Below are 87,798 nucleotides of genomic sequence, written 5' to 3' on the forward strand. Positions count from 1 at the left end.
CCCCCCCGGAGCGGGTACCACATCGCTGCGCGATGTGCAAGGGGAGCGGGTCGCTGTGCTCCCCGCGCCCACGCGAAGCGTGGGCGGCTCCCTGCGCTGCGCTCCGGGAGCCAGTGGGGCCGGCCGCTGCGCGCCCGGCAGGCCGCGCGGTGCGCGGCCGGGGGTGATGGGGGTCTGGCGGTGCGGCTGATGGGGCCTTCTGTAGGGGAGTTGATGGGAAGTGGGGGAGGGCTGCGCCCTCCCGGGCGGGTCCGCTGCGCTCCCCCGCCTGACGGTCCTTCCGGCTGCGCCTCCAGAACCTTGGGGCCCACTGCGTGGGCCTGGCTGGCTAGGGAGGGGTGGGGGTCGCTCGTTCGTGTCGGGTTCTAGTGTAGCGGGTGCATCGGGTTGATGCAGCATGTACCGTTGGCGGAAACACGAGACATCCCCCAACCACCGGAAACCCTCCCCGATTTTCGAGAGGAACGGCCGCAGATGACCGGACAGCAGAAATCTACCGGACTTGATCCCGCTCTGAGCAGCGATTCTTTACACCGGGTCACCCAGTACCAGACGGCGGGCACCAACGCCCGGCTGCGCGTGTTCGCGCTCCTCCAGGCGCAGGGCGTGCCCGCGAGCGAGGCGGACGACCTGGTGGCCGCCCTGGAGGCCGGTGCGGTCGCGGGGGCGCAGAGCGAGGTCGTCGAGCTGGACGGCATGGCGCCGCGCCCTCGTGGCCCGGAGTTCGAGGACGGCTGGGACGCCGGGGTGAGGACCGTCAGCGAGGCCCTGGTGGGCATCGCTGACCGGGACTGGTCCCGGCACGGAGGCCGGTCGGCCGGGGCCGCTGAACTGGCCGTACACATCGCGGCCGTGAGGCAGCGCGAGCGGGCGGACCTGGTGCGGCTGGAGCAGTTCGTCCGGACGAGCATCCTGCCGGGCCCCCACCCGCACACCACGGCCAGGCGCCGGGTGCTGGAGGCCCTGGGCGAGGCCGGCGGTCTGTGCACGGCTCGGACGGTGAACGGCGACGGGGACTCCATCGTCTGCACGCTCGATGCCGGGCACTACGACCCGGACGACAAGCCGCCCTTCAAGGGCGGAGAGCCGGGCGGCTGGCACAAGGCGGACAGCTCGATCTGGAACGACCTGGGCGCGGCCTGCATTCCGCACGCGGCCCTCTGAAACACCACCAGAATTCAGCGCTCGGGGAGGCACGGAAATGTCAGCGATTCAGCTCAAGGAACACCAGGTAGACCAGCGGTCCGCGTTTCGTAAGTGGGTCGGATTCCCTGCAAGGTCATCTGTGCCCCCGCAGGGGGCCCGGGGCACCATCGTGTCAGCGACCGGCTCGGGCAAGACGATCACGGCCGCCGCGAGCGCGCTGGAGTCCTTCGCGGACGGCCGGATCCTCGTCACCGTCCCCACCCTGGACCTCCTCGCCCAGACCGCCCAGGCGTGGCGTCTGGTCGGTCACCGGGCACCGATGATCGCGGTCTGCTCGCTGGAGAACGACCCGGTCCTGAACGAGCTGGGGGTGCGCACCACCACGAACCCGATCCAGCTCGCCCTGTGGGCGGCGTCCGGGCCGGTGGTCGTGTTCGCCACGTACGCCTCCCTGGTGGACCGCGAGGACATCGACGCACCCGAAGGCCAGCGGAAGGTCCGCGGCCCGCTGGAGGCCGCTCTGGCGGGCGGGGAGCGGCTCTACGGCCAGCAGATGGCACCGTTCGACCTCGCCATCGTCGACGAAGCGCACGGCACCGCCGGCGACCTCGGACGGCCGTGGGCCGCGATCCACGACAACGCCCGGATCCCGGCGGACTTCCGGCTCTACCTGACAGCGACCCCACGCATCCTCGCCGCGGCCAGTCCGCAGAAGGCCGGCGGCCAAGAGGCGGAGATCGCGAGCATGGCCGACGACCCCGACGGCACGTACGGGGCCTGGCTCGCGGAGCTCGGGCTGAGCGAGGCGATCGAGCGGGAGATCCTCGCCGGGTTCGAGATCGACGTCCTGGAGATCCGCGACCCCTCCCCCGTTCTCGGCGAGACCGAGGCAGCCCGGCGCGGCCGACGCCTCGCGCTCCTGCAGACCGCGCTCATGGAGCACGCCGCCGCGTACAACCTCCGCACGGTCATGACGTTCCACCAGAAGGTGGAGGAAGCCGCGGCCTTCGCGGACAAGCTGCCGGAGACCGCTGCCGAGCTGTACGTCAACGATGCCTCCGACGAGGACCTGGCCGCCGCGGACCGGCTGCCGAAGTCGTCGATCGACGCGGAGTTCTACGAGCTGGAGGCCGGCCGCCACGTACCCCCCGACCGGGTGTGGTCGGCGTGGCTGTGCGGGGACCACCTCGTCACCGAGCGGCGCGAGGTCCTGCGACAGTTCGCCAACGGCATCGACGCGGCCAACCGGCGCGTGCACCGGGCGTTCCTCGCATCCGTGCGCGTACTCGGGGAGGGCGTCGACATCACCGGCGAGCGCGGGGTGGAGGCGATCTGCTTCGCCGACACCCGCGGCTCGCAGGTCGAAATCGTCCAGAACATCGGCCGGGCCCTCCGCCTCAACCGCGACGGCTCCACGAAGATCGCCCGGATCATCGTGCCCATCTTCCTGGAGCCGAACGAGGACCCGACCGACATGGTGGCCTCCGCGAGCTTCCGCCCTCTTGTAGCCGTATTGCAGGGCCTGCGCTCTCATGACGACCGCCTCGTCGAGCAGCTCGCTTCCCGCGCCCTCACCAGCGGCAAGCGCAAGACCCACCTCCGGCGCGACGAGGACGGGCGAATCGTCGGGGGCGGCGTGGACGGCGAGGACCAGGAGGAGGACGACACCGACGCGGCGGCCGAGTCTGCCCTGCTGCACTTCTCCAGCCCTCGGGACGCCGCCACCATCGCCGCGTTCTTGCGCACCCGGGTCTACCGGCCGGAGTCGCTGGTGTGGCTGGAGGGCTACCAGGCCCTGCTGCGCTGGCGGGCCGAGAACGAGATCGCCGGCCTGCATGCCGTCCCATACGACGTGGAGGTCGAGGTCGGCGTCACCAAGGCGTTCCCGCTCGGGCGGTGGGTGCACCAGCAGCGCAAGGCCCTGCGCACCGGGGAGCTCGAGGACCGGCGCAAGGAGCTGCTGGACGCCCCGGAGGCCGGGATGGTCTGGGAGCCCGGCGAGGAGGCGTGGGAGAAAAAGCTCGCCGTGCTCCGGTCCTACCGGAAGGCCACCGGCCACCTCGCGCCCCGACAGGACGCCGTTTGGGGCGAGGACGACGAGATGGTGCCCGTCGGGCAGTACATGGCCAACCTCCGCAGGAAGGGCGCGAAGAACGGGCTCGGGAAGGACGAGGACAGCGCCACGACCCGGGCCGCGCAGCTCGCCGCGATCGACAAGGACTGGAACTGCCCCTGGCCCTTGGACTGGCAGCGGCACTGCCGCGTCCTGGCGGACCTGGTCGACGCGGACGGACAGCTGCCCGACATCGCGCCCGGCGTGCTGTGGGACGGCGACGACATCGGCCGGTGGCTCCAGCAGCAGAAGCAGCCGGCTACCTGGGCGCGGCTGCTGCCCGAGCAGCAGTCACGGCTGACCGAGCTGGGCGTGGAACCCGCCCAGGCGCCGCCTCCTGCCCCGGCGGCCGCTCGTGGAACGAAGGGGCCGAGCAAGGCGCAGCAGGCGTTCCAGCGGGGCCTGACGGCCCTGGCACAGTGGGTCGAGCGGGAAGGCGCCCACCGGCCGGTCCCCAGGGCCCACGGCGAGGAGATCGCGGTCGAGGGCGAGGCCGAGCCGGTGGTGGTGAAGCTGGGCGTGTGGGTCTCGAACACCAAGAGCCGACGCGACAAGCTCACCGCCGACCAGCTCGCCGCCATCGAGGAGCTGGGGGTGGACTGGGCTTGACCAAGGCACGTCCGGCTGTCCGTGGTGGGCGGCTGGTGCTCACTGCCTGTCTCGGGGTGGGAAGAATCCTTGGCGTTCCGAGCCGTCCACGCTGAATGCGTGGACGGTGGCACGCCCTCTGATGCTCGCTGGCGGTGTCGGGTTCTCGATCACGATGACCTGGCCCGGGGGGTTCTCCAGGAGGTCGCGGTAGAAGTTCTCGGCGACGTCGGCGGTCATCAGCTCGGGGCGGTCTTCGTGCGGGTCTTCGGGCCGGCGGTAGGTGAGGACCGGAGTGTCGAGCACGACGAAGCCCGGGTGGATCAGGTCGCGGGCTGTGTTCCGGCGCGCGAGTGATACGGCGAAGGCGGCGTGGAGGATGGACCGCATGCCCCTGCCGCGGCTCTTTCGCGGTTGTCCGTCAACGGAGAGCTCGGCAGTCGTCGGGTCGTAGCGGACTTGGTTGCTCCCCGGCACATGCCAGGCTTCCAAGGTCTCATGAATCATGCGCTCGAAGTCGGCGACGTCGGCGGCGGGGATGCCGTCGGGACGAGCTGCTGGCGGAGCAGGAGCCACGGTGGACAGCGATGCCTTGAGGTCTTCGAGCTGCTCGATCTGAGCATGCAGGGCCAGCTGGTTTTCGACCCGGGAGCGGGCGTTCAGAAGTTCGGTGGCGTCCGTGTCGACCGGTTGCATCCGTTGATCGAGTGCGCGGAGCTCCGCAGCGTTGTGCGTGAGCTCTTCGTCTCGGGCAGCGCGGGCCGACTCTATGTCCGCTGCCTGCTCTTCCAAGTCCTCGATCATGAGGAGCAGGTCGCTGAGCAGGTCCGTTGTCTTACGCGTCTCCGCAGATACAGACGCTGCCAGCTGGGTGCTCTCGGCGACGTGGTGCTCCGGGTGCTGGTGCTGGGGCTCGGCGCCGCAGAAGACGCAAGTCCCGGTCTGGAAGTAGCCCAAGAGGGTTCCGGCTTCACCAACCATCTGGAGCCGGGCCAAGTCGGACTCGTACTGCTCTTTCAGCAGAGCGAATCGTGCCAGCAGCTGCTGAACCTCGTCGCCGCGCTGCTGGGCCGCGAGGTTGATCTCTTCCAGGCTCCGGCGGTCACGGAGAAGGCTGGTGCGGACTTCAGCAAGTTCGACGGCGGCGGAGGTCACCTCGCCGAGGGCCGCCTGCAGTCGGTCGAGTTGCCCCCGCAGCTGCGACTGGTTCACCTCCATCGTGAGCTTCCCGCGGTTCTCGTCGATCAGGTGGTCGATGACCGCGATCTTCCCCTTGCCGAACTGCTTCTCCAGATTGCTGGGCGCCGCAGGACGTTCCGGCTCTTCCTCTCCGCTGAGGAGGAGCTTGAAGACCGACTTCTCCCTGGTCTCGTTCAGGGGATTCCGGGTGCCGAGTACCGGAGAGTGCTGGTCTGCCATGCGTGTGTCGTTGACGACGGCCAGGCGCGCAAGGTCCCGAAAGTTCAGCGGCAGCACGTTGCCGCGGCCGCTCTGGAGGATCCGCTGGCCGTCGATCCCCAGGACGGTCAGCAGGTAGCGGGAGATGTTCTTCTTCGACTTGGCATTGTGCTTGAACTTGAGAGTCTCGGCCGCCGGCTCCGACGGCATCTCTCGGAGATCGTGGTCGAACACTTCGATGGTGTCGCCGCCGATGGCGCGGGACAGGGTGAGGCTGCGTCCGTCGCTCACCCGCAGGCCCAGAAGGATGCGGGTGTAGCCGTCGTCCTCCGGGATCGACTTGAGCTCTTTGGCGCCCAGCATGTAGTCCACGGCCTCTTCGACGTAGGACTTGCCGGTGTCAGAGGCTCCGTAGATGACCGTCAGGCCGGGACTGAATTCGACCGCCGCCGGGGACTTTCCCATGCCGAGGAAGGTCAGGTGTACGAGCGTCAGTCTGATCACAGGACGTCCTCTCCCAGGTCGCCGGGGCTCACGTGAATACGGTCAGACCAGCGCTGGGTGATCTGCTTCATGCCCTCGCGGACGTCCGTTCCCTCATGCATGTAGGTGCTGGTGAGCCAGTCGGCCCGTTCGATGAGCTGGCCAACGTAGGGGGCTTCCAGAGCACTGAGGAAGCTCGCTGCCTCGTCCGTGGCCCCGTACATGAAGCCGTGGTCGGTGGTCGTCATGTCGGCGAGGCCGGCGCGCAGCAGGACCATGAGGCCCTGCTCGATGAGGCGCCGGCGCAGGCCGAGCTCGCCGGGGCTGGCGGGCAGGTCGGGGTGGAGGCTGGCGGGGCCGTGGTCGAGGTCGCCGCTGTGGAGCATGGCATGGTCCAGGTAGACGAGCTGGGCGACGTCCAGGCGGCGGGGGAAGGTCTCTGACAGGAGGACCAGAGCACGCATCCCGGCCTCCACGGGGCTGTTGAGAGCGGTCACGGGGTCTCCTCTTTGCACCAGGTCAGCCGGTCGGCGTTGGCCAGGCGATGACACATGCCCTTGAGGTCGATGACCTTCACCACGGGAGCGAGGATGTTCGCCGGGTTCGGCTGGTGGGCGACGGCCGCGTCGAGCACGGCTTCGAGCCGTGCGTAGCCGCTGGCGTGGTCTCGGTCTTCGATCTCGATCACGGCGTCGTACAGGTCGGTCTCGATCGCGGTGTAGGTCGCTTCCGGGACGCTCTCCTGCGCGAAACGCCACAGCGACTCGGCGTGGAAGAAGGCGGCACGCTGGCGGAAGAGGTGGCCGCTGACCTTCGCATGGTCGCGGGCCTCTTGCAGCGTTTCCAGGGCGATGCCGTGTTTCGCGTTGTAGGCGTCCAGCAGCTTGCGGACGTAGACGGCCTCGTGGGGTGCCTGGTCGGTTGGGGCCGGGTCGGCGGCGGGGCGCTCCTTGAGCTGTTTCGGGAAGCGTCTTACGTGGTGGGGGGTCGCGGCATGCAGTTCGAGAATCTCGTCTAGGTCCCCGGCTTCGAACATCGAGAAGTCCGTCTTGCGCGCCAACGCACCCACAGCTGTACGCATCTCGGGGCTGAGCTTGGGCTTGATCCCGAGCTTGGACTCCTTGTCGTCCCATGCCGCGAAGAACTCGTCTTTCAGCTGGGGTGGGTTGAGCAGGAGCCGTTCGAGTCCTGTGCCGATCTTGGGGGCGACAAAGATGTAGCGCGTGGGCAGCTCGTACGTGCCGAGGATCTTCGCGACGAAGATTTTGACCATCTCCGGGAAGGCGTCCGCCTGCCCGAGCGGCTTGAGGTAGTGCTTGCACTGATAGCAGTGCCACTCGCCCGCGGTGCCCTGCACGGAGAGGCAGGCTGCGACGTCCGCTCCACGATCGCCGGCCCCACCCATCCGCTGCACCCGGGCGTAGGGGCGCCCAGACCACGTACCGAACTGGCGGACCCACTCGACGGTGAAGTCCTCCCAGTCGTCCTCGTCGTAGATGTACTTCAGGTACACCTGAGGCGTGGGCAAGGGAGCGCTCTGGGTCGGCGGGGCCACCACGACGACCTCCGGTGACTTGGGCTCCGGAAACCCCTCGAACACCGGCCGGGCGCCATCTCTCCCCGGCTCAAGCCTCCCTGCCACAGCCCACCCCCGGCCCCACCGCCACGCAAGATCACTCACGGTAGTGATATCACCCCGCATGGTCCGTCAGGAAGGCGCCCGGGCAGCCTCATCCCTTGGAGTTGATGGTCGATCACTCCCAGCCCAGGCGGCCAGCCGTACGCAACGGGGTCGAGCACGGCGCAGCAGGCGCTCCAGCGGGGACTGACGACCCTTGCGCAGTGGGTGGAGCGGGAAGGCGCGGACCAGCCGGTGCCGCGCCCACGGGCAGGATGTCGCAGTCGAGGCGAGGCGGAGCCGGTGGTGGTGCAGCTGGGGGTGTGGGTCTCGAACCAAGTCCCGGCGCGACAAGCTCGGCGCCCTCGCGAAGTCGGGAGTGGAGTGGGCGTGACAGGTTCCCTGGCTCGTCGTTGAGCGGGGAGGTCAGCGAAGTGGAGGCCCCGGGGCGTCGTGACCCCCGGGGCCTTCGCCTTGCCCCCGGCACCGGACGGTGGTGCAACACAGAGCTGCAACGCGGCCCCCAGACCGGCCTTCGACCGGTGTTCTTCCAGGTCAGAGGTGCAACGTGCTCACGTGTTGCAGAGCCGGTGTTGCGCGTTCGAGCAGGTGCGTTGCAGTCGCCGGTGCCGCGTCACCGCTTCGAGTGGCTTGTTCGTCGCCAGCCCCGGGGAGCCTTGCCGGGAAGCACGCACCCCTGTGGTCCCCGTCGGCTATACCGGAGCGGGGCCGACTGCCCTGCCCGCTGTAGGAGAAGGAGCCCACTGCCTTATGACCGACGCCGCGAACACTCCTCCCATTACCCGCGCCGCCCGCGTGCTCACCACCGTCTTCGTCGTCATCTCCGTCGCCTACATCGGCTTAATGACCTTCATCTCGGTGCCTGAGCTCACGGACTACATGAGCGGCCGGGACATCGACTTCCCGGTGTTCCTGGCCATCGCGGCCGTCGCCGGCCCCGCCCTGTTCTGGGCCTACATCGGCCTCGGCTTCGGGCTGAGCAAGACGGGCTGGGCAGCCGGACTGGCCCTCACCGGCATCCTCACCGCCCTCACCTACGGGTGGCTCCTCGCCTCCTCCAACGGCCACGGCTTCTCCTACTGGCTGTTCCTCACCCTGATCGTCGCCACCAACCTCGGCGCCTTCTGCGTGATCCCCTACGTCCTCGTCCTCGGCACCGTCCGGCGTCGCTAACCCTCCGAGCCGTAGCCGCACAGGCCCGGCCTACGGCTCCTCATTCCGCGTACCCCACCGACCGGCGAACCCCTCTAGGGCGCGGCGCTGCTGTTCCTCGCGGGCGATCTGCTGCGCGAGGACGTCGCGGTCGATGTACGGGTCGACGGCGGCGAGGACCAGGCGCTGGAGTTCGTCCGGCTCCAGCGCTTCCACTTCCCACTGGACCGGGCGCTCGATGTCGAAGCTGTAGCGGCGGGCGAAGGCCGGCCATCTCGGGTCGCCGCGTTTGCCCTCGGTCGCCGGGAGCCCGTACGCGCGCACCTGCTCGTAGGTGAGCAGCACCCGGGTCACCGAGTCCCAGCAGCCCGTCCTCTGCACCCAGTCGCGCTCGATGTCCTCGCCGGAGCAGTCGAAGTCGCCGACCACGAGTAGCCGGGCTCCGCGTTGTTCGTGGGCGACGCGGTCGCGGACGACGTCGGCGTAGGACTGGGAGCTGAAGCCGCGCACCACGAGCACGGGGATGCCCGCGAACTCGAGCCAGCCGGTCAGCTGCTGCCGCAGAGTGTCCTTCTCCGCCGCGACGTACAGGGCGTGCTCCTGGCCCGCCGTGCGGTCCAGGCGGAACCAGTCGGGCATCTCGGCGACGAAGGCGTCCGCGTCCGGCCAGGCCGGCGGGACGTGGACTTCGCGGACGGTGTCGATCAGGTCGGGGAAGCGGCTCTCGCGGCGGGCCTGGGCCAGCTGCGAGGACAGCCGGCGGTACATCGGCGGCGTGTGCGGCAGTACGCCCTCGGCCGCGAGCCGGTACATGACCTGCCGCAACGTGACCTTCAGCGGCGCGTACCCGTCCACGATCTCCCGCGCCCGTTCCACGACGAGGGGCCACCGGATCCGTTCACGAGCCATACCGGTACTTGTACCCCTGCGGCGCCGCTGGCCCCCGGGATACGGATAGACCTCCCCCCCTCGGCTATCGCGAGGTAAGAGGTGTCGTTTTCCGAAGGGGGCTTGCCCACGGGCTCTGACCTGCCCGAATGCATGATCACCAGATTCGGGGGGTCCCACTTACGGTCACACCTGCGGTCCCCCGTCTAGTGCACCCGTGCAGACAACCCTCCAGCCCCCTTCCGGTGCAACCCTGCTGCCGGTCGGGATGCGCCCGCCAACCCTCCCGGCCGGGGAGGCTTGCCCGGGTGCGCTGAATGGGTGGAGGCCAGGGCCTGTGGCGTGCCTGGGCCGCCGGGCAGCGGTTGTGGGTTCGGCGGACCGATCGGCCCGTGCACGGATCACGTCTGCGAGGCAGGGCATGGGACGACACAAGTTGCACAAGCCGCGCGCGCCGCGCGGTGAGGGCGAGCAGCCGACGGAGTGGTTCGGCACCGCGTTCCACTCCGTCCGCGGGATGCAGCACCTGGATGTCCGCCGGTCCGGCAACGGCGTCCTGATCACCTCCTCCCCCGCCGAGATCGACGGGGCCCGGGCCTCGTGGCAGCTGCGCCTGCGCAACGATGACGGCGGCCAGGGCCTGAACGAGATGGGCACGGCCATGAAGGCCGGGCGCGGGCACATCTACAGCGTGAGCGAGGAGCCCGGCGCCAAGACCGTCCTGGCGTTCCTCCCGAACTACCCCGCCGAGGGCGTCGGCACTCTGGCCCGGGTCCGCACCAGCGAAGGCCCCGACGGCGACGACGTGGTCTTCGAGCGGTCTGCGGAGCGGCCGATGGGGTTGTGGGCCGAGGCCGGGGAGAACCTCCTGCGGATCGTGCCGCAGCTCGGCCCGGACGCGCCGGCCGGAGACGGCGTCGACGACTGCCTGCCGTGCCCCGGCTGCTACCGGCCCGTCTACGAGAGCTCCTCCTCGCACACCCTCATCGGGGCCGGGCCGTTCCCCTGGCCGGGCTGTGCAGGCTGTGCGCCGACGGCAGCACTCTCCGCTCGTTGCGCCAGGCCGACGGCGTCCCCGTCGACCCGGAGCAGCTCGTCGTCCTGGAGGCCGTGGCCGCCGCGATGGCGTAGTTAGGCCGCTGGCCTGGGCAAGCCGCCCTCGCGGGTGGCTTGCCCAGGCATTCGGGCTCGCCCGGACGCCAGTTTCAGCATCGGGAGCATCCGCCGCCGCACCGGGGGCGGCGCGCTGGCGGGCGTTCCTCCTGGCTAGCTCTCGGAGAGTTTCGCGGAGGGCGGCAGGGCCATGTCGAGGAGTGCGTCGATGGTCTTCTCGCCGAGCTTGCTGTCGAGGTGGAGGGATCGGCGGATGATCTTCCCGACCGTTGCTGGGTCCATGTTCAGCCGTGTGCGGGCGTCCAGGCAGATCTCGCTCAGGAGGTTGGCGGTGTGGTCTGGCTTTCGCTGGACGTACCAGTCAAAGACCTGGACCACGTCGGGGCGGAGGGTGCCGAGCCAGAATCCTTTCCTCCCTTTCCGGACTTCTTGGGCCAGGTGGGAGAGCACGGCTTCGATCAGCGTCGTGCGCAGCGCCGACATGGGGATAAGGCTTTCGGTTCCGCTCGTGAGGGAGACGGCGGACCACCAGGCGAGAGTCTTGGCTGCCTCCTCGGTCTGCTTCCCGTCTCCTTGGATGACCTTGGTGAGGCGGTTGTGGTCGGCGACGAGCCCTTGGGGCTGCGGGGTGCCGAAAGAGGTGATGGAGGAGAGGAGGGCGCCGGGACCGTGGGCACGGTGGTGTTGTTCCGCCCAGTCCCGGGCCACGGGCCGCGACCACAGAGGTCCGTCTGCGTCGTGGGCCTGCGGTTTGGGCATCTTGTGGTCTTCGTACTGCGCGTGCGGGAGGTCGTCCTCGGCGATGTTCGCGATCCTCGCCAGCCCGGCGCGGTCCACCAGGCGGCCCGGTTCCAGCTCGGGAGCCTTCAGGGCCGACGACGCACTCGTCCAGCGGCCTGGCGTCCGGCAGGTGCCGTCGGTGCTCTGCCCACAGCGCCAGGTGGTCGCGCCAGTTGGGCAGGGCCGTCTTGTGCGCGGTGAAGGCGGCGATGGTGGCGATGGTCGCCTTGCCGGGGTCGGCGGAGTGGACCAGAAGGTCCGCGGCCGTGACGGTGAGCGCGTCCTTCACGGGGCGCGCCTCGTAGCGTTCGTAGGCCCCGTCGAAGACCACGCCGGGACGGTGCCAGGTGGTGCCGTCCCACCAGTAGCCGCCGTGCCGGTAGAGGAAGCCGGTGTGGCCGTAGACCCAGTCGTGGTGGAGTCCGCTCCAGCTGCGGTCGGTGACCAGCACGACGGTGCGGCCGTGCTCGGGGCGGTAGTGGACGGCCCACGCGTACGCGCGGTTCTTCGGCTCGGTGGTGAAGGCCACCCAGCCGCCTCCCGGTAACGGGTCGGTGCGGCCCCACAGCCCCTCGCCCTGGTCCCGGCCGATGCGCTCAATCGCGTCCGGGTTGTCGAGCGGCAGCCGTTCGTCGTTGATGAACGGCAGGCCCGGAACGGGATGATCGGTACGAAGCCCGTTGGCCACCGGCCGGAAGTCACCCAAGGTGGATTCTCCTTTGCGACACGAGAGCCCCACGCGGACGCGGGGGAGGTAAGTCCCCTCATCCCTGCGGCAGCACCGGCTCCGTTAAACCGCTCGGGCGGGACATCGAGCGAAGCCGTCGTACAAGCGGTCCGCCCAGCCGGGCGATGTTCCTCTGGTTCGTACACGCACGGGTGAACCCATCGCGGCTGGCGAACCGACCCCCACCACGCTGTCGTCGACAAGGGGATGAAGCCGATCGACGAAGAGCACATCGCGGAGCCTGGCCTGGTCGTACTCGACATCACCGGCGGGGACGAGGACACCGTCCGGGCCGTCATGACCGCGCTAGAAGAGCGCTGGGCGACCTCCGGCATCAGCCCGATGCGCCGGGACCCTGGCGAGCCCGGGGTCCGGGCCCGGATCTACGCCAACATTCTGCGCCCGGGATGGGAAGCCCCATAGCCACAAGCCCCTGGGCAAGCCGTCCTCGCGGAAGGCTTGCCCAGGGTCGCCTTGGGCTTGCCCAGGCGCTCAGGCTTGCCCGGCCGCCGGCGCGCCCACAAGGGATGAGCACGCCCAGTGCCGTGACAGTGGAAGCACATCCCTCCGTCGGGCGTGCTGTGCGCGTCGATGGTGTTGACGGCGTCGCGCAGGAGTTGGGTGAGGCCATCGACGTGGCCCGTGTGGAGGGCGAGCTGGTGGCGCTTGCCGAGCAGGATCTCCAGCGCGGCGCCCAGCGCGGCGGCGCCCAGTTCGTAGACCCGCCGGACAGCTCTACTCGCGCGGTGAAGGCGATGTCATCGGGCTGGGTGAGGCAAGCCCTCCGTGCCGAGGGCTTGCCCAGCAGTTCCCGTGACCGGTTGGCAGACCAGTCGTCACCGATCCGCCTCCCGCGATCGGTCAACCAGCACCTCAGCCGTGACTGGTCCAGGCACCTCCCAGCCTGGGAGGTGCCCGGTCATCGATCAGCCACCTTGGGTGCGAAGGGCCTCGTCAGGGCCGCCGGCGGAGCCAGCTGCGGCCCCGGCCCGGCACGGGCTCGTCCTCCTGCTCCGGCGGAGTGGCGACCTGGCGGCGGGCGGCTTCGGCGGCGGCCTCCTGGCGGGCGACGTCGTCGTCGCGGCACGGACCGCACACGGACTTGTTCCCAGCCCGGACGGCGGTCCGGTGCACAGTGATCTCGTCCCAGCGCTCGTCGGTGAACTTCCGCCCGCACCGCTTGCACACCGGACGCTGCGCCTCCCGCAGCGCGGCCCGGCGCCGCTTGTCCTCCGCGTCGGCGCGGGCCTCCTGGGCGCGGTAGAGGGTGTGGCCGTCGGGGTTGTCCAGCGCGTCCGTCAGCGTCTGCTCCCCGGTCCGTCCCAGGCGCCGCCACGCCTTCGCGTCAGCGCCGTGTTCCTGGAGCTGTTCCAGGGTGGTGACGACGACGGGTACCGCCTGGCGGTAGTCGAGCGCCGTGATGGCCTTCTCGTAGAGGGAGTCGTACCGGCGCGGCGCCCAGTAGCGGCGGCCGGCCTCCTCCAGCACGGCGACCGTGTTGGCGACCTTAGCCTCGGTGGTGTCCGCGAACACGAACGCCACCGGGACCAGACCCTCGCGGCCGGTCGGCGGGTAGACGCGGCGCCACAGCCGCTGCTCGTGGTCGACGTGCTCGATCGCGTCCGGCCGGGAGCGGACGAGGTCCGCGGTGCGCTTGTCCGCGTCCCTCGGCAGCAGCCGTCCCCACTCCCAGTACCGGCGCAGCTTGGTCACCAGCTCGTGTGCGTCCTCGGAGCGGCGGTCGACCTCCACCAGGAGCACGGGCACCCCGGCGTCCGGCGCCCGCACCACCAGATCCACCCGCTGCACGTACCCGTCGGCGAGCCGGTGGCCGATCTCGGTGGCGAAGCCGAGCCGGTGGCCGATGCCTGCGCGGTGGAGTTCGGCGGCCGTCGAGGTGACCGCCGCGGCGTGCTCGTCGTAGCCGGCACCGAGCAGCTTCCCCGTGACCGGGTCGTACTTCTTCTCCCGCAGTGCCGAGACCCGTATGCCCTTCGGCTCCAGCAGCTGCTTCGCCTCGTCGTGTCCGCGCTTGGTCAGCACCCACACCTGCCGCTGGTCCTTCCGCACCGTCTCGATCCTCACCAGGTGGTGGTCCTCCAGGTCCAGGAGGTTGTCGCGTACGAGCCTGTCGTGCTGGTTACCGGGACGGGTCAGCTTCCACAGCTGGTCGGGCGTAGCCCTCTGGAAGATCCCCAGCGCCTGCAGGAGCTCCCGGCGTCGGGGCGCGGTCGAGTTCTTCCGGTGAGTGGGACGCCTTGCTACATCTACATGAGGGATGTCGGCGCTGCGACGCCCCACTTTTCGCCGGGTCTGACCTGCGGAAACTCCCGACTTCCGGCGGCGCGGCATGGAGGGGGTGATGGAGGGGTCCACGGAGGGGGCTACGCCGGGCTGGTCAAGGTGCTGCTGGGGGTCGTCTGCGGGCACAGGATGCTCCTGAAGGTGGGGCGAGACCTACCTCGCCATTCACCTAGTACTGGTAGGAAATTCGGGCTCCGTGTGACGCCGACCTCGGAAATCCTGCCGTCGTGACCGCATCGTGATCAACCCCGAGGGGGGGAGAGTTCTCCCCCATCAGCGCCCGGACTCTGTCCACAGGGTCGCGGCCCCAGGCTCCTGTTGAGGCCGCCGCGATCAGCGTGGCGGCCCGTCGATGAGGAGTTGTCATGCCGCAGAACCCCGCTGATGCATTGTCCGAACCGCTGACCAGGGAAGCAGTGACGAGTGCCTTCGACTACCTCCGGGCGGTCCAGGCCGGTGACACCCGGGCCGCCGGCGACCTCCTCGCCGCCGAACCGCGGATGCCGGCCTTCCTCACCGGCATCGCCGAAGGGATCGTCGAGGCGGGCACCTCGCTGCCCGGCCCGGACGACGACGCGCCGACATGGGACTCCTTCGCCCTGGAGGCGCTCGGCAAGGTCTTCCTGCGTGCCCTGCGCCGCTGGCAGCAGGCCGGACCGGACGCCGCCCCGGGCATCGCCCAGACGGTCATCGACTTCGCCACGGCGATCCGCTGCGAAGAGTGCGAAGAGCACTACGACATCGCCCACGAGCTGGACGTCTACGAGTTGTGCGCGAAGGGCCGGCTGCTCCTGGACGCGCAGGCCGCATCGGCCGCGGCCTACCCGGTGGACACCACCACCCCGTAGCGCGCACCAGGTGAGCCCGCGCTCATCTCCCCGCCAGCAATCACGTCCTGGGGCCCTCCCATCAACGAGACGGCCCGTACACGAGGAGCAACCTATGCCCGAGACCATCACCACGCCGCTCGTCCCGATGAAGCCGGAGGACGTCTCCGCCGCCTTCGCCTACCTCCGGGCCCGTGTCGCTGGGGACTTCGACACCGCCTGCGACGTCGCCGACGACACGGGCCCGGAGCAGCTGCACCGGCTGCTCGTGGACGTCGCCGCGCGCGTCTTCATCCCGGTCACCGCCGTGGACGACTACCACGGGGAGCCGTGCGCGCACTCCTTCCTGGCCGCCGCGCTCGGACGGCTGCTGCTGGAACTCGTGGTCCACGGCGTGTGCCTGAGCAGCCTGCCGGGCGCCGCCGACGCCATCAGCCGCTTCACCGCGAACATCCTCACCGAGGACCGCCGCGGCGTCGCCGGCGTCCTGCGCCAGCTGGAGGCCGCGGGGATGCAGCAGGCGATGGAGGCGCACCCGGCGCACCGCACCACCGAGTAGAGCGCACCTTCGGAACGGCGGTGGTGCGGTCCGGCGCGCGTCCCCGGCGCACCACCGCACCACCGTGGCGCGCACCATCGCGCACCGCACCGTCGTCCGGCGGTGCGGTGCGCCGCGTCGCCGCACCGCACCGGGCGCGCGCCGCGACCGGGCGGGCTCCTATATCACACACCCCCTTGGCCGCGACCTGATCGCGGGCCGAAACCGGCTCTGTCCAGGGGAAACGTCGCGGTAGCAGAACTCGACAAGGGGGAGCGGCAGAGGTCGACAAGGGGGCACGTGCGCCCGGCCGCACCCGGACCACGGGGCGCCGGCGGCGGGCGCACCGGTGCGGTGCGGGGCATCGGGTACGGCGCACCGGCGCGCGCGGGAGTGCCGGGCATCGTCGTGGTGGTGCGGTGCCGGGTACGGCGGCGCACCACCACGGTGCGCACGACGGTGGAGTCCACCGTCGTCCGGGGCACCAGAGTGGAGCCCATCGGGTGGAGCCCACTCAGTGGCAATGCCCGGCATCGGGTGGGGTCCACTCGGTGGGCGATGCCGGGCATCGTCACCGTAGCCAGACGTTGGAGTGCCGCGACCGGGACAGGGCGCGGGCATCGCGGCGCGGCCGCGTTGCCAATCCGGCTCTGCCGGGAGCGAGGGCGGCGCGACTCCCCGGCTGCCAGGCGGCGCTTCCCTGCGTCCTGGATCCGCTCCCACTGGTCCTCCAGTTCCTTCTTCTTGGCCGCCTTAGGCTTCGGTGTCCGGGGCCGCTTCCAGATCGGCTGCCACCCCGAGGCTTCTTCGAGCGCGGCGGCTATCTCCTCACTGGCTGCGAGGGCTCGGGCGAGGACCTCCTCCAGTCCCGGGAGCTGAGGGTTCTCCGGGGTGGTCATGCGAGTCCCCCAGAGGGTGTCCGCCCCGGCGCCGGCTGCACGCCGGGCGGAGGAGTGTGTGACGGTACGGGCGTCGCCGGGGCGGGCTGCGGCCGGAGGCGGTGGGCGACGTCGCGCTCCCGGACACCGTCCGGGAGGCTGACGGCGATCAGGGCGACGGCCTCGATCGTGGAGCGGGTCTGCTCCAGCGCGGCAACATCGGTCTCCTGCTGCTGCTCCCGGTCGCGGCCGGACTTCCGGTCCGTACGCGACAGCCGCGGGCCGGACCTCGAGGCGCCGAGCACGGCGACGGCGTGCGGACGGGCACGGGAGCCCAGCGCTCCGAGCGGCGCACCGCCTGAACCCGGGCGGAGAGCGCGCCGGCGGCCCGGCGGGCCCGCGCGTAGAGGGGCAGCATCCGGCGGCGGGTCGCGGGCGCAGCACAGCCTGGTCGTCGGTGTCGCGCGGGTACAGGGCGCGCAGGTCGGCGGTCACCGCCAGGCCCCGGCCGACGGGTCGGGTGAAGTCGTCGAGAACCGTCTGCACGATCTGTTCGTCCAGGCCGGGCTGAACGCGTCGACAGCCGACTTCCGCCATCGCTCGCCCCGCCCACACCAGCATCCGACCCGAGACCACTCCAACGACAGCCAGCGCACACCACCGCACCACCCTGACCGTCCACCACCGCTGAGCACACCGCGTCACCGACGGCCATCACACGACCAACCACCACCGCCCCCGGCCGACCCGGCCGGGGGCTTCGTGCGTCCTGGAGGAGTTCGCCGTGCCCACGTACGAGACCCTGCCGCGCTTCACCGCCGACCTTCACCGCCTCGCCCCGGAACAACGCCGCAAGTTCCGTCAGACCGTGGCCGCCTTCGTCGAGGACCTGCGCGCCGGAGGACGCTTCCGCGCCGGCCTCCGCATCAAGCGTGTTCAACGGGCGACCGGGATCTACGAACTCACCTGGTCCATGGGCGCCGGCCCCGCAGGACGCGCCACGTGGCAATACGGACCAGCACGTCGTCCTGACACCCCGCACGTGATCTGGCGTCGCATCGGCACCCACGACATCCTCACCGGCCCGTAGCGCCTCACCGGGGCGCGTCCGCGTCGGAAGGCGGAGTGCCCGCGGCCTTGTGCCGATGGGGTGGATCGAGGGCGTCATCATGTGATCAGCGCGCACGACCTTGCGCGGCTGCATCTCGTTGGGTGGGACATGAAGCTGACTGGTAAGCCCGGCGGGGTCGAGGCGCTGGCGGAGGAGGCCGTCGTCGCGGCGTGCACGCTGGCCGACGCGGCCGACCCGGCGCGGTGGAGCGCGGACGCGGTGGAGGATGCGGCCGCTGCCCTGGAGATCCTGGCCGGTGCGCTCGCCCAGCTCGATCCCGAGTGCGCGGAGATCCTCTCCGTCGTGCCGATCGCCGCGGCCGCCGTCATCGAGCGCGCTGAACAGGCGGCGGCCGGGACGAGTGAATCCGTCGGCGGCAGGGCGACGGCCGGGACGAGCGCGGCGCTGCGCCAGGCACTCGCCGCCTGCGGCCTGACCCGGCACCGTGTCCACCAGCTCGGTGCCGCGCTGGTCACCGTGACGCTGGACGCACCCGAAGCGCAGGTCCTGGCGGTGCTTCTCGGGCGAAGTGCCGCGCTCCCCCGGCAGGCGCGGCACGGGGACGATGATGGCTGGGGGGCCGGGCCAGCGGAGACCGCTGCCGCCTCGCTCGGTGACGCCCTCTGCTCCCACGGCGCAGGTGCGTACGCGCGGGTCCTGGCCTCGGGACAGGTGAGCGCCGGCCTCACCCCGCAGGCGGCCCGGTCGGTGGTCGCGGCCCTGACCGCCCGGCCCGGCGGCGCGTCACCCGGCAAACGGCGCGGGCTCGGTCCAGGGTTCAAGGGTGTCGCCTCACGCTGACTGCCCGAGCCGCTGCAGCCGACCATCGGGGGCCAGCCCCGTCGGACCGGTGGTCTGGGGTTGCCCGTGCTGGCCTGCCCGCCATCTGAGGGTAGGGCTGGCCCTCACAAGGAGGACCAGCCCCAATCGGCTAGTTGGAGTGCCTCAGTCGCTGCGCGGCCTGCTCCAGGATGGCTGCGAGCTGCAGCCGTGCCACATCGTTGATTCCACGGACGAAGTCCGCCGCCACCGCCGCAGGGGTGCCAGCGCGCTCGACGTATCGGCGCAGGAATTGGCTGCGTTCAATCTCGCTCAGCGTGGCCAGCGCGTGGTCCATGGCGGAGCCGCCATCGGCCCAGAGAGGCGAGTCGTCGGTCTGCTCGAGGGCAGGGTCGGTCCCTTGGTACGAGGATCGTGGTTCCGGGACGTCGACGGTGTTTGCCTGTTCCGCGTGCGCCGAGCCTGTGGTGTTCCGTTGCGTCTGGGGGTTATCACGGCGTGATAGGTCGGTCCCTGCGGCCGTTGTCGCTGCGGCCTCCGCCGGGGCCAGGGTGCTCTGGGCGGGACCCGGGGTATCACGGCGTGATACCCCGCGCTTTGCAGCTGCTCGCTGTTCGCTTGCCCTGGCGCGCTCGTCAGCTTTCTCCTTCTGTTGCGCGTGGGTCAGCTTCGACAGGTTGCGCACCTGCTCGGCTGTGCGGCGGCCCTCGACTAGGTCTGCCTGCAGGGCGGGGGCCAGGTCGAGGATGGACAGCTTGGAGGAGATGGTGGACTGGCCGATGCCCAGCCGCTTGGCCGCTTTGTTCTGGGAGCCGTAGAACTTGACGAGGCTCTTGAGGGCGTTGGCCTGTTCAATGGGGTTCATGTCGTCGCGGTGGACGTTGGCCACGAACGCGGCTTCGAGCAGGGTTTCGTCGGTGGCGACGAGCTTGTTGTTGACGCTGACCCGGATGGTCTCCCTACCGGCGATCCTCGCGGCTTCGTGGCGGCGGTGCCCGTCGACGACGACGTACTGGGTTCCCTCATCCAGGTCGCCGGCCCGCTCGGGCCTCTCGGCCAGGTAGGCGTCAACGGTGGCGATGGTGATGGAGTTGACGAGGCCGATCTCGCGGATGCTGTCGGCCAGGCCCTCGAGGTCGCGGAGCTCGGCTCGGGGGTTGTCGGGGTTCCGGCTGATGAGGTTGAGCGGGAGTTCGGTCGGGTCCGGGACTCCTTCGGTGGGTGCGCCGGTGGCGGCGCCGATTGCGGCGCGGCGGGCGCTGATGGGGCGGGCCTGCGCGAAGGATGCTCCTGCGCCGAGGTTTTTGGCCTTGCTCACTTGCTGATCTCCCGGGCGAGGGCTCGGAGGGCGACGGACTGCTCGCACCGGGGTGCGTAGGCGAGGAGGGGGCGCTTGGCGCGGACCGCTTCCTTCTGCTCCTTGAGGTCCCCGATGACTCCGACGACGCGGGGATCCTTTATGTCCATCCAGGACTGGAGGGAGGAGGTGGCGATGTAGCCGCGGCGGGCGTCGTAGTGGTTGACGACGAGGCCGAGGTAGTCGATGTCGAGGGCGAGGTCGCCGCGCATGTCCTCGATCTGGGAGGTGAGCAGGCCGTAGGCGTCGGCGCTGCTGTCTTCGGCCTGGACGATGATCAGGACGCCGCTGTTGCCGGTTTCCTCGTTGTCGCGGCGGCGTCCGTAGTAGGAGGCGGCGTCCATGCTGAGGCCGAGGCTCGGGGGGCAGTCGATGAGGATGACGTCGTAGTCGGCTTCGACTGTGCGGAGGGCGCGCTCGAGGGCGGCTTCGCGGGCTCGGACGGAGGCGAGGCGGACGTCGAGGAGGAAGGCGTCGGTGCAGGCGGGCAGGAGGTGCAGCCGGTCACCGAAGCGGTCTTCGGCGACGGTGACGATCAGGTCGACGAGTTCGCCCTTGCCTTCGCCGGCCATGTGGTTGGTGAGGGAGTCCTCGCCCATGGGCAGCGGCTCCTGGCCGAGCTGTTTGGTGAGGTGACCCTGGGGGTCGAAGTCGACCAGGAGGACGCGGTGCCCTAGGCCGGGGAGGTCTTCCAGGGCGAGTGGATCGTCCGCGCGGTCGTCGTCCTCGAGGAGAGCGGCGAAGTGCTTGGAGACACGGACCGGGACGAGGGCGGCGGGGTCTTCTGCGAGGGCTTCGCCAAGGCCTGCGGTCATGGCGGTCTTGCCGACGCCGCCCTTCTGGTTGCAGACGACCATGCGTCGGACGGTCGTGGGGCGCTTGACCTCGGGGACGGGGTTGTTGGCGAGCCAGAGGGTGACGGCTTGCGCGATGCCCTGGGTGAGGGAGACTCCGCGCGCCTTGCAGTCGGTTCGGAATCCGTCCCACAGGCCGGCGGGGAGGAAGGTGGCGTAGGACTCGGCGCCTGATGTGTCGACGGGAGCCGGGTTCGAACCCAGCCCGCACCAGGCGGTGATGCCCGATTCGACTGCGTTCTGCATGTCCAGGCCGTGCAGGGCGGCTCTGACCTTGAGGTCTTGCCGGAGGGCGGCAGGGAGCTTGGTGACGACCTTCTCCCGGTCGCCACTGGTGTCAGGTGACGTCATGGGCGTCACTCTACTAACGAGATAGATCAACTTCAGCCAACGACGCGTTAGGAAGCTAACGGCCAGGTTGGGTTATCACGGCGTGATAACCCAGGACACGTGAACTGCAGCGCGCCACCGGACAATGCGAGCTGATACCGACACGACTCAGCCCCGCGAGCTATCACGCCGTGATAACCCCCATGGCCGCCACAACGAGTGGAAGCCCTGACGCGCTAAGGCGCAGCACCCCGCAAACGCGAAAAGGCCCGGCGCCTCCGCAGTTGGTCGCGGAGACTCCGGGCTTTGGGCTATCAGGCCGCCCAGACCGCAGGCACGCCTTCCTCAGGGTTGGGAGCTGACGGCGGCCACCGGGGCCGCCGGGTGCCGCATAGCGGTGATTGGGACGGCTCCGGGTTCGGTGCTGGGTGACCAGGTCATGGGCCAGGGGTCGTCCTGCTCGGATCCGCCGCCGTGGTCCGGGTGCGGGCTGCGTGAGAAGACGCGTGACAGTGGAGGGCTCGCGGGATGCGGGGGATGACATCGTCGGGGTCGTCGCTGGGGTAGAAGCACCAGCGGGTCCAGGTGTGGACACGCTGCATGTAGAGGGCGGCAGCGTGGATAGCGGTGGCCCAGCGGTGGTGTCCGAGGAGGACGAAGAGCGCGGGGTGGTCTCCGGGTTCGGCGTCCAGGGCGCGCCGGCCGGTGATGTGCAGGCCACCGAGGACCGGGGTGAAGCCGAGGGCAGCCGGGTCCCGGCCAGGGATCCAGATCCGTTCCGCGGCGCGCATGGTGCCGTCGTCGCCCGCGCTGGTCACGAGGTCGTACAGGCCGGTGGTGGTCATGCGCTCGCCCCGGTGTCGGTGGCCTTGAGGACGCGGGGGAGATGGACGTGGAGGTGTTGGACGTCGACCTGGCGGCCGCGCGCACGGAGTTCCCGAGCAAGGAGTTCGGTGAGGCCGGCGGCCCTGTGCTTCCCGCCCGCACAGCCCAGAGCGATGCGCCGGGGGCCGGCGGGGAGGTCGGCGTAGTCGGCGAGGTTGGCGAGCAGTTCGCGGGCGCCGGGGGTGTTGAGGACGATGTCCTGGACACGGGTGTCGAGGCCGTCGAGGTCGAGGATGCCACGAGCGGCGGCTGGGTCGCGGAGGCGATCGCGGACATCCTCGATCCGGTCGGCGGCGGGCGGAACGGGGGAGCCGTCCGGGTCGGTGGGCAGGTGCAGGTAACCAAACGAAATCAGACGGATGGGGCGCAAGGGAGTCTCCTGCTCAAGACGAAGGCGGGAACGGGGGGCGCGCCCGGTGAGGCCGCCTTGGGCGGCCTCACCGGGCGCGGGGTGTGGTGCGGTGGGGTCAGCAGGTAGTGCGCAGGGCGGCGTTGAAGATGCCGGCGTGGTCAAAGGCGAGCGGCCGGGGGAGTTCGGTCAGGGGCCGCCGGCGGGCGTCGCGCGCGTCGTCTCCGGCGGCGGCCTGGATGTCGGCGGGGCCGCACGGGTCGCGGTCGGGCTGGATCCAGACGCCGACCAGGCGCAGCTCGTCCTCGGTCACGCGGATGCCGGTCTCTTCCTCCAGCTCGCGGACGGCGGCCCGGAAGCCGGTCTCCCCGCGGACGACGTGCCCGCCGGGGAGCGCCCAGTGGCCCTCGTAGGGCTCCCAGGCGCGTTTGATGAGCAGGACGCGGCCGTCTGTCGGCGGTGTAGCGGATGTTCTCGGGGGGCGGCCGTTGTCAGTCTTTCTGGTCGGGGTCGTGGGTGGACCGGGTGCGGGTCTCGTGGGTGTGGATCAGGTCGGTGATGGCGTCGGCGTGTTCGGCGATGCCGACCCAGGTGCCGGCCTCGGTGAAGACGGGCACGCTGTCGCTCTCGGGGTCGAGGACGACGAGGTAGGGGCCGTAGCGGTCGAGGGTCATCTCGGCGAGGTCCCGGGCGGGCGCGGGGGCCAGGAGCTCCAGGGCGTCGACGTCGAGGCGCGGGCCGGTCTCGGTGTGCGGGCCGGGCAGGACGAGGTGTCCGCCGACACGCAGCAGGTCGCCGGGCCGCATCACGTTGAGCAGCGCGTGCGCGAGGTGCGGGTCGGCGGTGCGGCAGGCGAAGACGGTCTCGTCGGCGGCGTCGTCGGTGGGCGAGGAGATCACCCGGAACCGCGCGGTGAGGCCGTCGTCGCCGGGGACGGGGAGCTCGTCGAGGTAGCCGTCGAGGACCAGGGGTATCGCGGTCACGGGTCAGCCCGCCTTCCGGGCCGGCGCGGCCGGGTGGGCGGCGGCGTACTCGTCCAGGACCGTCTTGGACGGCAGACCCCGGTCGGCGACCTGGTGCCCGTGGGCGCGCGCCCAGGTCCGGATCCGGGCGAGCTCGTCCCGGCTGTAGGTGCCGCTGGTGCCGGTGCGGATTGGGGTGGGCGCGGTGGCGGCCGTCGTGGTGGTGCGGGTGCCGGACTTCACGGCGCGCAGCTCCTGCTCGGCCTTCTCCAGCGCCTGGCGGGCCTTGGCGACGCGGGCCTCCGCCTCGCGTTGCGCGGCCTCGCCCTCGCGGCGGGCGGACAGCTCGGTGAGGACGGTGGTGATGCGGGCGGCGCTCTTGCGGACCGAGGCGGCCGGGTGCGCGGCCGCCCACTCGATCAGCTTCTGGAGGGAGTCGGAGCCCGGAAGCGGGACGACGGGCACGTCGATCACGGGGGTCATGGACGTGCGGGGGAGGTCGAGGACCTTGTCGGCGATGAGGTCGCTCAGCTCGGCCTCGGTCAGGCCGGTGGCCTCGCGGATGTCCTGCTCGCTGGCGCCGTTGGCGTGCATCGACAGGGCGACGGCCTCGTGCGCGGAGCGGGTCGAACCGGTGGCGGGGCTGGGGTTGGTGGTCATGGGTGCGTCTCCGGTCTCCGGGAGGAGGGGGAAGAGGTCGGTGAGGGAGTCGGGGTCGTCGGGGAGGCCGAGGACGTCCAGGAGCTGGGCCAGGTCGTCCTTGTCGTGGGCGCGGCGGGCGACGGTGCGGGCGGCTGCGCCCTGTTCGTCGGCGGTGTTGGCGTTCAGGGCCAGGGACTGGGCCTTGGCGCTCTCGGTGAAGTCGTCGAACACGGCGGCCTCCTACGCGGCGGCGGTGTCGGTGGTGGTCGGGCGCGGGCGGCGCTGGGCGAGGAGGAGGACCTCGCGGTTGCGGCGCTGCTGCTCGGGGGTGAGCCGGCTGGGCCGGGGGCCGTCGCGGTGCCACAGCGGCGAGGCCGGCGGCTCGGGGTAGGCCAGGGTGTGGTCGACGGAGTGGTCGGTGTCGCTCACAGGTGCCTCCAGTGGGAGGAGTTCAGGCGTGGTCCTTGCCCTTGCCGCTCTTGGGCGGATCGGAGACGAACCGGGCTGCGCCCGGGTTGGCGGCGTTCCAGCTCTCCGCGCACGTCTTGTGCACGGGCTCGCCGTCGTGGGAGCGCAGCGGGGTGAACTGGCGGCACAGCACGCACCGCTCGGACCGGGCGAAGTGCGAGGCGTCGCGCCAGTCAAGAAGTCGGACCGGCGCGGCGGTCGGCTCGGGCGGTGGGGGTGTCGTGCCGCGGGTGGTCATGGCCGGAAGTCGGGGAGCTGGTCGAGGACGCGCTCCAGGAGGTCCGGTGTCGGGCGCCAGGGGCCGAGCTGTCCGGGCGCGGGGACCGGCAGGGCGAGCTCCTGGACGTCCGCGAGCTCGAGGTGCCAGGCCCCGGGGATCGACCACGGCGTGCAGGGATCCAGCAGTGCCGGCCGGGTCCTGGTGGCAGTCGGTCAGTCGGGCGATGCCGATGACGGCGCCGGTGTGCAGGTCGCGGCCGCGGATCGCGGTGGCGACCAGCGGGTCACGCAGCAGCGCGGGCTCCGGCTTCGCCTTCCCGGCGTGGATAAGCACCCAGCCGCGCCACGGCCAGGGCACGGGCCTGTTCTCGATGTTCTTGCCGGCCAGGACGCAGGTGGCCCAGGGCTGGCGGATCGTGATGCCCCGCACCCAGGTGCCCGGGTCGGCGGGGAGAGTCGAGTCGCTCATGCCGCCCGTCCCCACGTGGCCGTGCCCGGGCGGCCGAGGCGCCGGCCGTTGAGGGAGGGGACCGTGGCGTGCTCGGCGGTAGCGAGGACCGGGCGGCCGGTGTGCTTGCCGTCGTACAGGGCGGCGTCGGCGGTCCGCTGCAACGCGGTCAGGTCGCGGGTGCCGAGGGCACCGGTGGCTGCGGCGCCGACCGAGGCGGCGACGCCGACGGTGCGGCCGTCGTCCAGAACGACGGGCGTGTGCAGCATCCGGACCATCTGCGCGAGGCGCTGCTCCAGAAGCGCGGGGGGCACCTGGACGACGGCGGCGAACTCATCGCCTCCCAGACGGCCGACGGACGCGCGCGGGCCCGCCCACGCGGTGAGCCGGGCGGCGGTCGCGGCCAGGACGGCGTCCCCGGCCGGGTGCCCGAAGTCGTCGTTCACGGCCTTGAAGTGGTCCTGGTCGACCATGACCACGGCCAGGTCGTCGCGGCGGGTCAGCAGCCGGCGGGCGCGGGCGGTGTAGGAGTCGCGGCGCAGCAGCCCGGTCAGCGGGTCCTTCTGCGTGGCGGCGAGCCGCTTGTGCAGGGCGACCGCGTGTACCGCCCAGCCGGTCAGCGGCAGGGCCGCGGTCGTCAGGAGGAGTGCGCGCTGCCCGATTCGGGCCTGTGTGCGCAGGACGGAGTCCATACTGGGATCTCTCCCTCTCGTCTCGTACGGGGTGGGAAGGCCCGGGGCAGGCGGACTGGTTTGGACGCCGAGGTGTGCCTGTCCCGGGGCGGATCTACAGCTCGAAGTCGCCGTCGTCGGCGCGGGTGAAGCTGTACGGGTCGTTCCAGCGGCCGGCGGTCGCCGCCTTCCAGTCGAGCTCCCAGCCGGGCCGGTAGCCGCGCGCCGTCCAGCCGTCCGGCCGGCTGCCGGAGACCTCGAGGCCGGCCTGCCGTGCGGCGGCGGCCTGGTCGTAGACCTCGTGGGCGATCCGTACGGCGGCGCTGCGGCTGTCGGCGTGGCCGGTGAAGACGTGCACACCGCGCAGGCCGGCGGTGTTCCTTATCGGGACGTCGACCTCGTAGAGGGGGAGCAGGGTCATGACGTCCATCTCCTTTCGTTCTTCTCGGCGGTGAGGGACCACCGCGACCGCCCCGGCCTGCGTCGAACGGGGCCGGGGCGGCACGGAAGGCCATCACCCGCTACGGCGCGGACGGCTCCTCGGCGTGGACCTCGTAGACGTCGATGACGTCCTCGCCGCCGGACCAGGTGCCGGGGGCGTGGCGGATGTAGACGATGTGCAGCGGGGCGCCGTCGCGGGCGGCGACGTCGTACTCGTGGACCAGGTGCTTCTTGTGGGCCAAGCGGACCGCCGGGGCCACGGACCGGGCGGGAATCCGCGACGGGAACGGCAGCAGGCGGGCTCCGTTGACGGTGGTGTACTGCAGGGCCTGGCGCGGCCAGAGGCGGGCGGCGTTCATCGCGCCGTGCTCGCGCAGGGCCTGGAAGTGGGAGTCGTAGTACGCCTTCGCGGTGGCGGACATGGCCATGAGCGGATCTCCTTCGGCGTTCCGGTCGAGTCAGAAGTCGAGCTGGATCGTGATGGGGGTGCGGCGGTCGCCGTAGTCGCGGCGGGGGTTGTGGACGGTGCGGCGGTGCGCGGCGTACCCGGCGCTTCCGCCCTGTACCGGCAGGTGACAGTCCGGGCACCCGTGCGCCCACTCATCCCCGGCGGGAAGGTCGGCCGGGGTGAGCGGGTGGGGGTGCGGGCCGTCGGCGGCGCGGCTCATTCGCGGACCGCCGCGGTGTACTGCTCTTCCAGGTCGGCGCGGCCGTAGGGGTCGGCGTCCATGCCAGCCGCGTGGTCGTCGGCCTCCTGGTCGACGTCGTCGTAGGCGCCATGGACGTCGCAGACGATGTCGTCGCGGTGGTCCAGGCCGCCGGTGAGCGCTCGGTGCAGGCAGGTGGCGCTGTAGGCCGGCGTCCAGGCGGTGCCGTTGCACTCGGGGTCGAATGGGCACGGCACGCGCACGTCGAACCCGATGTCGCCTTCGCCGTCGACGTCCAGGCGCAGGGCGAGGGTGAGGTGCTGCTGGCCGAGGCGGATCTCGCCGACGCGGTCGCCGCCGGCGATGTCGGAGTCGTCGTGCCACCGCCACATCGGCAGGATCTCCTCGCCGAAGAACCGGCGTACGAGGAGCAGGTGGCCCAGGCCGTCGCCGCCGTCCAGGCCGAGGTCGGCCTGGCGGGCCTCGTTCAGGCGCCGCAGGTACGGCTCCAGCCGGTTCAGGTCGTGGGCGAAGAGGACCTGGGTGAAGCCCTCCCGGGCGAGGTTCTGGTGGGAGAAGGCCATCGCCTCGTGCTGGCGCCGGACGACGTCGTCGGGCACGCGCCGGCTGGCCGGGCGCGGGTGCTGGCGCTGGAGACACAGCGACAGCGGCGTGGAGACGACGACCGCGGCCGTCGGCACGCCGTACTTCTTCGCCGTCATCACCAGCTCGGCCCTGACGGTCTCCTCCACGTTCGTCGCGTCGATGACCGTGTTCAGGCGGCGGGCCATCCGGCGCTCCAGGATGAGCTTGAGGACCTCGGCGGCGTCGGCGGTGGCGGCCTGGTCGCCCGGGTCGTCGCCGACCGTTCCCCTCAGAGCGTCGAGGGAGAGGACCTGGGAGGCCGGCCAGGTGCGGGCCAGGGTGCTCTTCCCGGCGCCGCTGGCACCGATCAGCACCACGAGCGCATTCTCCGGAAGGTGCGGCTGGGTCTGGCTCACGTGTCGTCTCCTTGCGGTTCAAGGGCGCGGGCGGCCCAGGTCATGCGCGGCCCGGCGTTGTCGGTGATCAGGGCGGCGGCCTCGTGCAGGGAGCGGGAGGCGACGCCGTCGCGGTAGGGCTCGAAGTGCTCCGACCGGCGGGCGGCGGTGCTGACGAGCTGGGCGAGCGTGGGGAAGAGGCCGCCGGGAACGGCGATGTCCTCCTGGAGCTCGCGCAGGATCGCGGTGAGCTCGGGGGCGTCGAGGTCGTCGGCGGTCAGGTCGTCCTCGATCTGCTGGAGGGCGAGCTGGGCGATGCCGAGCGAGGCGCGCACCCGGTCCAGGCGGGTGCGGGGGCGTCCGGTCACCGGGTCTTCGCCCCGATGGTGGCGACCAGCGCGGCGGCCGTCTCCCAGCCGTGGTGCCAGGCGCTGTCCAGGCAGTACGCGCCGTTGATTCCGTGCGAGGCGAGGCGCCAGAAGTTGCCCTTGCCGGTCTTCTCCGCGAGCGTCTCCATCAGCCCTCCCTCCACCCGGCGGTCCGCGGCGTAGTGCGTGACGACCGACAGGGCGAGCGCGGCCGCGGCGGCGCCGGGGTGCAGCCGGATGCCCAGGACGCGGGCGCCGGCCCCGACCGCGAGGGCCTGGGTGGCGGAGTAGGTCAGGCAGTGCCAGGCGCACGCCTTGATGCCGTCCGACGTTCCGTGGACGGTCGGCTCGTCGTCCGGGTCGTCGGTGGTGAGGTACACGGGCTTGTCGTCGGTGGCGCCCTTGACCCGGGCGCAGTAGTCGCTCTGGACCCAGTGGTCGCCGACGTTGGACCCGGCGCGGCCCAGGGCGAGGACGGCGGCGAAGAACGCGGGGCGGTGCGTCATGGTGGAGGTGGTCATGTCAGTCCCCTTCTGGCCGGGCTGTCCGGCTCCCCGTCACCACCCGGTCCGCGCGCGGCGGTACGGGTGGATCAGGCAACCGTCAGATCTGCTCGGTGGCGGGCCCGTCGACCGGAGCTGTCAGCTGTTCGTCTGCTGAGGTGCGGCGGCTTCGAAGTCGTCCTGCCACTTCTGGGCGTCGAATCCGGCAGCGGTCGCGGCGTCGTAGGCGAAGGCGCCGATCTCGCCGCTGTCCAGCTGCTCGGCGACGTCGGCGACGATCTCGGCGGCGAGCCGGGGGTCGGCGCGGTGCAGCGCTTCGAGGTAGCGGTAGGCGCTCCAGGCCATGACGCCCGCGGTCACGTGGGCGGCGAAGGCCTTGTGTGAGGTGCCGTCGTCCTCGAAGAGGTCGTGGGTGGAGCGCATCGTCTGCCGCAGGAGCTCCTTGGCGGTCGCGGATGTGGTGTGGGGGGCGGCGGCGGTACGCCGGGTCATGGGCACTGCGGCGAGTTCCTGGCCGGTGGGGGGCGTGGTCAGGGAGTCGTTCCAGAGCGTGCGGGCCTCGTCGAGGGTGTCGGCGAGGCTGGGGCCGAAGCCGTCGGGTCGGGCGCGCAGGGGCATTTGCGCGCCGATGAAGTCGAGGCCGATCAGGAGCGCGGCCCCCGGGTTGGTCCAGACGCGGAGGCGGACGTCGGCGGCGGCGAAGCGGGCCAGGAGGCGGGTGTCGAGTGCGGGGAAGGCCCGCTCGGTGGTCTGGGCGGTCTCGCGGATCACGTCGAGGAATTTGTCGCGCCAGGCGATGTAGCTCTGGTTGGTGTCGACGGCGGCGGTCATCTCGCCGTGGGGGGCGGTGAAGTGGATGCGGCCGTCGGAGAGGGCCACGGTGACCGGGTCGCTGCCGGGCTGGTCCTGCAGCCATCGGCGGAGCGCGGGCAGCGCGCGGGCCGGCAGGGTGCGGGCGAGCGGCGTTCCGTCCAGGCCGTTGTGGGCGTAGCGGGCGGCGGCCAGGGTGTACCGGTCGCTGGCGACGGCGTAGAGGTAGGTGCTGTCGGCTTCCAGGCGGATCCCGTGGAGGACCGGGAGGGTCGCGTCGCCGATGTGGTCGGCGACGCGCGTGATGAGGCGGTCGAGCTGGTGGGCGTTGAGGGTCACGGGCATGTGGAGCTCCTTGGGGCGGAGTTGGGGTTTGCGGGTGCCGTCGTTGTCGATGGCCGGCGGTGTCACGGGGCGCTCCGGCCGGCCTGCAGGGTGCGGGTTGGGCAGCCTCTCGGGTCACGCGGCGAGCCGGTGGGCCGGCGCCGGGGGAGCGGTGTAGGAGGTGGGGTCGGCGGGCTCCTGGTCGCCGGGGCGCAGGCCCATCTCGCGCAGCTGGCGGCGGGTCGCGAGCCCGGGGTCGGCCTGGTGCCACCGGAAGACCGGCAGCGAGCCGTCGCCGGGGTCGTTCGGTCGACGTGGACCAGGTCCTCGTCCTGGTCGTCCATCACCTGCTCCAGGCACCGGGCAGCCGGGAGGGGCGCCGCGGACGCGGGCGTCCGGTCCGGCGGCGGGGGCGGAGTGCGGGCGTGGATGTCCTCCAGCGGGGGGGGGAGAGGGCGGGTGGCGCTGTGCCTCGGCAGGCCTTCGTCGCCGGGGTGTGAGGCCGGGTCAGAGGGCGGCGGAGACGACGAGGAGGATCAGGGCGGCGGATCCGCCGATCAGGAGGGTGGCTCCGGCGGAGGCCCACCAGTAGTGGCCCATCGTCTTCTCGTCGCGGAGGTCGCTGAGGGCGTCGGCGATGCGGGCGTGGAGGACGGCCAGCGGGGGCAGGGCGGCGTACCAACGGCCCAGGCGGTCTATCTGGCCGGCGAGTTCGCCGTCGGGGAAGTGGCCGCCGTGGACTGCCTGGCGGTGGGCGGTGCCCTCGACCGCCAGGTCGTCGAGGTGGCGGACGACGGGGCTGGTGGTGCGGCAGATGGTGCAGCGGTAGCGGTATCGGCGCACGGTGGTCGGTCTCCCGGGTGTGGATGGTTTGGGAACGGGTGTGCAGGCCGGACGGCCTGGCTCGCCCCCGAGCGCGCGCGTTCGGGGGCGAGCCAGGTGGTCCGGAGCGGGTTACAGGCCGCGGGCGTCGGCGAGGTGCGCGGCTTGGTCGAGCATGCGGAGCGGGACACGTGCGGTGCTGTGCGCGTCGTTGAAGGACGGCACGGAATCGACGTGCTCGCCGAAGGTGCGGCGGATCGCGTCCAGGAGGACGGTGACGGCGTCGGATTCCAGGCCGCTGTCGCCGCAGGCTTCGGTCCGGATGGCGCCCAGCAGGCAGAGGGCGCCGTCCTTGCCGGTCAGGGCTCCGGAGCACCAGCCGCCGGTGAGCAGCCGGTGGTGGGCGCGCTGCAGGAGGGCCGCGACCGGGGTCGTGTGCGGGTGCGGCGGTGGGGCGGGGCCGGTGTCGACGAGGCCGGTGATGACGTCGGCGAGGTCGAGGGGTTCGGTGGAGATGTGTGCGGTGTTGACCTCGAAGGCGATCTTGGCCTCGTCGAGGCGGAGGGTCATCACCGTGCTGGTGAAGGCGAGGCGTTCTTCGAAGGTCAGCTCCGGCGGCGGGGCGGGTGGGGTGGTCTGGTCGGTTGCGGGGCGGGTGGGGTGCATCGGGGCCTCCTGGCGGTGTCGAAGGCGTGGCGGGGTGGCGTGGCATGGCCTTCGGCGCTGGTGGCCGGGGGCGGGGGCGGGTCAGAGGCTGGCGATCCAGCCGCTGACGGTGCTGATCGCGGTGGTGATGAGCGGGGCGGCGCCGGTGGAGGCGAGGAAGAAGCCGAATCCGGCGCAGGCGACGGCGTGCCAGAGGTGTACGGAGCCGTTGCGGACGAGGGTGACGGTGATGAGGGCGAGCAGGACGACGGCGGAGATCGAGACGGCCATGGCGGTGTGCCTCTTTCGCGGGAGCGCGGGCAGGGCCCGGCCGGTGGCCGGGCCCTGCGGGGGTGTGGGGAGGTGGGGGCGGGGGTGCGGGGGGGTCAGACGCCGGAGAGGTTCTTGATGGCTTCCAGTGCCTGGCGGGGCGAGGTGACCGTGTCGCGGCGCGCGGCGGACCCGCCGCCACGGCGCGGTCCGCCTCCGCTCTTCTTGTGGGCACCGTCGTCGTCGTACGTGTCGTCGTCCGGTTCGGGGCCGAACTCGCCGGGCCGGGGCGGTACGGTCCAGTCGAACCACAGGTCCCGCGCCTCGAGTTCGCGGATCTCGTAGTCGGTCAGGGTGGCGACCGTGTCGGGGAAGTAGCCGTCGATACCGGCCTTGAAGTCCATGAACAGGGTGCGCAGGACGTCGGGCTGGGTGCCTTCCACGATCCAGCCCGCGCCGCCGGTGTTGGAGTCGGCGGGGGGCTCGGGTTCGCCGCGCATCACCCGCTCGATCCGGCCGGCTTCGGCGGGGGAGAAGGAGCGGGGGAGCGGTTCCGGCGCGTTCGCGGCGGGGATGCCCAGGGCCTTGAACATCTCGCCGACCTTCTTCGGTGCGACCTTGAGGACGACCGGGATGCAGTTCTCGCGGAGGTTCTCGCACAGCAGCTGCGTGAACCCGTCCTGGACGTAGATGGACTGGCCGGCCACCTTCAGGCCGACGGCATACTTGCGGCCCTTGACCGAGACGAGCTCGGCGAGGTCCATGATCTCCGCGCCGTAGTCGCCGTTGCGGGCGGCGGAGAGGAACTCGTCGAGGTAAGCGGACAGCATCCGGTAGGGGCAGCCCGGGCGGGTGGGGTCCCATTCGTGGACCTCGCCGTCCTCCCACGGCATCGTGCCGCGGATCTCCATGAGGGCGACGAGGACCCTCAGGAGGCGGATCATGTAGAGCGCGCCGACGCCGTAGCGGGCGCTGTGCCGGCCGAGGGCGGCGGTCTTCTCGTCGGGGGCTTCGGTGGCGAGCATGACCACGGCGCCGAAGAGGGCGTCGGCGGCGACGTGCAGGCCCATGAGCTGGGTCTTGCCGCCGCCGGAGGGGGCGACGAACAGGCCGTGGGCTGCGCCGCGGTCGGTGTAGACGCGGTTGCGGGCGGGCTGGCCGTTGCCGAGGAAGCCGGTCACCCAGCGGCCGTCCTTGTCCGGGGTGAGCAGTTCGCGGGTGGCGGGGAAGATCTGCGCCAGCGGCGAGCTGTCCCAGAGGGAGACGAGGATCTGGTTGCCGTCGACGGTGACGAACAGCCGGCCTTCGTCGTACTTGGTCTTCAGGGCGGCGGCGAGGGCGTGCTGGTTGACGCGCGGTTCGCCCGCGTCGTCGGGGACCTGGGCGATGTAGTGGGTGACCTGGCGGGTGTGGTCGCGGACTTCCTTGACGAACTGGGAGCCGGGCACCGGGCCGCCGGCGGCGCCGATCCGGTCGGCCCACCACTCGTGGGCGGTGGGGGTCTTGCGGCGGCGCTCGTTCGCGTCGGGGGTGAGGTCGACTTCCTTCCAGGCGGGGCCGCCCTCGCGCCCGTACTGCCGGACGACCTCCCTGATGGTGACGTCGGTGACGTCGACGCTGAACGCGGCGGCGACCGCTTCGGGGGTGAGGCCGGAGATCGGCCGTCCGGCCTCGGAGGCGCGCAGCAGCAGCGACAGGTCGTTGGGCATGCCGTGGTGCGGGGTGGCCTTGACGACGATGGTGCGGCCGGGCATGCCGCGGGTCTCCCACAGCCAGCGGACCTGCCGGGTGAAGGAGTCGGCGCCGTCGGCCGGCTGCGCGGGGGAGGGCCCGGGCTGCGCGGGCTGGAGCTGCGGGGCGGGGGCCGGGGCGGCGAGTGCGGGACGGTGGTGGCGGCGGGTGTGGCGGGTGAACGGCATCACGAGCAGGCCGGCCGCCGCCCACCCGGCCGCCAGCAGGACGTCCAGGCAGTAGGGGCCGAGGCCGATCGTGTTGCGGGCGGCGACGTCGATGGCCGCGGCGGCCACGAGCGGGGACCAGCGCAGAATCCTGCGGCCCGCGCCGGGCTTGTCGCTCTTGCGGGCGAGGATCCAGCCGCCGATGCCGGCGGCGCCCGCCAGTTGCACGACGGTGTGGACGGGGCTGTCGGGGGCGAGGTTCGGGGCCGCGGCGAGGACGGGGGCGGCGAGGGTGTAGAGGGCGCGCTCCAGGGCGACGCTGCGCGGCACGGGCACAGAGGTGTTCCCTTCGGGGATGGTGATGGGCGGCCCGCCGTCGGTGGCGGGCCGCCCATCGAGGCGATGTGCGGAGGGGCGGGAGTCAGTGGGCGAGGAACCCGGGCTTGGGGGTGCGCTCGGGGCGCCCGGAGCGGATGGTGTCCAGGGCCTCGTACAGCCGCGCGTGCGTACGCCGCGCGTCCGCGGCCAGGGCGGACACCTCCTGGGCCGTCTCGTGGAGCTTCTGGACTTCGGCGGCCGCGCCGCCGAGGGCGACGGCCACCTGGTTGGTCATCTCGACGAACTTGCGGTCGAGTTCGGCGTTGGCGATGTCGACGGCCAGCCCCTCCGTGCGCTGGGCGTTGGTCCGCATGCCGAGCAGCAGCTGCTCCAGTTCGCCGCCGGCCACGTCCATCGCGGTGACGAAGATCTTGAGTTTGTGCTGGACGGCCTTGTAGCGGTTGTCGCCGTCGGTGCTGGGCCTGAGGTCGCTCACGGGGTGTCTCCTGTCTTCTAGTCGTGGTGGGCGGCGGCGGAGGCCTGGGCCAGGCCCGCGTCGTCCATGGCCTGGATGTCCTGGCCGTAGACACGGCCGACGGAGGTGGCGGCGATCCGGGCGGCCTCGGAGGCCACCTCGCACTCGGTCGCGCACCGCTCGGCGAACCGCCGCATCTGGTCGGAGGCATCGGCCAGGTCCGTGACCCGGTCGACGAACTCGGTGGCGATGTTGTGGTCGCCGACCAGGTCCGCGGCCATGTCCCGCAGGGCGTCGGCGACCTTGCCGAGCGCGCCGGCCAGCTCCTGGGCGCGGTCCTTGTCGAGCGCGGCGGCGATCGCGATGTTCACGATCTCCATCAGGTACTCGCCGAAGGTGATGTCGGTGCGGTGCTGCGCGGCCATGCCGGTCTGGCCCGCGGAGGGCTTGCTGACCTCCGATGCCATCGGGTCCTCCTGTGTGGTGGGTCGGGTGGTTCCGGGACGCTGGGTATGGGGCTCGGGGGCCGGGGGCAGGCTCGCCGGGCTTGAGGCGGCGGACCGGAACGGGTCGGCGGAGTCGTCGACGATGACCGCGTCCGGGATGTCGTCCTCTTCCCCCTGGGAGGACGGTCCGGCCGGCCGGTCGGGGCGGTCCATCGTGAAGCCGAAGTCCTCCGGCCTCGCCGTGCCGGACGCCTCCTGGTCTTCCTCGGGCGGGTCCTCGGTGAGCTTCAGGAGGAAGTCCTTGAGCCACTCCTTGAAGGACCAGGCCTTGCCCTCGGCGCCCTCGGCGTCGGCGTCGTCGCCGCCGTCGTTGGCATCGTCGGCGGCGTCGTTGTCGTCCGTGCCCGGCGGGTCCTCGGCGGCTTCGGACGCGGGGCCGTCTGCCGCCGCGTCGCCGTCCTTCGGATCCGTGTCATCGGAACCGCCGGAGGGCTTCTGGCCCGCCTCCTGGGCGCCGTCCGGCTTGCCCCCCGGGCCGCTGACGGCAGGTTCGGGGGCTTCCTTGGATCCCTTGTCGACCGCGGTCCCGGGGGCATCACCACCGGCCGGCTCCTTGGCTTCCCCGTCGGCCGGGGCACCCTTCGCGGCCTTGTCCTCACGCGCCGCGCGGCGCTTGTCCCAGCGCCGCTGCGCTTCATCCGCGACGGCCGCGCCGAGGGTGGTGCGGCCCTCGGCGGCCTCGGCGGCTTTGGCGGCCTCCCGTTTCGCCCGCCGCTCGGCTTTCGCCTTGCGGCGTTCCTCGCGCGCCGCCTGCCGATTGGCGCGGTCCTGGTCGCGGTCCTTGCTGCGGTCCGCGAGCCCGGCGGCCTGGTCGGCGCCGCGCCGCTGGTCGCGGGCGGCCTGGCGGGCGGCGGCCCGTTCCTGGCGGCCGCGGGCCCGTTCGGCCCGAGGGCTGGTGGCCGGCGAGTTGTGCGTCCTGCCGCCGTCGCCCTTCGAGCCGCCCTTGCCGCCTCCGGAGCCGCCCGAGCCATTCTTGCCGCCGGAGCCGCTCGAACTGCCCTTGCCAGAACCGGACTTGCCGGAGCCGCCAGAGCCGTTCTGGCGGCCCCTGGAGCCCCCGGACGGCTCATTGCCCTTGGAAGGGCCCCCACGGCCGCCAGAGGAGCGATCAGAGCCCTTCCCGGTACCCTTGGGGGAGTTGCCGCCCCCGGAGCCGCGCCCGGTGCCGCCGAACCCGTTCGTTCCCGAGCCCCGGCCGCCGCCGGTGCCGCCGCCTCCGCGCGAGCCGCCCCCGCCGCCGGCCTTCGAGCGACCGCCCTTGTCGGCGCCCATGCCGGAGCTGGAGGACCGCGCCGCGTCGGCCTTGCCGCGCGCCGCCGCCTTGTCGGCTTTCGCCTTCATCTGGGCGGTGTGGAGTTTGGCGTTCTGCTCCATCATCGCGGTTTCCTGCGCGGTGCGGGCCTCGATAAGCGCGGCCTTACGCGCTATCTCCGCTTCCCGGAACGGCGCTTCCCCGGCGTGCCGCTCGCGCGCCACCTCCAGCCGGTATTCCAGCCAGTCACCGAGCCTGTCGGCGAGAGAACGAGGCTGGACGTATTCACCTTCCTCATATTCTCCGCCGCCGGGGTCCGGCGCGTCGGGCATTCCCGTTTCCCGCAAAGCGGTCTCCGGAGAAATAGGCCCGCGAATTGCCGGAAGTTCCATTGTCGTCTCCGCCGGGGACTCCGGCGGGACAACGCCGCCGGAGCCGCTGTCGGGCGGTTCGGAATAAAAGAGATCCCCGCCGTCGGGAGCGTCCGGCATTCCGCCGGAATCGCCGCCGCGGGTGGGGAGGCTGATCACGTTGCTGTCGGTGTCGTCGGACACGCGACCCCTCCTCCTGGGCTTGACAGTCGGCCCCGGCCTCGCGTACACGCGTGCGCGGCACGCGCGGCACGCGTCACGCGCGGCACGCGTTAGGACCGCCGAAGGGCCGCCCCGAGAGTCGGAGACAGCCCTTCGTGCGGGGCGCGGGGAGCTAGCCGTGGTGACGGCCGTAGACGTTGTGCAGGGCGAGCGCGACCTCACGGATGAAGTCCGTGTTCCCTTCGCGGTAAGCCTGCGTGCCTCGGATATTCACAAGCCGAAGCCAGTAGTAGAAGGTGCCGAGGTCGTTTCCGTGCTGAGCAATCAGATCCTTCTTGATTTTCCGCTCGTGTTCCGCACGGTTGAATGACTTCCGCTCTGCTTTCGTGAGCGGTCGACCTGCACTCACGCCGACTCCCTGCGGTCCAGGTTGTAAATCGACGTGGGACCACCATAGCCCATATTTGAGCCCTGCGCACCCGACTGCCCCGGAGATTCCGGGGCGGCCTGAAGCGACGGATTGTTTTTACTCGCCTTGAGCTGCTCCTTTTCCTTTCGGCTCTTTTTGACATCCTTCACTTTTTCGTCGTGGGCGTGGCGCTTGTGGGCGCTTTTCTCCAGCCCCGAGCTGAGGCTCTTCAGGTCCTTGAGGAGGTTGTTCAGGGACTTCTCCACCGGGAAGGACCGCAGGAAAGCCTGGCCCATCTTGTCGCCCTCCACGCGGGTCCCGCGGCAGTGCACACGGGTCTCGCGCTGGAGGATCTCCAGCTTGGCCTGCATGTCCAGCACGACCCTGTTGAAGTCCGCGAGGTAGTGCGCGTAGGCGGCGGGGTTCTGCGCGATCTCGCGCAGCGCCGCGTTCGGGTCATCGAAGAAGGGCCTGCCTTCGGTAGTCACGGGGGTCCTCCAAGAGGGGTCGGATCTGGTGTACTCGAGGTGCTGTTGGCTGCTTCCGGCAGTCGCGGCGAGGGCCAGCCCGCTTGCTTCGGGCTGGCCCTCACTGGTGTGTGCCGGGGGTGGTTCAGGAGAGGTACTTGTCGGCGTCCTCGGGCCGCAGCAGGCCGGCCTCCTTCAGCAGGCGGACAGCGCGGGGCTGGTTGACGGAGAGGTCTGTACGGATGCGGTAGAGGGTGACGTAGCCGTCCTCGTCGCGCGGGAGGGCCTGTACGAGCGGGATGAGTTCGGCGTCCGTCCGGGCGGGTGTACCGGGTCGGTCCGTACCGGCTGTACGGCCCGACCCGATGGTTCCGGTTGCGCGGGAGGCGGCGGTGGCCGTACCGGTACGGCCACCCTGTACGGCGTCGCGGCCGGCCTGTGTACGGACGCTGACCGTGCCGGTGCGGTCCTGTACGGCCGCGTGCGCCGTACCGGTACGCCTCGGGGCCGTCGTACCTGTACGCGCCGCGCCGTCCGGGGTGGTGTGTACGCCGTATGTACGGTCGCTGTACGAGCTGGTCAGCGCCCCTGCGCTCCCGTCGTGGGGGGAGGGGAGGGGGAGGGCGCCCGCCGGGTCCGTACCGTCGTGTCCGGCGGCCGTACCGTCCGCTCGTCCGCCGAACTCGGCGGTGTACAGGTCGCCGTGAGCGGGCTGCGTACGGCCGGGCGCGATGCTGTCCGTACCGTCGGTCCGGCGGTGCGTACCGGTGGCCGTACCGGACGGCGCGTCCGTACCGTCGCGGCCGTCCGTACCGTCGTCGTGCATGAGGGTGTGGACACGCCAGATGACGGCCACGAAGATCAGGACGACGAAGGTAGTGAGCGGCCACGGGGCCGACCCGCCCTCGGGGACGAGGTGCGCCTGCTCGGAGAGGTGGAAGACGACGTTGGCCGACGCCATCAGCAGCAGCGCGGGCGCGATGTCCCGCTTGGTGCGGAACGCGGTGACGCAGTAGACGTCGATCGACACCGGCAGGAGCGGGGCGACGTACTCGTTGATGCCGACCATGCGGGCGAGCTCGTACTCACCGGAGGCGGCGAGCCCGACGCCGGCGGCCAGCGCGATCCACGGCGCCATCTTCCACAGCTTGCCGCCGAGGTTGCGACGCAGGCCGCGCCACTTCGAGGCCGCCTTCTTGGCCTCGCGGGCCTCGGCCAGCAGCCGGCGGGCGCGGGCCTCGTCGGCCTGCGCCCGTTCGGTGACGGCCTTGGCCTTGCGCTCGGCCTCGGCGGTGATGCGCTCGGACTCCTTGTGCGCGGCCGCGCGCAGCTCCTGGGCGACGGTCGTGGCCTCGGTGCGGAGCTTCTCGCGCTGCTGGTCGCACGCCGCCTTCAGCCCCGCGAGCTCCTCGGCCAGGGCCTGGCTCTTGGCGGCGGACTCGGTGTCGAACTTCTCACCGAGCTCGCGCAGCTCGGAACGCAGCTCCGCGCGGGCCGTCTCCGCCTCGGCGGTTACGGCGGCGACGTGGGCGTCGGCCTCGCGACGCCGCTCGGCGGCCGCCTCGACCGCGCCCGCGTACAGTGCCTCCGCCTCCGCCCGCCGGGCGTCGTACAGCTCGGCGGCGGCCTTGGCGAGCTGGGCGTGCCGCTCACGGGCCTGGCCGACCTCCTTATTCGCGGCGGCGAGCAGGATGTCGGCGTCCTCACCGGCGCGGGCGAGGATCTGCCCGGCGTCGGTGCGGCGGGAGGCGACCAGGGCGGCGATCTCGGTGAGGTCGGCCTCGGCCAGACGCCGCAGCTCGGCGACCGCCGTCGCGGTGGCCTGCTGATCGGCGGCGGCCAGCTCGGTCAGCTCCAGGACCTGCGACCGCGCCTGGGCGAGAAGCTGGTCGGCGCGGGCCTGAGCGTCGGCCAGGAGCCGGTCGGCCTCGCCGCGCAGCTGCCGCGCAGCCTCGCGCGCCGTCTCGGCCTCGGTGGTGGCCGCCGCCCGCTGGGCGGTGGCCTCCTCCCGGGCGCCGGCGGTGACGGCCTCGGCGCGGGTGCACGCGTCGGCCAGCAGAGCGGCGGTCTGCTCGTGGGTGTCGGCGACGGTGCGCGCCGCCTGCTCCTCGGCCTGCGTCTGGAAGGCGAGGGCCTGGTCGCGGGCGGTGTCGATGAGGTCGGCGGCCCGGTCGCGGGCGTCCGCGACCCGGGCCAGCGCCGCCCAGTCCGTCTCCGGCACCGCCGCCGCGTCCCCGGCGGTCTCCGGCTCCGGCTCCGGGGCCGGGGCCGGGGCCGGGGCGGCGGGGGCGGACAGGGTGGAGGCGGTCGGCTGCGCGGCCGCCGCGGCGGTCGGCTTCTTGGTGCGGGCGGTGGCCCTCTTGCGGGTTCGAGTGGCGGCCACGCCGCCTCCTTCCAGGTCGGGTGCCGCCCCGGGAGGCCCGAGGCGGCGGTACAGGGTGGGTGGGTCAGCCGCGCGGGCCGGGCAGCTCCGGGCGGCCGTTGGCGGTGGTGTGCTGCTGGGTGAGCCAGGCCATCGCGGCCGCGGTCATGCCGTCGGCCGCGATGTCGCTGTTCAGGGGGGCGGTGTCGATGTCGCGCATCGCGTCGACGGCCGGCAGCAGCCGCATGTAGTCCGGGTTCGCGAGGGGGATCGGGGGACCCGACACCAGCGGGGTCAGGTAGTAGGTGCTGTGGAGGCCGACCCGGTCGACGCGGCAGACGAAGGTGTGGCCGGCCTGGCCGGTCCAGAACTTCTCCGGGTCGCGGTACAGGACGTACTGGCCCTGGCGGAACCCGCCGGCGGGAACGGTGATGGTGTGCTGGGCGCTGTTGCGCACGAGGGGCTCCTCGGTGTGCTGGTGGGTGGGGCCGTGCTGTCCGGCTCCCCTCGGCTCCGCCCGTACCGGCACACGGGCCGGGACGGGCGGAGGAGGCAACCGACAGGCAGGAAGGGGTCACTTGACGCCGACGAAGCGGAACGCTGCGAACGCGGTGCCGCGGGGGTCGGCGGTGGCCTGGACGATGCGGTCGGCCTCGGCACCGTCACCGCGGTTGACGGCGTCGGCCGCCGCCCGGGCCGCGTCCCAGTCGATGCCCGCCGCCGACGTCGAGACGGTGGCGGTGGGGCGGTGGAGCCGGGCGCGGAGCGTGCGCCAGGCCCGGCGGAGCGGGCGGGCGCGGCGGGCACGGGTGACCCGGGCGGCGGCGTCGGCGTGCCCGAGCTGGTGGAGGATCTGCTCGGAGTCGTAGTCGGCGGCGGTCCAGCCGTCGCGGCGGATGGTACGCATGGCGCCTCCAAGGGCGAGGGGGTCGAGCCGGGGCGATGCCCGGATCCGGGGAGGGCGAAAGGCCGGCGGCCCGTCAGACGGGCCGCCGGGTCCCGCGCGTGCGGCGGGGGTGAGCAAAAAGTTCGGCGGTGCTCCCTGCAGGCGGGAGCACCGCCAGCACGCCGGCGGCCCGGGCGGGCTCAGCGGCGCTGCTGGGCGAGGTGGGCATGCCAGGCGTCCTGGAGACGGGAGAACCGCTCCATCAGCGGCGCTCCCGTCCTGCACGGCGCCTGCGGGGTACAGCCGCAGCGGGCGGAGTGGGAGGTCCACTCGCCGACCGCGGCCATGTACCGGACGTACAGCGGGTGCTGCGCCCGGGTCACGCCGCCCGTCCCCTGTTCTGCCGGTCGCGGGCGGCGGCGCGGCGCTTCATCCGGCGGCGGTCGTCCTCGCTGAGCCCGCCCCAGACGCCGTAGTCCTGACCGGACTCCAGCGCCCACTGCAGGCACGCTCCGCGGACGGGGCAGCGGGCGCAGACAGTCTTGGCCTCCTCGATCTGCAGCAGGGCCGGGCCGATGCTGCCGGCCGGGAAGAACAGGTCGGGGTCCTCGTCCAGGCAGGCCGAGCGGTGGCGCCAGTCCGTGGCGGCCTCCGTGGGGGTGGCGGGGGAGTGGGCGGTGCGGACGAGGTGAGGGTTCATCGGGCCACCGCCTGGGAGGCGCCGCCGCAGCGGCACTTCCAGTAGGTGCAGAGCGGGCAGGCGTCGTCCGCGGCCTGGGCGGGCAGGCCGGTGCCGGCCATCTCGGCGAGCGTGCGGCGGGCCCGCCGTCCCGCGAGGCGGGCGCGCTGGTCACCGTCGTCGACGAGGTGCCGGACGAGCTGGTGGAACACCGTGAGGTCGTCGGGCTCGTACCCGCGCTGGTTGTCCGCGTCCTCGATGTCGTCGATGACCCCGGCGCGGATGCGGGGGGTGATGCCGCCGGTGCAGCGGCAGGACTCGAACGTCCCGCCACAGGCACCGCACTTGCCGGTGAACTGGGGGCGGAGCTGTGTCATGCTGACCTGCATCAGGTCCTCCACTCAAGGTCCTGGACAGCCCTCGGGGGCCTCATCCCCGGGGGCTGTCGTCGTGGTGGCGGGTCGTACGACCGGCCACGACCAGCGGCCACCCCCTCGGCGCAGTAGGGGGTGGCCGGTGATCGTGAGCGTCCGTCCGGGGCCGGTGGGTCAGGCGGCGGCGTACTCGGGGCGGGCCCCGGAGCGGACCGTCCGGCGCAGACGGTCGGCGTAGGGGAGCAGGACGTCGACCAGGCGCTCGCGGACGAGCGCGGTGATCGACGGGTCGGCCGCGAGGATGTCGCGGCCGGCGTCCACGCGGGCGGCGATCGCGGCGCCATGCTCGACGGCGAGCTCCTGGCGGCGGTCGGGCGGGACGATCAGGACGGCGGCCGCGTACCGGCGCAGCTCCCGGACGGTGCCCGCCGGCTCGTACATCGCCAGCGGCGTGCCCCAGACGGCGTCGGCGTCGACCTCCGCGTCGTCGAGGTCGACGAGGAGCGGGGTGTCGAGCTCGTCCAGGAGCGCGAGCGTCTCGGCGTCGAACGCCTCGCCGGTGCTGGGCTGGTGGGGCATCGGGGTCAGGGTGGCGGGCATCGGGACCTCCAGGGTGCGGTGAGCGGGCAGGGACGGGAGCAGACGGCCCCAGCCCCGACCCCCGCGCAGTGCGGGAGCCGAGGCCGGGGCCGGGGCGGTTGTGCGGGTCAGGCCGCGAGAGCGGGCTTGCGGCGGCGGGCGCCGAAGAGGGGCTTGCGGCAGCGGGCGGTGTACGCGGCGGCGGTCTCGCCCGGGGCCGGGGCGGGCAGCTCGGCCCGGATCTTGGCCACCAGCTTCGTGTGCTTGGACTGGTCGGCCGGTGTCAGCGGGCGGTGCAAGAGCGTGGCCAGGTGCGTGTAGGCGGCGCGGGCGAGGTGCTCGTCGAGGACGTCGCTCGCGGAACGGTCCGGGGCGGCGCCGGCCAGGACATGCAGGGTGCCAGCAGCCAGGGCACGTACGGAGCGCCGGTCTCCGGCGGTCTGCGGGGTCATAGCCGGCAGGGCGCCGGCGGGGCCGTCGACGGCCCGACCGCGCGTGGTGGGGATCGCGTCGGCCGGAACCGTACGGGCGGCGTCGGCCTGGCGGGCGGCGGGCATCGCGCGCTCCCACTGGGTGCGCCGGTCGGCGGGACGGTCCTGGGGCCGGGCGACCTTGAGGGTCTGGACGGTGGCGCGGCGGTGCCGGGTCACGTCGACCGCGAGGCGCTCCTCGCGCGCCCACTCCTCGTATTGGCGGCTCCAGGTGTCCGCGCTGACGTCGACGTCGACGAGACGGTTGCTGGAGCCGCAGCGGATCGCGGCGTCGACGCCGGCCCGGCCGGTGTGGTGCGGGACCGTCTTGAGCAGGTAGGTGCCGCGGTTCGGGGTCAGGGGCACCCAGGTGTCGCAGGCCGGGCAGACCAGCGAGATACGGCGCTTCTGGGTGGACTCGCCCCGCCGCATGTCGATGTGACCGGGCGACAGGGTCGACAGGACGATCGGGGCGAGGGGGCTGACGCGGGAGGTACGGGTGCGGCCCCGGCGCTTGGCGGCCGTGGGCATGGCGAGCTCGGGCATGGCGACTCCTCGGCAGGAGAAGGGGAGGGTGTACGCGGGGGCGGATGCTCTCTCCACCCGCCAGGTCCACGAGCCAGAGGCCCGCGTCCTGGCGGATAGACAGCACATCAGCGCTGAGGTTGTACAAGCAGTCCTGCCAGCCGGGGGGTTTGGTCTTGGCTACCGCCTCCGGCCACCTGCCCGACTCCGAAGAGACAGGCTGCAGAAACTGCGGTGGCTCGACTACGCGGTGTTCCCGGGGGATCACCGTCTTACATACCTCAGGTTGCCTCAGGTACCCTCAGGTGTCAAGCGGTATAGTGAGGCATCTAGATATAAGAGAAGGAGGCGAGGCGACATGCCAGGGCAACCGCGGGCCGACAATCGGCCGCCATACGCGCGCATCGCGGGTCACTACCGCGACCTCATCAGCTCCGGGGAGCTGGCGCCGGGCGACCTGCTGCCCAGCATCCGCGCCCTGGCAGATCAGTGGGAGGTCAGCACCGCAACAGCCGACCGCGCTATGAAGCTGCTGCGAGGCGAGAAGCTGGTCAACGGCATCCCGGGCGTTGGCACCGAGGTCATGGCGCGCCCCGTGCCGCTCGCATCCGGGTCGGAGCGCCACGATCGGAGCGCCACGACGAAGTCGTCGTGGGGCGTGGGGGAAAAGTCCTCCGGTCACACTGCGGGTATGGCGCCGGCCCCCGAGGACATCGCGGATGCACTCGGCATCGAGCCTGGCGAGGACGCGATTCGCCGAAGCCGTGTCTACCGAGATACTCACGGGATCGTCTCCCACTCGACGTCCTGGATCCCGGCGGAGTTCGCCGAGGTGCTACCCGCGCTCGCACGCAGCGAGCGCCTCAAGGGCGGACTGTCGCTGGATCTCATCGCCGAAGCCACTGGGCGCCACGTCGTACAGCGTGTTGATGAGGAGACGGCGCGCATCGCCACCGCCCAGGACCTCGAGCTCCTAGAGCTGGAGCCCGACACGGTCGCAGCGATCCTTGTGCTCACGGCGCGCTTCCTGGATGCCGACGGCGAGCTGCTGGAGTACGGCGTGGACCTGGGCGCCCCCGGCCGTACCCGGCGGACGACATCTGAGGTGCTGCGATGACCCGCCGCAATGCCGGGCGCCCGGTTCTCACACCTCGCGCGATCCTCATGTCGGGCCTCCAAGGCGCGGGCAAGACAACCCTTGCCCGCGCCCTGGAGACGGACGGCTTCCGGCGTCTCTGCCCCGACGAGGAGATGTTCCGCCGCTATGGCCACTACGGCCGGGACTTCCCCCGCGGGGAGTTCAGGATCAGGGAGGCACCCGTGCTCAAGGACATCGCCCTTGAGCTCGAAGAGCTCCTGGCGGCCGGACACGACGCCGTGGTCGACCACGGCTTCTGGACTCCGGAGGAGCGGGCCCAGTGGGCAGCGACTGTGGTGAAGGCGGGCGGTGAACCCATCCTGATCTACCTGCCGCTCCCGCACGAGGTGCGCTGGGGCCGGATCCGGAAGCGCAACGAGCAATCGCTGATCGACGCGAACTCCATCGAGTTCAGCGAGGAGGACCTCCTTCGGCATGCGGGACGCTTCTCCCCGCCGACTGATGACGAGCCGCACATGGTGTACGACGGTCACCCGGAGAACCTGCTGGCGGAGCTCCGTCGCACCCGTCCCTCCAGTGAAAGCGGTCGACACTGATCCCTCCCCTCGCCGTACCTGGCGTTCGCTAACGTCCTGTGGGAGCCATCACACCGGCGGACGCAGACAGGGGACATCACAGCGGCTTGTCGAAGCCCATGCGCACTTTCATTCACGGGCTTTCAACATCCGCGTACACATGGTTTTTGGGGGCGCGAGCCTAGGCTCGCGGCCATGACGATGACGGAGGGCCAGAGGGTGGGGAAGGACCGATCGGGGTGGAGGCCAGACCGACTGCGCGAGCAGCGGGAAGCCCACGGCCTGACCCTGGAGAGAGCTGGCGAGCGTCTGCGTGCCGTCGCCGAGCAGGCCAAGCTCAAAGGCATCCCGGCGGCGAATCCGCAGACCCTCTGGCAGCACGAACAGGGCGAGGTCTACCCCGGCCCGCACTATCGGCGCGCCTACTGTCTCCTCTACCGTGCGACCGAGCCCGATCTCGGCTTCAGGTTCGCGCTGCCGGGCGAGGAGACGTCCTTCAAGCTCACGCCGACGGACGAGCGGGTCAACGGCGCGCACGTCCTGGCTGTTGAGCGGGCGATTCACCGGATCGCCCCGGGCAGCGACGAGGCTGATCACCTCGGTCTTCAGCAGCGCATCATCGATGCCTGGAAACGCAGGCACACCGGCGGCGATCCGCACCGCCCCGTCCTGCTGCTGGTCGGGGGATACGCCGGGAGCGGCAAGACCGAGCTCGCCCGCTTCTTCGTCCAGCTCACCGGCTGGCCGCTGCTCGATAAGGACCCGTTGACCCGACCGCTCGTGGAACGTCTTCTGGTCGCGCTGGGTGGGGACCCGAACGACCGGCACACGGAGCTCTACCGGGAGCAGGTCCGCTCGGTGGAGTACGACTGCCTCATGCAATCCGCCATGGCCAACATCCGCTGCGGAATCAGCACGGTACTCAGCGCCCCGTTCATCGCGGAGATGACGGACTCGACCTGGATGCAGCGGCTCTCCAACAGAGCGGCGTCCATGGGCGTCGACGTCTTCCCGGTCTGGGTTCGGTGCGATGAGGAGTCGATGCGCGAGTACATCGGGTTCCGCTCTGCGGCCCGGGACGCGTGGAAGCTCCAGCGGTGGGATGAGTACATGGCCACGATCGACCTCGAACTGCGCCCGGCAGTGCCGCACCTGGTCGTCGACAACCGGCTGGGCACTGCGGTGACGCTCGCGGACCAGGCCCGGCAGGCGATGGGGGCGATGTACTCGTGACCGGACGTCAGGGCGTGATCCTGTACGGCCCGCCGGCGGCGGGCAAGGACACCGTCACCGCCGCGCTCACCGGCCTGAACTCGCGGTACGCGCAGTTTGCCCGGCTCAAGGTCGGGTCCGGCAAGTCGGCTGGCTACCGGATGGGTACGGCGGAGCAGTTGCACGAGCTGGAGGCCGCGGGCGACGTCGTCTATGCGAACACCAGGTACGGCAACACCTACGTGATCGACCGGCCCGGCGTCGACGCGGCGCTCACGGCCGGGGTGCCCGTGGTGCACCTCGGTCAGATCGACGGCATCCGTGCGCTGGTCGACGGCTACCCGGCCGACTGGTCGGTGGTGCTGCTGTGGTGCCCGCGTGAGGTGACCGAGCAGCGGTCGGCGGGGCGCGGCGACAGCGACACCGCGGCGCGCCTGGCGGCGTGGGATGCGACCCGCGAAGACCTGCACGCACACCCGGATACGCCCTGGGACCTGACCGTGGACACCACGGCGGCGGCCCCGCAGGACGCGGCTCGACTCATCGACCAGCTGCTGGCGCAGCGAGCGGGGGCGGCGTCGGCATGACTGCGGGCTACGGGTGGGCGAGTCGGTCCAGGGCGTCGGTGAGCGTGAGCTCGCTGTCGTCTTTGACCTCATGCCACCGTGCCAGCGTGGACGCGGCCGCGCGCAGCATCTCCGGCGGAAGGCCGGCGGCCGCGAGCGTGTCGGCGGCCTCCTCCAGTTCCGGGCCCCAGCGCCAGGCGCGCGCCGCCGTTTTGGCCACGTACTCCGGTTCCGCGAGGTACGAGTCGGTGCGCCGGGAGGCGACCTCGATGAGCTCCTGGTCGACGCCGTGCTCGCGCGCCATGCCGACCGCGAGCGCCACCAGCACTCGGCTCGTCTTCTGGAACGCGGCGTACGACAGCTTCAGCGCGGACGCCTGCCCCACCTTCGTACCCAGTACCGCCGTCCGGACGGCGGTGCCGGCGAACAGCGCTTCGATGCGCTCGGTCTCGCCGATCGGGCCGGACAAGTACAAGGTCGGTGTCTTGCCGCCGACCGGCGGGGAGCCGACCACGCCGCCGTCCACGACGGTCGCGTCCGGTTCGAGCAGCGCGGCGATCCGCTGTGCCCGCTCGGGATTGATGGCGTTCGCCTCCACGTACACCCCGGCGAAGCGGTGCGCGGCGATGTCGCGGGCCAGGTCCTCGGCAGCCGCGGGCGGGCAGAGGCTGATGACGATGTCGCTGCGGTCCAGCAGCTCGGCCAGCTCGGCCACCGGCGTCAGGCCGAACCGGGCGGCGCGCGCCGCCGACGCGGTGCTGCGCCCCGTGTCGCACCAGAGGACCGCGGCTGCGTTGATCGTGGCGCAGGCGGCGACGGCGGCGCCCATGCTGCCGGGGTGGAGGATGCCGACGGTCGGCTGGTCCACGGTGCTACTCCGAGGTCTCGTTGAGCAGGATGGTGATGGCGTCGGTGACGTCGTCGACGACGTGGTGCGCGTCGAGGAGGCCGTCGGGCCAAGGGCGGCCTCGCAGCCAGATGGTGCGCAGCCCGGCCTGGTGGCCTCCGCCGATGTCCCCGGCCGCGTTGTCGCCGACCATCCAGCCGCCGTCCGCGAGGCTCACTCCACAGCGGGAAGCCGCGAGTTCGAAGAGGCGCAAGTCTGGCTTGCGGATCTCCAGGTCGCCCGAGACGGCGACGCCATCGACCAGGTCGGCGAGGCCGGTCGCAGCCAGTTTGGCTCGCTGGATGTCGCCGGCCCCGTTGGTGACGATGCCGATCGTCCATCCGGTCGCGCGCAGGCGGGCCAGGCCCTCGAGGACGTCGGCGCGGCAGGTGACGGTGGCCGCCATGAGGTCGACGTACTCCTGCCACAGATCCGCAGCCGGCGCGTCCAGACCGAAGGTGTCGCGCAGCCGGGCGAAGTCCTCGGCGGTCGCGCGATCGGCCAGCTCGGCGCGCAGCCACTGGTCGGCTTCCGGGGAGAGCCCTCGGGATCGGCACAGGGCGGTCAGGGCGTCGCTGAGCGCCGCCCGCCGGTCGACCAGTGTGTTGTCCAGGTCGAAGAACGCAAGGCGGGTCACGGACACGGACCCTACCCGGCTGGCGGCGGAGCTGAGTTCGCGCTGCGGCTGCTTCCCGAAACGAGATCACTTGGTGTATGTTTTCGGAGAACGTCAAGTGAGATGGAGGGTGCTATGTCGGATCCGCTGCGTCGAGACGATGCCCTGGTGGATGCTGACACGCTGCCCCCGCCGCACATTCGCCGGCAGCTGCGCATCGCCGCGAACCTGACCCAGGAGGAAGTCGCCGAGGCCCTCGGCGTCAGGCGCCTCGCCGTCGTCGGATGGGAAGCCGGCCGTACGCAGCCCCACCGCAGCAACCGCCTAAGGTACGCGGAGTTCCTCCGCGGTCTGGCTAAGGAACACCCGTCCGTTGCTCAGGGGGGTCCGCGTGAGGACTGACCTCAGCCTCGGTTTCGGGTACGCCGACTCCGCCTTCGATTTCGAGGGGGTCGGGGTGACGTAGCCGCCACCGGCCGCGCGCGCCAGATGAGTGGACGGCAATCCACTTCGGCCTCGCGCGGCCCTCCATGCCGACCATTAGGTCGGCCGCCCAGCCCCCGGTTCGCACCCGGCTCTGGGCTCCAGCTCATCGAGCTGGGTCTTGCAATTCACCCGCAGTACCCGGTCCGCAAGGACCACGCACCACCGCAGCGGCCCCCCGGCAAGGGGGCTTCTGCACAGCACCGCCGAAGCGGCTTCACCACCGAAGTGGCTTCTCCGTTCCGCCGGCCCCTGCAAGGACCTTCGGAACGCCCGTCCGAATCACCTCAAGGAGAAAGGCTCGCCTCTGGTTCTTCGTCCGGTGCCCGCTCCTCACGGAGGGGGCGCCCCGCCCATCTGCTGAGACATACACCCGGTGATACGCCGGGCGATACAAAAGGCGGTCGTTCTCATAGTGCACGACATTGGTGTCCCTTGTCAGCTCCGCGGTGACCGTTTCAACCCGGTTCGGGTTGCCGGTGTGTCCGGTCCCATCGGGTTCGCGCGGCGTTTTGTAGCGTTCTGTCTTGATCGTTCTGAAGTTCGATGCCGCACCGTTACTGCTGGTCAGGGCGGTATCGACGTCGGCGTCCACCCGCTCCGGGTGGACGCGACGGCGTCGCTGTCCGCCCGGGTGTTCAAGGGCTGCGCCTCCGCCAGTGCTCGGCCTCTGTCCACAGGCTGGCTGGGTCATCGTGCCCTGGTGATCACCGCTCGCGCTGCTGCGCCCTCCGTCCGGCCCGCTCCCAGCGGGAGTGTCCGCTTTGGCCGGTACACCACGGCCATGACCTGCACCGCCCTGTCCGCTCCGGCAGCTCTCCGCGCCCGTGCTTCCTCCGTCGTACTCGCCGGAGGTGCTCGATGAGCGCTTCGACGGCGGCGACGGTGCCCGACCTCGACGACGATGCGATCGCCGCGCCCCGGCTTCCCCGGCCGCGTCGCGCGTTGCGGTCGGTGCCGGCTTCCGGGCGACCGGGGGAGAGTGGCTCGGATGACCCGCTGCGTCTGGGCCGAAAGATGCGGCTGCGGCTGCTCGCCGCGGTCCAGGCGCTGCTGGCAGATCCGTCGATCGCCGGGTTGAAAGACGCGGCGAAGCTGGGGGTCCTGGTGCTGTACGCGAAGTCGCGGGCGCCGGAGGGCCGGGGGGACGATCTGCAGTCCTACATCTGGGGTCCGGAGCTGGGCCGGTGGCTGGGCGTGAAGGAGTCCACGGTCCACCACAAGGTGCTGCCTCCTTTGCGGGGCACGGATGCGCTGCACACGCAGGTGGTGACCGACCACCGAGGACGCCCGGTCGGGCTGGACTGCCTGGTCATGCCGCTGTGGCGTGCTCACCGCAGCAAGGAGGCGCGCTGCCCTCTGGTGCTGTCGAAGGCCGAGCTGGCGACGCTGCTGCGCCTGATCGAGGCCCTGTTCGGGCCGGGCTGGTCGCCGGAGGACAAGGAGCCGACGCCGCCGGGGATCCTGGCCGGCCGTACGGGCAAGGGGGCGGCGACCGACCGGCTCGGGCTGCTGCTGATGGTGCTCAACGCCCCGGCCTCGGGCTGGCTCCGTCTGTGCGGCGGGTCGGTGCGGGCGAAGGAGGGGCGCGGGGCGGCGACGCTGGCGCGCCTGCTGGGCTGTTCGCCGGCCGGGGCCCGGAAGGTCCTCGCGCGGCTGACGGAGGCCGGGGTCGTGGCTCGGAAGCACCGGGATACGGCGACGCGGATGCGCGGCAAGGGCAGGGTGATGCTCCTGCCGGTTGCTTACGCCTACGGCCGCCGCTTGTCCTCCATGGGGGCTGTTCAGGAACCGAAGTCCTCGCTTTCGGTGCGTCCTGATGGTGCGTTCGGAGATCTTGGTCCGGCCGAGGACACCGATGCCCTTGGTACGTCTGGAATCGGGGGTGCTCAGGAGGCCGAAGAGGCGGCTGATCCGGTGCGTCCCGATGGTGCAGAGCTCCACACAGACCACACACCGGTAGTTACTCCCGTCGTTGATCTCTCGCTCGTTGATGGCTTTTCCGGCGAAGGCCGTGGGGGGTCCGGCGATCTGCCGGACCGCGCGTACGTGCGCGAGGACCAGGCCGTCAACGGCGAGACCGATGTTGCCGAGTCCGAGAGCCCGGTGGCCGAGGTCAGCCCGCTTCGCGGTGAAAAGCCCACCAAGTCACTCGTCGACGAGCAGGAGCGGGAGGGCGGCGTTGCCGCTGGTGCCGGTGCCCGGCTGACGGTCGTGGGTGGTCGAAAGACGCAGCAGCAGGGGCGGTCGGAGCTTCCCGCCGATGGTGACCTGCGGGTGGCTCTGACGCCGGTGGCCTGGCTGTGGACGAAGCTGAACCGCTGGCAGCAGGACCACGTTGCGGAGGCCGCGAAGGCGGAACTTGCCCAGCTGCGCCAGGTGCTGGAGTGGTCGGGGCAGGCCCCGTCCGTGCTGGCTTCCCGGCTGACGTCCCGGCTCGAGGAGACCGGCGGCGAGGCCCTGGTCGCCCGCCCGTACGGCTGGATCACCCACCGCGGGCTGGTGCGCCGGCCGTCGTGCTCGGACGTACGGTGCGACGACGGCGCCCGGATCGACACCGGGGCCGACTGCGACAACTGCGCCAACGTCGGGCACTCGCGCCGGGCGTGGCGGGTGCGGATCGCGGCCGAGGTCGACCAAGAGCTGGCCGGCCTGGGTCAGGATGCGCGGTACCGGGAGATCGAGGCTCGAATGCGGCATCGCGCCGAGGCCGAGGCCGCCGACCTGGTGGCCCGTCAGGCCGAGGCCCGGGACCGGGCTGAGCGGCGCGCGGCGTTCCGTGCCGAGGCAGGGGAGCGGGCCGCTGCCGAGCGGGAGCGGGCGGCTGTCGAGGCAGCGGTCCGGCAGGCCGTGGCGTGCGCGGACTGCGGCCGGGAGGGGTCGGCCGGGCTGTGCGAGGCGTGCGACCACCGGCGCCAGACCGAGGCCCTGATCGGCGAGGCCGGTCTCCTCGCCGCGACCTGGTCGGCCGACCCGACCGACCCGGTCGCCATCGCGGCCGTCACCGCCGAGGTCCGTACGGCCATCGAGGACGCCATCGCTGCCGCGTGGACCCAGTTCCAGGAGATCACCGACCCGGCGGCCCTGGAGGCAGCCGACCCGGACGCCGTCGACGACGCCGTCGCGCACAACGCGTTCGTGACCGCCGAGAGCGCGGCCGCAGAGTACCGGCACGAGGCCCTGGTGATGCTCGGCCGCAGCACGGAGGCGCAGGCCGAGGCCCGCAAGGCGTTCGCAACCGAGCTCGCCAAGCCCTGGTTCCGGGCCGTGCCCGACAGCGACGACGCCCAGCGCGCCGCGACCGAGGCCGCCGCGCAGGCGCAGAACCGCACGGCCGACCACCTGCTCGCCGTACGGCTGGAGCAGCTGCATGCCCAGGCCCGCCGCGGGCCGGTCCGGCCGGTGCCATGGACGCAGCGCCTGCCCGAGCTCGCCGCCGTCCCGGTCGACGGCCACGTCACCGAGGCGGTGATCGCATGACCGCCGAGCTGTCCGGTGTCGACCTCGCCCGCCAGGCGCTCGCCGCGGCCCGGGAGGCGGCGAAGAAGAACGGCGCCCGCGTCACGAAGGCGAAGCGCCGCACCGGCACGGCTCTGCGGCGGGACGGCCGCGAGCCGCTCGGACTCGGTGCGGCGATCAGCATGATGATCACGGAGCGCGGCCTGGCCGCCCCGGCCGCCGGCGGCAGCGTCCTGGCCCAGTGGCCCGACATCGCCACCGCCGTCTCCCCGACCCTGCCCGCCCACGTCCAGGCCACCGGCTACGACTCCGAGACCGGCCGTCTCGACCTGCGCCCCGACTCGCCCGCCTACGCGACCCAGCTCCGCCTCCTGACCGCCCGGATCATCGCCGCCGCCAACGACCACGTCGGCACCCAGGCGGTACGGGCGCTGCGGGTCCTGCCGCCCGGCGCCGTCGACACCACCCCGCCCCCGGCCACCGACCGGCCCTCCCCGGGCGCGGCCGCGGCCCCGGCCGGGCCGGTGAAGACCAGGGAGACCGCGTCGGCCGGCTACCGCCTCGCCCTCGAAGCCCACCGCACCGCCGTCGCCCCCACCCACCAGCCTCCCGCCGCACCCGCTGACAGCGACTCCTCCCGCACCCCCGCCTCCGCCGTCCACGACGCCGCCATCCGCCGCACCCGCGCCGAAAGCGCCGCCGCATGACCCCGGCACGTCCAGCGGCCTTGCCGCCCTCCGGGGCGTCCAGGGTGACACCGGCTCCCGGTCGGCTGCGCCCGCCCGCCTGATGGGCGTCGAGCCGGTGGCCTTGAAGCTGCTGGCTTGACGTCGTGCGCAGTTCAGCGGCGTCGACCTCGCTCGCCAGGCAGAGCAGCGCCGAGACGAAGAAGCCGAGGCGGCGCACCGGCGCCGCCGTGCGGAGGGTCGTCCGCGAACCGCCGCGGCCGCGGCCGAGCTCGCCGAGCGAGTGACGGCGGTGAGGTTCGGCGCGGACACGGGCCACTTGGGCGTCGCCCCCGGTGCCCCGGTGTACGGCATGAAGGTCTGCTGGCTCATCGGTGATGACCCGGAGGGTTCCTGTCCGGAACTGTCCCGGACAGGAATTTCTCTTGCCCGGCCCTTTTCGCCGGTGCCAGGTTCTCGGTGCCACTTCGGATCAACACGAGGAGTTCGAGATGCGCTTTGCCAAGACCGCCGCGGTAGTGGCCGCTGCTGTGGCCGCCCTGGGTGCCGGAGCTACCACGACGCCCGCCTACGCCGCGGGCGGTACGGCGCCGGCGTGCGTCAAGCGGGTGGTGGGCTACACGATGGACGGCTTCTACGTGGGGCTGACCAACACCTGCACGACGACCATGCGGGTACAGGTCGTCGTGCAGTACGCCCCGGACAGCCAGTGCTACACCCTGGCTGCTCGGGGCGGGTACGCGCACTACACCTACGAGGGTCTGACCGGCGCCTACGACCGGACCGCGGTCTGCTAGCGGCCAGGACCGCTGCCCCACGCGGCACGCGCCCCTCCTCAGGCGGCGGGTACAGGTGTGGGGCAGCGGCGCGTCCACCTCGCACGAAGCGCCAAGATCAATCACGCCCCACTGCGCAAGCGGCCGGTTCACCTCCGCCTGGACCAGCCCGTCGACGTCGGGCGAGGGGCGGCGCGACTCGCGGGGCGGCCCGTCAGGAGGTCTAGGCGTCGTACCGCCCCCTACGAAGGGGCCCCGCGCCGTGCGAAGTACGCGGGGCTGCCCTCGTGCCCACCCGTCCTGGGGGTGTCCCGTGACCGTACGACGCGGTCGGCCTTCCGGCGCCTGGGGGCGGGCCGTACGGGGTACGGCGACGTGCGCTCGTAACCGTCAGAATGCCGGGCCTGGCGGGCCATACCCCTTGGTCGGCCTCGTACGGCGGGCACAGCGACAGGCAGGCACCTCTAGTGCCCGAACCATCGTCGCCTCAACCCAGCGCTACGGCGTACGTCTGCCGCCTGGGTCCTCACCGCCGCAGGCCGTGGAGTGCGGTGGCGAGGTTGTTGCGGCTGGCGAGGGTTTCGGGGTGCTGGGGACCCAGGACCCGGATGCGAGCGTCGAGGACTTGCTGGTGGAGGTCCGCCGCCTCCTGCACCCGCCCAAGGCCAAGGAGTGCGGTGGCGAGGTTGTTGCGGCTGGTGAGGGTGTCGGGGTGCTGGGGACCCAGGACCCGGACGTGGGCGTCGAGGACCTGCTGGTGGAGGTCCGCCGCCTCCTGCACCCGCCCAAGGCCAAGGAGTGCGGTGGCGAGGTTGCCACTGCTGATGAGGGTGTCGGGGTGGTCGGGGCCCAGGACCCGGACGTGGGCGTCGAGGACCTGCTGGTGGAGGTCCGCCGCCTCCTGCACCCGCCCAAGGTGATGGAGTGCGGTGGCGAGGTTGTTGCGGCTGGCGAGGGTTTCGGGGTGCTGGGGACCCAGGACCCGGATGCGAGCGTCGAGGACTTGCTGGTGGAGGTCCGCCGCCTCCTGCACCCGCCCAAGATCATGGAGTGCGGTGGCGAGGTTGTTGCGGCTGGTGAGGGTTTCGGGATGGTCGGGGTGGTCGGGGCCCAGGACCCGGACGTGGGCGTCGAGGACCTGCTGGTAGAGGTTCGCCGCCTCCTGCACCCGCCCAAGGCCGTGGAGTGCGGCGGCGAGGTTGTTGCGGCTGACGAGGGTTTCGGGGTGGTCGGGGCCCAAGACCCGGACGCGAGCGTCGAGGACCTGCTGGTGGAGGTCCGCCGCCTCCTGCACCCGCCCAAGGCCGTGGAATGCGGTGGCGAGGTTGCCACTGCTGGTGAAGGTGTCGGGGTGGTCGGGGCCCAGGACCCGGACGTGGGCGTCGAGGACTTGCTGGTGGAGGTCCGCCGCCTCCTGCACCCGCCCAAGGCGACGGAGTGCGGCGGCCAGGTTGTCGCGGCTGACGAGGGTTTCGGGGTGGTCGGGGCCCAAGACCCGGACGCGAGCGTCGAGGACCTGCTGGTGGAGGTCCGCCGCCTCCTGCACCCGCCCAAGATCATGTAGTGCGGTGCCGAGGTTGTTGCGGCTGGTGAGGGTGTCGGGGTGGTCGGGGCCCAGGACCCGGACGTGGGCGTCGAGGACTTGCTGGTGGAGGTCCGCCGCCTCCTGCACCCGCCCAAGGCGACGGAGTGCGGCGGCCAGGTTGCCACTGCTGGTGAGGGTGCCGGGGTGGTCGGGGCCCAGGACCCGGACGTGGGCGTCGAGGACTTGCTGGTGGAGGTCCGCCGCCTCCTGCACCCGCCCAAGGCCGTGGAGTGCGGCGGCGAGGTTGTTGCGGCTGACGAGGGTGTCGGGGTGGTCGGGGCCCAGGGTTCGTGTGGCGGTCTCCGTCGTGAGCTGGCCCAGGGCGAGGCTCTGGGCATCGGCTCGGTGCTGCTGCAACGGCTCCATCAGCTGGTTCATGCGCTGGAGAAGGGTGGTGTCGTCGTGGTTGGCGGGCAGGCCGGCGACGGCGATGGCGTGGAGTGCGAGCCGACGTACGTCGGCCGGGTCGGTAGCCGGGGTGTCGACGAGGCTGGCGAGGGTTCCGTCGATGACCTGGACGATCCGCTGGGCGAGGGCTGTGTGCCATGTTCCCGCATCGGCAGCTTCGTTGACGGTGTGGGCGGTGATTTCGCGGATGAGGGGGTGGAGGGCGACGGCTCCCGGGATGGGGCGGCCGTCGGGGGTGGTGGGGACATCGAGGAGGCCGTAGGTGTGCAGGCCGTTGACTGCCGCCTCGACCGCGGGCACGGTGGCCGGCTCTCCCGAGGCCGTGGAGACGAGTTCGGGGGTGAGGTAGGAGAGGGGAACGGGGGCGGGGGCGAGCAGGGCGAGGAGCCTCAGCACGGGGCGGGCCAGGGTGACGCCGTCGGTGGCGAGCTGGTCGAGGGAGAGGTCCCAGGTGTGTGCGACGACGGTGCGTGCCACGTCGGGGTTGTGGCCTTGGGGGTGGGGGGCGCCCAGGAGGAGTCCGAGCTCCTCGCGCAGGGCTTGGTGGTAGGCGGTGAAGGTGCGGTGGCGGCTGCCGGGGGCGGCGAGGTAGAGGGCGGCGGTGTTCAGGGCGAGTGGAAGTCCGCCGAGGCGGTCGGCGAGGTACCGGGCCTCGTCCAGGGTCCCGGCGGCGGGTGCACCGTCGAGGAGGACCTGGGCGCCGTCGGCTTCTTCGAGCGGGGCCAGTTTGATGAGCTCGGCGCCGCTGCCCCAGACGGCGGGGTCGGTGACCCTGCTCGTGACCAGCAGCAGACCGGTGCTCCATGGACGGATCCACCCGCGGTACTCGTGCACCGGCCCGCTCTGCCGGCTGAAGCTGCCAGGGTCATCGAGGTTGTCGACGACGATCAGGCACTGTCCTGCCTGGGCGAGGTGGTTCCAGACGGTGTCGGCGAGGCTGACCCGCCCGGCTCGCGCGGCCTCCAGGATGTCCTCGGGCAGACCACAGGCGACGGCGATCTGCACCATCCGCTCGGCCAAGTCCGTCTCGCCGAGCCAGGGCACCCAGAACACCGGCAGACCGGACGCGCGGGCACGGTCGGCGAGCGTGGCGGAGACCGTCGTCTTGCCCAGGCCCCCCGCTCCGGCGAGCACGGCGAACCCGGCCCGCGAGCGGGACGGCCCTGTCCGCCGCCACCAGCGTCCGCGCCTGATGCCGAGCATCGCCTCCAGCCCGGCGAGCACCTCCTCGCGGCCCCGGACCGGGTGGTGCACGACGGGCGGGCCGAGCGGCGCGGCACCGCCAGCGACGATCCTGCCCACCGCCACCGGCCGGCCCGCAGGCACGCCCTCGGCCGCGTCCAGACGCCGCCCCCACAACTGCAGCACCACCGCCGTCAGGGCGAGGCCACCGAACACCCCCCACACCCACCACGGGTTGCTCGCCCAGCCCGGCACCGTCGCGGTGACGTAATTCGTGACCACCGCCAAGGCCACCGCCGCCACCGCACCACCACCCGCGACGTACGACCCCCGACGCACACCCCGACCACCCACCAGCTCCCCCTCCACACCGACCCGCCCCCATGAAGAACCTCATCATCGCCGGACCCCGCACCCGCCTGCAGGACCTTCGGCACACCTGCTGCCAAGGCAGAGCAAGACCGGAACTACTCCCTGCGGATGGCCCTCGGCCTCTGACATCGCCTCTCCCGCAACAAGCATCGCCGGGGCAGAGGAACCGCGGCGGGACGTCGGTGTCGAGCGCCAAGGCTGCGCGCGCGGCGCAGGACAGCAAGGCTCGGTCCTCCTCCAGCAAGGGAACGGGATGAGCCGCGGTCGGCCGGGCTGTGCGAAGCATGTGACCACCGGCGTCAGACCGAGGTCCTGATCAGCGAGGCCGGTCTCCTCGCCGCGACCTGGTCGGCCAACCTGAGCGACCAGGTCGCGGTCGCGGCCGTCGCCGCCGAGGTCCGTACGGCAATCGAGGACACCATCGCCGCCGTGTGGACCCAGTTCCAGCAGATCACTGACCTGACCGCCTTGGAAGCAGTCGGCCCGGGCGTCCTCGATGACGTCGCCGCGCACAACGTGTTCGTGACCGCCGAGAGCGCGGCCGCGGAGTACCGGCACGAGGCCCTGGTGATGCTCGGCCGCAGCGAAGAGGCTCAGGCTGAGGCCCGCAAGGCGTTCGCGACCGAGCTCGCGAAGCCATGGTTCAGGGCCGTGCCCGACAGCGACGACGCCCAGCGCGCCGCGACCGAGGCCGCCGCGCAGGCGCAGACCCGGACGGGCGCTGCCCGGAATGTGGGTGCTCAGCGGCGCCGGGCGGCCGGTCCTTCGTCCTCGTCGTCTTCCGCGTCGTCTTCGTCGTAGCCGTCGTCGAGGACGATGCGGATCGTGGTGCCCTGCCTGGTGAGGCCGGTCAGGGCGGTGGCGGCCCGCTGGTAGGCGGTGGAGGCCAGGGCCCAGTCGCCGCCGAGGCCGGCTTCGTTCTGGGTGTCCCACAGCACGATGAGCAGGGCGATCAGGGAGCGGCCGGAGATGGTGGTCCTGATGCGGCCGTCGGGCAGGTCGTCGATGGCGGGCGGGGTGCGGAAGTGGTCGTGGCCGGCGGCGAGTACGGCGAGCCATTCCCAGGTGTGGCGGTGGGCGATGACCTCGGCCAGGGCGACACCGGCGGCCCGCAGCAGCAGCACGCCGTGGGCGACCAGCGGGTCCTCCGGCTCGGCCGCCGGGGGCTGCGGAGCCGGGGCGGGCCGGCCGGCCGGGGCGCCGCGGTACGCGGCCTCGACGGCCCGCTTGAGGGCCTGGTCGTTGTCCTCCCGCGAGGGCTGCTCGCCGGGAGTGGGTTCGGTGGTCACGGCGGCTCCCTGCGGTGTGGCGGTGCATGCGGTCGGCTCTGGGGCGGTACCGGTGTCGGTGGCGTCGGGCTGGACGCCGGCCGGGGACGGGGGCTGGAGCGCTCCGGGCGGGACGGCGGCCTGTTCCGGGGAGGCCAGCTGTTCGCCGTCGCCCTGCGCCGGCGCCGGGGTGCGGAGGCGGTCGGCGATGTTCTCCAGTTCGGTGTGCAGACCCCGTACCAGGCCCGTCAGGGTGGCGACGTCCTGGTGCAGGCCGGGCATGGAGCGGTCGGCGCGGGCCAGGTGGTCCGACATGCTCCGGACGTGGTCCCGGGTTTCACGCTGGCCCTCGTGCAGGCCCCGGACGCGTTCCTCCAGCGCGCCGACGACCTCGCGCCGCGTCGCGTCGACACGGACGTCCAGGGCCGCGAGCCCCTCCTCCAGCGCTCTCCTGGTCTCTCTCACATCGGCGCGCGCCACAACTCCCCCACTTCGCAAAGTAATTGATCCATACCAGTGCGTAGTGTGGGGTGGAGTGGGGCATCAGGATGCCGGTACCGGGAGGCCTGTCTCAAAGATCTCCAGCAGGGACTGGAAACGATCAGCCCGGTTCGCGGATGGGTCCGCTCGTCGTCCGCGAGGGTGATTCCGGTCCGGGCCTGTACCGTCGCCGGCCCGGGCGTCGTCCGGTGGGCGGCCAGGAGGAGTGGTCGCCGGCCTTGTGTCGTGACGGGCAAGCGTACGGAGCGCCCAGTGGTGGACTGAATGCGAACGTGTTGTCCGGTTTCGTATGGCTGATCTTATATCTGATGGATTGTCAGTGGTCGCCTCTACCGTCGAGGGAGATGTTCCGCAATGACGGTTGAAGGCGGTGCGGGTTGGCCAACAGTGTCTGGCACAACGGGCTCGAGCGCATCCTGGCGCTCGACATGGACGATCTCGGTCTTCCCGAGCGCAGCAGACGCCTCGTTCCTGACCTGATCGAGTCGCTGCTACGCCCGCTCGCGGAGCGGGACCGGACCCTTCTGCAGTGCGTGCAGAGCCAGCGTGGCCTGCCGTGCAAGGCGGAGGCCCAGGGTGTGCAGAGCCGTTTCATGAACGTGCGGAAGCATCGAGGTCCCGACGGCGCGTTGCGGCTGCGCGCGGCCCACCTGCCCACCGTGCACACGATGAGCTCGCAGGAGAGCGACCTGCACAAGGCGATGAAGGAGTTCGTCGCCCGGACATGCGACTCTGCCGGCCTCCGGTACATGGTGGAGAAGGCGACGAGGAATCGCACGTCCAGGCCGGATGTGACCGTCATGGGCGACGGCGGAATCGACCTCGGCTGCGAGGCGCAGTACTACAACGCCAGCTCCAGCACGGTGCTGCGCCGGTCGCGGGCCCATTCCGGTGCCGGCCTGACCGCCAACTGGATCACGGACAACGACACCTTCCACCTCGTGGACCGTTCCAACTGGATGCTGACAAGGCCGGCGAGCTGGAAGCAGGTCAGCAGCGCGAACGATCTTCCCCTCATGGGGGGCTACCGCGTCCTCGCCAACTGGAAATGCACAGCGGCAGCCGAGCGCCCGTGCCCTGACGGGTTGGCCAGGACGGGCTGCGGCCGTACACACCTCGAGTGGGACACCCCGCGAAGGCTCGACGACGAAGGAACGGGCTGGACCGGATGGGCCGGCAGCCGCCGCGGCGTCACAGTGGGACAGACCTTGATCGGCGCGGCGACCGGAACGGTCGTGCCCCTCTTCCTGGCATCGGAGTCGAAAGCCAGGAGCGGGGTCCACATGTGGGTACCGGCCAAGGACCGGAGCACCTGGTTGGAGTACCGGCCCCAGGACGAGGATCCGGCCGAGGAGGACACAGGGCCCGATGCGCGGATTGAGTTCTCAGGCCGAGAAGCGGAGCTCGACTGCAGGTTCGGCGACGAGACCTGGAAGCCGAGCGCACCCCTGCAGCGCCGCGGCCTGGCCCAGATGTCCATCACCGTCGACGAGCCCCTTCGACATCTGCCCATGCCCGAGCAGGAAACCAGCCTCCTGGATGAGGAAAGGTCAGTGCCTGTCCCCGTCGCAGTGGTGACAGAGCCCGCCCGTCTCCTCCCATCGATCCCTGTACAACCAACCGTCCTCGCACCCCAGCAGCCCTTGGTCGCCTTGCCCGCGCCGCCACCGTCTCCTGCTTCCTCACCCGCCCCGCTTGCCGTTCCACGGCAGCCGAACCCGGAAGACCGGAACGCGGAGCGGCTGCCCGCCGGCCGATCAGGCGAGCCCTGGGCATCACACCAGCCGGCCAGCCAGTCCCTCTCAGACACGGCGCGCCCCCGGGAGAAGAACGGCGCACCGTCCCACAAGACCGGTTCTCCCGGCACCGCGTGCCAGCCTCGCGAAGCAGCCCCGCCAGCAAGTACTCCGTCGACCAAACCCATTCCGCCGGCGCCGACCTGCTCAACCGATCAGATCGGCCTCTGCGCCTCCTGCCACCACCCGACCCACCGCTACGGCCAAGGGGGGAACCCGCTGTGTGCACTCTGCCGCGAAGAGATCCAGAACACACGTCAGCGACGGGAACATAGCGCCTTGCCCGTGTGACCGACGGGGCGGTCCAGGCCCACTGCCGGTGGGGCTGGTGTACCAGGCGGGGCCGGGCTCCGAGGAGCGGGCCGACCGGATCGCGAAGACTGCGTACGACCTCGCGGCCGCGACGGCCGGCTCCGGCCGGAGCGCGGCGGCCGCCGACGTCTTGGTCGCCGTCGACACCCTGACCGACGCACTCACCCGCATCGACCCCGAAGTCCGCGAGGTCCCGGTCGCGGTGACGGCCGCGACGGCCACGGCCCGCCAGCGCCTGCCCGCCGGCACTGAGAGGGGGGCATCCGCGTCGGGCTCCGGCATGCCCTGGGCCCCGTGTTGGATGTCGGCCCCGACGGCGCGGCCTGGGCCCGGGTTTCCAGGGCATCCGCTGATAGCTCTGCTCGCTGAAGCGGGGCCGCCTGGTCGTTCTGTTCAACGACGGTCCCGGGTCGCGACGGTCGACCGCGCGGGCCGTACGGCGCCCTCCTCGCCGGTCTGGCCGGACGGCACGGCCGAGTGGGCCAACCATGTGATCGTTTCTGCGGTGAATGCCGACGCCTTCTCGGGTGAGGGATCGTGAAACAGCCTGCGGCGGGGGAGAGCGGTCCGCTAGACACCTCGTCGTGATCAAGAAATTCATGGGCGTGCTGCCCGCCGCTGCCCTTGTCGTCCTGCCGCTCGCCGGCCCCGCCACCGCCGCTCCGGCCGCTCTCGCACCTGCTGCCGCCCCGCCCGCGGCGACGGATGTGCCGTTGTTCCAGGCGCTGGCCTGGCTGCAGGAAGCGGAGGAGGGTCCCCGGGCCGGGTACGACCGCGGGGCGTTCCCGCACTGGAACAAGGGGCTGAACGCGGGGGACGGGTGTGATACCCGCAGGGAGGTGATCCTGGCCGAAGCGAAGGAAACCCCGGAGATCGGCCCGAAGTGCAAGCTGACCGGCGGTCGCTGGTGGTCGGAGTACGACCAGGTCTGGATCACTTCGGCGGGATCGCTCGATGTGGACCACATGGTGCCGCTCGCCGAGGCATGGGATTCCGGCGCCGCCGCCTGGACGAAGGCCCGGCGCGAGGCGTACGCCAACGACCAAGGCGCGCCGGACAGCCTGATCGCGGTCTCGGGCAGCTCGAACCGGAGCAAGGCCGACAAGGACCCGGCGGACTGGCTGCCGGTCCCGGCGGACCAGTGCAAGTACGCGGGCGACTGGATCAAGGACAAGCTGCGCTGGGATCTCACAGCGGACCCCGCCGAGATCAACGCCCTGGCCAATCTCGCCGAGGCCTGCCCCGACGCCCGGATCAGCTACGAGAAGGCTGCCTGACCGCGCCTCCTCTCTTCCAGGGCGCTGGCCGTCCGTCCGCGCTCGGAGACACGGGCGGACGGGCCTTCGGGCGCCGTCCCGTCGGATGCCGTACGCCGACGGCGTGGCGCTGCGGTCGCGACGGCTCGCGGCCGGGCGCTGTTCGAGCCGGCCCGTGCGGCTTCTCAGGGACGCGATCGTCGACGAGGTCCTGCGCTGCCGCCTGGCCGCCGAGGACACCCGACGACAGGACCGCCGCCTGCGCGCCCGTCGGGAGAGCCCCTGGTCCGACCGCCAGGACGTCGCCCTGCGAACCGAGGCCGAATACCACGCGCTGCTCCTGGCGCTCGCTCACCTCCCGCCGTGCGGAAACGGGAGAGCTGCCTGGATGACTCGATCGCGGACCCGTAGGGTCGCGGATCATGGACACCGTCTGGCCTGCCCCGATACCTGCCCGCACGCTCTACAGCCTGTGGCAGCGCCTCGCCCTCATCGCGCTCGGGGGTGTCTTCGCCCTCATCGGCGGTCTGGCGTTCGTCATGGATCTGGACGTCGCCGGGATGGTGATCTACGCGGCCGTCGGCGGCATGGGTCTCTGGTTCGCGATCCGCGGCGGAACGGCCGGCGTCCGCGTCGACGCGACGGGCATCACCGAGCGGGGGCTTGGCCGCTCCGGCACCGCCGGATGGTGCTCGATCCGCAGCTGCACCATCACCGAGCAGGGGGGAGCGTTGTTGAGGACGGAGCTCTTCCTCGCCGACGGCACCACGCTCCCGCTGCGGGCGATCGCCTCCTACTCCACCCGCGCCGCCCACGCCGACCTGCACGTGATCGCCACCGCGCACATCGCCCACCGCGCCACCTGCGGGAACTGCGCCGACTGACCCGCGTGCGGCGGGCGTGGGTGGGGGCCGGGTTCGGGGGCAGGCGATGGTGGAGCGGAGGGCTGCCCGGGCGGAGCCTGACCGGGACGCGACGCCGCCGGAGCAGCCCGTCAGGAGGTCTGCGTGTCGGCGGGTGCTCGTCGCCGACCGCTGGACCACCGTCGTCAGCGAGTCATCCCCTCGGCCTGGGCCTGGCGCAGACATGTGCTCGCCGTCGCCCAGCGCGCCGGCCGCAGCACCACCCCGGCCGAGGACGCAGCCCTTCTCCACCGCACCCTGAAGATGAGCGTCGACAAGATCGCCACCATCACCGGCGCCGAACCCGCCGCCGTCACGGTCCTGCTGGGCACCCGAACGTAGCGGCCCTCGTGCCGGGCCCGAGCCCGGCGCGAGGATCCGCAAGGCGACCCTGCGAGCCCGCTCGCAGCGCGCGGGTCAGTCCCAGCCGGGATCGCCGACGGCATCCCACTCGGGATCCCACAGGCTGGGAACGATGCCCCAGCCGGTGTCGTGGAAGCCCCATCCGGGGTCCCTCCGTACCCAGCCGGTCTCGCCGTGCACTCCCCAGCCGATGTCGCGTCGCATGGTCCCCTCCTCGGATCGGCGCCTGTGTGCGCTGACGTGAAGGTATCCGCCAGCCCCTTGGGTGACCAGGTAAGTTCCGCTGCTTCGTCACAAGCGAGACCCTCACCCACGAGTTCGCCACCAGGCTGCACGTCCTGATCCACGAGGCCCAAGGCGGGGGCACCACGGACCTCCTCTCGGCGGTCGCCTGTGACTGCCCGGAGCTTCTGCGTCCGGGCGCCGGGGCCTGCGGGGAGGTGGCCGCCGTCGATAAGGGATGGCGTAGGTGTCGCTCCGGCCCGCCGGGGCACGACATAATCAGGCTATGGCTCCATCGACTGCTGCTTCCGTGCCGTCGGCGTTCGACGTGCTGTGTGCGCGTTACAGCAGGCGGCTCCCCGCCCGGCTGGAGGATCTGGCCGGGCCTGCCCAAGGAACCGTCGATCTTCCGTTGCACGTGGCCTGGTCGGGACGGCGCAGTTACGCGCTGGACGGTGACCGCTCGAGGATGAGCCTCTACCGGACGGTCCTGGCCGAGGGACAGCGCGAGGACCTGGAGGCGGTCCTGAACCAGAACCTTCTGGTCAGCCAGTGGCCTGTCCTCCGCACGCTGGTCAGCCGTCCCCTGCGTGACGCATGGGAGTCCGCGTTCCCCCAGCTCACCGCCGGTCGGGCTGTTTCCGCCGCGTGAACCTGGACGACCTGCACCGTCGGCTCCTGGCCGACGTCCTCTCCATCGGCACCCCCTACCCGCTGGTGATCACCGGCGGGTATGCCGTCCAGGCCCATGGCCTGGTGAGCCGACTCAGCCAGGATCTCGACGTGGCCACGCAGAATCCGGCATCGATGGCGGAGATCATCGCCACGGTCAGCGGCGGCCTGTCCGGGCGCGGCTGGGCGGTGCGGCAGGTCGAGACCGACCCGCTGATGGGCAGGCTCGTCGTCACCGACCCCGTGACCGGTGAGGAGTGCGAGGTCGACATCCTGAAGGAGGCCTTCTGGGCTCCTCCCGAGGACACCGAGTACGGGCCCGTCCTCGCTCTGGACGACGTGATCGGCACGAAAGTCCGCGCGCTGGCGGACCGGGGCGCGGTCCGGGACCTGATCGACGTCCACGCGGCTTCCCGCCTGCGCAGCAACGCCGACCTCGAAGGCCTCGGCCGCCGTCACGCCCGCTACGAGTTCAGCCTCCAGGATCTGCGGGACCGGCTCGTCGGCGCCGAATGGTGGGACGACCAGGACTACGCCGACTACGGCCTGGCCCCCGAGGCGATCGATGAGCTCCGCAGGTGGGCCCTGGCGTGGGCTGCGGACCTCGACACGCGGCTGATGGCCGAGGAGAGCCCCGACGACGCGTGAGCGGGAAGGCCCGGCCGAGGAACCTGGCCGGCGCATAGCCGTGCTGCGGCAGGTCGCCCGGCCCGGCGCGTAGCCGCTCCTGGCTCTGGGGCTACCTGGCAGTGTGCGTGCGCCGGGCCAGTGCCAGAGCGCGCCAGCGTCCGGCGACGACGGCTTCGTCGTCGATCCACCGCACCGCGGAGCGGGTGCCGGGCTGAGTGCCGGCCATGTGGTGGACGAGGTCTCCGTAGTACGCGTAGTCGCCGTCTGGGGGCGCGCTCAGACGGGTGAGGACCTCGGCGGTCGCTGGGGTGTCGCCCCGGACGGCGTGGTGGAAGGCGAGGGTGAGGTCGAGCATTTTCTCGGGGGCGAGGAGGCCGGCGGTGCGGATCTCGGCCCGCAGGGTCTCGGCGCGGTCGGGTACGGCGGGGTCGGTTCCGGCGTCGCGGGCGAGCGCGGCGATCTTCACGGTGAGGGTGGTGGCGCGCAGGTCGAGGCCGGTCAGGAGCTGTTCGGCGAGGTGGATCTCGTCGTCGGCGAGCGCGGGGTCGGTGAAGGCGAGGACGAAGGCGCGCTGGGCCTGGGAGGTGGCGCGTTCGCCGGCGACGCCGTGCTGTTCGGCTTCGTCGCGGGCCGCTTCGTACGCGGCGGCCGCGCGGTGCAGGTCGCCGTGGGGCCACCAGATGTCGCCGTCGACGCGGTGGTGGCGGCCGGGCCAGCCGAGGGTCGGGACGACGGCGTGGGCGGTGGGGAAGTCGCCGGCGAGGCGGGCGAGGTGGGCGAGTCCGCGGCGGGCGGCGGGGGCGAGGCGGCCTCCGTGGTCGGCGACGTACCGCATGCCGGCGCGGGATTCGGCGGAGCGCCCGAGGTCGCGCTGGGCCTTGGCGAGGTAGTAGACGGCCATCTGCTGCAGGTCGCCGGGGAGGTGTCCGGCGGCGGTGAGGGCGGCCAGGCGCTCGGCGGTGCGGGAGCGGTGTTCGTGCTGGCGGCGGGCGAGCGTGCTGAGCAGTTCGGCGAGCGCGTCGGCCGCCGTCGCCGTACCGCCCCCGGTCTCCTGGTGGCCGGGGGCGGGTGGGGTGACGGGTTCCCATACGGAGTCGGAGACGTAGGCCCAGGCGGCGTCGGTGAGCCAGCCGAGCTCGAGGCGGAAGTCGCGGGCGAGGGCGAGGCCCTGTCGCAGGCAGCCGGTCAGCAGCAGCCGGTCACGGCCGGCCCCGGCGGTCCACTGTTCGCCGAGCGCCGTGTGCGCGCGGGCGGCGGCGGCCTGCCAGTCGGCGGGGGCCCAGCGGTCGTCGGTGAGGTCGTCGGCGCCGCGGATGGTGGAGCGGATCAGGCCGTGCAGGTAGTACGGCCACAGGCCGAAGGGGTTCTCGTTGATGAACGGGCGCTGGATCAGCCGGTCCGCGGCGGCCTGGCGGGTGAGGCCGGCGGTGCGGGTGGCGAGGTGGGTGTCGAAGGCGTCGAGGAGGGCGACCGAGCGCAGCAGGTGGCGTTCGTCGGGTGTGAGGTCCGCGAGGGTGCGGGCGATCAGGGCGGGGAAGTCGTGCTCGAAGTCGGCCGGGGCCGGGGTGCGGCCGGTGCGGCGGATGTCGAGGAACCGCATGACGGCGAGGTCGAGGTAGAGCGGCAGGCCGTGGGAGCGGCCGGTGATCACGTCCCGCACCGGGCCGGGGATGAGGGGGGTGCCGTCCTTCTCCAGACGGCGGGCCAGGTAGTCGTCGCAGTCCTCGGGCGCGAAGTCGCCGACCAGGACCTGCCGCCCGCGCACCGGGATGGCCGGGCCGGGCAGGAGGCCGCGGGCGTGGGGGATACCGCCGGGCCGGGAGGAGACGGCGAGGCCGGGCCAGGCGGCCGGGCCCGTGTAGTCGAGCTGGCCTTCGAGGGCGGGCTCGGCCCACTGCAGGCGGGCCCGGCCGGTGACGACGAAGAAGGCGTTCGGCATCAGCCACACGACCCGCTGGATGAGGCGCTCCAGGTCGCGGTGGGTCCGGTCGCCGACGTCCTCGAAGGTGTCCAGCAGGATCACCGGGCACACCTTCTTGCCGACCGGGAGCCGGTCGAGTTCCCAGGCGAGCAGGTGCGGATAGAAGGAGAGCGCCTCCATATCGGGCTCGGCTTCCAGCAGGTCCGCGAGCCGGGAACAGGCGGCGAGCGCCCGCACGGTCTGGCGCCGCTCGCGCAGCGCGGTCGTCAGCGCCCCGACCAGGGCGCCCGCGGCCGACCCGACGGTCCCGGGCAGCAGCAGGGCCTGGGCGACGTCGGCGAGCGCGGACTGCATCTGCTGCGGCATGGCCTTGCCGAACCGGGCCGCGAGCCCGCCGCGCCGCAGGTACTCCTCCAGGGGCTCACCGGGGTGCTGCCGCTCCCAGTAGCGGCGCAGCGCGAGGTCGAACGCGGGCAGCGGCCGGCCCAGGCCGGCGAGCGCGGCGCGCAGGGTGAGGAGCAGGTCCTCGAAGCCGCCGCCGGCCGAGCGCGACAGGTCGATCCGCACCGGCAGGATCCGGGCCGACGCCGGCCAGGACGGCGCGCCCCACTGCGCGGGCCGCGCGGCGGGCAGGTCGAGCGCGGCTTCGAGTTTGCGGGACAGGGTGGTCTTGCCGATTCCGCCGATGCCGTGGAAGACCAGCACGTTGTCCCTGGGCGCTTCGAGGTCCTCGACGTCGAAGGCCGGCGCGGCGACGCGGGCCAGGTGCTCGGCGAGGGCGGCCGCGACCGTGTCCCACTGGGCCTCGCGGTTGGTGAAGGCCTCCGCCGCCGACACGCTCTGGTCGTTGCCGCTGAACAGCGCCCGCAGATCCCGTCCCACCACGTTGGTCCCCCGATTCGATGGCCGACAGGCCCAACCTACTTTCCCGTGGCGCGTCTTCGGGCCAAGGATCCCCCTACCGGGCGCCTGGCCGCAGCCCCGCCTTTCCGTCGTTGCCCGCTCAGGCATGGTGGTGCCCGCGCTCCAGCGGGGCGTGCCGGGGAGAATGACGACGGCATTTCAAGATCGGCTCAAGGAGGGTGGTCACCATGACCGACCCCGGTCCCCCCGACTTCTGCGGCCTGGAGGGCGGCGAGGAACAGTCCGCCGAGGAGGTCATCCGGGAAGTGGTGAACTGGTACACCGCCGAGCTCGTGCGCGAGCACCGCGCGCCCCTGCCCAACGAGGAGCGGGTGGCCGTGCTCAAGGAGGGGCGGGCGGCCGCGCTCGCCGACCAGGCGCGGCTGGCGGCCGCGGAGCCGGCCGAGGCGGCGCGGATCGCCGCCGTTTACGCGGCCCGGCTGAAGACGATCAGAGGGTCGTAGGCCCAGGCCGGGTACCGGGCGGGCAGAGCACGGGGGTGCGGGTGCGGCTGGCCGAGCGGGGCCGGACGCATCTGGGGCGGCATCAGGGGGCGGGCGAGCGCAGCGATCTCGTCCAGCTCCGCCCGGTGCCGGGGCAGGGCCCGGCGCAGGCCCTGGTGGAGGCGGAGGAACGCGGCGGCCTCCTGCTCGGTGTAGGGGCGCTGGCGTTCGGCGGCGAGCGCCCACGACGCCCTGCCCGCGCGGGCGCCGTTCTCGTGGCGCAGCAGCGCCTGGCCGTCGCGGCGGATCACGGTGACGGACGCGATCTGCGGGTGGGTCTCGGCGGCCGTGACGACATCGGCGAGCGCCCGGAAGCAGGTGTCGTGCCCGGAGCGGCTGGTGAACCTGCCGGTGGCACCCAGCTGCAGGGCGCGGGCGTAGCGCAGGGCGGTGGAGAGCCGGCTGTCGGCTTCGCGGACGGCCAGGACGACGAGGTCGACCGGGTAGCCGGCGGCCGCGTACGGCAGGGCGCTGGTGAAGAACTCCCGGGTGCTGCCGGGGGCGGCCTCGATGAGGACGTCGCCGCGCCGGTCGCGGATGTACGCCTCGGCGCGGGTGAACCAGGCGCGGTAGTCGGCGCGGATCGCGGCTCCGGCGCCGCGGGGGTCCTCGCGCAGCAGCCGGAAGTAGTCGGGGTGCTGGGCCTTGAAGTCGTCGCCGACCAGCCGGGTTGCGCCGGGCCGCATCGCGCGGCGCACCATCCGCGCGGCCAGCAGCTTGCCCGCGCCGGGCTGCCCCAGCACGTACACGGCCCTGGGGTCATCGCGCGGGATGTGGCCGCCGAGGTAGGAGGGGGCGATCAGCTCGTCGAAGACCCAGTCGTGCTCGGCGGCGGAAAGGCGGTGGTAGTCGACTCCGGGTGCGCGCCGGCGGGGCTGGGCGATGCGGCGGACCGGCTCGGCGAGCGCGGCGGCCCGCGCGGTGTCGCGTACGACGGCCAGGCGCTCGTCGTCGTCGGTGACGTCGCGGTGCACGCGGACCTCGGCAGCGGCGATGCCGAGCTGGAAGGCGGCGGTCTGCTGGGCGGACCACGGCAGGGCGCGGCCGCGCGCGACGGCCTGGCCGGCGTCCGGGCTGCGCCGCCAGGTGCCGCCGACGAGTTCGTTGCCGTACAGGACGGCGCCCTCACGGGTCACCACGGTGATGCGGTCGGCGAGCTGCTCGGCCTCGATGACCGTGAGCGCGTTGAGCAGGCCCGCGGCGCAGGTGTCGTGGTTCTCCCACGACACATACCGCCGTCCCTCGGCCAGGAAGCGGTCGAGGATCCCGAGCTGGCTCCACGCCTGCGCCGTCGCCAGGGCCACGATCTCGATCCGGTGGCCCGAGCGCCGGTACGCCGCCGCGGAGGCGCGGAACGCGTGCGGATCGGCGAGGGCGGACTCGACGACGGCGTCGAACCGCCGGTCACGGACGTGGTTCTCGACCGCTTCCTGCCAGCCCTGGGTGTCGGGCCGGACCTTCGCTCCGGCGGTGCGGACGTCGGCGGCCAGGGCCGCGGCGTAGTGCCGGTGAGCGGGCTTGTAGAGGTCGCGGCCGATCCGCACCGCCCCACCGCGCCGGTCGAGCGCCGCCTGGACGAGGTCGGCGATCTGCGTCTTGCCCGCGCCGGGCTGGCCGGCGACGACCACCACCACCGGGCGGCGCTGCGCAACGGCTCCCTTCGTCCAGTGGGGCAGCCGCTCGGCGAGGATCCGCTGGTGCTCGGCTTCGGCGAGCACCAGCGCGGTACGGCCTGGCACAGGCTCATCCTCCTCAGCACGTGACGGGTACGGGTACGTACCCGTACCCTTACCTTATGGGAAGGAGCACCGTGATGTCCGACGCCAACGTGAGAATCCCCGAGGAAGCCCGCGACCGCCTGGCCGCCGTCGCCGCCGCCGAGGGCCTGTCCCTGCGCGCGTACCTGGCCCGCCTCGCCGAGACCGTCCTGACCCCCGCCGAACGGGCCGAACGGGCCGACAAGGCCAAGAAGGCCCTGCACGCCTGGACCGGCTACAACCCCACGGCCGGCGAGGAGGCCGCCCTCGACGACGAACTCGACCGCCGTCTCGCCCAGGTGCAGCACCCGTGACCGAGCCCGTGCACATCGTCCTTGACGAGACCGCGATGACCGCCGCCGGCACCGGCAACGTCCTCGCCTCCCGCCTCATCCACCGCGCCCACGCCGAAACCGGCTGGCACCTCTACGCACCCGCCTGCGCACTCGTCGAAGCCGACCGCGCCCGCCCCGGCACCGCCGAGCACCTAGCCGCCCTGCCCGGCATCACCGTCCTCGACCTCGACCTCCCGGCCGTCCTCGCCGTCGCACGGCAGACCGCCTGGGCCCAGGCCCACGCCCACCACGCGGCCCAGCCCACCCCGGACAGGCCCGACGGCGCGATCATCGCCACCACCACCCCAGAACGCTGGAAGGGCGAACCCGTGCGGGTCCTCGACCTCGCCCCGTGAACCTCCAGGCCCGCCGCCTGGTTTTCTGAACGGCCTGAACGGCGGCCGGGCTATGGAACGGGCCAGCGGAGCCGCGTACGGTCGGCGGGTGGACTTCGATCTGGCCGACGGGAGCTCGCTTCGGCCGCTGCCCTCGGCCCATGAGCTGCGTGCGCTGGCGACCCGTCGGGCCGTCGCGGAAGCGCGCGCGGTCTGGGAGGCTGCCGCGCCGCGGCCGACACCGGCCAAGGTCTGGATCGCCCGCGAGTTTTCAGGACGTGCGCGCGAGCATGACGGACGCCAGGCGACACCCGCCCCCCCCCGCTGACCAGACGCCTGCAACAGCTCGTCGGCCTCGGATACCTGGTCCGCGCTCTGCTCGACGACGGACGTCGTGGAGATCCGCCCCGATCTGAGCTGGGCCCTGGAGGCCGCCGTGGAGATGCGCGCCGCGTACGCCGAGCCGCTCGACGAGCTGGAGACGTACCTGGCCCAGCGGAGCGGCGAGCATCCCGACCGACTGCCGGAGCTGGAGCAGCAACTGCACGCCGTGGACGGGGCCTTGCCCCTGTGGGCCGACGCCTACGGGGCACTCTCCGCGATGGGGACGCTGAGCAGGCTCGCACTGGACCCGCTCCTCGACGCCGGCTGACGACCGCGGCGCGTCGTCCTTCTGTACGAGGTCGAGGGCGAGCCGGGCGCCGACCCGCGCCCCGCCGGCACGCCGCACGCGGTGCTGGAGTTCGGCCCTCGGGGCGGGATCCGCCGCCGCTCCCTCACCTCGCCCGACCACACGGAGCCCCGGGCGCAGGCCTGAGAACAGAACAGGGCGTGCGGTCGTGGCCCGAACCCGGCCCGAGGGAGTGCGTGATCGACTTCCGGCCGTCCGTCTGAATTCGGCGGTGTCGACTGTCAGTGGCCGCCGCAACACTCTGAGCGAGTAGTCGTTCAGAGGGGGGCGGATGGCGTTCCGGGCCGTGCATGCCGAGCGGCCCATGCAGGTGCGGAAGAACAGAAGCATGTCCTCGTCGCGGCGGAAGATGTGGCTGCCGGCGTGCCCGGTGATCGCCAAGGCGCCGGGCCAGGTCATCACCTCGAACCAGTACGCGACGGACAGGCGGTCCGCATGGCCGCCCAGTACGCCACTGTGGCGCGAGACGAGGCAAAGCGCGATGGGAGCCCCGGCGCATGAGGCTCCCATCACTATCCGTGATGCTCTCGGAAAGGATCCACACGGACATGACCCATAGTGTCTCAGGGGACCTGCCGCTCTGTGGCGGCGCAGGAGTCCCGGCGAAGCCGTCGCCTGTATGGCGGATCTCTTGCCGTCATGCGCCCGGCTGTACGCGTACTACGGCGGGCAGGACATCGGTCGGCTCCACATGCTCTTGCACAACGACTGGGCGGCGAGGCGAAGCTGGAGGCGCCCTGAACCGGGGATCGCTGGGGAGGGCGGTCGGCCCGCTATCCGAGGATGCCGAGTTCGCGGTCGGGCCGGCAGATGTCGCAGGCGGGTATCGGGCCTTCGGCCAGGATCCGGCGGGCTTCCTCGGTGCTGATCGCCTTGGTGTTCTTTCCGGCGAGGGTGCAGTCGCCGATGTGGACGGCGGCCGGGACCGGGTGCCCGCGCTCGCGCAGGTACGCGACGACCCACCCCGGCCCCTCGGGGAGGTTCCGTACCGGTCTCATCGCGGCCCGGTGCTTCTGCACCTGCTGCTTCTTGGTCAGGATGTCGCGCAGGATGATGCGCTGGAGCAGCTCCAGGGTCTCCAGCTGTTCGAGGTCGTCGGGCAGGTCGAGCACGGTCTCACGCCATCGCGAGCGGCGCCGATGTGGCGCCGGTGTCGGCCGGCTTCTTCTGGAGGGCCGGGGCGGTGGCGGCGCAGGTCTGGCACAGGGGGCATCCGCCGGGCCCGTACCGGTGGCAGTCCTTCTGGCAGATCGCGCAGCGGCCGAGGTACTCCGGCGGGCACATCTGGGGCGGGAGGTTTCTGGGGGCGGCGGCTGGGGTGGTCATGGCGGTCGGCTTTCTCGGGGCGCGGGGCGGCGGGCAGCGTCAGGGTAGAACTCCCGTTCCCATCTGCTGGGGAGCAACGCGCTGGCGCAATTATTCGAACAGGTGTTTCCATAGTGGCATGGCGCGCACGACTTTCCCACCCGACCTCATCGACGCCCAGACCCGATGGATCACCGTCTACGAGGCGCTCGCCGGGCCCCGCCCGGCGGCCCCGGCCGCGCTGCGCCGCCGCCTGATCCGCCTGTCGGCCGAGGTGTTCTTCCACCCGTACTGGCAGCTGCCCGCGGCCGGCGGACGCCCGGAACTCCTGCGGGCGGCGCGCGCCGCCCGCACGGCCCGCACCGGTGGCCGCGACCGGTTCATCTGGCACGTGCGGTGCCGCCCCGACACCACCCCCGACGGCCACCGCCGCATCCTGGACCTGCTGGGCGAGTACACCCCGCTCGTCCAGCCGCTCCCGCCCCTGGCCGCGCTCGCCCAGCTGTCCGGCGCCCGGCGCCTGTTCGGCGTGGACGCGGGCGAGCTCGCCCAGCGCGCCCGCGCCCAGGCCCTCGCCCGCTACGGCATCGACGTCCACATCGGCGTCGCCGACACCTGGTCCACCGCCGCCACCGCCTCCGCCCACACAGGCCGGTCCGGCGTCCTCGCCCTGCCCGACCGCCACACGGCCCAGCGGTTCCTCGCGCCGCTCCCCGTCCAGGCCGTCCACGGCATCGGCCCCGCCCAGGCCGCGAGCCTCCACCGCTACGGCCTGCACACCATCGGCGCGCTCGCCGCGATGGACGAGACCGTCGCCTGCCGCATCCTCGGCGGCAAGGCCGGGCGCACCCTGCGCGACCGCGCCCGCGCCATCGACCCGCGCGGCGTGAACGCGGACCGGATGCCCGAGTCCACGAGCGCCGCGCACGCCTTCGCCGTCGACACCGTCGACCCGGTCCGCGTCCGCGCAGCCCTCCTCGACCTGGCCGTCACGCTCGCCGGCCGGGTCCGCGGCCGCGAGCAGGTCGCCCGCCGGACCACGCTCGCCGTCAGGTTCGCCGACGGCTCCACCGTCGAGCGGACCAAGGCCCTGCCCGAGCCCTCCGCGCACACCGACGACCTGCGCGGGTCCGCGTTCCGGCTCCTCGACGCGATGGCCTTCCAGCGGGCCCGGATCCGCCGCATCACCCTCATCGCCGAAGACCTCCGCCCCGCCGCCGACGGGCCGGGCACCCAGATCTCCCTCGACCCCGTGCGCGAGCGCCGGCTCCTGCTGGAGCCGGTGCTGGACCGGATCAACAGCCGCTACGGGCGGCGCCTGGCCGGGCCCGCCGGCGCCTACCTCCAGGCCAGCTGACGCATCAGGTCCCGCTGAACGGGCACTTCGCAAGTGCCGCTCGACTGGGATGTCCGCGACGCCCCGCCGCACAGGCGGTCGGGCGGTGGCGCCAAGGCTGTGCGCGGCGGCCCCTGACCGCGAGGAACCCGGGCGAGCTGTCTGGCCCTTTCGGGCGTGTCGGCCAGTTCGGCGCGGGCTCGCGGCATCACGCCTCTGACCTGGGCGGATGACGGGCCGGGTTTCAGAATTCTGCAAGAGCAGCCACTTTTTGATCGCCGGTCAATTCTCTTATGAATCTTCCTCTCGCTTGATTGTTCACATGATCATTGGAAATGATCGCCGGGGGTTCATATCAGGTCGGGTGTCACACATGTGCCCTATTTGGCGGATGTGACGAACTTTTCCGCCGGGGCTTCAACGAAATCCGGCGGTGCCGCTAGATCGCCACAGAAAGCGCTCATGTGGGGCTTTTTGGCGGATTCGCAGGTAGCGGGCCGTGTCGATAGCGTCACCCGCAGGTGCGTGCGAGGTCCCGAATCATGTCCTCAGAAAACCTGTCCGGGCCTCGCACGCGTGCAGCTACACACAAAGGAGCACGTCTAATGGCACGTACTTCCCCGCGGCGCCGCCGGGCCAAACGGCCTTCTGTCCGTCTCGCCCCGAGCGAGAGTAGTCGGCGTAACGAAAACTTTCGTTTCGTGAACCGGGTTGGAAAGCGAGGGATTATCGCGTTCATCGCGGTCCTGGCCACCGGTTTCGTGCTGATTCACGGCCACCAGGTCCAGGTCACCGTCACGCCCGGGACCGTCACCGCCCTCAGCGGTGTCCTCTCCAGCGCTGCGGTCGCCATGGTCGGGCTGCGCCGCCACCGGCGCTGACGCCCCGCGGTGGTGAAGGGCACCGCAGGCGCCCTTCACCACCGCTTGCCCCAGGCAACCGCTCCCGCCGCGCCCTCGTGGCCTCGGCAGGAGCGGTGGATCCGTGACAGAACCCGGGGGAAGTCTGGCCCTGCTGGCCAGCAGAAACCCGGATGGAACCCTTTTCGTGACGTGGGAAGCAGCAACAACGATGGACACATGTGAGGTATGCGGTTCCCCCCTGGGGCACCGCGCCGGGAGAGGCCGGCCGCGCAAGTACTGCGACGACCGGTGCCGGCAGGCCGCGTTCCGCCTCCGCCAGGGCCTGCCCCCCGGCCTGCCTGCCGACGAGGCGCCGGCTCCGGTGATGAGCGCGGGCGAGGAGGCCTTCGTCGAGATCCTCAAGGACCTCGTCGACGGCGCCCGTGAACTGCTGCGGGTCGTCCCCTCCTGCGACGGCGAAGAGCCGCTGAAGCGCCTCGCGCAGATGCAGCACCAGGTCGACGGACTCACCGCCGCCGCGGTCGGCCGCGCCCGCCACCGGCGCGTCACCTGGGGCCGGATCGGCAGCATCCTGGGCATCAGCGAGGACACCGCGCGCCACCGCCACTCCGAGCGGTACATCCTGCGCCGGATCACCCGGCTGACCCGCGCCACCCACCAGCCCTGCTCCCTGGCCAGCCTCTTCAGTACCCCCGCAGCTCCCGCGATCACCAGCCCGGAAGGCGGGTCCGGCCCCCTGGCCCCGCCAGCCCCCGCCGAACCCGCAGCCCCGGCTGGCGACCCCGCCGAACCCATCGCCCCGAGCAGCCCCGCCTACAACCGCCTGGCCCCCATCCTGTCCATGCTCCTGCGCACCGCCCAGCTCCCCAACAAAGAGGTGAGTCAGAGGATCGGCTGCTCCGCCTCCTACCTGTCGCGCATCCTCAGCGGCGACCGCGTCCCAACCTGGGCCCTGACCGCGAAGTTCGCCCAGGTCTGCGGCGCCGACCCCGTCGTCCTGCGCAAGGTCTGGGAGTCTCAGAAGCTCAGCGAGAAGGACCGGGACGCCACCGTCACCCAGCACGGCACCGCCCGGATGCCCGCCGCCCAGCGGCTGCGCACAGCGGTGGAGACGCTCCACACCAAGGCCGGCCGCCCCGCCGCGCAGCACCTCGCGGTCGCCAGCCGCTGGACCCTGGACACCGCCGACATCGCCGCACTCCTCGAGGGCGAGGTCCTGCCCACAGACGACGTGCTCAGGGCGTTCGTCCGCCTCCTCGGAGGCGACCTCCCCTACTTCACGACTCTGCTCGCCGACGCCCGCCACGAGGCCGGCATGCGGCAGATGCCCCACCAGCCCCCGCCTCCGCCCTCGCATCCGCCGACTCACGCCGGGAGCACCGCACCGCTCGGCGGCCTCGATGAAACCCTGGAGGCGTTCAGCGCCGCCTTCACCGCGCAAGACCCCCTGGAAGACGCCCGAGCCCGACTACTGAGCAAGGCCGCACGAAGGAGCGTCGCCCCGACCGAACCGACCGCCGACCCGGCCCCCGGCCCCGGCAGCACGCGCACCCGCGCAGCCGTGCTGGGCCGCATGCCTCCGCGGGCGTTATGGGTCTGAGCGCGACCCCGCCCCGGTGCCGACTCCAAGCACTTGCCCGAGCTCGTCGCCCATCGGGCCACCGCCAGCGAGCGTGCGCGGCCCGAAACCGCTGGAGCACAGACAGCTCGGTGGTGATTTAGCCGTTCTGAGGCAATATTGAGCCGTCCTTCCACTCGATAGTCCGATACATCACGAATTGCCTCTTGACCCAGATCCCTTAGGGCAGGCTCCCGGACCTGCCGGGGGCAATGAGGGTGAGGAGGCGGCGATGGCCGCGTACCGGAAGCCGGACCGGAACTGCCGGGAGGACTGCTGGGAGGCGCAGCCGGCCGGGCCGGGTGGGGTATACCGCTGCATCTGCGAGTGGCTCGTCGCCCGGGACGAGGCGTACTGGGAGGAGCCGGCCGACCTGTTCGCCAGGGAGTGGGACTCCTGACCGGACCGCGGTGAGGCGCCGCCCGGCGGCCGGGCGGCAGACAGCGAGCGGGCCCGCACCCGGGAAGGGTGCGGGCCGTTCGGCGCCCGTCGGTCAGTCCTGACCGGGGCCGGGCGTCGCGGCGGGGGAACGGGGGAGGGCGGGGCGCCGGAAGTCAGGCGGGTTCCTCGTAGACGGCGACGGCCTCCAGGAGAACGTTCATCTCGCCGAGCGCGGCCTGGCCGTCGGGCGAGGTCCGGGTCGCCGGGTCTTCGAGGACGTCTGCGGCCAGCGGCAGCAGGGCCAGCAGGGGCGTCACGGTCTTGTCGCCCCAGGAGGTCTCCGCTTCGACCTCCCGTACCGTCGAGGCCGTCAGCCCTCCCTCGTGGTTCTGCCGGGCCGCCAGAAGCGCGGCCGCCAGGTTCCGCTCTCCTTGAGCTGGCTGGTACAGATGCCCCAGATCGCCCTGCATCACCATCGCCCGCCGCCTGAGCTCCACAGCCTTATCCATGCTCTTGACCGTGTCACAGACTGCCCGTGGGCGTCGCCCCCTTGGCTTTGTGCACGAGCACCTTTTCATCGATGCCGGTGTGGCGCCGTCATGGAAACTGGCTACCGAACGCTCTTCGTACGGCATACGTACGGCATTTGTACGCGAAATATGCGCTTCATGGTGTAGGGTGTCGTTCAGGAGGTGCTCTATGTCCGAGTTGTTCGACGCGGTCGACGCCCTGCTCGCGTCCCGTGCCACGCTGCCGCCACCGGCGGAGCGCAAGCGGCTGCGTGCCGCTCACGGCCTGACGATCGACGAGGTGGCCACCGCGCTGAAGGTGCGCCGGGCCACGGTGTCCGGCTGGGAGTCCGGCAAGACCGAGCCCCGCCCGCCCGAGCGCGACGCCTACGCCCGGCTGCTGGACAAGCTCGCGGAGCTCTACCCCGCCCCCCCGGCCGAGGCGGCCACGCCTGCCCCCGCCGCCGTCGCTTCGGTGCCGGCCACGTTCACCGCGGCGCCCGCCCCGGCGGAAGCTCCGTCTCTGTCCCCAGGGGAGGCGCCCGAGGCTGCGGTCATGACGGCAACCGAGAACCGCCAGACCCCTGCCGCTGCTCCGGCGGCCGCGGCCCGTCCGGCGCGCACCGCCAGGACGTCGTCGACGTCGCGCCGTCCGGGTGCGAAGAAGGCGGCCCCGGCGGGTACTCCGGTGGGCGGCGCCGATCCGCGGTTCGAGAATGGCCCGTTGGCGGTCGTCGACGTCGAGGACGGGAAGGTGCTGGCGTACTGCACCGGCGGCCTGGTTCTGGACGTGCCGGCCAAGAGCATTCCGGCCCTGGTCGACTGGACGCTGCGCGAGGCGAAGCTCGGTCAGCCGAAGCTGTCGGGGCCGGGCAAGGACGCCGACCCGCTGATCGTGCTTACCGAGGCCGCGCTGGAGCGTTACGGCCTGCCGGTCACGCTCACGGAGGAGGAGAAGCTCGCCGGGCGGATCCCGGAGGGCCACAAGGTCATCAAGCAGCTGGACCGTGCGGAGTGGAAGCTGACGAAGCGCGGGTTCGGGCCGTGGGCTCGGATCTACCGGCCCGCGACCGGGTCGGAGCGGGCCTGCGTGCAGCTGTGCATCCCCTCGTGGAACGCGCTCGACGCCCGGTTCTGGGGTGCCGCGGGGCAGCTTCCGCCGGCGGAGCTCGCCCGGGTCCTGGGCGTGTACGCGTCCCGGGTGATGACGCCGCGCGGCTCGACCGCGGTGACCGGTCTGGAGCTGATGACCGCCCTGCACCCGCCGACCCGGGCCTCCGCGCCGGATGCCGACGGCAAGCGGCACTCCGAGCACAACCCCGGCAGCCTGGGCAGGGACGCCATCGACCCGATGGACTTCCCGCCGTGCGAGGTCCCCGACGGCCACCCCGCTCTCAAGGACCTGCCGCGCTTCCACGTGCGCGGACCAGCGGAGATGCTCTTCGAGGAGGCGTACGACTGGGCCCGTCCGATGACCGACGCGGAGTGCACCCTGCGCCACCTGGTCGGTATCGACGTGAACATGGCCTTCGCCGCCGGCGCCAACGGCCTGAACGTCGGCCTCGGCGAGGCGACGCACGTCAAGGCCCCGGTGTTCGATCCGAAGCTGCCCGGCTCGTGGCTGGTCGACCTCTCCCACGTCGACCTGTCCCGGGTGAAGGCCGGCAAGGAGTGGGTCCAGCTGGACGGCGGCCTGCTGCCGAGCCCGTTCACTCCGAAGGGCGAGACGCCCGAGGGCCCGGCCTGGTACGCGACGCCGACCGTCGCGTACGCGGTGGAGCTCGGCTACGAGGTGCGCCCGCTGGAGGCGTGGGTGCGCTACGAGAACGGCCGGTACCTGGACGGCTGGTACCAGCGGCTGCGCGACGCCTACCTCGCCACCATGGCCGACCTCGGCGTCCACGCCGACACCGACCCGGCCGACTTCCTCACCGCGATGACCGGCTACAAGGACCGCGACCCGGAGCTCGCGATCGTCGTCTCGGCGGTCAAGGCCACGGTGAAGGGCGGCCTGGGCAAGCTCCGCGAGCGCCCGCGCGGCGAGGGCTGGCGGCCCGGCGAGCCGTGGCGCGCCCTGTCCCGCCCGACGTGGCGGCCGGACATCCGGGCGGCGGTCATCTCCCGCACCCGCATCAACTTGCACCGCAAGATCGTCAAGCACGCCGCGTTCACCGGCCAGTACCCGGTCGCGGTCCTGTCCGACTGCGTCGTCTACGCCTCTAACGGGCCGAGCCCGCTGGACTTCCTGCCCTACCGCGAGGGCAAGCCGCTCCCGGGCGGCTTCAAGCTCGGCGTCAACCCGGGCTTGGTCAAGCACGAGGGCACCCAGTCGGTGCTGTGGGGCGAGGAGGTCCGGGAGAAGTTCACGGCGCCGGAGCTCAACCTGGCCCGGTACATCAAGGACGGCACCGTCACCGGCGCCGACACCGGAGAGTAGGAGTAGGCCACGATGAGCCTGTTCGGGGACGGCCTGGACGCAGCCGTGCAGAAGACGTTCACGCGCCCGGCACCCAAGTCCGCGGGCCCGCAGATACGGTACCTGGTCAAGCAGCTCGGCGGCACGAAGCCGGTCGCGCAGATGCTGCGGGTCTCCCAGCGCACCGTCGAGCGGTACGTGAAGGACGAGATCAAGAAGCCCCGCCCGGACCTCGCCGCGCGCCTAGAGCGCGAGGTGAAGAAGCGCTGGCAGCCGCAGATCCGGGCCAAGGCCAGAGCAAAGGCCGCGTCCACGGGCGGCATCGTCATCGACACCCGCGCCCGCATGGGCTACACCGCCCCGATCGGCTCGACCGACCAGGACCGCGTCCGGCACCTCACCGTCGCCCTGCCCCCCGTCTACGCCGCCCGCCTCTTCGCCGCCCAGGAGGCCGGCGCCAGTGACACCGAGCTCCGGAAGATCGCGGCCGAAGCCCTCAAAGAGGTCTACTTCCAGGCCCGCGGCCACGCCGGAGGGCTGGAAGAGGTCCGGTTCACCGACGTCGAGCACATCGAGTTCGAGCTGTAGCAACCGCGCCCCGGACAGCCCGCGAGCCCGGACCACACTGGTCCGGGCTCGCGGGCTGTCCGGGGCGCGGAGGTTCACCTACGCGTGCCCCCTAACGCGAGCTCGGCGTCGCCGGTTACGCCTCGTCGAAGCCGGTCTCGAAGCCCTTGAGGACCGGGTCGAGCTCGGCGGCGGCGCACAGTGAGCACAGCCGCACCCCCGGCCGCTCGGCGACATCCAAGGCGCGTTCCACCGACAGCACCGGCGCCCCGGCCGGCGCCTCCTCGCAGTCGACGGCGTGCACGACGCCGCCCGGGCCTGGCGCTCGGCCGCCGGTCTTCGCCAGCACCCAGCCCGACGGTCGGGGCGGCCCGAGGATCTGGTCCACGACCGACGGCGCCGGGAGGTACTCGGTGGGCACCTGGTCGTACGAGACGCCGTCCACCGGCCGGACATGCTCCGGAGCGCGGACCCAGACCCGGTACTCGGCGGGCTCCACCGTGTCCCCGGGACCGTTGCGGTACGCCGGGAGCCCGACCTCATACCGCCAGCCGCCGGGCGTCTGGCGCCGGACCCACAGGCGGGCAACGACCTCCTGGTCCCCGGGCAGCAGCACCCGGATGGGCACCGGCTCGGGAGCGGAGGACGTCGTCATGCCCCCACCGTACGGACCAGCGCCGGGACGCCGACGATCGGCACGGCCTGCGCGGGCGCCGCCCTCCGTCCACAGTCACGCCGTGGCCGACTTGTCCCATGAGCGATCACGAGCAGCAGCCGGCCCCGCGCCGCGGCAAGGTCCTGGAGGCCCTCGCACAGGCGGAGAGGAAGCTCTTCACCCGGCCCGCCCCGAAATCAGCAAAGGCACGCATGAAATTCCTCCGCAGGCGCGAGGGCGGGTCCAGCGCAGCCGTGGCGGAGCGCCTGGGCACTTCACGGCGGACGGTGGAGCGCTACCTCGCCGGGAATCTGACGAAGCCGCAGAAGCGGCTCCAGGCCGCCCTGACGGAAGCAACCGAATCCGAGTGGCAACCGCAGGTCAGGGCACAGGCACGCGCGGCGGCGGCCACCTCCAGAGGGATGATGGTGAACGTGACGGCCTACTTCGGATTCACGTGCAAGGGCAGCTCGGATGACGGCCGCGAGCGGCAGATCACCACGGACATCTCGCCCACCTACGTGAAGCAGATCCTGGAGCTCCAGGAGGCCGGTGCGACGGAGGAGGATCTGCATCCGATCGTCGCGAAGGCCATCACCGAGTCGTATTTCACGGAATGGGGCACCCGAGCCGATGGCCTCCGCGCGGACTTCACAGCGGTCAGATCGATTTCTTTCCGGTTCTGATCCGGCCGTATTCAGGGACTGCTATAAAACGTATCGGCGGGCCGCCGCAGAAGCGCTCTGGCGGCGGCCCGCTCCGATTCCCCACCATGAATGCGAGGCCAAAGATGACCAGGATGTGGCCGCCCGGCGGCGATGCCCGCCGCTCGCTCGCCCCGGGCCGCGCCGCGCCCCGCGAGCCGGTCGACGCGGCCCGCATCGGCCGCCGCGTCGTACGGCGCCGGGCAAAGGGCATGGACGCCGGCGCCATCGCGGCCGCCCTCGAGGACGCCCGGTTCGACGCACGGCAGGCGTCCCGGCACGAGGACCTGGCCGACGACGCCCGCGGCCCGGCCGAGCTGGCGGAGTGGGAGCGCATCGAGCAGCTGCTCGCCGCCGCGCCGGCGGGCACCGTCTACGACCCGGACACCGACTCCGTCGTCCGGGCGGAGCTCGAAGCCGACACCGCGGCCGCCGCCGCCCGGGAGGCCGACCTGCGCGAGGCCGCCCGCATCGCGGCCCGCGCCGACGAGCTCCAGGCGCTGCGCGAGCTCGGCACGCTGGAGCAGACCGAGCCCCGGGCCGGGGACGAAGCCGTACGCGAGGAGCTGACCCGGCGAGCCGGCGGATACGTCCAGGACTACGTCGACGGCTGGCTCGCCCGCGCCCTGGCCGCGCACCGCGGGCACTACCGCGACCCGGCCGCCCGCGAGGAAGCCGCCGGCCTTCTCCCCGCGCCGGTCCTCGCCCACGCCGCGCTGCTCGCCGCGCTGCTCGCCGCCCTGGTCCGCCTGGTCCCCGACGCCGACGTCGACCAGCTCCCGTTCGCGGCCCGGCTCGCCACATCCGAGCCGGAAGCCACCGGCACGCTCACCGCGCTCCTCACCCGCGCGCACCCCGCCCGCTGATCACCGAGCGTGCACATCGGGTTGTCACGCTCCCCTGTCACGCACTACTCGAACCGGCTGTCACGGCGGGTGTCACGCTGCCCATCGGGCCCGCAACCACGGGGGCTGACCCCGATTTTCGGGCCCCCGCAGCAGCGTGACACTCCACCGGGCGCGGATACGGAACGTAACTCCCGGGATCGGTGCCGGGCGGCCGGCAGGTGCGGAAGAATCCCCGGGTGAGCATCGACAGCGCCACCGCCGCGCTCTACGCCCAGGCCCTGCAGAGCACCGTCGCCGACCCGAGCCGGTGCACCGTGCCGTGGGGCGTGTGCCCCGAGCACGGCGCCACCCTCAAGGCCCGCGCGCGGGCCACCGCCGACGGCTTCGACTCCTGGTGCATGGACCCCGTCTGCTTCAACGTCTGGCCGTACGACCGGCTGGACGCGGCCTGCACCGAGCCGGCCACCCACACCGTCCAGGCCGACAACGGCGACCGGTACGTGGTCTGCGACGGCCACGCCCTGACCGCCCGCCCCCAGATCACCGACGGCCAGGTCCTGCCCGGCCTCCCCGCCTGAGCACCGAGACGGAGGCCACCGTGGACGACGATGCCTACCCGCTGACCACCGTCGTGGACAGGATCCGCGAGTACCTGGACCAGACCGGGCTGCTCGACAGCGTGGAGTTCCCCGCCATCAAGGACGACGTGACCGAGCTGGCCCGCGAGATCATCGGCGACGTCGAGTCCTCGTTCGGCATGTGAGCCGCGGCCGGCCCGCTCCCGGCCGGGTCCGCCCGAGTGGTCCCCGACGCCCGCGCCCGGCCGATACCGTGGTGGCACACGCCCGTTCGCGCCCTGGAGGCCCTCGATGAGCGAACAGCCGGCCCCCGCCGACACCGCCGCCGTCCGGCAGCAGCTGGAGCCCGCCGCCGCCGACGGACTGCGCGCGTACGCGGCGAAGACCCGCGAGAGCGCCGACCAGCTCGCCGCCGTCCTGGAGGACATCGCCACCAACGGACTCCCGGCGGTGGAGGACTGCACGCCGTGGGAGGAGCTGCGCGAGGCCCACCTCGCCCGGCTCGCCGCCCAGCGCCCGGCCGTCGCCTGATGCCCGCACCGCACGGCCCCCGCCGCGCCCGCATCGCGTTCTCCGACTCCGCCGCCAAGCAGCTGGACGCCATCACCAGCGAAGCCGAGCTCCACGCCCTGGACCGCGCCCTGGTCGTCGTCTCCGTCGACCCCGATGCGGGCGAGCTGCTCCCCGGCGACAGCACCGGGCCGCGGCTGCGCCAGTACGTCGACGACGTCGAACGGGTCCGGCTCGTGTACTGGGTGACGGCGTTGAAGACCGTCGTCGTGGTCGCCTTCATCGAGGTCTGACCCGCGACGTCCTGGACCAGGCCGACCGGCTGCTGCTCGCCGGAGTCGAAGAGGCCGGCGCCGACCACGAGGACGGTCCGAAGCGCCGGCGTCTTCGTCGTTTGGTGAGGGATCGGGTCCGCCGGTTGGTGAGGGATCGCTCGCGTAAGAGGAAGACGTAGGACTGACTGACCAGATGACGAGCGCGTTCTTCTCACCCGGCGTAGGCGAGATACCGGTGGTAGAGGCTGCGCAAGATCTCGCTGACGCGGATGTTCGGTTGGCGGTTCTGGTGGGTGCGCAGCATTCGCACGGTCGGGCGTAGCTCACCAGCGTGCCCGTAGCACCACGGCTCACATGATCCTTCCCGGCGCTGTGTGGCCTCCTGCGCCGCTCTGAGCGGTTCCGGGCTCCCGGACAACGATCACGGGCCTCTCGGGCTCTCACGGCGGCGTACAGCGCTTCACGGAGTCCGGTGTCTCCGCGGTTCGGCTCCTGTGCCGGTGATCTCGTCTCCCGGCCGCGAGCTCTGCTCTCAGAGGGGGGAGAGTTCAACCCGCACGTAGGTACTACAACTACCTACCTACATTGGGGTGCAACAGACGGCCCGGCCCGGCCCGCTTGGGCGGCCCCGCTGGCATCCCGGCGCGGGGCCCCGCTGTGGCCCTCCGGTACCACCCAGACCCTTTGCACCCTTCTGCTTGCTGCCCGCCCTGCTGCTCCTGGTGGTGAAGGGTGCAAGGGCAGCAGAAGGGTGCAAGGCCGGGTGCTGCACCGGTCCGCTTCGCCCTCGATGCAGCAGTCGCCCGACCCAGGCGGCACACGGGTGCTGCTCGTGCAGCAAGGCCGGCCTCACCGTGCAGCGGCCGCGCGCCTCTCCCGGCCCTGCTCCAGCTGCTGCACCCGGTCGCGGCGTGCGGCGCCCAGACGTGAGCACGCCTGCGCCGCGCACTCGAAGTACACGTCGACGTCCGTGCTGTCCTCGTGGCGGGCGACCGTGTATGCGGCCTTCAGCGCCTCGAAGGCCGCGATCACGGGGAGGGTGACGTCCTCGTGTGCCCCGGTCGCCGTGTCGAGGTAGTGGGCGAAGCCGAAGTTGTAGCTGCGGTCGCGCTCCGCCTCGGTCACGCGCAGGTGGGCCTTGCGGGCCGCCTCGAACCAGCGCAGGCCCTCGTCCACGCCCAGGGCGTCCACGACGATCGCGAGGAACGGGGTCACCCGCTCCGCGGTCGCGGGCCAGTTGTCGGGGTCCGGGCCGAAGCGGTTGCCCAGCTCCTGGGTGAAGTGGAGGCCGAAGTCGTACGTCACGTTCCACTCCTACCGCGACGGCCGCCCTCCGGGCGGGCGGCTCGCGGAGCTCCACCCTGGGAACGCTCGTACGCACCCGTTCCACCTGCGGCTTTCCCCTCCAGGGGAACGATGTACTGCTCCCGGCACGAGAACGGCGCCGCACCAGGGGTGCGGCGCCGTTCTCGGACCCGGCCGGGCGGGCGGCCGGGTCAGTGGACGCGCTTGAGGCGGGTCGTCTTGGTGATGGGCGTGACGTTGCCCTTGGCCTTGGCTTCGGCCTTGCGGGCCTTCTCGTCCAGGTGGAGCTGGAAGCGGCGCTCGTACTCGTCCTCGAAGTCGCCGACATCCAAGCGCATGTCCCGAGGCAGCGCCTTGACGGCTCGCTGCTGCTCACGGGGATCGTTGAACGCGGCGATCATCGGGTGGAGCTGGAAGCGCCCGCGACGGACCACCGTGACGAGCCGGGCGGCGACCAGGTGCGGCATGGCACGGCTGATCATGCCGCGCTCCATCGCGAGGCCGGACGCAAGTTCGTCGTGCGTGGCGGCGACCAGGCCCCCCGGCTCCTGCTCGGTCATCATGTGCAGCAGCAGGGTGTAGGCGGTGGGAGGCAGCCGCGGTACGTACGCGAGACCGTTGAAGCTGCCCCACAGCACGTTGCGGCGTGGAACCCATTCCTCGGCAGCGGACGTCATGACGTGGCCTTCCCTTCCCCATCCGACTCCTTGCGCACTTCCAGCTTCGCGCCCGGAGCGGCCATCGCCCGGAACGCATCGGGCGCGTCCGGGTCCTCCATGATCTCGCGCAACAGGTCCAGCTGCTCCACCCTGTCGCTCATACCCGCCTTGGCGCGCTTCTTTGCACCCTTCTCCGGCTCCCTCAGCCCGCCCCTGAGCGACGCGGCTGGGTTGAGCTGGTAGAGGCCGCGCTGGAGCCTGCGCAGCGCGCCGTCGGCCTCCAGGACGTTGAAGACGCGGCTGATGTGAGGCCGGCTGTACCCGAGATCCTCGGCGACGTCGTCGTGCTTGGCCTCGATCAGCCCGCCGGGCTTCTGCGATCCCATCAGGTGGAACAGCACCACGAGCACGAACCGGTCGCTGTCGTAGCGGACAGCGGCCCAGCGCATGAACTCCAGGCTGTCCATGGAGAACGCCTCGCCGATGAACCCCGTGCTGGAGCCGACCGGGAAGACCTGGGCGGCATGGCCGGCGGGCAGCTCGATGGTGGAGCCGGAGGACCGGTTGTAGGCGGTGGGCGGCGGCTTCGGGCGCCGCCGCCGACGGGACGGGGCGCCGGGCAGCTTCGGCGCTGCGCTGCCGTCCAGGGGCCCTGAGCTCATAGGGTCGCTGCCTCCTTGATCGTTGTGGTGTCAGAACCATAGCGGAGAACCGTGGCAGTAGTGCCACCAAAACGCAGCAGCGCCGACACGAAAGTCACCCGTACGTCAGCCCTGGACTGACCTCCGCGTCCGGATCGGGTCCGAACCTCGCGCTGACGCACCGCGCATCGTTTCGTGGCATTAGTGCCACGAAACGATGTTGATCGGTCAGGACCGGCTGACGTCGCGACCGAGATATGTCAGTCCAGGGCTGACATATCTTCCTGAACTCGACTCCCTGACCTGCGGAAACGTGCGGCTCTTGCCTCTAGAACGTGCGCGCGCGTGATACCGGTTCTCCCCGCCGTGATCAAGCACCGCCACGCCGTGGGATCCGCCCACCAGCAGCAGCGACAGAGCCCGCCGGCCGGACCCCGTCGTGGCGCGCGCGGCTTCGCGTGCGGCCCCGTCGGCCCGCTGCGGGTCGTGGACGGCAGCAGCGGCTCTGAGTCTCGGGTGGTACCGGCCGTGACGCTCAAAAGCATGGAAGCGCGGCCGGTGCCGGTGGGCGGTTCCGCCGCCCGGCCCTAGGGGGCCATTCGGCTCCGGTACCTCCGGACGCCGGAATTCAGCCTTTCCGATATCTGAGGTACCGTTCTGTGGCTCGGGTCCGCAACTTCCCAATTCGTTATTCCTCGCGTGAGTCGGGGAAACCGAATTCCGGCGCTGACCTTGCATCAAAAGCCGCGCCCCACCCGGGTGGTTGGGGGGTGTCCCGTGTTTCCGCCAACGGTACATGCTGCATCAACCCGATGCATGCACTACACTGGAACTCACACGAACGAGCGCCCCTCCCCCTCGCGGCCAGCCCGACCCGCGCCAGCGGGCCCCAACGGTTCTGGAGGCGCAGCCGGAAGGACCGTCAGGCGGGGGAGCGCAGCGGACCTGCCGGGAGCGCCCCGCGCTCCCCAACTCCCCCACTGGAGGCCCCATCAGCCGCACCCACCCACCCGATCGGCCCGGCCGCGCACCGCGCGGCCTGCCGGGCGCGCAGCGGCCGGCCCCACCCGTCCCAGGAGCGCAGCGGAGGGGACGGCCCTCGCATCGCGAGGGCCAGCGGGAGCGCAGCGACCGCCCCCAGGTAGGCAGAGCGTCGGGGAGGG

At 72.0% G+C, this 87,798-nt stretch carries 95 protein-coding genes and 3 pseudogenes; 42 read left to right on the forward strand and 56 right to left on the reverse strand.

Annotation, left to right across the window (positions count from 1 at the left end; translation table 11 throughout):
• The first annotated feature begins 474 nt into the window (after nucleotides 1–474).
• Nucleotides 475–1,164 carry a hypothetical protein gene (locus ACZ6J5_RS33590; protein ID WP_469397722.1) on the forward strand — a complete coding sequence of 230 codons (690 nt, stop codon included), beginning with the start codon at nucleotides 475–477 and terminating at the stop codon, nucleotides 1,162–1,164.
• A gap of 37 nt (nucleotides 1,165–1,201) precedes the next feature.
• Nucleotides 1,202–3,868: a helicase associated domain-containing protein gene (locus ACZ6J5_RS33595; RefSeq protein WP_469397723.1), complete on the forward strand. Its 2,667-nt coding sequence runs from the start codon at nucleotides 1,202–1,204 to the stop codon at nucleotides 3,866–3,868.
• Nucleotides 3,869–3,907: 39 nt separating this feature from the next.
• On the opposite strand, the gene ACZ6J5_RS33600 is transcribed toward ACZ6J5_RS33595, so the two are convergent.
• Genes ACZ6J5_RS33600 through ACZ6J5_RS33610 form a run of 3 tightly spaced genes read right to left on the reverse strand, consistent with a single transcriptional unit; the run spans nucleotide 3,908 to nucleotide 7,241 of the window.
• Entirely contained in the window at nucleotides 3,908–5,749 is a 1,842-nt protein-coding gene (locus tag ACZ6J5_RS33600) for a hypothetical protein (protein ID WP_469397724.1), read from the reverse strand.
• Nucleotides 5,746–6,225, reverse strand: coding sequence for an ABC-three component system middle component 2 (locus ACZ6J5_RS33605; RefSeq protein ID WP_452941185.1), 480 nt, complete (start codon nucleotides 6,223–6,225; stop codon nucleotides 5,746–5,748). The genes ACZ6J5_RS33600 and ACZ6J5_RS33605 overlap by 4 nt, the downstream gene beginning before the upstream one ends.
• Nucleotides 6,222–7,241: an ABC-three component system protein gene (locus ACZ6J5_RS33610; RefSeq protein WP_469397725.1), complete on the reverse strand. Its 1,020-nt coding sequence runs from the start codon at nucleotides 7,239–7,241 to the stop codon at nucleotides 6,222–6,224. Before ACZ6J5_RS33610 ends, ACZ6J5_RS33605 begins: the two co-directional genes overlap by 4 nt.
• 876 nt (nucleotides 7,242–8,117) lie before the next feature.
• On the opposite strand from ACZ6J5_RS33610, the gene ACZ6J5_RS33615 reads away from it, so the two are divergent.
• On the forward strand, nucleotides 8,118–8,540 hold the full coding sequence (locus tag ACZ6J5_RS33615) for a hypothetical protein (RefSeq protein WP_469397726.1): 423 nt from the start codon (nucleotides 8,118–8,120) through the stop codon (nucleotides 8,538–8,540).
• Between the two features lie 30 nt (nucleotides 8,541–8,570).
• Here the strand turns inward: ACZ6J5_RS33615 and ACZ6J5_RS33620 are convergent, their stop codons facing one another.
• The gene (locus tag ACZ6J5_RS33620; RefSeq protein WP_469397727.1) at nucleotides 8,571–9,428 is read right to left on the reverse strand and encodes a hypothetical protein; all 858 of its coding nucleotides are present in this window, start codon (nucleotides 9,426–9,428) and stop codon (nucleotides 8,571–8,573) included.
• A 400-nt stretch (nucleotides 9,429–9,828) separates the two neighbouring features.
• Here ACZ6J5_RS33620 and ACZ6J5_RS33625 point away from each other — a divergent pair, with 400 nt between their 5' ends.
• Entirely contained in the window at nucleotides 9,829–10,542 is a 714-nt protein-coding gene (locus tag ACZ6J5_RS33625; RefSeq protein ID WP_469397728.1) for a hypothetical protein, read from the forward strand.
• 131 nt (nucleotides 10,543–10,673) lie between these two features.
• Here the strand turns inward: ACZ6J5_RS33625 and ACZ6J5_RS33630 are convergent, their stop codons facing one another.
• Nucleotides 10,674–11,357: a hypothetical protein gene (locus ACZ6J5_RS33630; RefSeq protein WP_469397729.1), complete on the reverse strand. Its 684-nt coding sequence runs from the start codon at nucleotides 11,355–11,357 to the stop codon at nucleotides 10,674–10,676.
• A gap of 877 nt (nucleotides 11,358–12,234) precedes the next feature.
• Between ACZ6J5_RS33630 and ACZ6J5_RS33635 the strand changes: the two genes are divergently transcribed.
• Nucleotides 12,235–12,450, forward strand: a complete 216-nt coding sequence (locus ACZ6J5_RS33635) for a DUF6207 family protein (RefSeq protein WP_469397730.1) — start codon at nucleotides 12,235–12,237, stop codon at nucleotides 12,448–12,450.
• Between the two features lie 531 nt (nucleotides 12,451–12,981).
• Here the strand turns inward: ACZ6J5_RS33635 and ACZ6J5_RS33640 are convergent.
• On the reverse strand, nucleotides 12,982–14,235 hold the full coding sequence (locus tag ACZ6J5_RS33640; protein WP_469397811.1) for a replication-relaxation family protein: 1,254 nt from the start codon (nucleotides 14,233–14,235) through the stop codon (nucleotides 12,982–12,984).
• A gap of 461 nt (nucleotides 14,236–14,696) precedes the next feature.
• On the opposite strand from ACZ6J5_RS33640, the gene ACZ6J5_RS33645 reads away from it, so the two are divergent.
• Together ACZ6J5_RS33645 and ACZ6J5_RS33650 are read left to right on the forward strand one after the other, a co-directional pair.
• A complete protein-coding gene (locus tag ACZ6J5_RS33645) occupies nucleotides 14,697–15,179 on the forward strand; it encodes a hypothetical protein (protein ID WP_469397731.1) in 483 nt (160 codons plus the stop codon).
• A gap of 94 nt (nucleotides 15,180–15,273) precedes the next feature.
• Entirely contained in the window at nucleotides 15,274–15,717 is a 444-nt protein-coding gene (locus ACZ6J5_RS33650) for a hypothetical protein (protein ID WP_469397732.1), read from the forward strand.
• Between the two features lie 550 nt (nucleotides 15,718–16,267).
• Here ACZ6J5_RS33650 and ACZ6J5_RS33655 read toward each other — a convergent pair.
• Nucleotides 16,268–16,595: pseudogene (locus tag ACZ6J5_RS33655) on the reverse strand (hypothetical protein).
• A 101-nt stretch (nucleotides 16,596–16,696) separates the two neighbouring features.
• Here ACZ6J5_RS33655 and ACZ6J5_RS33660 point away from each other — a divergent pair.
• From ACZ6J5_RS33660 to ACZ6J5_RS33670, 3 genes are all read left to right on the forward strand, one after another.
• Nucleotides 16,697–16,936, forward strand: coding sequence for a hypothetical protein (locus tag ACZ6J5_RS33660; RefSeq protein ID WP_469397733.1), 240 nt, complete (start codon nucleotides 16,697–16,699; stop codon nucleotides 16,934–16,936).
• A 422-nt stretch (nucleotides 16,937–17,358) separates the two neighbouring features.
• The gene (locus ACZ6J5_RS33665) at nucleotides 17,359–17,664 is read left to right on the forward strand and encodes a hypothetical protein (protein WP_469397734.1); all 306 of its coding nucleotides are present in this window, start codon (nucleotides 17,359–17,361) and stop codon (nucleotides 17,662–17,664) included.
• Nucleotides 17,665–17,793: 129 nt separating this feature from the next.
• Nucleotides 17,794–18,486, forward strand: coding sequence for a hypothetical protein (locus tag ACZ6J5_RS33670; protein ID WP_469397735.1), 693 nt, complete (start codon nucleotides 17,794–17,796; stop codon nucleotides 18,484–18,486).
• Nucleotides 18,487–18,616: 130 nt separating this feature from the next.
• Here ACZ6J5_RS33670 and ACZ6J5_RS33675 read toward each other — a convergent pair whose 3' ends face one another.
• The 25 genes and pseudogenes from ACZ6J5_RS33675 to ACZ6J5_RS33795 all read right to left on the reverse strand — a co-directional run bounded on the left by ACZ6J5_RS33675 (nucleotide 18,617) and on the right by ACZ6J5_RS33795 (nucleotide 36,463).
• Nucleotides 18,617–19,783 carry a ParB/RepB/Spo0J family partition protein gene (locus tag ACZ6J5_RS33675; RefSeq protein WP_469397736.1) on the reverse strand — a complete coding sequence of 389 codons (1,167 nt, stop codon included), beginning with the start codon at nucleotides 19,781–19,783 and terminating at the stop codon, nucleotides 18,617–18,619.
• On the reverse strand, nucleotides 19,780–21,027 hold the full coding sequence (locus ACZ6J5_RS33680) for a ParA family protein (RefSeq protein WP_469397737.1): 1,248 nt from the start codon (nucleotides 21,025–21,027) through the stop codon (nucleotides 19,780–19,782). Before ACZ6J5_RS33680 ends, ACZ6J5_RS33675 begins: the two co-directional genes overlap by 4 nt.
• Nucleotides 21,028–21,443: 416 nt before the next feature.
• Complete coding sequence (locus ACZ6J5_RS33685) at nucleotides 21,444–21,851, reverse strand: hypothetical protein (protein ID WP_469397738.1); 408 nt, start codon at nucleotides 21,849–21,851, stop codon at nucleotides 21,444–21,446.
• Nucleotides 21,848–22,261, reverse strand: coding sequence for a RapZ C-terminal domain-containing protein (locus ACZ6J5_RS33690; RefSeq protein ID WP_469397739.1), 414 nt, complete (start codon nucleotides 22,259–22,261; stop codon nucleotides 21,848–21,850). The genes ACZ6J5_RS33685 and ACZ6J5_RS33690 overlap by 4 nt, the downstream gene beginning before the upstream one ends.
• Nucleotides 22,262–22,358: 97 nt before the next feature.
• Complete coding sequence (locus ACZ6J5_RS33695; RefSeq protein WP_469397740.1) at nucleotides 22,359–22,553, reverse strand: NUDIX hydrolase; 195 nt, start codon at nucleotides 22,551–22,553, stop codon at nucleotides 22,359–22,361.
• 24 nt (nucleotides 22,554–22,577) lie between these two features.
• A pseudogene (locus ACZ6J5_RS33700) lies at nucleotides 22,578–22,679 on the reverse strand (NUDIX domain-containing protein); the annotation flags it as partial.
• Nucleotides 22,680–22,731: 52 nt separating this feature from the next.
• Nucleotides 22,732–23,223, reverse strand: coding sequence for a hypothetical protein (locus tag ACZ6J5_RS33705; RefSeq protein ID WP_469397741.1), 492 nt, complete (start codon nucleotides 23,221–23,223; stop codon nucleotides 22,732–22,734).
• Between the two features lie 3 nt (nucleotides 23,224–23,226).
• Nucleotides 23,227–24,075, reverse strand: coding sequence for an Lsr2 family DNA-binding protein (locus tag ACZ6J5_RS33710; RefSeq protein ID WP_469397742.1), 849 nt, complete (start codon nucleotides 24,073–24,075; stop codon nucleotides 23,227–23,229).
• A gap of 9 nt (nucleotides 24,076–24,084) precedes the next feature.
• On the reverse strand, nucleotides 24,085–24,273 hold the full coding sequence (locus ACZ6J5_RS33715) for a hypothetical protein (RefSeq protein ID WP_469397743.1): 189 nt from the start codon (nucleotides 24,271–24,273) through the stop codon (nucleotides 24,085–24,087).
• Nucleotides 24,274–24,295: 22 nt separating this feature from the next.
• A complete protein-coding gene (locus ACZ6J5_RS33720; RefSeq protein WP_469397744.1) occupies nucleotides 24,296–24,550 on the reverse strand; it encodes a hypothetical protein in 255 nt (84 codons plus the stop codon).
• Nucleotides 24,547–25,000 (reverse strand): annotated as a pseudogene (locus ACZ6J5_RS33725) (ASCH domain-containing protein). The gene ACZ6J5_RS33720 and the pseudogene ACZ6J5_RS33725 overlap by 4 nt, the downstream one beginning before the upstream one ends.
• A complete protein-coding gene (locus tag ACZ6J5_RS33730) occupies nucleotides 24,997–25,671 on the reverse strand; it encodes a diguanylate cyclase domain-containing protein (protein WP_469397745.1) in 675 nt (224 codons plus the stop codon). Before ACZ6J5_RS33730 ends, ACZ6J5_RS33725 begins: the two are co-directional and overlap by 4 nt.
• Nucleotides 25,672–25,765: 94 nt before the next feature.
• Nucleotides 25,766–26,071 carry a hypothetical protein gene (locus ACZ6J5_RS33735; RefSeq protein WP_469397746.1) on the reverse strand — a complete coding sequence of 102 codons (306 nt, stop codon included), beginning with the start codon at nucleotides 26,069–26,071 and terminating at the stop codon, nucleotides 25,766–25,768.
• A gap of 100 nt (nucleotides 26,072–26,171) precedes the next feature.
• Complete coding sequence (locus tag ACZ6J5_RS33740) at nucleotides 26,172–26,519, reverse strand: hypothetical protein (protein ID WP_469397747.1); 348 nt, start codon at nucleotides 26,517–26,519, stop codon at nucleotides 26,172–26,174.
• 30 nt (nucleotides 26,520–26,549) lie between these two features.
• Nucleotides 26,550–26,759 carry a hypothetical protein gene (locus ACZ6J5_RS33745; protein WP_469397748.1) on the reverse strand — a complete coding sequence of 70 codons (210 nt, stop codon included), beginning with the start codon at nucleotides 26,757–26,759 and terminating at the stop codon, nucleotides 26,550–26,552.
• On the reverse strand, nucleotides 26,756–27,739 hold the full coding sequence (locus ACZ6J5_RS33750) for an AAA family ATPase (protein ID WP_469397749.1): 984 nt from the start codon (nucleotides 27,737–27,739) through the stop codon (nucleotides 26,756–26,758). Before ACZ6J5_RS33750 ends, ACZ6J5_RS33745 begins: the two co-directional genes overlap by 4 nt.
• The gene (locus tag ACZ6J5_RS33755; RefSeq protein ID WP_469397750.1) at nucleotides 27,736–28,086 is read right to left on the reverse strand and encodes a hypothetical protein; all 351 of its coding nucleotides are present in this window, start codon (nucleotides 28,084–28,086) and stop codon (nucleotides 27,736–27,738) included. Before ACZ6J5_RS33755 ends, ACZ6J5_RS33750 begins: the two co-directional genes overlap by 4 nt.
• On the reverse strand, nucleotides 28,083–28,607 hold the full coding sequence (locus ACZ6J5_RS33760; RefSeq protein WP_469397751.1) for a hypothetical protein: 525 nt from the start codon (nucleotides 28,605–28,607) through the stop codon (nucleotides 28,083–28,085). Before ACZ6J5_RS33760 ends, ACZ6J5_RS33755 begins: the two co-directional genes overlap by 4 nt.
• A 120-nt stretch (nucleotides 28,608–28,727) precedes the next feature.
• Nucleotides 28,728–29,810: a DNA polymerase III subunit beta family protein gene (locus tag ACZ6J5_RS33765; RefSeq protein ID WP_469397752.1), complete on the reverse strand. Its 1,083-nt coding sequence runs from the start codon at nucleotides 29,808–29,810 to the stop codon at nucleotides 28,728–28,730.
• A gap of 420 nt (nucleotides 29,811–30,230) precedes the next feature.
• Complete coding sequence (locus ACZ6J5_RS33770) at nucleotides 30,231–30,566, reverse strand: hypothetical protein (RefSeq protein WP_469397753.1); 336 nt, start codon at nucleotides 30,564–30,566, stop codon at nucleotides 30,231–30,233.
• A gap of 111 nt (nucleotides 30,567–30,677) precedes the next feature.
• Nucleotides 30,678–31,211: a DUF6197 family protein gene (locus ACZ6J5_RS33775; RefSeq protein WP_469397754.1), complete on the reverse strand. Its 534-nt coding sequence runs from the start codon at nucleotides 31,209–31,211 to the stop codon at nucleotides 30,678–30,680.
• A gap of 81 nt (nucleotides 31,212–31,292) precedes the next feature.
• Nucleotides 31,293–31,481, reverse strand: a complete 189-nt coding sequence (locus ACZ6J5_RS33780) for a hypothetical protein (RefSeq protein WP_469397755.1) — start codon at nucleotides 31,479–31,481, stop codon at nucleotides 31,293–31,295.
• Between the two features lie 95 nt (nucleotides 31,482–31,576).
• Nucleotides 31,577–33,694 carry a chromosome segregation protein ParM gene (locus ACZ6J5_RS33785; protein WP_469397756.1) on the reverse strand — a complete coding sequence of 706 codons (2,118 nt, stop codon included), beginning with the start codon at nucleotides 33,692–33,694 and terminating at the stop codon, nucleotides 31,577–31,579.
• Between the two features lie 85 nt (nucleotides 33,695–33,779).
• On the reverse strand, nucleotides 33,780–34,172 hold the full coding sequence (locus ACZ6J5_RS33790) for a conjugal transfer protein TraB (RefSeq protein WP_469397757.1): 393 nt from the start codon (nucleotides 34,170–34,172) through the stop codon (nucleotides 33,780–33,782).
• Between the two features lie 17 nt (nucleotides 34,173–34,189).
• The gene (locus ACZ6J5_RS33795; RefSeq protein ID WP_469397758.1) at nucleotides 34,190–36,463 is read right to left on the reverse strand and encodes an ATP/GTP-binding protein; all 2,274 of its coding nucleotides are present in this window, start codon (nucleotides 36,461–36,463) and stop codon (nucleotides 34,190–34,192) included.
• A 157-nt stretch (nucleotides 36,464–36,620) separates the two neighbouring features.
• Here ACZ6J5_RS33795 and ACZ6J5_RS33800 point away from each other — a divergent pair, with 157 nt between their 5' ends.
• Nucleotides 36,621–36,812 carry a hypothetical protein gene (locus ACZ6J5_RS33800; RefSeq protein ID WP_469397759.1) on the forward strand — a complete coding sequence of 64 codons (192 nt, stop codon included), beginning with the start codon at nucleotides 36,621–36,623 and terminating at the stop codon, nucleotides 36,810–36,812.
• 35 nt (nucleotides 36,813–36,847) lie between these two features.
• Here ACZ6J5_RS33800 and ACZ6J5_RS33805 read toward each other — a convergent pair whose 3' ends face one another.
• The 9 genes from ACZ6J5_RS33805 to ACZ6J5_RS33845 form a co-directional block, all read right to left on the reverse strand.
• Nucleotides 36,848–37,339 (reverse strand): hypothetical protein, encoded by a 492-nt coding sequence (locus ACZ6J5_RS33805; RefSeq protein ID WP_469397760.1) that lies wholly within the window; start codon nucleotides 37,337–37,339, stop codon nucleotides 36,848–36,850.
• Nucleotides 37,340–37,463: 124 nt separating this feature from the next.
• The gene (locus tag ACZ6J5_RS33810; protein ID WP_469397761.1) at nucleotides 37,464–39,701 is read right to left on the reverse strand and encodes a hypothetical protein; all 2,238 of its coding nucleotides are present in this window, start codon (nucleotides 39,699–39,701) and stop codon (nucleotides 37,464–37,466) included.
• Nucleotides 39,702–39,765: 64 nt separating this feature from the next.
• Nucleotides 39,766–40,137 carry a hypothetical protein gene (locus ACZ6J5_RS33815; RefSeq protein WP_469397762.1) on the reverse strand — a complete coding sequence of 124 codons (372 nt, stop codon included), beginning with the start codon at nucleotides 40,135–40,137 and terminating at the stop codon, nucleotides 39,766–39,768.
• Between the two features lie 117 nt (nucleotides 40,138–40,254).
• Nucleotides 40,255–40,587, reverse strand: a complete 333-nt coding sequence (locus ACZ6J5_RS33820) for a hypothetical protein (RefSeq protein ID WP_469397763.1) — start codon at nucleotides 40,585–40,587, stop codon at nucleotides 40,255–40,257.
• Nucleotides 40,588–40,766: 179 nt separating this feature from the next.
• The gene (locus ACZ6J5_RS33825; protein WP_469397764.1) at nucleotides 40,767–40,949 is read right to left on the reverse strand and encodes a hypothetical protein; all 183 of its coding nucleotides are present in this window, start codon (nucleotides 40,947–40,949) and stop codon (nucleotides 40,767–40,769) included.
• Nucleotides 40,946–41,266, reverse strand: a complete 321-nt coding sequence (locus tag ACZ6J5_RS33830) for a WhiB family transcriptional regulator (RefSeq protein WP_469397765.1) — start codon at nucleotides 41,264–41,266, stop codon at nucleotides 40,946–40,948. Before ACZ6J5_RS33830 ends, ACZ6J5_RS33825 begins: the two co-directional genes overlap by 4 nt.
• Nucleotides 41,263–41,634 carry a hypothetical protein gene (locus ACZ6J5_RS33835; RefSeq protein WP_469397766.1) on the reverse strand — a complete coding sequence of 124 codons (372 nt, stop codon included), beginning with the start codon at nucleotides 41,632–41,634 and terminating at the stop codon, nucleotides 41,263–41,265. The genes ACZ6J5_RS33830 and ACZ6J5_RS33835 overlap by 4 nt, the downstream gene beginning before the upstream one ends.
• A gap of 159 nt (nucleotides 41,635–41,793) precedes the next feature.
• Nucleotides 41,794–42,219, reverse strand: coding sequence for a hypothetical protein (locus ACZ6J5_RS33840; protein WP_469397767.1), 426 nt, complete (start codon nucleotides 42,217–42,219; stop codon nucleotides 41,794–41,796).
• A gap of 107 nt (nucleotides 42,220–42,326) precedes the next feature.
• A complete protein-coding gene (locus tag ACZ6J5_RS33845; RefSeq protein WP_469397768.1) occupies nucleotides 42,327–43,214 on the reverse strand; it encodes a hypothetical protein in 888 nt (295 codons plus the stop codon).
• A gap of 337 nt (nucleotides 43,215–43,551) precedes the next feature.
• On the opposite strand from ACZ6J5_RS33845, the gene ACZ6J5_RS33850 reads away from it, so the two are divergent.
• The 4 genes from ACZ6J5_RS33850 to ACZ6J5_RS33865 all read left to right on the forward strand — a co-directional run bounded on the left by ACZ6J5_RS33850 (nucleotide 43,552) and on the right by ACZ6J5_RS33865 (nucleotide 46,666).
• The gene (locus ACZ6J5_RS33850) at nucleotides 43,552–44,310 is read left to right on the forward strand and encodes a GntR family transcriptional regulator (RefSeq protein ID WP_469397769.1); all 759 of its coding nucleotides are present in this window, start codon (nucleotides 43,552–43,554) and stop codon (nucleotides 44,308–44,310) included.
• Nucleotides 44,307–44,888 (forward strand): P-loop nucleotide/nucleoside kinase family protein, encoded by a 582-nt coding sequence (locus ACZ6J5_RS33855; protein WP_469397770.1) that lies wholly within the window; start codon nucleotides 44,307–44,309, stop codon nucleotides 44,886–44,888. The genes ACZ6J5_RS33850 and ACZ6J5_RS33855 overlap by 4 nt, the downstream gene beginning before the upstream one ends.
• Nucleotides 44,889–45,062: 174 nt before the next feature.
• Nucleotides 45,063–46,100 (forward strand): P-loop nucleotide/nucleoside kinase family protein, encoded by a 1,038-nt coding sequence (locus ACZ6J5_RS33860; RefSeq protein WP_469397771.1) that lies wholly within the window; start codon nucleotides 45,063–45,065, stop codon nucleotides 46,098–46,100.
• Complete coding sequence (locus ACZ6J5_RS33865) at nucleotides 46,097–46,666, forward strand: phosphotransferase-like protein (RefSeq protein WP_469397772.1); 570 nt, start codon at nucleotides 46,097–46,099, stop codon at nucleotides 46,664–46,666. The genes ACZ6J5_RS33860 and ACZ6J5_RS33865 overlap by 4 nt, the downstream gene beginning before the upstream one ends.
• Before the next feature lie 7 nt (nucleotides 46,667–46,673).
• Here ACZ6J5_RS33865 and ACZ6J5_RS33870 read toward each other — a convergent pair whose 3' ends face one another.
• Both ACZ6J5_RS33870 and ACZ6J5_RS33875 read right to left on the reverse strand, forming a co-directional pair.
• Nucleotides 46,674–47,513 (reverse strand): DUF1932 domain-containing protein, encoded by an 840-nt coding sequence (locus tag ACZ6J5_RS33870; protein ID WP_469397773.1) that lies wholly within the window; start codon nucleotides 47,511–47,513, stop codon nucleotides 46,674–46,676.
• A 4-nt stretch (nucleotides 47,514–47,517) separates the two neighbouring features.
• Nucleotides 47,518–48,168, reverse strand: a complete 651-nt coding sequence (locus ACZ6J5_RS33875) for an HAD family hydrolase (RefSeq protein ID WP_469397774.1) — start codon at nucleotides 48,166–48,168, stop codon at nucleotides 47,518–47,520.
• 114 nt (nucleotides 48,169–48,282) lie between these two features.
• Between ACZ6J5_RS33875 and ACZ6J5_RS33880 the strand changes: the two genes are divergently transcribed.
• The 4 genes from ACZ6J5_RS33880 to ACZ6J5_RS33895 all read left to right on the forward strand — a co-directional run bounded on the left by ACZ6J5_RS33880 (nucleotide 48,283) and on the right by ACZ6J5_RS33895 (nucleotide 53,572).
• Entirely contained in the window at nucleotides 48,283–48,549 is a 267-nt protein-coding gene (locus ACZ6J5_RS33880) for a helix-turn-helix transcriptional regulator (protein WP_071892994.1), read from the forward strand.
• 942 nt (nucleotides 48,550–49,491) lie between these two features.
• Nucleotides 49,492–52,110, forward strand: coding sequence for a hypothetical protein (locus ACZ6J5_RS33885; RefSeq protein ID WP_469397775.1), 2,619 nt, complete (start codon nucleotides 49,492–49,494; stop codon nucleotides 52,108–52,110).
• The gene (locus ACZ6J5_RS33890; protein WP_469397776.1) at nucleotides 52,107–52,796 is read left to right on the forward strand and encodes a DciA family protein; all 690 of its coding nucleotides are present in this window, start codon (nucleotides 52,107–52,109) and stop codon (nucleotides 52,794–52,796) included. The genes ACZ6J5_RS33885 and ACZ6J5_RS33890 overlap by 4 nt, the downstream gene beginning before the upstream one ends.
• Before the next feature lie 497 nt (nucleotides 52,797–53,293).
• Nucleotides 53,294–53,572, forward strand: a complete 279-nt coding sequence (locus tag ACZ6J5_RS33895; RefSeq protein WP_469397777.1) for a beta-Ig-H3/fasciclin — start codon at nucleotides 53,294–53,296, stop codon at nucleotides 53,570–53,572.
• 505 nt (nucleotides 53,573–54,077) lie between these two features.
• Here the strand turns inward: ACZ6J5_RS33895 and fxsT are convergent.
• Together fxsT and ACZ6J5_RS33905 are read right to left on the reverse strand one after the other, a co-directional pair.
• A complete protein-coding gene (gene fxsT, locus ACZ6J5_RS33900; RefSeq protein ID WP_469397778.1) occupies nucleotides 54,078–57,008 on the reverse strand; it encodes an FxSxx-COOH system tetratricopeptide repeat protein in 2,931 nt (976 codons plus the stop codon).
• Between the two features lie 389 nt (nucleotides 57,009–57,397).
• Nucleotides 57,398–57,520: a hypothetical protein gene (locus tag ACZ6J5_RS33905; RefSeq protein WP_469397779.1), complete on the reverse strand. Its 123-nt coding sequence runs from the start codon at nucleotides 57,518–57,520 to the stop codon at nucleotides 57,398–57,400.
• Between the two features lie 7 nt (nucleotides 57,521–57,527).
• Here ACZ6J5_RS33905 and ACZ6J5_RS33910 point away from each other — a divergent pair, with 7 nt between their 5' ends.
• On the forward strand, nucleotides 57,528–57,899 hold the full coding sequence (locus ACZ6J5_RS33910; protein ID WP_469397780.1) for a hypothetical protein: 372 nt from the start codon (nucleotides 57,528–57,530) through the stop codon (nucleotides 57,897–57,899).
• Here the strand turns inward: ACZ6J5_RS33910 and ACZ6J5_RS33915 are convergent.
• Nucleotides 57,839–58,846 carry a hypothetical protein gene (locus ACZ6J5_RS33915; RefSeq protein WP_469397781.1) on the reverse strand — a complete coding sequence of 336 codons (1,008 nt, stop codon included), beginning with the start codon at nucleotides 58,844–58,846 and terminating at the stop codon, nucleotides 57,839–57,841. The two genes, ACZ6J5_RS33910 and ACZ6J5_RS33915, sit on opposite strands and share 61 nt — an antisense overlap.
• A gap of 398 nt (nucleotides 58,847–59,244) precedes the next feature.
• Here ACZ6J5_RS33915 and ACZ6J5_RS33920 point away from each other — a divergent pair, with 398 nt between their 5' ends.
• The 4 genes from ACZ6J5_RS33920 (at nucleotide 59,245) to ACZ6J5_RS33935 (ending at nucleotide 63,475) form a co-directional block, all read left to right on the forward strand.
• Nucleotides 59,245–60,954: a hypothetical protein gene (locus tag ACZ6J5_RS33920; protein WP_469397782.1), complete on the forward strand. Its 1,710-nt coding sequence runs from the start codon at nucleotides 59,245–59,247 to the stop codon at nucleotides 60,952–60,954.
• Nucleotides 60,955–61,559: 605 nt separating this feature from the next.
• On the forward strand, nucleotides 61,560–62,252 hold the full coding sequence (locus ACZ6J5_RS33925; RefSeq protein ID WP_469397783.1) for an HNH endonuclease family protein: 693 nt from the start codon (nucleotides 61,560–61,562) through the stop codon (nucleotides 62,250–62,252).
• Nucleotides 62,253–62,653: 401 nt separating this feature from the next.
• Entirely contained in the window at nucleotides 62,654–63,115 is a 462-nt protein-coding gene (locus ACZ6J5_RS33930) for a PH domain-containing protein (RefSeq protein WP_469397784.1), read from the forward strand.
• Between the two features lie 123 nt (nucleotides 63,116–63,238).
• The gene (locus ACZ6J5_RS33935; RefSeq protein WP_469397785.1) at nucleotides 63,239–63,475 is read left to right on the forward strand and encodes a hypothetical protein; all 237 of its coding nucleotides are present in this window, start codon (nucleotides 63,239–63,241) and stop codon (nucleotides 63,473–63,475) included.
• 75 nt (nucleotides 63,476–63,550) lie between these two features.
• Here the strand turns inward: ACZ6J5_RS33935 and ACZ6J5_RS33940 are convergent, their stop codons facing one another.
• Nucleotides 63,551–63,700 (reverse strand): hypothetical protein, encoded by a 150-nt coding sequence (locus tag ACZ6J5_RS33940; protein WP_469397786.1) that lies wholly within the window; start codon nucleotides 63,698–63,700, stop codon nucleotides 63,551–63,553.
• 304 nt (nucleotides 63,701–64,004) lie between these two features.
• Between ACZ6J5_RS33940 and ACZ6J5_RS33945 the strand changes: the two genes are divergently transcribed.
• Entirely contained in the window at nucleotides 64,005–64,370 is a 366-nt protein-coding gene (locus ACZ6J5_RS33945) for a hypothetical protein (RefSeq protein WP_469397787.1), read from the forward strand.
• Nucleotides 64,367–65,038 carry a nucleotidyl transferase AbiEii/AbiGii toxin family protein gene (locus ACZ6J5_RS33950; RefSeq protein ID WP_469397788.1) on the forward strand — a complete coding sequence of 224 codons (672 nt, stop codon included), beginning with the start codon at nucleotides 64,367–64,369 and terminating at the stop codon, nucleotides 65,036–65,038. Before ACZ6J5_RS33945 ends, ACZ6J5_RS33950 begins: the two co-directional genes overlap by 4 nt.
• A gap of 91 nt (nucleotides 65,039–65,129) precedes the next feature.
• On the opposite strand, the gene ACZ6J5_RS33955 is transcribed toward ACZ6J5_RS33950, so the two are convergent.
• Nucleotides 65,130–67,826, reverse strand: coding sequence for an ATP/GTP-binding protein (locus ACZ6J5_RS33955; protein WP_469397789.1), 2,697 nt, complete (start codon nucleotides 67,824–67,826; stop codon nucleotides 65,130–65,132).
• A gap of 206 nt (nucleotides 67,827–68,032) precedes the next feature.
• Between ACZ6J5_RS33955 and ACZ6J5_RS33960 the strand changes: the two genes are divergently transcribed.
• Nucleotides 68,033–68,308, forward strand: coding sequence for a hypothetical protein (locus ACZ6J5_RS33960; RefSeq protein ID WP_469397790.1), 276 nt, complete (start codon nucleotides 68,033–68,035; stop codon nucleotides 68,306–68,308).
• Here ACZ6J5_RS33960 and ACZ6J5_RS33965 read toward each other — a convergent pair.
• Nucleotides 68,272–70,086: a zeta toxin family protein gene (locus ACZ6J5_RS33965; protein ID WP_469397791.1), complete on the reverse strand. Its 1,815-nt coding sequence runs from the start codon at nucleotides 70,084–70,086 to the stop codon at nucleotides 68,272–68,274. The genes ACZ6J5_RS33960 and ACZ6J5_RS33965 overlap by 37 nt on opposite strands.
• Nucleotides 70,087–70,160: 74 nt before the next feature.
• On the opposite strand from ACZ6J5_RS33965, the gene ACZ6J5_RS33970 reads away from it, so the two are divergent.
• The 4 genes from ACZ6J5_RS33970 (at nucleotide 70,161) to ACZ6J5_RS33985 (ending at nucleotide 71,426) form a co-directional block, all read left to right on the forward strand.
• Nucleotides 70,161–70,418 carry a hypothetical protein gene (locus tag ACZ6J5_RS33970; RefSeq protein WP_469397792.1) on the forward strand — a complete coding sequence of 86 codons (258 nt, stop codon included), beginning with the start codon at nucleotides 70,161–70,163 and terminating at the stop codon, nucleotides 70,416–70,418.
• Nucleotides 70,419–70,453: 35 nt separating this feature from the next.
• Nucleotides 70,454–70,795 (forward strand): PIN domain-containing protein, encoded by a 342-nt coding sequence (locus tag ACZ6J5_RS33975; RefSeq protein ID WP_469397812.1) that lies wholly within the window; start codon nucleotides 70,454–70,456, stop codon nucleotides 70,793–70,795.
• Nucleotides 70,796–70,883: 88 nt separating this feature from the next.
• On the forward strand, nucleotides 70,884–71,102 hold the full coding sequence (locus tag ACZ6J5_RS33980; protein ID WP_469397793.1) for a hypothetical protein: 219 nt from the start codon (nucleotides 70,884–70,886) through the stop codon (nucleotides 71,100–71,102).
• Nucleotides 71,103–71,168: 66 nt separating this feature from the next.
• Nucleotides 71,169–71,426 (forward strand): hypothetical protein, encoded by a 258-nt coding sequence (locus ACZ6J5_RS33985; RefSeq protein ID WP_469397794.1) that lies wholly within the window; start codon nucleotides 71,169–71,171, stop codon nucleotides 71,424–71,426.
• 812 nt (nucleotides 71,427–72,238) lie between these two features.
• On the opposite strand, the gene ACZ6J5_RS33990 is transcribed toward ACZ6J5_RS33985, so the two are convergent.
• Both ACZ6J5_RS33990 and ACZ6J5_RS33995 read right to left on the reverse strand, forming a co-directional pair.
• Entirely contained in the window at nucleotides 72,239–72,577 is a 339-nt protein-coding gene (locus ACZ6J5_RS33990) for a DUF6233 domain-containing protein (protein ID WP_469397795.1), read from the reverse strand.
• Nucleotides 72,578–72,581: 4 nt separating this feature from the next.
• Entirely contained in the window at nucleotides 72,582–72,791 is a 210-nt protein-coding gene (locus ACZ6J5_RS33995) for a hypothetical protein (protein WP_469397796.1), read from the reverse strand.
• A gap of 118 nt (nucleotides 72,792–72,909) precedes the next feature.
• Here ACZ6J5_RS33995 and ACZ6J5_RS34000 point away from each other — a divergent pair, with 118 nt between their 5' ends.
• From ACZ6J5_RS34000 to ACZ6J5_RS34010, 3 genes are all read left to right on the forward strand, one after another.
• Complete coding sequence (locus tag ACZ6J5_RS34000; protein ID WP_469397797.1) at nucleotides 72,910–74,127, forward strand: DNA polymerase Y family protein; 1,218 nt, start codon at nucleotides 72,910–72,912, stop codon at nucleotides 74,125–74,127.
• A 1,206-nt stretch (nucleotides 74,128–75,333) separates the two neighbouring features.
• Nucleotides 75,334–76,569: a helix-turn-helix domain-containing protein gene (locus ACZ6J5_RS34005; RefSeq protein ID WP_469397798.1), complete on the forward strand. Its 1,236-nt coding sequence runs from the start codon at nucleotides 75,334–75,336 to the stop codon at nucleotides 76,567–76,569.
• Between the two features lie 250 nt (nucleotides 76,570–76,819).
• A complete protein-coding gene (locus ACZ6J5_RS34010) occupies nucleotides 76,820–76,987 on the forward strand; it encodes a hypothetical protein (RefSeq protein ID WP_469397799.1) in 168 nt (55 codons plus the stop codon).
• Between the two features lie 154 nt (nucleotides 76,988–77,141).
• Here ACZ6J5_RS34010 and ACZ6J5_RS34015 read toward each other — a convergent pair whose 3' ends face one another.
• Complete coding sequence (locus ACZ6J5_RS34015; RefSeq protein WP_469397800.1) at nucleotides 77,142–77,477, reverse strand: hypothetical protein; 336 nt, start codon at nucleotides 77,475–77,477, stop codon at nucleotides 77,142–77,144.
• Between the two features lie 190 nt (nucleotides 77,478–77,667).
• Here ACZ6J5_RS34015 and tap point away from each other — a divergent pair, with 190 nt between their 5' ends.
• Both tap and tpg (ACZ6J5_RS34025) read left to right on the forward strand, forming a co-directional pair.
• Nucleotides 77,668–79,914 (forward strand): telomere-associated protein Tap, encoded by a 2,247-nt coding sequence (gene tap, locus ACZ6J5_RS34020; protein ID WP_469397801.1) that lies wholly within the window; start codon nucleotides 77,668–77,670, stop codon nucleotides 79,912–79,914.
• 12 nt (nucleotides 79,915–79,926) lie between these two features.
• Nucleotides 79,927–80,481 (forward strand): telomere-protecting terminal protein Tpg, encoded by a 555-nt coding sequence (gene tpg, locus ACZ6J5_RS34025; RefSeq protein WP_469397802.1) that lies wholly within the window; start codon nucleotides 79,927–79,929, stop codon nucleotides 80,479–80,481.
• Nucleotides 80,482–80,596: 115 nt separating this feature from the next.
• Here tpg (ACZ6J5_RS34025) and ACZ6J5_RS34030 read toward each other — a convergent pair whose 3' ends face one another.
• Nucleotides 80,597–81,115 (reverse strand): DUF6233 domain-containing protein, encoded by a 519-nt coding sequence (locus tag ACZ6J5_RS34030; protein WP_469397803.1) that lies wholly within the window; start codon nucleotides 81,113–81,115, stop codon nucleotides 80,597–80,599.
• 98 nt (nucleotides 81,116–81,213) lie between these two features.
• On the opposite strand from ACZ6J5_RS34030, the gene tpg (ACZ6J5_RS34035) reads away from it, so the two are divergent.
• From tpg (ACZ6J5_RS34035) to ACZ6J5_RS34060, 6 genes are all read left to right on the forward strand, one after another.
• Entirely contained in the window at nucleotides 81,214–81,801 is a 588-nt protein-coding gene (tpg, locus tag ACZ6J5_RS34035) for a telomere-protecting terminal protein Tpg (RefSeq protein ID WP_469397804.1), read from the forward strand.
• Between the two features lie 104 nt (nucleotides 81,802–81,905).
• A complete protein-coding gene (locus tag ACZ6J5_RS34040; RefSeq protein WP_469397805.1) occupies nucleotides 81,906–82,685 on the forward strand; it encodes a hypothetical protein in 780 nt (259 codons plus the stop codon).
• A 218-nt stretch (nucleotides 82,686–82,903) separates the two neighbouring features.
• Nucleotides 82,904–83,245, forward strand: a complete 342-nt coding sequence (locus ACZ6J5_RS34045; RefSeq protein WP_469397806.1) for a hypothetical protein — start codon at nucleotides 82,904–82,906, stop codon at nucleotides 83,243–83,245.
• A gap of 20 nt (nucleotides 83,246–83,265) precedes the next feature.
• A complete protein-coding gene (locus ACZ6J5_RS34050) occupies nucleotides 83,266–83,430 on the forward strand; it encodes a hypothetical protein (protein WP_469397807.1) in 165 nt (54 codons plus the stop codon).
• A gap of 106 nt (nucleotides 83,431–83,536) precedes the next feature.
• The gene (locus ACZ6J5_RS34055) at nucleotides 83,537–83,776 is read left to right on the forward strand and encodes a hypothetical protein (protein ID WP_469397808.1); all 240 of its coding nucleotides are present in this window, start codon (nucleotides 83,537–83,539) and stop codon (nucleotides 83,774–83,776) included.
• A complete protein-coding gene (locus ACZ6J5_RS34060) occupies nucleotides 83,776–84,048 on the forward strand; it encodes a hypothetical protein (protein WP_469397809.1) in 273 nt (90 codons plus the stop codon). Before ACZ6J5_RS34055 ends, ACZ6J5_RS34060 begins: the two co-directional genes overlap by 1 nt.
• 831 nt (nucleotides 84,049–84,879) lie before the next feature.
• On the opposite strand, the gene ACZ6J5_RS34065 is transcribed toward ACZ6J5_RS34060, so the two are convergent.
• The 3 genes from ACZ6J5_RS34065 to ACZ6J5_RS34075 all read right to left on the reverse strand — a co-directional run bounded on the left by ACZ6J5_RS34065 (nucleotide 84,880) and on the right by ACZ6J5_RS34075 (nucleotide 86,656).
• The gene (locus ACZ6J5_RS34065; RefSeq protein WP_469397810.1) at nucleotides 84,880–85,335 is read right to left on the reverse strand and encodes a hypothetical protein; all 456 of its coding nucleotides are present in this window, start codon (nucleotides 85,333–85,335) and stop codon (nucleotides 84,880–84,882) included.
• A 191-nt stretch (nucleotides 85,336–85,526) separates the two neighbouring features.
• Nucleotides 85,527–86,012, reverse strand: coding sequence for a hypothetical protein (locus ACZ6J5_RS34070; protein WP_352052238.1), 486 nt, complete (start codon nucleotides 86,010–86,012; stop codon nucleotides 85,527–85,529).
• Nucleotides 86,009–86,656 (reverse strand): hypothetical protein, encoded by a 648-nt coding sequence (locus ACZ6J5_RS34075; protein ID WP_352052237.1) that lies wholly within the window; start codon nucleotides 86,654–86,656, stop codon nucleotides 86,009–86,011. Before ACZ6J5_RS34075 ends, ACZ6J5_RS34070 begins: the two co-directional genes overlap by 4 nt.
• Between the last annotated feature and the right edge of the window lie 1,142 nt (nucleotides 86,657–87,798).

The organism is Streptomyces sp. NPDC042100 (assembly GCF_055582325.1).

What these genes read in the sequence shown, in the direction of transcription:
- ACZ6J5_RS33590 (WP_469397722.1), top strand. Translation starts at nt 475, where the DNA reads ATGACCGGACAGCAGAAATCTACCGGACTTGATCCCGCTCTGAGCAGC.
- ACZ6J5_RS33595 (WP_469397723.1), top strand. Translation starts at nt 1,202, where the DNA reads ATGTCAGCGATTCAGCTCAAGGAACACCAGGTAGACCAGCGGTCCGCG.
- ACZ6J5_RS33615 (WP_469397726.1), top strand. Translation starts at nt 8,118, where the DNA reads ATGACCGACGCCGCGAACACTCCTCCCATTACCCGCGCCGCCCGCGTG.
- ACZ6J5_RS33620 (WP_469397727.1), bottom strand. Translation starts at nt 9,428, where the DNA reads ATGGCTCGTGAACGGATCCGGTGGCCCCTCGTCGTGGAACGGGCGCGG.
- ACZ6J5_RS33625 (WP_469397728.1), top strand. Translation starts at nt 9,829, where the DNA reads ATGGGACGACACAAGTTGCACAAGCCGCGCGCGCCGCGCGGTGAGGGC.
- ACZ6J5_RS33635 (WP_469397730.1), top strand. Translation starts at nt 12,235, where the DNA reads ATGAAGCCGATCGACGAAGAGCACATCGCGGAGCCTGGCCTGGTCGTA.
- ACZ6J5_RS33645 (WP_469397731.1), top strand. Translation starts at nt 14,697, where the DNA reads ATGCCGCAGAACCCCGCTGATGCATTGTCCGAACCGCTGACCAGGGAA.
- ACZ6J5_RS33650 (WP_469397732.1), top strand. Translation starts at nt 15,274, where the DNA reads ATGCCCGAGACCATCACCACGCCGCTCGTCCCGATGAAGCCGGAGGAC.
- ACZ6J5_RS33670 (WP_469397735.1), top strand. Translation starts at nt 17,794, where the DNA reads ATGAAGCTGACTGGTAAGCCCGGCGGGGTCGAGGCGCTGGCGGAGGAG.
- ACZ6J5_RS33680 (WP_469397737.1), bottom strand. Translation starts at nt 21,027, where the DNA reads ATGACGTCACCTGACACCAGTGGCGACCGGGAGAAGGTCGTCACCAAG.
- ACZ6J5_RS33685 (WP_469397738.1), bottom strand. Translation starts at nt 21,851, where the DNA reads ATGACCACCACCGGCCTGTACGACCTCGTGACCAGCGCGGGCGACGAC.
- ACZ6J5_RS33720 (WP_469397744.1), bottom strand. Translation starts at nt 24,550, where the DNA reads ATGACCACCCGCGGCACGACACCCCCACCGCCCGAGCCGACCGCCGCG.
- ACZ6J5_RS33730 (WP_469397745.1), bottom strand. Translation starts at nt 25,671, where the DNA reads ATGGACTCCGTCCTGCGCACACAGGCCCGAATCGGGCAGCGCGCACTC.
- ACZ6J5_RS33735 (WP_469397746.1), bottom strand. Translation starts at nt 26,071, where the DNA reads ATGACCCTGCTCCCCCTCTACGAGGTCGACGTCCCGATAAGGAACACC.
- ACZ6J5_RS33740 (WP_469397747.1), bottom strand. Translation starts at nt 26,519, where the DNA reads ATGGCCATGTCCGCCACCGCGAAGGCGTACTACGACTCCCACTTCCAG.
- ACZ6J5_RS33745 (WP_469397748.1), bottom strand. Translation starts at nt 26,759, where the DNA reads ATGAGCCGCGCCGCCGACGGCCCGCACCCCCACCCGCTCACCCCGGCC.
- ACZ6J5_RS33760 (WP_469397751.1), bottom strand. Translation starts at nt 28,607, where the DNA reads ATGACCACCTCCACCATGACGCACCGCCCCGCGTTCTTCGCCGCCGTC.
- ACZ6J5_RS33775 (WP_469397754.1), bottom strand. Translation starts at nt 31,211, where the DNA reads ATGCACCCCACCCGCCCCGCAACCGACCAGACCACCCCACCCGCCCCG.
- ACZ6J5_RS33780 (WP_469397755.1), bottom strand. Translation starts at nt 31,481, where the DNA reads ATGGCCGTCTCGATCTCCGCCGTCGTCCTGCTCGCCCTCATCACCGTC.
- ACZ6J5_RS33820 (WP_469397763.1), bottom strand. Translation starts at nt 40,587, where the DNA reads ATGCGTACCATCCGCCGCGACGGCTGGACCGCCGCCGACTACGACTCC.
- ACZ6J5_RS33830 (WP_469397765.1), bottom strand. Translation starts at nt 41,266, where the DNA reads ATGAACCCTCACCTCGTCCGCACCGCCCACTCCCCCGCCACCCCCACG.
- ACZ6J5_RS33835 (WP_469397766.1), bottom strand. Translation starts at nt 41,634, where the DNA reads ATGCAGGTCAGCATGACACAGCTCCGCCCCCAGTTCACCGGCAAGTGC.
- ACZ6J5_RS33840 (WP_469397767.1), bottom strand. Translation starts at nt 42,219, where the DNA reads ATGCCCGCCACCCTGACCCCGATGCCCCACCAGCCCAGCACCGGCGAG.
- ACZ6J5_RS33845 (WP_469397768.1), bottom strand. Translation starts at nt 43,214, where the DNA reads ATGCCCGAGCTCGCCATGCCCACGGCCGCCAAGCGCCGGGGCCGCACC.
- ACZ6J5_RS33850 (WP_469397769.1), top strand. Translation starts at nt 43,552, where the DNA reads ATGCCAGGGCAACCGCGGGCCGACAATCGGCCGCCATACGCGCGCATC.
- ACZ6J5_RS33855 (WP_469397770.1), top strand. Translation starts at nt 44,307, where the DNA reads ATGACCCGCCGCAATGCCGGGCGCCCGGTTCTCACACCTCGCGCGATC.
- ACZ6J5_RS33860 (WP_469397771.1), top strand. Translation starts at nt 45,063, where the DNA reads ATGACGATGACGGAGGGCCAGAGGGTGGGGAAGGACCGATCGGGGTGG.
- ACZ6J5_RS33880 (WP_071892994.1), top strand. Translation starts at nt 48,283, where the DNA reads ATGTCGGATCCGCTGCGTCGAGACGATGCCCTGGTGGATGCTGACACG.
- ACZ6J5_RS33885 (WP_469397775.1), top strand. Translation starts at nt 49,492, where the DNA reads ATGAGCGCTTCGACGGCGGCGACGGTGCCCGACCTCGACGACGATGCG.
- ACZ6J5_RS33890 (WP_469397776.1), top strand. Translation starts at nt 52,107, where the DNA reads ATGACCGCCGAGCTGTCCGGTGTCGACCTCGCCCGCCAGGCGCTCGCC.
- ACZ6J5_RS33905 (WP_469397779.1), bottom strand. Translation starts at nt 57,520, where the DNA reads ATGGTGTCCTCGATTGCCGTACGGACCTCGGCGGCGACGGCCGCGACC.
- ACZ6J5_RS33930 (WP_469397784.1), top strand. Translation starts at nt 62,654, where the DNA reads ATGGACACCGTCTGGCCTGCCCCGATACCTGCCCGCACGCTCTACAGC.
- ACZ6J5_RS33940 (WP_469397786.1), bottom strand. Translation starts at nt 63,700, where the DNA reads ATGCGACGCGACATCGGCTGGGGAGTGCACGGCGAGACCGGCTGGGTA.
- ACZ6J5_RS33945 (WP_469397787.1), top strand. Translation starts at nt 64,005, where the DNA reads ATGGCTCCATCGACTGCTGCTTCCGTGCCGTCGGCGTTCGACGTGCTG.
- ACZ6J5_RS33960 (WP_469397790.1), top strand. Translation starts at nt 68,033, where the DNA reads ATGACCGACCCCGGTCCCCCCGACTTCTGCGGCCTGGAGGGCGGCGAG.
- ACZ6J5_RS33970 (WP_469397792.1), top strand. Translation starts at nt 70,161, where the DNA reads ATGTCCGACGCCAACGTGAGAATCCCCGAGGAAGCCCGCGACCGCCTG.
- ACZ6J5_RS33975 (WP_469397812.1), top strand. Translation starts at nt 70,454, where the DNA reads ATGACCGCCGCCGGCACCGGCAACGTCCTCGCCTCCCGCCTCATCCAC.
- ACZ6J5_RS33995 (WP_469397796.1), bottom strand. Translation starts at nt 72,791, where the DNA reads ATGACCACCCCAGCCGCCGCCCCCAGAAACCTCCCGCCCCAGATGTGC.
- ACZ6J5_RS34000 (WP_469397797.1), top strand. Translation starts at nt 72,910, where the DNA reads ATGGCGCGCACGACTTTCCCACCCGACCTCATCGACGCCCAGACCCGA.
- ACZ6J5_RS34005 (WP_469397798.1), top strand. Translation starts at nt 75,334, where the DNA reads ATGAGCGCGGGCGAGGAGGCCTTCGTCGAGATCCTCAAGGACCTCGTC.
- ACZ6J5_RS34010 (WP_469397799.1), top strand. Translation starts at nt 76,820, where the DNA reads ATGGCCGCGTACCGGAAGCCGGACCGGAACTGCCGGGAGGACTGCTGG.
- ACZ6J5_RS34015 (WP_469397800.1), bottom strand. Translation starts at nt 77,477, where the DNA reads ATGGATAAGGCTGTGGAGCTCAGGCGGCGGGCGATGGTGATGCAGGGC.
- tap (WP_469397801.1), top strand. Translation starts at nt 77,668, where the DNA reads ATGTCCGAGTTGTTCGACGCGGTCGACGCCCTGCTCGCGTCCCGTGCC.
- tpg (WP_469397802.1), top strand. Translation starts at nt 79,927, where the DNA reads ATGAGCCTGTTCGGGGACGGCCTGGACGCAGCCGTGCAGAAGACGTTC.
- ACZ6J5_RS34030 (WP_469397803.1), bottom strand. Translation starts at nt 81,115, where the DNA reads ATGACGACGTCCTCCGCTCCCGAGCCGGTGCCCATCCGGGTGCTGCTG.
- tpg (WP_469397804.1), top strand. Translation starts at nt 81,214, where the DNA reads ATGAGCGATCACGAGCAGCAGCCGGCCCCGCGCCGCGGCAAGGTCCTG.
- ACZ6J5_RS34040 (WP_469397805.1), top strand. Translation starts at nt 81,906, where the DNA reads ATGACCAGGATGTGGCCGCCCGGCGGCGATGCCCGCCGCTCGCTCGCC.
- ACZ6J5_RS34055 (WP_469397808.1), top strand. Translation starts at nt 83,537, where the DNA reads ATGAGCGAACAGCCGGCCCCCGCCGACACCGCCGCCGTCCGGCAGCAG.
- ACZ6J5_RS34060 (WP_469397809.1), top strand. Translation starts at nt 83,776, where the DNA reads ATGCCCGCACCGCACGGCCCCCGCCGCGCCCGCATCGCGTTCTCCGAC.
- ACZ6J5_RS34070 (WP_352052238.1), bottom strand. Translation starts at nt 86,012, where the DNA reads ATGACGTCCGCTGCCGAGGAATGGGTTCCACGCCGCAACGTGCTGTGG.
- ACZ6J5_RS34075 (WP_352052237.1), bottom strand. Translation starts at nt 86,656, where the DNA reads ATGAGCTCAGGGCCCCTGGACGGCAGCGCAGCGCCGAAGCTGCCCGGC.